The sequence below is a fragment of the Bradyrhizobium sp. GW821-FHT13H06 genome, assembly GCF_058803975.1.
In genome coordinates this window covers 1,070,089-1,182,133 of the sequence record NZ_JBXAPN010000002.1, presented here as the reverse complement: position 1 = coordinate 1,182,133, position 112,045 = coordinate 1,070,089, and the positions used below count along the sequence as shown (strand labels likewise).

The window sequence follows — 112,045 nt, the reverse complement described above, 5'->3', positions numbered from 1 at the left end:
TGGTGTTCCAGGACTCCTACGCCTCGCTCAATCCGCGCCTCACCATCGAGGAATCGATCGCCTTCGGCCCCAAGGTGCACGGCATGGCCGACGCCACGGCACGCGCACTCGCGCGCGAGCTGCTCGGCAAGGTCGGCTTGCGTCCGGAAACATTCGCCAACCGTTATCCGCACGAGATCTCCGGCGGCCAGCGCCAGCGCGTCAATATCGCGCGGGCGCTGGCGCTGTCGCCGCGGCTGGTGATCCTGGACGAAGCCGTCTCGGCGCTCGACAAATCCGTCGAGGCGCAGGTGCTCAATCTTCTGGCCGATCTCAAGCGCGAGTTCGGCCTGACCTATCTGTTCATCAGCCACGACCTCAACGTCGTCCGTTACATCTCCGATCGCGTGCTGGTGATGTATCTCGGCGAGGTCGTCGAGCTCGGTCCGGTCGACCAGGTCTGGGACGCGCCTGCCCACCCCTACACGCGTGCCCTTCTTGCGGCGATGCCGTCATCGGATCCGGACAAGCGCACCGAGACGCCGCCAATATCAGGCGATCCGCCCAATCCGATCGATCCGCCCTCGGGCTGCCGCTTCCACACCCGATGTCCGTTTGCGGAGCCGCTCTGCGCAAACGCGACACCAAAGCTCACCGCGCTCGATAGAATGGGCCACGAGGCCGCGTGCTACATGGCGATACCGGGTTCAGGCCACAGCCGCGCGCCCAGGGAGAAGACCGCATGACCAGACCGACACCGAAAGACATCAAGCCGATCGCGCTGGTTGCAGGCGTTGCCGTGGACGACGAGATCGCAACCCGCATTTCCAATGCCATCGGACCTGCCTTCGAGGGCTTCGCGGCCATTGCCGGCACGCTGCCGTTCGACCTCGAGCCCGCCGGCTATGTGCTCGCACAGACGCAGAAGGTGTCGAAATGAGCACCGAACCCGCATTGATGACGCTCACCGAGGTCGCGCGTGCGATCGCGATGAAGCAGCTGTCCTCGCATGAGGTGACGCGCGCGCTGTTGCATCGCATCGCGCAGTGGCAGCCGCACCTCAATGCCTTCATGTCGATCGAGGCGGAGGCTGCGTTGAAGGCGGCCGATGCAGCCGATGCCGAGCTTGCCAAGGGCAACGTCCGTGGTCCGCTGCACGGCGTGCCGCTCGCGCACAAGGATATGTACTACGACGCGGGTCACGTCGCGACCTGTGGCTCGCTGATCCGCCGCGACTTCGTGCCGACCGTGACCTCCACGGCCTTGCAGCGGTTGAAGGACGCCGGCCAGGTCCGTCTCGGCACGCTGCATCTCGCCGAATTCGCCTATGGGCCGACCGGGCACAACGCCCATTACGGCCCGGTGCGCAATCCCTGGAATGTCGCCCACATCACCGGCGGGTCGTCATCCGGCTCGGGCTCCGCGGTCGCCGCGCGCCTGACCTATGCGGCGCTCGGCTCGGATACCGGCGGCTCGATCCGCATGCCCGCGCATTTCTGCGGCGTCACCGGTCTCAAGACCACGGTGGGCCGCGTCAGCCGCGCCGGCGCGATGCCGCTGTCGCAATCGCTCGACACGGTCGGCCCGCTGGCCCGCACTGCCGAGGACTGCGCGCTGTTGCTGGCGCTGATGGCCGGCCCCGATCCCGCCGATTCGACCTGCAGCCACGAGCCGCTGTCGGACTACGTCGGGGCGACCAAAGGCGCGCTGAAGGGCCTCAAGATCGGCGTGCCCACCTCGTTCTATGTCGACGATCTCGACAGCGAGGTTGCGCGCGTGCTGGACGAGACCATCGCAGTGCTCAAGCGAGAGGGCGCCGACATCGTCAAGGTCGAGCTGCCGGACCAGCGGCAATTGTCCTCGGCCAGCCAGCTCGTGCTCGCCGCGGAAGCCGCCGCCTTCCACAAGCGCTGGATGATCGAGCGTCCGCAGGATTATGGCGCACAGGTCCTGATGCGGCTCCAGAACGGCCTCGCCGTTCCCGCCATCACCTATCTCGAGGCCATGCGCTGGCGCGGGCCGGCGCTCGCCGCGCACGACGCCGCAACGTCAGGCGTCGATGCGGTGATCGCACCGGCTTCGCCAGTGCCGGCACCGACGATCGAGGAGAGCGACGTCGGCGGCGGCCCGAACGCGCCGGCGCTGTTGCAGCGGCTCACGCTGTTCACCCGCCCGGTGAATTTTCTCGGCCTGCCGTCGCTCACCGTGCCCTCCGGCTTCACGAAGACCGGCCTGCCGGTCGGGATGCAACTGATCGGTCGCTCCTTCGACGAAGCGACCTTGCTCACCATCGGCGCGGCCTTCCAGCGCGCCACCGACTATCACGATCGATTGCCGAAACTGCCGTCATGACAAAGCTGGTCGAGATATCGGGCCTCAACATCCGCTTCACCGGCGAGCGCACGGTCTATGCCGTGAACGATCTCAGCCTCTCGCTCGGCAACAGCGAGGTGCTGGGCCTGCTCGGCGAGTCCGGTTCCGGCAAGAGCGTGACACTGCGTGCGCTGATGCGGCTGCTGCCGAAGAAGCGTACGCAGATCACTGGCACGGTCAACGTGCTGGGCCGCGACGTGCTCGCCATGAACGACGAGGAGCTGTCGTCGTTTCGCGGCCAGACCGTGTCGATGATCTTCCAGGAGCCGGCGCTCGCGCTCGATCCGGTCTACACCATCGGCGCGCAGATCGCCGAAAGCGTCGTGCGCCACGAAGGCAAGAGTTTCGCGGAGGGCAGGGCGCGGGCGCTCGAAATGCTCGAGGTCGTGCGCATCCCCTCGGCGAAGCGAAGGCTGGATGCCTATCCGCACGAGATGTCGGGCGGCATGCGTCAGCGCGCGATGATCGCGCTCGCGCTCGCCTGCCGTCCCAAGATCCTGCTGGCGGACGAGCCGACCACGGCGCTCGATGCCACCGTGCAGATCCAGATCCTGTTGCTGCTGCGCGAGCTGCAGCGCGAATTCGGCATGTCCGTCATCTTCGTTACCCATGACATCGGCGTCGCCATCGAGATCTGCGACCGCGTCGCGGTGATGTATGCCGGCCAGATCGTGGAGCAGGGCACGCTTCGCGATATCGTCCGCTCCCCGGTGCATCCCTACGCCAAGGGCCTGCTCGCCTCGACCATCCATGGCGCCAAGCGCGGCGCCCGCCTGGAGACCATTCCTGGCACCCCGCCCTCGCTGGCGGAGAAGCCGCACAATTGCTCCTTCGCTCCCCGCTGCAAGCTCGCAGAGCCGCGCTGCCTGGAGCAATTGCCCGCGAATGTCGAGGTCGGCCCGGGCAGGGCGGCGAGATGCGTGCTGGCGCAGCCGGTCACCGTGGTGTCATAGTCCCGGATGAGTTGGGCTAGGCTGCTCGAGCCTCGCCGCCAGTATTCACACCTTATTCATCCCGGTTCGCGTTCCATGGCTCCTCTCACGGAGAGGGGACCGCACTGATGCACATTTCCAACGAAGGCCTGCTCGTCATCCTGTTCGTCGGCCTGGTCGCCGGCTGGCTCGCCGGCAAGGTGGTGCGCGGGACCGGGTTCGGAATCATCGGCGACATCGTGGTCGGCATCGCCGGCGCGCTGGTGGCGAGCTTCCTGTTTCCGAAGCTCGGCATTCGTCTCGGCACAGGGCTCGTCTCCGAAATCGTCTACTCCGCCATCGGCGCCGTCATTCTGCTGGTTGTCGTGCGCCTGGTGCGTGGCGGGGGCAGGTTCTAAGCATGATCCGGAAAAGTGCGCAGCGGTTTTCCGAAAAGATCATGCTTAAACAACAACCTAAAGCGCGATGACGATTCATCCTAATCGCATCGCGCTTTAGCCCGCATTCGGCAGGGGGAACTTCCAGCCTCTCCGTTTTCCCGGAAGAGGCTGAAAGCCTGCAAGAAAAAGCCGCAAGCCTGTGAAATTCCGGGCTTGCGCGGGAGGTCATCAGGGGTAGATGTGGCCTCATCAGGGCTCTGGATGAGCTCGGCTGCGTTGGACGCCGGGCAAACATGATGTTAATCCGGGGCGAGTACCCTGAATTGCCCGTGAAATCAGGGGCTTTGCCCCCTTAGTCGAAAGAGATCAGACTGATGGCAGCCATCCCTGGCGTCCGCCGTTCAGAGCTCGGTGACGCCTTGCGCGCTTGTCGCACGGCATTCATCGGCGTCGGCCTGATGAGCTGCATGATCAACCTGCTCTATCTGACCGGGTCGATCTTCATGCTGGAGGTCTACGACCGGGTGCTGCCGAGCCGCAGCATCCCGACCCTGGTCGGCCTCATCATCCTCGCCAGCTTCCTCTACATGGCGCAGGGCGTGCTCGACATGATTCGCAACCGCATTCTGGGGCGGATCGGTACGTCGCTCGACGAGGCCCTCAACAAGCGCGTGTTCGACACCATCGTGCGCCTGCCGCTTCTGGTCGGCAGCCGCAACGAGGGCCTCCAGCCGCTGCGCGACCTCGACAATGTCCGTTCCTTCCTCGGCGGCATGGGCCCGAGCGCATTCTTCGATCTGCCCTGGCTGCCGCTTTATCTCGCCATCTGCTTCGCCTTCCACGTCCTGATCGGCGTCACCGCGCTGGTCGGCGCCATCATCCTGGTCGGCCTGACGCTGGTCACCGAGTTCATGTCCCGCCAGCCGGCACGCGAGGCGATGGGGCTCGCCGCCCAGCGCAACGATCTCGCCCAGGCCAGCCGCCGCAACGCCGAGGTGATGGTGTCGATGGGCATGGCCGGACGGATGAACCAGCGCTGGAGCGAGGCCAACGAAAAATATCTCGCCGGCAATCAGCGTGCGAGCGACGTCGCCGGTGGTCTCGGCGCGATCGCAAAGGTACTGCGCATGATGCTGCAATCGGCCGTGCTCGCGGTCGGCGCCTATCTCGTCATCCACCAGGAGGCGACGGCCGGCATCATCATTGCCGGCTCGATCCTCTCCGCCCGCGCGCTCGCTCCGGTCGATCTCGCCATTGCGCATTGGAAATCCTTCGTCGCCGCACGCCAGAGCTGGCACCGCCTCACCCGCCTGTTGGAGCAGATGCCGGCGCAGGCGATGCCGACCCAGTTGCAGGCGCCCACCAGCCGGCTCTCGGTCGAAGGTGTCGCCATGGTGCCGCCCGGCGATCAGCGGCTCGTGGTGCAGGACGTCACCTTCGCGCTCGCCGCCGGCAACGGCCTCGGCGTGATCGGCCCGAGCGGCTCCGGCAAGTCGTCATTGATCCGAGCGCTGGTCGGGGTCTGGCAGCCGGTGCGCGGCAAGGTGCGGCTTGACGGGGCGGCGCTCGATCAATGGTCGTCCGACATGCTCGGCCGCCACATCGGCTATTTGCCGCAGGACGTCGAATTGTTCGGCGGCACCATCGCGCAGAACATCAGCCGGTTCGATCCCGAGGCGACCTCCGACGCGATCATCGCCGCGGCCAAGGAGGCCGGCGTGCACGAGATGATCATCAAGATGCGCGAGGGCTACAACACGCAAGTGGGCGAGCAGGGCGCAGCGCTCTCCGCGGGCCAGGCGCAGCGCGTGGCGCTGGCGCGCGCGCTCTACGGCAGGCCGTTCCTGGTCGTGCTCGACGAGCCCAACTCCAACCTCGACACCGAAGGCGACGAGGCGCTGACCCGCGCCATCCGTGCCGCGCGCGAACGCGGTGCCATCGTCGTCGTGGTGGCGCACCGCCCGATCGGCGTCGAGGCGGTCGACCAGATCCTGGTGCTGCGCGACGGCCGCATGCAGGCGTTCGGCCCCAAGGAGCAGGTGCTCGCCCAGGTGCTGCAGCCGCGCGCGACGCCGCCGGCACCGATCAAGATCGTCAGCGAAGGCGGAGTGGCCAAGTCATGAGCAGCAAGTCATGAGCACGTTGGCTATCGGCGGAACGAAGCCCCCCGCCAAGAAGACTGTAGGTGATTCCATCAGGTTTCACTTGGTCCTTGGCCTCGCCATCGTGGTGGTCCTGGTCGTCGGGCTCGGCGGCTGGGCGTCGACCGTCTTGATCTCGGGCGCGCTGATCGCGCCGGGGCAGATCGTGGTCGAATCCAACGTCAAGAAGGTGCAGCATCCGACCGGCGGCGTGGTCGGCGAGGTGCGTGCCCGCGACGGCGACCGGGTCAAGGCCGGCGACATCGTGGTGCGGCTCGACGACACCGTGACCAAGGCCAACCTTGCCATCGTCACCAAGAATCTCGACGCCGCGCAGGCGCGCGCGGCGCGACTCCAGGCCGAGCAACGCGGTCTCGACAGCATCGAGTTCCCGCAAACGCTGATCGAGCGCGCCGGCGATCCCGAGCTCAAGGTGCTGCTCTCAGCCGAAACCAAGCTGTTCGACGTCCGCGTCAACGGCCGCACCGGGCAGAAGGCGCAGCTGCGCGAGCGCATCACGCAGCTCAACGAGGAGATCTCCGGTCTCAGCGCCCAGGAGAAGGCCAAGGACCAGGAGATCGCGCTGGTGCAGAACGAGCTCACCGGCGTGCGCGAGCTCTACGAAAAGCGCCTGGTGCAGATCTCGCGCCTGACCCAGCTCGAACGCGACTCGGCACGTCTCAACGGCGAGCGCGCGCAGTACATCGCCTCGCGCGCCCAGGCCAAGGGCAAGATCACCGAGACCGAGCTCCAGATCATCCAGATCGACAAGGACGTGGTCAGCGAGGTCTCCAAGGACCTGCGCGAGACCAACGACAAGATCGGCGAGCTGATCGAGCGCAAGGTCGCTGCCGAAGACCAGCTCCGCCGCATCGACATCCGCGCGCCGCAGGACGGCATGGTGCTGCAATCGACCGTGCACACCGTCGGCGGCGTCGTCACGGCCGGCGATACCTTGATGCTGATCGTTCCGCAGGCTGACGATCTTCAGGTCGAGGCCAAGGTCAATCCGGTCGATATCGACAAGCTCCAGATCGGCCAGAAGACGCTGCTGCGCCTCTCCGCGTTCAACCAGCGCACCACGCCGGAGCTCAATGGCGTCGTCAGCCGCGTCTCGCCCGACGTCACCACCGACCAGCGCACCGGCCAGGGCTACTACACCATCCGCGTCTCGATGCCGCCCGAGGAGATCGCCCGCCTCGGGGACGTCAAGATGATTCCCGGCATGCCGGTGGAGGCCTTCGTCCAGACCGGCGACCGCACCATGCTGTCCTATCTGATGAAGCCGCTGCACGACCAGCTGATGCGCGCCTTCCGGGAGAAGTGACGCGCGAAAGCGCGTCATCTTTCCTCGTCATTGCGAGCGTAGCGAAGCAATCCAGATTGTCTCCGCGGTGAGATTTCTGGATTGCTTCGCTACGCTCGCAATGACGACTTGGCTGCGATCCTGCTATAGTGCGCTTGTTTCAAGCAAAGCGGCGGTCGAATCATGCAATCTCCCCCCTCCATCGCCACTGAATCCTTCTCCGATGCGTCCCTCGCCGTCGCCCGTCTCGAAGAGATCTACGAGCGCAACACCAAGTTCCTGCGCGAGCGGTTCGAGGCCTATGTCAATGGCGAGACCGTCACGACGCGGATGCGGGCCTATTATCCCTTTGTCCGCATCACCACCGCGACGCATGCGCGGCTGGATTCGCGCCTGTCTTACGGCTTCGTCGCTGGGCCCGGCGTGCACGAGACCAGCGTGACGCGGCCGGATCTGTTCCGCAGCTATCTCACCGAGCAGATCGGATTGCTGATTCAGAACCACGGCGTGCCGGTCGAGATCGGCGAATCCACCGAGCCGATCCCGATCCACTTCGCCTATCGCCGCGACATCAACATCGAAGCCGCCATCACGACCAGCGAGAACTCCGCCGTCACGCGGTCGCTGCGCGATGCGTTCGACGTGCCTGATCTCGCGACGATGGACGATGCGATCGCCGACGGCACCTTCGAGCTGCAGCCGGGGATGCCCAAGCCGCTGTCCCTGTTCCGCGCCGCCCGCATCGATTACTCGCTGCGCCGGCTTTATCACTACACCGGCACCGATTCCGAATATTTCCAGAACTTCGTGATCTTCACCAATTACCAGTTCTATGTCGACGCCTTCGCGCAGCTCTGCCAGCAGCGTCTTCAGTCCGGCGAGGCGGGCCTCGACGCTTTCGTCGCGCCCGGCAACGTCATCACGCGCAGCGGCGGCGCGACGACGGGCGTTGCCCCCGCGCGCGCACCGCAGATGCCGGCCTTCCATCTGGTCGCGCCGGGTTATCGCGGCATCACGCTGATCAACATCGGCACCGGTCCGTCCAATGCGCGCAACGTCACCGACCATGTGGCCGTGCTGCGGCCGCATGCCTGGCTCATGCTCGGCCATTGCGCGGGCCTGCGCAACACGCAGCGCCTCGGCGACTACGTGCTCGCGCATGGCTATGTGCGCGAGGACCATGTGCTCGACCGCGAGCTGCCGCTGTGGGTGCCGATTCCCGCGCTCGCCGAGATGCAGGTCGCGCTCGAGGAGGCGGTCGAGGATGTCACCGGGCTCGAAGGTTTCGAGCTGAAGCGCCTGATGCGCACGGGGACGGTGGCGAGCGTCGACAACCGCAACTGGGAGATTTCCGGGCCTGAAGTGATCCGCCGCCTGTCGCAATCGCGCGCGGTCGCGCTCGACATGGAATCCGCCGCCATCGCCGCCAACGGCTACCGCTTCCGCGTCCCCTATGGCACGCTGCTCTGCGTCTCGGACAAGCCGCTGCACGGCGAGATCAAGCTTGCCGGCATGGCCAGCGAATTCTACCGCCGCCGTGTCGGCCAGCATCTCGAGATCGGCCTGAAGGCGCTGGAGCGGCTCAAGCAGCAGGAATCGGAGCGCCTGCATTCGCGAAAGCTCCGCAGTTTCGCCGAAGTCGCGTTCCAGTAGGTCGGGGCCCCCCTTCATCCTTGCTGACAAGCCGGAGAATTTTTCGCATTGTCCGCGAGGGGGGGCCGACCGGGACGCTTGCGATGCCGCTCACGCGCGACAAGATCATTGGCCATGATCTCGAACGTCTGGCCTTTCGTTTCACCATGCTGAACGATGGCGAGGTCGTGCAATGCCAGATCAGCGACGCTGCCATGGACGAGCTCGCGGGCATGCAGGGCACCGAGAGCAGCGCGCGCCAGGCACAATTCTTGTCGCTGCGCGAAACCATCGAACGCATTGCGTCGGACCTCTACGACGAAGCGCCGCGCTTTCACGGCTATGTGGTGCGAATTTTCATGCGGCATTTGGGGCGGTGACATTGAGCCGTGCCGCGGACACAACCCCCTCACCGTCACCCCTCCAGCTTCCTCAGCAGCAACTTCAGTGCCGTTGCCGCAAACACCTGCATGTTCGCAAACCGGTCGCTGCTGCCCGTCTCCAGCGTCATCACCTCCGCGGCGGGTCCTGCGACCGCCATGCAGCTATGGCCCGCTGCGTCGCCGTAGCGGTTGCCGGTGGGGCCGGCGGCACCGGTCTCGGACAGGCCCCAATCACAATTGAAGCGGCTGCGCATCTGCTCGGCCAGCAATTGCGCGTAGGGCTCCGACGACGACCGGAAACCTTTCATGCCGTCATCCGAAATATCCATCAGCACCCGTCTGGCGTCGCGGGTGTAGACCACCGCGCCGCCGAGGTAATAGGCGGAGGCGCCGGGCACCGCGAGCAGGCTGGCCGAGATCAGGCCGCCGGCCGATGATTCCGCAACCGCGATGGTCTGCTTGCGCGCGATCAGTTGGGCCGCGACCCGTTCCGCAATGCCGACGAGCTCTCTCATCCCTGAAACCCCTCATTCCTTCGCAACCGAGCTGCGCCTTCCTAGCATATGCCGGCGGCCCCGGCTGAGTTGCGGGCGGCGGGCAGGCCTGCTTGAATGCGGGCACGAGACAAGAATTGACGAGGAAACGTGAAGGAGACGTCATGGCGTCCCTGATCGCCGGTGGGGTGGACTGCGATGTGCATCCGGCCGTGCCGCATCTGACCAGCCTGCTGCCGTACCTGAACGATTATTGGCGCGATCAGGTCACGACGCGCGGCATGGTCGACCTCGTCTCGCAATCCTATCCGCAGAACTCGCCGATTACGGCACGGCCCGACTGGTGGCCCGAGCAGGGCAAGCCGGGAGAGAGTCTGGCGGACATGCAGCGCCATGTGCTCGATCCCTTCCAGCTCGAGCATGCCATCTGCAATCCGCTGTACGGCGTGCAGATGGTGTTCTCCGAGGACATGCAGGCCGCCTTCTGCCGCGCGCTGAACGACTGGCTGGCGAAGGAATGGCTCGATCGCGACACGCGGCTGCGTGGCTCGATCGTGATCCCGACGCAAAGCGTCGAGAAGGCCGTCGCCGAGATCGAGCGCTGCGCCCCGGACAAGCGCTTCGTGCAGATCCTGATGCTGGTCATGGGCGACGTGCCGCTCGGCAAGCGCGCGCTGTGGCCGATCTATGAGGCCGCGGAGCGGCTGGAACTGCCGCTCGGCATCCATGCCGGTTCCGCTTATCACAATCCGCCGACCGCGGTGGGGTGGGGATCCTACCACATCGAGGACTATGTCGGGCAGGCCCAGGCGTTCCAGACCCAGCTCACCAGCGTGATCGTCGAAGGCGTGTTCGCCAAATATCCGCGGCTGAAAATGGTGATGCTGGAGTCCGGCGTCTCCTGGATCGCGCCCTATCTCTGGCGACTGCACAAGTTCTGGCGCGGGGTGCGGATGGAGACCCCATGGGTCGATCGCGCGCCGCTGGAGATTGTGCGCAGCAACATCCGCTTCTCGTTACAGCCATTTGATGCACCGCCGGAAGCCGAGACATTAATTCGCCTGTTTGATCATATGCAGTCGGACGAATTGGTCCTATTCTCCACGGACTATCCGCACTGGCAGTTCGACGGCCAGGACGCGCTGCCCGGAGGTCTGTCCCCCGATCTCGTGCGCAAGATCATGATCGACAATCCGCATGCAACCTATCCCCGCCTGACGTGAGCCGCTGCCAAAGGAGGCAAGGCGATGAATATCCAGTTCCGCGAGAGCCAAGAAGCCGCGTCCCCACTGACCGTCAAAACCGCGATCGCGGACTGCGACATCCATCCGGCACGCGCCACCCGCACCGAACTCTATCCCTACCTCGCCAAACGCTGGCAGCATCACCTCGAAGTCTACGGCGTCCATGCCTATCAAGGCATGATGGAAGGCCCGCCCTATCCGAAAGCCCAGCCCAACGCCTCGCGCCGCGATGCCTATCCGCCGGAGGGCGGGCCGCAGGGCTCCTCGCTATCTTTCATGCAGAAGCAGCTGCTCGATCCCAACAACGTGCAACTGGGGGTGCTCAATCCGCTCAACACCGGACAAGGCATCCGCAATCACGAGCTGTCGGCCGCGCTGTGCTCGGCGATCAACGACTGGCAGATCGACAAATGGACCTCCAGGGACAAGCGGCTGAAGGCCTCGATCGTCGTCGGCAATGAGGACGGGTTGTCGGCCGCCGCCGAAATTCGCGAGCGCGCCGGCGACAAGAACTTCGTGCAGGTGCTGCTGCTCAGCCGCAATGTCGAGCCGCTCGGCCAGCGCCGCTATTGGCCGATCTACCAGGCCGCGGAGGAGGCAGGTCTTCCCGTCGGCGTCCACGCCTTCGGCTTCGGCGGCAACCCGATCACGCCCTCGGGCTGGCCGTCCTACTACATCGAGGAGATGGTGGGCCACTCGCAATGCCAGCAATCGGCGCTGGCGAGCCTCGTGCTGGAGGGCGTGTTCGAGCGCTTCCCGAAACTGAAGATGGTGATGATCGAGGCCGGCTTCGGCTGGGCGCCGTCGCTGGCGTGGCGGCTCGACAAGGCCTGGCAGCGGCTCAGGAGCGAGGTGCCGCATGTGAAGCGGCCGCCGTCGGAATATATCCGCGAGCAGGTGTGGTGGACGACGCAGCCGATGGAGGATCCTGAAAGCCGCGAGGATCTGTTCGACGTTATCAAATGGATCGGCTGGGATCGACTCTTGTTCGCGACCGACTATCCGCATTGGGATTACGATGAGCCCTCGCGCGTCTTGCCGGCGGGCGTCAGCGAGGCCAATCGCGAGGCGTTCTATCTCGGCAATGCGAAGAAGCTTTACGGGATAGCCGCATGATCCGAAAAAGTGTGAAGCGGTTTTTCGATCAGATCATGCGGAAAACATAAGCATGGCCCGGCATGTCATTGCCGCGGTCGACGAGCTTCCGCCGGGCACGCGAAAATTCCTGGAGATCGACGGACGGCCGATCGCAATCTTCAACATCAAGGGCGAGTATTTCGGCCTGATGAACCGCTGCCCGCATCAGGGCGCGGCGCTGTGCGAGGGCCCGCTGATCGGGCTCGCGCAATCGAACAATCCCGGCGAGATCGAGTACACGAAACTCGGAGAGATCATCCGCTGCCCGTGGCACGGCTGGGAGTTCGACATCCGCACCGGCCAATCCTACTGCGACCCCCGCCGCTTCCGCGTGAAGGCCTACCCGGCCCATGTCGAGCCGGGCGCGAGCGTAGTGAAAGGGCCGTATGTCGCGGAGACGATCCCGGTCAGGATCGAGAGCGACTACGTGGTGGTGGAGCTGTAGCCGCGCCTCTTCACCCTCCCGCGACCGGCTCCGGCACCGCATCATAGGCCGGCACCGCTTTGCCGCCGCGATACACCGTCGAGGCCGCGATGATGCCGAGCAGGGCGGCGAACATCAGCCAGAAGCCGGGCGAGGCCTTGTCGCCGGTCCGCTCGATCAGCCAGGTCGAGGCGAACGGCGTGAAGGTGCCGAACAGGGCCGCGGCGAGCGCGAACGCCAGCGAGAAGCAGGTGGTGCGGACATGCGCCGGCACGATCTCGACGAGGGCACCCAACATGGTGCCGCTGTAGACGCCGAAATAGAATGAGAACACCATCTCGACGGCGAGCAGCTTGCCGAAGGTCGGCGCCGCCACCAGCCAGTGCAATGCCGGATAGGCGGTCACCAGCGCCAGGCAGGCGATCGCGATCAGCACCGGCTTGCGGCCGATGCGATCGGAGAGCGCGCCGCCGACCGGATTCCAGATGAAGTTGGCCACCGCGACGAGCAGCGTGACCAGCAGCGCGTCATGCGTCGACAGCTTCAGCACGGTCTTGCCGAAGGTCGGCGTGTACACGGTGACGAAGTAGAACGTCGTCGTGGTCAGGATTGCGATCATCATGCCGAGGACGACGATGCGCCAGTTGGCGAGCGCGGAGGCGAACACCTCGCTCGCGGTCGGATGCTTCTTCATGGCGAGGAAGGCCGGTGTCTCCTCGAGCGTCCGTCGCAGGAGGAAGATCAGCGGAATGATCAGGCATCCCACGAAGAAGGGAATGCGCCAGCCCCAGGCGGCCACGGTGTCGGCGGGCATCACCTCGGAGAGGATGTAGCCGAGGATCGAGGCCACGAAGATCGCGACCTGCTGGCTCGACGATTGGAACGAGGTGTAGAAGCCGCGATTGCCGGGCGTCGCGATCTCCGCGAGATACACCGACACGCCGCCGAGCTCGACGCCGGCCGAGAAGCCTTGCAGCAGCCGGCCGATCAGCACGATGATCGGCGCTGCGATGCCGATGGTCGCGTAGCTCGGGCAGAACGCGATGACGATCGTGCCGAAGGCCATGATGCCGAGCGTGACGATGAGGCCCTGGCGGCGGCCGATGCGGTCGATGTAGGCCCCCAGCACGATGGCGCCCACGGGGCGCATCAAGGCGCCGAGCCAGAACACGCCGAAGGTGTTGAGCAGCGAGGCGGTCTCGTTGGTCGAGGGGAAGAACGCCTTGCCGATTGCGGCGGCGTAGAAGCCGAACAGGAAGAAATCGAACTGCTCGAGGAAATTGCCTGAGGTGGCGCGCAGGATCGCGCCGACGCGCGACCTGATTGCGGGCGGATTGGTTGAGGCGGCTGGTCCAGCCATGACGTTGCTCCCCTTGGAAAGACGTGGCCGGGCCGAAATGCATTGCACGGCAAGGCGACAGATTGATGCTGCGACAATCTGTCATACCCCATCCCGCGCGGGGTGGGACGAGTCAACCGGTTTTCCGGAGGAGGCTGATGATTTTTCAGGCTTTGTTTTGCGTTGCAGCGACGATCCATTGCCGGAAGGCGGCAAGCTTCGGCGCCTCGCGGCGGCCCTCCGGCGCGACCAGGTAGAACCCGGCATCGGCCGGCAGCGCGATCTTGAAGGGTACCACCAACCGGCCCTTGGCGATGTCGTCCTGGACGTAGGAGGTCCGTCCCATCGCCACGCCGATGCCGTCGATCGCGGCCTGGATGGTCATGAAGATCATGTCGAAGGTGATGCCGGGCTGCCTTGCGATATCGACGGGCAGGCCCGCCGCGGTCAGCCACAGCCGCCAGTCGTCGCTGTTGGCGTTCGAGGTGTGCAGCAGCGGATGGTTGCGCAGATCCTCCGGCCGGCGCAGCGGCTTGTCGCCGCGCAGCAGTGACGGACTGCATACCGGAAACAGCTCGTCCGCCATCAACCAGTCGGCACGCACGCCCGGCCACTGGCCGCGGCCGTAGCGGATCGCGGCATCGACATTGTCGCGCTGGAAGTCGACGAGGCTGGTCGAGGTGGTGATGCGCACGTCGATGCCGGGATGTTGCTCCTGGAAATCGGTCAGCCGCGGCAGCAGCCATTTTGCCGCGAGCGAGGCCAGCGTCGACACGGTCAGCACCTTGTCGTCCTCTTTGCGCAGCAGTCGATCGGTGGCGAGCCGGAGATCATTGAAGGCGGCGCGGACGCCCGGCAGGTAGTCGCGCGCCTCCGGCGTCAGCGCCAGCGCGCGGTTCTGCCGGATGAACAGGCGGATGCCGAGCTCCTCCTCCAGCCTGCGGATCTGATGGCTGATCGCGGTCTGGGTCACGTTCAGCTCGCTGGCTGCCAGCGTGAAGCTGAGATGGCGCGCGGCGGCCTCGAACGCCCGCAATCCGTTCAGGGACGGCAATCTGGCAGTCATTTGGCAGCAGGATACATGACGTTATTTCATGCGAAAAGGTACAAATTGTCGTTTGTCGCAGCGCGGCAGGAAGCAGATATTAGTGGTCAACTTAGCTCCAGGAGCTGAAAATGTCTACTTTGACCGACAATTCGATGACAAATCATCATGCACCGGGCCTGATCCAGCAGATCGGCGAGACGCTTCACGTCTGGCATGAGCGCTACCGCACCAGGCGCGAGATGACCAACTGGACCGCCCGCGACCTCCATGATGTCGGGCTGTCCTGGTCCGATGTCGCCTATGAGGCCGACAAACCCTTCTGGCGGGCCTGATAGGCCGCCAGGCCGGCGCCGCCTGACTGTGGGGGCGCCGGCGGTCCCTTTTCCGCACGGCATGTGTCATGAGCATCCTTCGCCTCGAAGACCTGAAGCAATATTCGGACAGGCTGCGCACAAGCGACGGCACGGCGCTCAACGTCCGCTTCGTCGAGCCGCGCGACACCGACGAGCTCCAGCACTACTTCCGCTCCCTCTCGACGGGCTCCCGCTACAACCGTTTCTTCGGCGCGATCAGCGAGCTGCCGCAGGGCCTGCTGCACGACTTCCTTCGGGTCGGCGAGGGCGAGCGCTTCACGATCGTTGCGACCATGATGGTCGACGGCTTCGAGACCATCGTGGCCGAAGCGCGCTACGCCTTCCATGCCGAGACCGCGACTCTCGAGTTCGGCCTGTCGGTCGACGACCGCTGGCAGGGCCGCGGTATCGCCACCGCGTTGATGAAGAACCTCGAATGCCGCGCCGCCGCGCTTGGCGCCGAGCACATGTTCGGCGACACGCTGCGTTCCAACGAGGCGATGGTCTCGCTCGCGCGCAAATCCGGCTTCGCTTTCGTCAATCATCCCGACGACTGGAAGCTGGTGCGTTTCGACAAGGAGATCAGCGTCGCGCCCAGAGACATTCCCTGCGCGAGCTGGCGCCTCGCCGCCCTTTCCCGTCAGGCCGACAGCCCCTCAGCCTCGGCCTGACACCACTGCAGCCCGGCCTGGCCAAGCCAGAGCCGGGTTTTTTTTGCTTTCCTGCCCGATCCGTCATCCTGAGGCGCTCGTTCTGCGCACTTTCGCAGAACGAGCCTCGAAGGATGAACGGCCCCGCTGTTTCCAAGCAGTCTCTCGCAGCAACAGTCGGGCCGTCGCCCTTCGAGGGCCGCTGAAAAAGCGGCCGCCTCAGGGTGACGGTCACAGATTTCGGGTGTCGGCTACTTCCCCGTGAACACCGCCCTGCGCTTCTCGATGAAGGCCTGCACCGCCTCCTTGTGATCCGCGGTCGTGGTCAGGCGGATCAGTCGTTCAGCCTCGTGGTCGCGCGCCGTTTCAAAGTCGAACAGCACGGCCTCGTCGAGATTGTCCTTCATGTAGCGCAGCGCCAGGCGCGGGCCTTCGGCGAGCGATCTGGCCAGCGCGAAGGCCTCGGTTTGCAGCTTGTCATCAGGCACCACGCGGTTGACGAGGCCGATGGCTTCGCAGCGTACCGCATCGACGCGATCGCCGGTGAACATCAGCTCGCGCGCCCGCGCGGTGCCGACGAGCCGGGTCAGGAGCCAGGCGATGCCGTAGTCGCCGCTGAGCGCGATGCGGGCATAGCCGGTTGCAACGAAGGCGGATTGTGCGGCGATGCGGATATCGCAGGCCATGGCGATGGCAAGCCCGGCGCCGACCGCGGGACCGGGCAGCGCGGCGATGGTCGGCTTGCGCACCGACACCAGCGCGCCGGTCAGCAGCCGTTGCCGCTCCTGAAGGTCGGCAACCTTGTCGTCAAGGGACATATCGAGCTTTGCCTTGTCGCGATGTGCGCCCATGCCCTTGACGTTGCCGCCGGCGCAGAACGCTTCGCCCGCGCCGGTGAGCAGCAGCGCGCCGACACCGGGATCCTCGCCGCAGGTTCGGATCATCGTGCGCAGCGCCGGCGTCAGGTTATCGGATAGCGCATTGCGCGCCTCCGGCCGGTTCAGCGTGATGATCGCGACGCGGTCGCGCACGACGCAGAGGAGTTCACTGGTGCCGGTGTCGATGGTGGTTTCCGTGGTCATCGTCGCTCCCTACTCTTGTAGAGTGGGCAAAGCGAAGCGTGCCCACCATTTCTTTCCGTCTCCGAGATGGTGGCATGGCGCTAACGCGCCTTTGCCCACCCTACGGCAGCTGTGAATTTATCGCCTCAAAACTTCTCCACCCAGGGCCGCAGCTCCAGCTCCCAGCTCCAGGCGCTGCGCGGCTGCTGCAGCACGTTCCAGTAGCTCGCTGCGATCGCGTCGGGATCGAGCATCGAATCCGGCTTGTCCGCCGGTTCGGTTCGCGCCGCACTGCGGATGCCGCCGTCGATGACGAAATGCGCGACATGGATGCCTTGCGGCGACAATTCGCGCGCCATGCTCTGCGCGAGGCCGCGCAGCGCGAACTTGCCCATCGCGAACGGCGCCGACTGCGCATAGCCCTTGACGCTGGCGGAGGCGCCGGTGAACAGGATCGCGCCGTGCTTGTTCGGCAGCATGCGCCTGGCCGCCTGCTGCGCCACCAGGAAGCCGCCATAGGCGCTGACCGCAATCGCCTGCGCGACGTCGGCCGGAACGAGCTCGATGAAAGGCCCGCGCGTGCGGCCGCTGGCATTGTAGACGACGAGGTCGGGCGTTCCGATCTCGCGCTCGACGAGGCCGAACAGCCGCTCCACCTCGTCAGGCTCGGTGGCGTTGCAGGCATAGGCCTTGGCGCCGGTCTCGCTGCAGAGCGCGCCGAGCTTCTCGATCTTTCGCGCGGCGAGCGCGACGCGGATGCCCTGGGCGGAGAGCAGCCGCGCCAGCGAGGCGCTGAGGCCTTCGCCGGCACCGACGATGAGGGCGATCTTGTATTTCGGATGTTCCATGGCGTGATCTCTCGGAAGCAGGAGCCGCTGATCTATGCATGGGCTGTGCGAACGACCAGCCGGGTCGATCACAATTCCGCAGAGCGAATTGCTCCTCCACGGCGATCATGCCGCCCTGACAATTTGCGGCTTTATCGCTGTCCGCGACTGGAGCATGATCGACATCATCCAAAGCGGCAAGCGCAAAGAATTGCCGTCGGACGGAAACGAAGAGGACGATCATGCACAAGCCGGTCACAGCGCAGCCACAAAATGCCGCGGCCGCACCTTCCGGCCTGCTGGCGCCCGATACGTCAGGCATGAATTTCTACCGCGCCGATCCGGCGCTGGCCGATCTCCTGCGCATTCATCTGCCGGATACGCTGTTCCGTCATATCGAGCCGCATCTCGACCGTCTCGGCGAGCTCGCCGGCGGCCATCTCGACGAGTGCGCGCGGCTCGCGGACCGGCACACGCCCGTTCTGCACCAGCGCGACAAGTTCGGCCGCGACATGCAATGGATCGAATACCACCCGGCCTATCGCGAACTGGAGAACGCCGCGTTCGGCGAGTTCGGCATCCATGCGCTCTCGATCCGCAAGGGCATCATGGGCTGGCCGGACAAATATCCCGTCGTCGCCAAGCACGCCTTTACCTTCCTGTTCAACCAGACCGAATTCGGCATGGGCTGCCCGATCAACGTCACCGACGGCTGCGCCAAGCTGCTGGCAAGTTTCGGCAGCGAGGCGCTGAAGGCGAAATATCTCGACGGCCTGACCTCGACCGACATGAGCAAGCTGACGCAGGGCGGCCAGTTCATGACCGAGAAGGAGGGCGGCTCCGACGTCGGCACGCTGACCACGCGTGCGGTGCAGGAGGGCGACCATTGGCGTCTCTACGGCGAAAAATGGTTCTGCTCGAATGCGGACGCGAAGGTCGTGATGCTGCTGGCGCGTCCTGAAGGGGCGGGCCCCGGCACGCGCGGCGTCGGCCTGTTCCTGATGCCGCGCTTTCTCGACGACGGCGCGCAGAACAACTACCGGATCGTGCGCCTCAAGGACAAGCTCGGCACGCGTTCGATGGCCTCGGGCGAGATCAAGCTCGAAGGCGCGATCGCCTACGCGGTCGGCAAGCTCGACCGCGGCTTCGTGCAGATGGCCGAGATGGTGAACTCGTCGCGCCTGTCCAACGGCGTCAAGTCCACCGCGCTGATGCGCCGCGCCTATCACGACGCGATGACGGTGGCGACGAACCGCGTGGTGTTCGGCAGCCGCATCGTCGACCTGCCGCTCGGACGGCGACAGATGTTGAAGATCATGCTGCCGGTCGAGCAGGCGCTGTCGATGAGCTTTCTCACCGCCGATGCGCTCGATCGCGCCGAAGCGGGAAGTCAGGATGCGGCGGCGCTCCTGCGCATCCTCACCCCGACGCTGAAATTCCGCGCCACGCGCGATGCGCGCAAGGTCTGCGGCGATGCGCTCGAGATGCGCGGCGGCATCGGCTATATCGAGGAGTTCGCCACCGCCCGCCTGCTGCGCGATGCCCATCTCGGCTCGGTCTGGGAGGGCACCGGCAACATCGTGGCCATCGATGCGCTGCGGCGCGCGGTCGGCCGTCACGGCGCGGAGTCCGCGCTCGCGGCCGATCTGCACGCCCGGCTCGACGACAGCGCTTCCGTGCCGCAGGCCTGGCGCGACCGTCTGCGCGGCCTCACCGATCGCGCCGTCGGCTTCGCGCGCGAGGTCGCGAGCAAGTCCGAGAACGAGGCGGAGGCCCGCCGCGCCACCAGCCTGCTCTATCATGTCGCGAGCGCGGTCGCGCTCGCCTGGGAGGCGCATCGCATCCACGACATGCGCGGCGATGCGCGCCGCCTGCTGCTGTCGCGCCTCGTCATCGATCATCGGGTGTCGCCGAGCGATCCGTTCCGGCTGACGGAAAATGCCGCGCAAGCGAAGATCGCAGTGTTGCTGCTCGGCGATCGCGCAGGCAGCATGAGCGAGGTTGGCGAACTGGTTTTGGCAGCGTAGGCTCTCTTCACCTCTCCCTTCGGGAGAGGTGAAGTCCGCACGCAACGATAATCATAACAACGAGGAAACACCGATGAAGGCCGCCGTCCTCCATGAAGTCAACCAGCCGCTCGTCATCGAGGACATCAGCCTGCCGAAGCCCGGTCCGCGCGAGGTGCTGATCCGCACCGCGGTTGCCGGCCTCTGTCACTCCGATTTGCATTTCATGGAAGGGCTCTATCCGCATCCGCTGCCGGCGGTGCTCGGCCACGAATCCGCCGGCGTGGTCGAGCAGGTCGGCTCTGATGTCACCTACGTCAAGCCGGGCGACCACGTCGTCACCTGCCTGTCCGTGTTCTGCGGCACCTGCGACAACTGCACCACGGGCCGCACCGTGCTCTGCACCGACACCACGGTGAAGATGCTGCCGGGCGTCTCCAACCGCATGCAATGGTCGAAGCCGGAACAGCTGCACCAGTTCCTCAACCTCTCCTCCTTTGCCGAGCAGATGCTGGTGCACGAGAACGCCATCGTCAAAATCAGGAAGGAGATGCCGCTCGATCTCGCCGCGCTGATCGGCTGCGGCGTCATCACCGGCTACGGCGCGGTGGTGAACACGGCGAAGGTGACGGCCGGCGAGACCGTCGCCGTGATCGGCTGCGGCGGCGTCGGCATGGCCGCGATCAACGGCGCGCAGATCGCCGGCGCCGGCCGCATCATCGCCATCGACACCAATCCGGCCAAGCTCCAGCTCGCGACCAAGCTCGGCGCCACCGACATCGTCAACCCCGCCGACGGCGACGTGGTCAAGCAGGTGCGCGACCTCACCGATGGCGGCGTGCATCATTCATTCGAGGTGCTCGGCCGCAAGGAGACCGCCGAGCAGGCGTTCGGCATGCTCGCCTCGGGCGGCACCGCGACCATCGTCGGCATGATTCCGTTCGGCCAGAAGATCGAGCTGCACGGCTTCGACTTCTTGCGCGAGCGCAAGATCCAGGGCTCCTCGATGGGCTCCAACCATTTCCGCGTAGACATGCCGCGCCTGGTCGATTTCTATCTGCGCGGCCGCCTGCACCTTGAGGACTGGATCTCGGCCAAGCTGAAGCTGAACGAGATCAACGAGGGCTTTGCCAACATGAAGGCCGGCAAGACGCTGCGCAGCGTGATCATGTTCGATAGCTAGCGGTCGTCACGGTGTCATCGTCCGGCTTGACCGGACGATCCAGTACGCCGCGGCGGGACTTGTGTGAATGAACTACCGCCGCGGCGTACTGGATGCCCCGGTCAAGCCGCGGCATGACAGCGGAGTGTGAGGACGGCCTGCCCTAACTCGCCGCGACAAGCGACGCATCAATCGTCGAACATCTTCGGCGGCACGAACCCGCCGAACTCGCGCTCGATCAGCTCGGCGAGCTTCAGCGGCGTGCGATCCTCCAGCCACGGGCCGACGATCTGCACGCCGACCGGCAGGCCGTCTTTCGACAGACCGAGCGGAACGGCCGTCGCAGGCAGGCCCGGAAGCGTCGCGATGCCCGGCCAAGCGAGCTGGTCGGAATAGGGATAGTCCTTGCCGTCGATGCAGATCGTTCGCAGGCGTTGCTCCGGCGAATGGTCATGCGGAAAGGCCGGCGTCGGCATGATCGGGCAGATCACCGCGTCGAAGCTCTTGAACAGCGCGCGCCATTGCGCCCGCAGGCCGGCGCGGCTGCCTGCGTCGAGCACCCAGGCGCGGTGGCTTGCGGTGATGCCGCGCAGTCGCTCCGCGCCGAGGTTGCGATCCTCGGGCGACAACTGGCTCGCCCGGGCCTGCGCATCCGCAAGCTCATCCGGCAGGAAGAATGCGCCGAGAAAGCTCAGGAGCATGCGCATGTACAGCCGCGACGTCTCCGCGAAGTCCGGGAGCAGCGCGCTCTCGCGGGCGACGGTCACGCCGGCCTTCGTGAGCTCGGTTGCGAGCCTGTCGATCGCGCTGCGGACGTCCCGGTCGGTCGGAAGCAGCGGGTGGCTGTCGATCACCAGAATACGGAAGTCCCGCAATGATTGATGCCGTGCAACGGGCAGATCGAGCTTGTAGGCGACACCGGCATCGAGCGGATCCGGTCCGGCCATGATGTCGAACAGCAGGGAGAGATCTGCTGCCGTGCGCGCCATCGGCCCGATGACGGCGAGGTCGCCCTCGCGCGGAATGGCCGGAAACGGCGGCGGGGTCTCGCCCCGCGCCGGGCAGAGATTGAGAGTCGGCTTGTGCGCGAAGACGCCGCAATGAAATGCCGGCACACGCAGGGAGCCGCCGATGTCGGAGCCTGTGGCGAGCGCGCAATAGCCAGCGGCGAGGGCTGCGGACGATCCTCCGGACGATCCGCCCGGTGTTCGGCCGAGATCATAGGGGTTGTTGGTGGTGCCGTAGATGTCGTTGTAGCTCTGCCAGTCTCCGAGGCCGACCGGCACGTTGGTCTTGCCGAGGATCACGCCGCCCGCCTCCTTGATGCGCGCTACCGGCAGCGCGTCTTCTACGGGTTTGAAATCCTTCTGCGGAACGAACCCCCAGGTCGTCGGCAGGCCGGCGATGTTGAAGGATTCCTTGATCGTCACGGGCAGGCCGAGCAGCGGCTTGCGCTCGCCGCGCGCCAATGCAGCGTCCGCCTCGCGCGCGGCAACGAGCGCGCGGTCGAAATCGCGCACGCAGATCGCATTGATCCTGCCGTCATGCCGTTCGATGCGCTCGATCGCATCCTGCGTGAGCTCGACCGCGGAGACCTTCTTCGCGCTCAATGCGGCCGACAGCTCGACCGCACTCTTGAAACTCCATTCCGACCTCGCCACGGCGCTTCTCCCGCTCTGGTTGTTGGAGGATGATGCGCAGTTTGGCCGAACGCGGCAACGGCTGTTTGATGGCGATTGCTATGTCAGTGGGACAGTGTGGCTCCTACGCCGCCCCGATCACGATCCCGACCGCCAGCACGATGGCGCCGCCGAGCACGATCTGGAACACGGCCTGGAGGAACGGCGTGTCCATGTAGCGCGAGCGGATGAAGGCGATCGCCCACAATTCGAAGAACACCACAATGCAAGCGATTCCCGTCGCGATCCAGAACGCGTTGGCCCAGCTGTCGGGTACGAGATAGGGCGCGGTGTGGCCGAGCCCGCCGAGCGTCGTCATCGCGCCACAGGTGATGCCGCGCAGCCAGGGCGAGCCGCGCCCCGTGAGCGAGCCGTCGTCGGACAGCGCTTCCGCAAAGCCCATGCTGATGCCGGCGCCGATCGAGGCGGCAAGGCCCACCAGAAATGTTTGCCAGTTCTGATGCGTGGCAAAGGCGGCCGCAAACAGCGGCGCGAGCGTCGAGACCGAGCCGTCCATCAGGCCGGCGAGGCCCGGCTGCACATATTGCAGCACGAACATCCTCCGGCGCGTGCGGTCCTCCTCGGCACGCACGTCGGGCTTCAGGATCTCGTCGGTGAGTTTCGCGGCGGTATGCTCATGAGCCTTCTCGGCTTCGGCGAGGTCGCCGAGCAGCCGGCGCACGTTGACGTCCTCGGCCTGCTCGGCGGCCTTGGCGTAGAAGCGCTCGGCCTCGAGCTCCATGGTCTCGACTTCCCGGCGGATCGTGTCGAGCGGCAGGTTCTTGGTCAGCCAGATCGGGCGGCGGCGCAGGAAGCCCTTGACGTCTTCGCGGCGGATCGGCGGCAAATGCTGGCCGAAGCGCTGCTCGTACGTTTCCAGCAGCATGTGGCGATGGCCGCGCTCCTCCTCGGCCATCTGCTCGAACAGTTTCGCGGAGTCGGGATAGCGCTCCTTCAGATCCTCGGCGAAGGTCATGTAGATCCGGCTGTCCTCCTCCTCGGAGGAGATCGCAACCGCCAGCACCTCGCGCTCGGTCAGATCGGCAAAATTCTTCACGGCCGCCCTGTCATAAGTTTAGAACTATTCTAAAAACTATATAGGGCGCAGTGGTTCCCCGGTCAAATCAGGCAGGGCCAGTCCTGGTGAGGAAGTCCAGCAGCAATCGGCTGACCTCGGCCGGCTGCTCTTGCTGGACCCAATGGCCGGCGCCCTCGACGAGATGGCAGCCGAGCATCTTCGTGCATGCGCGCGCCTGCATCGTCTCGAACACGCCCGGGCGCTGATAAGTGCCCCAGTCCTGCTTGCCCGAGATGAAGCAGGAGGGCACGTCGATGCTGCGGCCGGCAAACAATTGCAGCTCGTTGTTGAAAGCGCCCGAGGTGCCGCAGCGATACCATTGCAGGCCGCCCTGGAATCCGGTGCGGCCATATTCGGCGCTGTAGTAAGCGAGTTCGCGGTCCGGCAGCCATTGATTGGCGGCGACCGCGGCCGGCGACGGCATCTCCTTCGCAACCGTCTCGGCCATGGTCTCGTTCAGGTCCATCACGTAGTAGGTCGGCAGCTTCGCAAGCTCACCCGCCGACCACGATTCGAGCGGATAGGGCTTGTTGCCGGTCCAGTCCGCGCTCTTGTGATGATAATAGGCGCGCAGAAAATCATGCACGCCCTGCGGCGCGCGCTGCATGTCGGCGTTCGCCTCGCGCGTCGCGTAATACCATTGATAGTGTTTTCGCGGCCGCGGGAGCGCGGCTAGCGCGCGATGAACGGGGTCTTCGGCCGCAGGCTTGGCCGGCATGTCGACGGTGCCAAATGGCAGCGGCGGCGGTCCGCCGAACGGCGCGCTCATCATCGTCACCGAACGAAACACGTCAGGCCGGATCAAGGCGCACCAGGCCGCGACAGGGCTGCCGAAATCATGGCCGACGACATCGACCTGCCTGTAGCCGAACGCCGACACCAGGGCGAGCGCGTCACGCACGAGATTGAGAAGCGAGAAGGGGGCGAGATCGCCGTCGTACTCCGCACTCCATCCCGTCGTGCGTCCATAGCCGCGCTGATCCGGTGCAATCACGTGATAACCCGCATCGGCCAGCGCCGGCATCACCTTGCGCCAGGAGAAGGCCAGTTCCGGAAAGCCGTGCAGCAGCAGGATGCAGCGCCGCCCCTTGGTCTCGAATCCCGCCTCGAGCACATGCACGCGCAGGCCGTTGATGCCGTCGATGGTGCGCGAGCGGATGCCGGCGGGGAGGGGAATGTCGGGCAGATCAGGCATGTTGTTTCCTCGTCATGGCCGGGCTTGTCCCGGCCATCCACGTTCTTCGTGATCGATGGATTGTAAGAGCGTGGATGCCCGGGACAAGCCCGGGCATGACGGGAGGAAGCAGGAAGACCGCTTGCGCTACACCGCCGCGCAAACGAATCCTTTGCCCTTGCGCCGGATCTTGCCGACCGACGGCGAGGGGAAATGTGCCGTGCAGCACAGCGTGTCGGTGTCGCAATAGCGCTCGAGGAAGCTGCGGCGCGTCGTGGCTGCCTTGGCCGGATCGACATCGAACTTGATCGACAGCTCCGGATAGAGCGTCTGCAACGGCGAGTGCATGAGATCGCCGGAGAACACCGCCTCGTCCTTGCCGCGGCCCATCGTGAAGGCGACGTGGCCCGGCGTGTGACCGGGCGTCGGCAGGATGCGGACGTGGTCGCCGATCTGATGGTCATTGCCGACGAGCTCGTGCCTGTTGGCTTCGACCACCGGCAGCACGCTGTCGGCGAAAGGCGGGATCTCCGCCTTCGCATTCTGCTCGGACCAGTGGTCGAATTCCTGCTTGGCGAAGACGTAACGCGCTTTGGGGAAGGTCGGAACCCAGCGGCCGTTCTCCAACCGCGTGTTCCAGCCGACGTGATCGACATGCAGATGCGTGCACATCACGAAGTCGATGTCGTCCACCGAGAAGCCGGTAGCGTTCAGCGCGCGCAAATAGGTGTCGTCGGTCTTCATGTTCCATTTCGGCCGCTGCGGCCGCGGCTTGTCGTTGCCGATGCAGCTGTCGATCAGGATGGTGTGGTGCGGCGTCCTCACGATGTAGGACTGGAAGCACAGCAGCAACACGTCCTGCTCGTCCAGCGCCCTGGCCTGACGCATCCATTGCCGATTCTCGGCCAGCACCTCCGCCGTCAGCCCCGGCAGCATTTCCAGCGCAGGAACGAAGGAGGTCTCCTGCTCGATGACGCGATGGATGGTGAGATCGCCGACTGAGAACTTCAGGCTCATGAGAACTCCCGGGATTTACGCGGCCGGCGGCACCGAGATCTTGACCGAGGGCCGCTCCATCATCTTCTGGTGAAACGCATCGAGCTTGGGATAGGCCTTGCGCCAGCCGCAATCGGCGAAGCGGAAGTCGGCGTAGCCGAGCACGCAGACGAGGCCGATCTGCGAGATGTCGAACGGGCCGTTCAGGACGTCGGGCATGTTCTCGAAGCGCGCCATGCCGGTCCAGGCCCGGTTCCAGTGGTCGTCCGACCAGGCCTGCCATTGCAGGCCCTGCGGGCGCACCAACTTCTCGTAGCGGCACAGCAGCATGGAATCGAGCATGCCGTTGATCAGCGAGTGATTGGTCTTGGCTTTCCAGCGCCGCGGACCGTAATCCGGGATCAGGCTGCCGCCGGCCATCTCGTTGAGATATTCGACGATGACGTAGGAATCCAGGATCACGTCGCCATCATTGGTGATCAGCACCGGCAGCTTCTTCAGCGGCGTGATCTTCGAATAATCCTCGTTGGCCGTGCCCGGCGTCACGGCCGCAGGCACGAACTCGATCTTGTCGATCAGCCCGAGCTCGATCGCGGCGATGCGCACCTTGCGGGCGAAGGGCGAGGCGGGGGAGAAGGTGAGCTTCATGGGAAATGTCCTGCGGAGTGACCGGCAATTGGTTTTCTTCATTGCGAGGAGCGAAGCGACGAAGCAATCCAGACCGCCTCAGCGGAAAGAGTCCTGGATTGCTTCGCTTCGCTCGCAATGACGGTGAGAGGGCGAAGGCTTCCGCTTACGCCGCGATGATCTCCTGGCGCTGCTCGCCGAGACCTTCGATGCCGAGCGTGACGACGTCGCCGACATTGAGGAAGGTCGGCGGCTTCATGCCGAGGCCGACGCCGGGCGGAGTGCCTGTGGTGATGATGTCGCCGGGCAGCAGCGTCATGAACTGCGAGACGTAGGAGACGCACTTGGCCATGGAGAAGATCATGGTCTTGGTCGAGCCGGTCTGGCGGCGCTGGCCGTTGACGTCGAGCCACATCGACAGGTCCTGCACGTCCTTGATCGCGTCCTTGGTCGCGAGCCACGGGCCGAGCGGGCCGAACGTGTCGTGCGACTTGCCCTTGGTCCACTGGCCCAGGCGCTCGATCTGGAATGCGCGCTCAGAGACGTCGTTGCAGACGCAATAGCCGGCGACATGGTTCAGCGCGTCGGCTTCCGAGACGTATTTTGCGCGGGTGCCGATGATGGCGGCGATCTCAACCTCCCAGTCGAGCTTGGTCGAGCCGCGCGGCTTCTCGACCGGATCGTTCGGGCCCGACAGCGAGGTGTTGGCCTTCATGAAGATGATCGGCTCGCTCGGAATATCGGCGCCCGTCTCCTTGGCATGGTCGCTGTAGTTGAGGCCGATCGCCACGAATTTCGAAATGCCGGTGACGGGCGCGCCGAACCGCGGCTTGCCGGAAACGGCGGGCAGCGAGGCGGGATCGAGCGCCGCCAGCTTCTTCAGGGACTCGGGCGAATAGGCTTCGCCGGTAAGGTCCTTCACATGCGCCGACAGGTCGCGCAGCTGGCCGGATCTGTCGATCAGGCCGGGCTTTTCCGCACCCTTCTCGCCGTAACGAACAAGCTTCATTCTCGTTTCTCCCTGGAGATTGGACCGGTCGGTTAACAGCTTCATGGAACAGGGCGGCAGGAAATTCAACCGCCCAGAACGAGCCGCATTGCAGGCTTCTGGATTCGGTGGGCAGGCGGGCTCTCGTGTCCCGGACGCGGTGCGGCACGCAATGCCGCTCCGCAGAGCCGGGACCCGGTTTGCGGCCACATGGGCCCCGGCTTAGCAGCGCATCACTTCGTGCTGCGCAGCATCCGGGGCACGAGACCTAGCCCAGCGCGACGAACCTGAACGCGTCCCCATTCCGCCTGATATGCCCGGCCGAAAAATGTCCGCCGATCACCAGCGTCGGCGTGTCGGCAAAGCGGCCGAACAGCGCTGCCCGCGTCGCCGCCGATTGCGCCCGGTCGGAATCGGCGGTCGAGGACCAGTCGAGATGGGCCATCTGGCAGGGGTGATGGGCGACGTCGCCGGTGAGCAGGGCCTGTTCGCCGTCCGACTGGATGAGGATGCTCATATGGCCGGGACTGTGGCCCGGGGTCGGGATCATGCTGATCTCCTCGCACAGACGGTGGTCGCCCGGGATCAGATCGGCCCTGTCGGCATCGACGATCGGCTGCACGGAATCGCCGAACACGGCCTGCTTGTCCGGCTCGGTCGAATGGTCGCGCCAGTATTCGTATTCGGTCCTGCCGAAAACGTAGCGCGCCTTCGGGAAGGTCGGCACCCATTTGCCGCCGGACAGTTTCGTATTCCAGCCGACGTGATCGACGTGAAGATGCGTGCACAGCACGGTGTCGATGCTGTCGGGGGCAAAGCCGGCCGCCGTCATGGTCTCCTGGAACGGCGTGCTGCGGTTGTTCCAGGTCGGGACGTTGCGGCCCTGCTTGTCGTTGCCGAGGCCGGTATCGACCACGATGCGCCTGCCGGGCGTCTCCACCACCAGCGAATGGATCGACATTTTCAGCCGGCCTTCCTCAGTGGCAAAATGCGGGATCAGCCAGGGCAGCTTGCAAATTTCCTCATTGCTCGCGAGCGGCAGGATGAAACGGGTCGAGCCGACCGTCTCCAATTCCACCACTTTGGTGATTTTGACCTTGCCCACCTGCCACTGCATCCGGCACCTTCCCATGTTCCTGCTTCACCATCTCCGTCATTCCGGGGCGATGCGCAGCATCGAACCCGGAATCTCGAGATTCCGAGTCGCGCCTTCGTCGCGCCCCGGGAATGACGGCAAAAGAGGGCGAAACATGCGCACTTTCCGCATCTTGGCGCAATGGATCATCTGACGCGATGCGGCGTTATCGCGGGAACCCTGGAGAGAGCCATGCCGGAGCTTACGATTTCCGCCGAGAAGGTTGCCTTCATCATCGAGAAGGCGCGTGAATTCGACGTCAAGGAGGGGGATTCCGATCCGGATTCCGGCTCGAACCCGAGCGACGACGATGCGATCGATGTCCTCGAGGACGATGGCTCCGACCCTGTCGTGCAAGAGCTCGGCAGCTTCATGATTGCGTTGAACGAGGACGAGCAGGTCGATCTCGTCACGCTGACCTGGCTTGGTCGCGGCGACGGCACAATCGAGGATTGGGACGATCTGCGCGCCCGCGCCGTGGAGGCGCGCGGTGAGTATCGCAGCCCGCGCCGCGAAACGGTGCACTATCTGCTCGGCGAGCCGATGCTGGGCGACCTGCTCGCCAACGGGCTCGAGGAGTTCGGCATCGACTGGACCGGCGAGCGCCTCACCGCCGATTCCTCCGATCCCAGCGAGCGGGACGAGGACGAGGCGACGAAGCAGCGGTGATGGTCATGCCCGGGCCTGTGCCGCCTGCGCGGCCGAAGCCGCTTCGGCGAGGCGAAGGCCCGGGCATCCACGTTCTTCGTAACTTGCGGCAAGTCGTGGATGGCCGGGACAAGCCCGTCCATCACGATGCGGAGCCTTCAGTGCCCCGCAATCGGCGCTACAGCGTTCCCGGGAACGCGCCACCATCCAGCAGAATGTTCTGCCCGGTGATGAAGCCGGCCTTGGCGCCGCACAGGAAGGCGCAGGCATAGCCGAACTCGTCGGGCTGGCCGAAGCGGCCGGCGGGGTTGAGCTTGGCGCGCTCGGCCAGGATCTGCTGCGGCGTGACGCCGCGCTTGTCGGCTTCGCCCTTCGCGGTGCTGGTCAGGCGATCGGTCTCGAACGGGCCCGGCAGCAGACCGTTGATGGTGACGTTGTTGATCACCGTCTTGCGCGACAGGCCGGCGATGAAGCCGGTGAGGCCGGCGCGCGCACCGTTGGAGAGGCCGAGAATGTCGATCGGCGCCTTCACCGCGGCCGAGGTGATGTTGACGATGCGGCCGAACTTGCGCGCCATCATGCCGTCCACGGTCGCCTTGATCAGCTCGATCGGGGTCAGCATGTTGGCGTCGATCGCCTTGATCCAGTCGTCGCGGGTCCAGTTGCGGAAATCGCCGGGCGGCGGGCCGCCGGCATTGTTGATCAGGATATCGGGCTCGGGACAGGCCTTCAGCACCGCCTCTCGTCCCGCTGGTGTCGTGATGTCGCCGACGATCTCGGTGACCGTCACGTCGGGATAGGCCTTGCGGATCTCATCGGCGGTTTTCTTCAGGGCTTCGGCGCCGCGCGCGGTTAGCGTGACGTGAACGCCGGCGTCCGCCAGCGAGATGGCGCAGGCGCGCCCGAGGCCTTTGCTGGATGCGCAGACGATGGCGCGGCGACCTTTGATCCCAAGATCCACTGTTTCACTCCCGTAATGTCAGGCAGGTTTTGGACGGCGGCACTCTAGCCAACTGCGGCGCCGCTGGTAAGGGACGGGCTCGCAACAAAATGCATGCGCGGCCACGCTGCGATGCAAATGTGCCTCATCAGATGCGCCGCTCCTGCTTGAGGCGGTCGATCGCAGAAGTCGCCTCCGGCGGCAGCGACTTGAAGCCCATCTGGCCGGCGGCCGAGAACAGCGGCCGCAGATGCGAGCCGGCGAGGAAAGGCGGCTCGCGGTTGGCCGGCACGATCTGGTCGAACACCAGCACCAGCGTGGTGGCGACGAGGCCGACCCTGATGGCGCCGAGCGCGGCGCCGCCGAGCCGGTCGCCGATTCCCGCCTCGCCGACGGTGTCGTTCAGCGCGATGCGGCCGATATGGCCGAACAGCATGCCCACCACCACGAAGATCGCGAAGAACCAGATCCAGTTCTGGAGCAGCGGCGAGTTTGCATTGCCGGCAATCTGCGGTGCGATCAGCGGCATCAGCGCAACCGCGATCGGCGCGGCGAGGAGATAGGCGAGGATGGTCGTGGCGCTGCGCAGCAGGCCGGTCCTGAACCCGAAGCCGACCGCGACGGCGAGCGCGGCATACACGGCGAGATCGAAACTGTTCATGAGCGAAACCCTGCCTCTGGAACGAATGAACGCCGAACCGATCATTCCGGTTTCAGATCGCTAAAATCGTCTGTATTGATGGCCCCAAAGCTCGCGGGATGCGCCCAAGAAACTGGTAAGGAAATCGGCAAGGAAATCGTCATGTCAGACCTATTCGACGTCAGTAAAGAAACCATCCTCGTCACGGGCGCGAGCCAGGGGCTGGGCCGGCAATTCGCACGGGTGCTGGCGGCGCATGGTGCGGCCGTCGCGCTGGCTGCGCGGCAGACCGACAAGCTGAAGAGCCTCGAGGAGGAGATCCGCGGCAAGGGCGGCCGCGCGGCCGCGGTCGCGCTCGATGTCACCGACACGGCCTCGATCGCCAGGGCTGTCGACGCCGTCGAAGCCGCGCTCGGCCCCGTCACCGTGCTGATCAACAATGCCGGCATCGCCATCGAGAAGCTAGCGACCGAGCAGACCGAGGCGGACTGGGACGCGGTGATCGGCGCCAACCTGAAGGGCGCCTATTTCCTCGCGACCGAAGTCGCGCGCCGCATGATCGCGCGCAAGCAGGAAGGCAACATCGTCAACATCGCCTCCGTGCTCGGCACCGGCGTCTTGAAGGCGGTCTCGCCCTACGCGATCTCCAAGGCCGGCATCATCCAGGCGACCAGGGCGATGGCGCTGGAGCTGGCGGGGCAGAACATCCGCATCAACGCGCTCGCGCCGGGCTATATCGACACCGAAATGAACCATGCGTTCTGGTCGACGCCATCAGGCGAACGCCTCGCCAAACGCATCCCCCAGCGCCGCGTCGGCGCCGAAACCGATCTCGACGGCGCCATCCTGCTGCTGGCCTCAAAGGCCTCGCGCTACATGACGGGGAGTGTGGTGACGGTGGACGGCGGGTTCTTGTTGAATTGAACGTCTCTTCGCCTCTCTCCGTTTGCGGCAGGGTTATCGCATATGGGAGCGATTCCTCTGTGTCCATCCTTCGAGACGCCCGCCGTTGGCGGGCCCTCAGGATGAGGACGGAGGGCGCGGCAGCAGTTTCAGCGGGCACCGATGCCGCTCAGCCTCATCCTGAGGAGACCGCGAAGCGGTCGTCTCGAAGGACGAGGCGCGCGCTCAGGCCCCGCCAAGAACTCACTCGCCAAGAACTCATATGCGATAGCCCTGCCATCTGCGAATATCCGCATCGTCATTGCGAGCGCAGCGAAGCAATCCAGAGTCTTTCCGCGGAGGGATTCTGGATTGCTTCGCTGCGCTCGCAATGACGGAGGGGGCGGCGGCGGGCGTCTATCCAATACCGTCCTTGCGGAGACTCCTCCTAACCCCAACCCTCTCCCGTAAGCGGTGAGAGGGAGAAGATCATCGCATCTCCGCCCGGATCATGTCCGCCGCCTTCTCCCCGATCATGATCGTCGGCGCATTGGTGTTGCCGCCGATCAGCGTCGGCATGATCGAGGCGTCGACGACGCGCAGGGCTTCGAGCCCGTGCACCTTCAACGCCGGATCGACCACGGCCATCCCGTCCGTCCCCATCTTGCAGGTGCCGACCGGGTGATAGACGGTGTCGACGCGCTCGCGCAGCACGGCGCGGATGTCGTCGTCGCTGCGCACGTTCGCGGTGAACATGTCCCTGGTCTGCAGCGCGCGCAGCGCCGGTGTCTCCATCAGGCGGCGCGTGGTCTTGAAGCCCGCGACCATGGTCTCGAGATCGTCCTCGTGCCCAAGGAAGTTCGGATCGATCAGCGGGGCCTGCATCGCATCAAGGCTGGCGAGCGAAACGCTGCCGCGGCTCTTCGGGCGAAGCAGGCAGACATGGCAGGAGAAGCCGGTGCCGCCATGGCGCTTGCGGCCGTGGTCGTCGACCATCGCCATGCCGAAATGCAGCTGGATGTCGGGCATGTCGAGATCGGGCCGCGTCTTCAGGAAGCCGCCGCATTCGGCGAAATTGGAGGTGAGGGGACCGCGGCGCTCGCGGCGATATTGCAGGATGGCGCGGATCAGCCGCGGCATGCCCTTCAGCGAGATGCCGGAGAAATAGGGACTGTCGGACATGTAGCCGAAGATGAAGTCGGGATGGTCCTGCAGGTTCTGTCCGACGCCGGGCAGATGATGCACGCTTGCGATCCCGTGCCCGCGCAGGGCGGCGGCATCGCCGACGCCCGACAGCATCAGGAGCTGCGGCGACTGAAACGCGCCGGCGGCCAGGATCACCTCGCGTCTCGCGCGAAGCTGTTTCACGTCCTTGCCCTGGCGGTATTCGACGCCGACCGCGCGCCTGCCCTCGAACAGGATGCGCGTGGCATGCGCCTGCGTCACGACGCGCAGGTTCGCGCGCTTGCCCATGTGCGGATGGACATAGGCCCGCGCCGCGCTCCAGCGCTCGCCGTTCCTCTGCGTCACCTGGTAGATGCCGAGGCCCTCATGGTCTTCGGCGTTGAAATCCTCGCGGATGCGGAATTGCCCTTCCTGCGCCGCCTGCAGGAAGATCTGCTGCACCGGATTGCCGGAGCGCAATTTGTTGACGAAGAGCGGCCCGTCCTTGCCGTGATACTCGCCGTCGAAATCGGCGTTGTTCTCCGACCGCTTGAAATAGGGCAGCACGTCTGCGTACGACCAGCCGGCGTTGCCGAGCGAAGCCCAGTGGTCGTAATCGGCGCGGTGGCCGCGGATATAGACCATGGCGTTGATCGCGGACGAGCCGCCGAGACCCTTGCCGCGCGGCTGATAGCCGATGCGGCCGTTCAGCCCCTTCTGCGGCACGGTGTTGAAGGCCCAGTTGTTGACGTTGCCGGCGACCATCAGCACCAGCGCGCCCGGCGTGGTCACGACCCAGTTGTCGCAAGCCCCGCCGGCATCGAGCAGCGCCACCGATGTCCCTGCATCCTCCGACAGCCGTCCCGCGACAGTGCAGCCGCCGGAGCCCGCGCCCACGACGACGAAATCGAATGTGTCGGTCAATGTTGTTTCCCCCTGCCTTTTCTCGTCATTGCGAGCGCAGCGAAGCAATCCAGGCTGTTACCGCGGAGGGATTCTGGATTGTTTCGCCGCGCTCGCAATGACGGCGTTTGTGTAGCCCCTACGACATGAACCGCATCAGCTTCTCCAGCCGCGCGATCCTGCCGCCATAGGGTGGATAGAGATCTGCGAGGCGATTGAACCGGGAACGATAGAACACCGGCTTCAGCTTGCTGAACGTCCTGAAGCCCCATTCGCCGTGATAGGCGCCGGTGCCGGAGGCACCGACGCCGCCCATCGGCTGGTTCACTTGCGTGAAGTGGAACAGGCAGTCGTTGATCGTGACGCCGCCGGAGACGGTGCGCGCCAGCACCTCGTCGCGCGCGCTCTGGTCGCTGCCGAACCAGTACAGCGCCAGCGGCCGGTCGCGGGCGTTGACGAAGGCGATCGCCTCCGCCGGTTCGCGCGTGCCCAGCACCGGCAGCACGGGTCCAAAGATCTCCTCCTGCATCGCCGCCATTGCTTCGCTCGCACCGACGATCAGCGTCGGCGGGAATTTGCGATGCGCCTTCCAGTTCGGATCATCGGGCTTCGCAGGTTGCAGGATCTTTGCGCCGCGTTGCGCCGCATCCGCGACCAGGCCTTCGAGCCGGGCATAGTGCCGGTCGGAGATGATCGAGGTGTAGTCCTTGTTGGCGGGATCGGTGCCGAACATGCGCCGCATCTGCGCGCGCACCTTCTCGGCGAAGGCCTGCAACGAGCGCTCCGGCACCAGCACATAGTCCGGCGCGATGCAGGTCTGTCCGGCATTGAGCAGCTTGCCGTAGGCGATGCGCTCGGCCGCCTCGTCGAGATCGGCGGAAGCATCGATGATCGCGGGCGACTTGCCGCCGAGTTCGAGCGTAACAGGCGTGAGATTGCGTCCCGCGGCCTCCGCGACCAGCCGGCCGACACGGGTCGAGCCGGTGAAGACCATGTGATCGAACGGCAGGCTCGCGAAGCCCTTGGCGATCTCGTCCTCGATGCCGGTGACGAGCACCTCCGCGGCATCGAATCGCTGCGCGACCGTCTCCCTCAGCAGCGCCGAGAAGTGCGGGACCAGCTCGCTCGGCTTGATGATGACGCGGTTGCCGGCGGCGATCGCGCCGATGGCGGGCGCGAGCGTCAGCTGAAGCGGATAATTCCACGGCGCGATGATGCCGACGACGCCGAGCGGCTGCGGCATCAGCCGGTTGCGGGCGGGGAGGAATTGCAGCGCGGTCGCGACGCGCTGCGGCGTCATCCAGGCCTTGAGGTGCTTGGTGGCATGCCGAATCTCCGAGAACAGCAGCATGGTCTCGGCGATGGTGGTCTCGACCGCCGAGCGGTGGCCGAAATCGGCCGAGATCGCCTGCCGGAAGCGCTCCTCGTTGTCGGCGATCACCGCGCGCAGCCGCGCCAGCCGGTCGAGCCGCTGGGCCAGGTCGGGCGCCGGCTCGTTCCGCGACCGCGCGACCATGGCATGGAAGGCCGCTTCGAGGGCCCGCAGCGGGGCGCTCGTCAGGGATTTGTCCACGGGCGTTCCTCCCTCAAGGGCGCGTTTCAGCTTAATCTTGTTGCCGCAAGCTGGTCCTTTGTGGAACTTCTGGCAAGAGCGCGCGGAACGCAGCGGAAATCGGTCGGATTCCCCTGTCATAAAGTCGAAAAAAACGTTCCCGCAGCCCTTTCCAAAGCCAGCCCGCCTTGATACATACGCCCCGCACCCGATGGGCTTTGCCCCGGGGTCGCCTTCCAAGGAAGCCTTTGGGACGGAAGAGCAAGCCACGCGAACAGCGCCGGCCTCAACCGACCGTCCCCGGGATTTCCGCAAAGGCACGCAACGATTTAACGCGGGGTGGAGCAGCCCGGTAGCTCGTCAGGCTCATAACCTGAAGGTCATAGGTTCAAATCCTATCCCCGCAACCAAGTTGATGAAATACCCCAGCAATCTCACAGGATTGCTGGGGTATTGTTTTGGTGCCGAGGTCGAACCCAACAACATCAATAGCTTAGCTTGCGCGTTCAAATCGCCCCGCAACGATCCATTCGCATCTTCACCAGACGAATAATCTCCCAGTTGGAAAGCTTCGCGGCGTCGATATTTCGATCGGCCAATTCGTTCCGGCACCGTCTTGTTATTCGCGGTGTCTGAATCAAAGACCGGCCGCGCGCTTACTTCAACAGTTCATCGAGCGCAGCATGTTCTGGGTCCAGCGAGGAACTGCCCTATTTGACCCTGAAGTGGATGACGCCGTCCCAATCTTGGGGCGGGGGCTCCAGCAGAAATCCGACAACTCGATCGAGATAGATTCCAGCCACGACATCTTCGGGATGCTCGGTGGCAAACCCCTCCAGAGCGTTGAGCGTGCGCAGCCAATCCTTGCTGGCGTACATCTCATAGACACTATTCCAGTCCCGGACGAGCTTCGCCATTTCCGGGGTGACGCGGTATTCCTCGGGGCCATCGATCATGCCGAGAAGTTCGAAGACGTTCAGCGCCTTTCCTGCGCCCTTCGGCTGGCTGCGGTCCACGCGCCGGAATAGGAATTCTCGCGAACAGAGATCTGCGACCTGTCCACTCGCGAGAATGCCGGTCCCATAATACTTGTTCAGTGCCTCCAGCCGCGCGGCGATGTTCACGGTGTCGCCAATCGCGGTGTAGTCGATTCGATCGGATGACCCGACATTTCCCAGCACGGCCTCGCCGACGTGAATCCCGAAGCGCGTCTGCCAAGGGGGCAAACCTTCCTTGACCCACCGCTCGTTCAAACGTCGCGCTACGGCGCGGCATGCAAGGGTCGTCGCGCAGGCCACATGTTCGTGTCGCGCAACCGGAAGCGGTGCATTCCAGAAAGCGAAAATTGCGTCGCCGATGAATTTGTCCACCGTTCCACTCTCCTTGATGATCAAGGATGCGAGCTCTTCAAAGTATTCGGACAGTCTCACCATGAGATTCTCAGCTGGCATGCCCTCGGCGATGCGAGTGAAATCCTTGACATCGGTAAACAGTATGCTGACGCGACGGGTCTCTCCGCCGACCTCAACCAGGCTCTCGCTTTCGAGAAGATCCTTGACCAGCGCCTTTGGTACGAATTTGGAAACTTCGCGAATCGTGCCCTTCATGCCGGACATTGACCTGATGAGAGTGTTGATCTCACGCACCCGCGATTCCATTCTGATCGGATCAGCCAGTTGGAACGATCGTATCAATTCCGCCTCGTCGGAAAGCTTCCTGAGCGGCTTCGAGATCGAGTGCGCGAGGTAAATGATGGCCGGCAGGGCAAGAACAAAGACCAGCAATGCGGTGGGGATGTTTCGCGCAGCGGCATGGGCCAGAGACCCCAGAAAGTCCGAGAGAGGAGCCGCATAAAGCACAAAGAAGACGCCTCCGTCTCTGGCGACCTGCCGGACTACTGTGGCCAGATATTCCGTACCGGCTACATTAAGATTGGCCAGTTGGTAGGGACCGCTGCGTGCGAAGATCTGCAATGCTTCCCGAACCACGGGGTCGGTAAGATCGGTGGTCCTTGCGAGTTCAGTCGCTTGGGTTTCCCCTGCGCTGGGGGTTTTGAACATCCGATCAGGATCGAAGTGAGCAAGCAGACGATTCTCTTCGTCAAATGCCACGAATCGCTGCTCTTCATTCGATCGGACCGACCGGACATAGGCCATCAACCGGTCGAGTGTGATGTCGACGCCGACGACACCGCCTTCAAATGCCCTTGCCAGGGTCATTCCTGCTTGCGAGGTGGCCGCGAAGATATACGGCGGCGTGCGGGCGACGCTTTGCGGTTGTGCGCGCGCACTACGATACCAATCGCGGCGACGAGGGTCATAGGCGGAAAGCTGATTGCCAAGCGTCCCAATCTGCTGGCGATTGGAGTCGAGAAATCGCCAGGTTTCGACGCGAACGCCGCTGCCATCGACGCGGATCTCCCGAATCGCGAACCGGGTGGTCTGAGGCCCGCCCAGACCTGCGATAAAGGAGTTTTCGGCTTCCGAGATCGACAGAACGTGAAAGAAATTCCCGTTCTCGAAACCAGCATACACCGCGGATATCTGCGGGCTCAGCGTCAAGCTGGAGAGGATCAAAGGCAGGATCGCCTCCTTCGAGCCGGAGGCCTGATGGAACGTGGGATCGTTGCCGAGTTGCTCGGTCATCAAGAACGCGGTCGCAAAGAATGCGAGACGTCGCTCATTGATCCGGTCTATTTTCGCCTTGAACGTATCGGATGCGACCTTGATCGCGGTCTTGCGGTCCTCAACGTAGTTGGCGACCGTAACTCCGGCGCCTACCAGCAGCGAGGCGGTCAGGAAGAGTGTCAGGACCGTCACGAAGAGAGGGATGCGCGAGATGCGAGCCGGAGCGGGATACATTGAACTGCCGCCTCCGCGGACGTTTTATTGCGTAGACAGGTCGATAATGCGCTTCGACAGATAGTCGACCCAGTAGCGAAGGAACGGGTCGGCTTCATCCAGTTTCTGTTTGAGCTTTTCCTCGCTCACGGCCAGCAACTCGCATCCGCCTTTCGTAAAGGCCGACGCGGCGCGCTGCGCTCCGGCCATGAGCGCGTGAACGCCGAACATCTGCCCGGGCTTCAGCTCCGTCAAAGCACGCTGTTGAGCCGTTCCATATCCAACGAAAATCGTGACGTCGCCCCGAAGCAGGATATAGGCGATCGTTCCCAATTCACCTTCGGCGAAGATCGTTGCGCCCGCGGGAAACACCCTTCGATCTAGGCCTTTCCATGCGGACTGGACCAAGGTCTTTGCATTTCCGGGCTCGAAGGTCATTCGAAAGCCTCTCAATTGAGGCGGCGGATGCTCATCGTGCACCCCTCAGAGATTCTGGAACGGATAGATCACCTTCCAATCCCGCTTCATGTCCACGATGGTCCAGCCTTTGGCCAGGCCTTCCTCCAGCGCTTTGTCGAGCTTGCCGACCGGAGAGGTGCGGTCGTAAGCCCATTCACGCTCACCGTCGGTATGATGCACAATGCCGATGAAGCGCGCCCCGCCGCCGGCTGCGGTCCATTGCAGCATTTGAAGGTCACCGTCCGAGTTGCCGAAAGCGAGGATCGGCCGACGGCCGATGAAGCGGTTGATGCCAACCGGCTTTCCGGGGCCATCGTCTATGAATTCGATCTTGGGCTCCTTGATGAGTTCAGGCGTGCCACCCGGTCCGAGTTGGAACTTGACCACGCCGGACGAGCCGACGACCTGCTCCGGCGGGATGCCGTATGTCCGCTCGGCGAACACGCGCATGAACTCGACACCGCCGCCAGACACGATGAATGTCTTGAAGCCGTATTGACGAAGGTAGGCGAGGAGCTCGAGCTGCGGCTGGTAAACCAATTTGTCGTAGGGCTGATTGAAACGCGGGTGGCGCGCAGACGCTAACCAATCGGCGACCGTTTGGGAGAAAGCATCGGTTGTCATGCCTGCGTGACTAGCCGTCACGATTTCCAGCAGCCCTTTTTCGCCGGAGGCCGCCAGCGCCCCGGAGTCGCTCTCGATCGCTGCCTTGAATGGCTGTGCGTCCTTCCACTCCGGATGCCGCGGCGCCAGAGCCTTGATACGGTCGAAGGCGAACATGACCTGGAAATACACCGGCTGCTCGGACCAGAGCGTTCCGTCGTTGTCGAAGACCGCAATGCGTTGAACGGGCGCCACGAATTGCGGTCCGCCGGGCGTCGCTACCCGTGTGACGAACTCGATGATCGATTTCTTTGTCGCCCCTTCCTGCCAGGATGGCAGCGGATCGGCTTGCGCGAACGCGCTGTGGCTTGCAAGCACGCAAAGCACGGCCCTGAGCAAACCTGTAAGCATTGCGCGCCGGGTGATTTGCCGCATGGTGGTAATCATGACAATCTCCGTCCGGTCGGGATTCTCCAGCCGCGGGCGCCGGCCGGAGCACGTGATCCGGCCGACGCATTGTTGCCACTGTCACCCGCCGTGCGGATTCGACATCTGCGCAAGGACTTCGTCTACACTGAAGCTCGAGGGCTTTTGCCGTGGCGGGAAGTCTTTGAATGTCTCGACGAACTGCGCCACCATCGCTTGAGCCGGGACGATCAGGAACGCCCGTTGAATCGTCCAGTCGTAGTAGGTGTTCGACGTAACATCGGCCCGTTCATATGGGTCCAGGCGCAGATTGAACATCTTGGGCAAGCGGCGACAGACAAAGGGCGCGGCCCAGATCTCCAACGTCCCTTGGACCTTCTGCTCGCAGAAGACCATTTTCCAGTTCTCATGGCGCATCGCCACAAGCTGGGCGTCATCGTTGATGTAGAAGAATTCCTTGCGCGCGGACTTCTCCTGTTGGCCGGTAAGGAGCGGCAACTGGTTGTACCCGTCGAGGTGCACCTTGAACGTCTTGCCGGCGGCGGCATAGCCGGTAAGCAGCTTGTTCTTGATGTCGGGCTCCCCGGCCGCTGCCAACAGTGTCGGGAACCAGTCAAGGGCGGCGAAGATTTCGTTGCTGACTTGTCCCGGTTTGATGCGGCCCGGCCAGCGGATCATCGCTGGAACGCGATAGGCGCCTTCCCAGTTGGTGTTCTTCTCGCTGCGGAACGGTGTCATGCCGCCGTCCGGCCACGAGTTCATGTGCACACCGTTGTCGGTGCCGTAGATGACGATGGTGTTGTTGGCGATACCCAGATCGTCGAGGGCCTTGAGCAGGTTGCCAACGTGGCCGTCGTGTTCGAGCATGCCATCCATGTATTCGCTGAGGCCGCTGCGGCCCTTATATTCCGGCCGCACGTGGGTATAGAGATGCATGCGGGTGCCGTTCCACCAGCAGAAGAAAGGCTTGTTGCCCTGAACCTGCCGCTTGATGAAGTCGATCGCCGCATTGGATGTCTCGTCGTCGACCGTCTCCATCCGCTTCTTGGTAAGCGGACCGGTATCCTCGATGGTCTGCTTCCCGACCTTGCCGAAGCGTGGATCGACGGTCGGGTCATCCCGATCGGTGGCTCTGCATTTGAGCACGCCGCGCGGGCCGAATCTTGCCTTGAACCCGGGGTCCTTCGGATAGTCGGGATGCTCGGGCTCCTCCTCGGCATTGAGGTGATAGAGGTTCCCGAAGAACTCATCGAACCCGTGCACCGTCGGCAGGAATTCGTTGCGGTCGCCAAGATGGTTCTTGCCGAACTGGCCAGTGGCATAGCCGAGCGGTTTCAGCGCCTCGGCGATGGTGATGTCCTCGGACCGCAAGCCTTGCGCCGCACCGGGCAAGCCGACCTTGGTCATCCCGGTGCGTAGGCCGGATTGGCCGGTTAGGAACGAGGCCCGGCCCGCCGTGCAGCTCTGCTCGGCGTAATAGTCGGTGAACATCAATCCTTCGCGGGCGATACGGTCGATGTTCGGCGTTTTGTATCCCATCAGGCCGAACGTGTAGGCGCTGATATTGGCGACGCCGACATCGTCGCCCCAGATGACGAGGATGTTCGGCCGTTGCCCGGCAGGAGCGGGCTGCTGCGCTTGCGCCTGCGTCACCTCGACTCGCGCGCCCGCGACGAGCGCGGACGTGGCGGCGAGCGCCGTACCACCGAGCAGAATCCTGCGCCGATCAAGTGCACTGGCCTTCGCGTTGGACTTGTCTCCATCCTTCTCTGTGCTCATGACTTGCTCCTTTCGCGAATGACACAACGAAATCCCACGTGGCTCGTGGACGTATCGATCGGCTCTGCATGACGCGCGGCCGGACGGTAGCGGCGGCAGTAGTTCGGGGCGCACAGGTGTGAGCCGCCTTTCAGCACCTTGCGTGGAATCCTAATGTTGGGTTGGCAGGGGTCGTAGCTGTTGGCCTCGCGACCCCCGCGCGGGTTTTCCGGGATGCAGCACGGCTTGGCCGCGTCGGCTTCGTGCTGTGCGCACCACCAATCGGAGGTCCATTCCCAGACATTGCCGATCATGTCGTGCAGGCCGTAGCCATTCGGCGGAAACGCCGTCACCGGCGAGGTGCGCTCGAAACCGTCGCTGTTGAGATTTTCATGGGGGAAGTGGCCCTGCCAGGTATTGGCTATGTGCTTGCCGCCGGGGGCAAGCTCGTCGCCCCATGCGAATTCGGCGCCGTCGAGCCCGCCGCGCGCGGCGAATTCCCATTCCGCTTCCGTCGGCAGGTCCTTGCCGGCCCAGAGCGCATAGGCCAGCGCATCGGAATAGGCGACGTGCACCACGGGATGATCGTCGAGCGTGTTGATGCTGCTCTTCGGGCCGTAAGGATGGCGCCAGTCGGCGCCCTTGAGGAAGCTCCACCATTGGCTCCAGTCGCGCAGATCGACCGGACGGAGCGGGGGTGCAAAGACCAGCGACCCGGCATAGAGCATGTGAGGCAACGCGCCGGGATAGTCCTTCGGATCCGGGGAAATCTCGGCAAAGGTGACGTGGCCCGTCGCCTTTACGAACGCCCTGAATTGACGGTTGGTCACCGGCGTCCGGTCGATCCAGAACGGATCGACGATGACGCGGTGCACTGGCGCCTCTTCCCGATAGTGCCGGTCCGAACCCATGCGGAAGGTGCCGCCGGGGATGAGGATCATCTCCGCGCGATCGGAGATGGATGCGGGGTCGCTTTCTGTGCTGCGCTGACCGCTTCCGCACTGACGATCGCCCGCGAGATCGAACGCGTCATTTGATGCCGTTCTTGAAGACATCGCGTCCCTCACCCTGCTGTTGCTGTGCCTTGGGTGCTTCGCGCGGGGCTTACCTGTCAATGCGCGCTTTTCAGCGCGTGCCGCGCAGAAGAAGACACATAGAGACCTCCACCAAGAACCGCTTGTAAGGCATCCGCCAGTTTATCGCCGGCGTCGGATTTGATGACGTATCCCAACGCTCCTTCCGCAAGGGCTTTTCTGATGACGGCCGGCTCGTCCAGAACCGAAATGAAAATAATACGAGCCTCCGGATGCGCGTCCCGGAGGCTGCAGGTCGCAGGGCAACAGCAGCACGCCCCTTGGGTTGGCAGCGAATACGTCGCTCGTGCCGCGCATAAAGAAAACTAAGCACGCCAGCGCAGTGCCCACGCGTTTCATTGCGCGCAGCTCTCTCGCGACACTGCCAGACCAGACAGCAAGTCCCCGCGCCGGCTCCGTTTGGGGCCCGCGCGAAACGTCTCCGTGATCAGAGCGCGTATCAAGCTAGGCACTACTACCCAAGGTTTGCAAGCGGATTAAGGGACACGTGTGCTGGCCTATTCAACTCTGGATTGGCTTTATTGAGCCTCGGCCGGTGGGCGCCGGTGCTTGGCCATACTGAGTCCCACGAACGATCCCACGCCAAAGTAAGAAGATTCGGATCTCAAATGGCTACCAGCAGCGAATGTCGGTATCGGTGGTTGCGCCTCCCCGCAACCAAATCGGATTGCCGGATCCGATACGAAAATGGCCCGCGCGATGCGGGCCATTTTTGTTTGGATTGCCTCCGCTTCAAAGCTCCCTAATCACTTTCCCCATCCGCACCTACCACGGTCGACGGCGCTTCCCCAAACACCAGCCCCTCAGGCTGAAACTTGATCGTCTTTCCTCGAAGGCGGGGATGGCTCTGGCGAGATGCTTCCACACGGGCAGCTTCCTGGTTCGCGCGGTCTTGGCAAGCGCGAGGAAGGCCCTGATCTCGTCCTCGTTCATCGAGGGTAGAACGTCGGATAGGCAAAGCCCTGTTCGACCAGCCAGTGGTTGATGTCGACCTTTTCGCCCGCGACCGTCACCTCGATGCAGCGGATCATCTTCGTGCGACAGGCCCGTGGCGGAATGTGAGACGGGCGAGACCACGTCACGGTGCCCGCGAACAAAACGCCCGCGCGTCTGGAGCGCGCGGGCGACGATGATCGCCAACAGAGTAGAATCTTTCCAATCAGGATCTGTACGGGCAGACCATCGTCAGATTCAGCAGCGTCGGCGTGTTCGAGCCCTTCTTGTACTCCCACTCCAATCGGATCTCATGCCGGTGGGCATAGGCGTCGTTCGGCCCGTGGACGATGATGTTGGTCTTCATCGCGATCGGCGGCTCGGAGTTGAAGCATTTCCGGACGCAGGCATCGAGCAGATCGCATCGCGTCAGCGGGATCACGCCCGGCTCGTCCCTGGACAGCGGGACCGTGTTCGGCTGGGTGCTGAGGTCGAGACGAGCCCGGCCCTTCTCCTTGTGCCAGTATTTGGCGCTTCCCTGCGGCCACTTCGAGGCCGGGTTCAGGATCAGGTGGTACTGACCGTATTCCAGGGTCGGCAGGTCGATGTCCTCCGATGCCTTGAGCTTGGCGACGCTCTTTTTCATGTTCGCCAAGGGATAGTAATTACTGTTCATCAAATCCCTGAAGGCTTTGCCGTTATATGTCTTGCCGCCCATCGCCTTGTCCTTCGATACAATCTAATCGGTCAGGGAGACGTGCAGCCCAGCAAAGCTCGTTGGCCCTGTACGAAAGCCTCGGTGCCCCCTAGAACGCGTCGCCCCATTTTCGCGCGCCGACGACGCTACCATCCCAAAATGCAACTCGTCCAGAGAGGCACCTTTGCCGGCACAGGTATGTTTCTCGGCGAGTTGATTGCCATGCATGTGCCGTTCGGTATTCTTGTGCAGAGCTCACCTTGAGCATCGGTCGGTATAGACGCCGCCGTGACTTTTGAAGGCACAGGAATGCAGTGTGTCGCGTGTCAGTCGACGATCGATCCGAGCGCTGGCTGGTGCCCGAAATGTGGGCTGGCTGTGCGGCGCTCCGATCCCGAGAGCGACCGCCGGTTCGTGACGATTCTCCGCGCCGATGTCGTCGATTCCACCGGCCTCATCGCCGAGCTGGAGCCGGAGGCGGCCATCTCACGGCTGGAGCCGGCCCTGGCCGCGATGCGAGCCGCGGTGCGCCAGTTCGGGGGCATCGTCAGCAAGGAGCTGGGCGACGGGATCGCGGCTGTGTTCGGTGCCCCGATCGCGGACGATAACCACGCGCCGCTGGCGTGCCATGCGGCACTTGAACTCGTTCGGCGCGTCGCAAGCCTCGGCGATCCCGGGCTTCAGGTGCGTGTCGGCCTCCATTCCGGTCACGTCGTCGCCTACATGGTCGCCAGCGAGTTTTCCAAGGTCTACGAGATTGGTGGTGCCGCTCAGCATCTGGCGGCACGGCTGGAGTCGGTGGCGGAGCCGAATCATATCTACGTGTCGCAAGCCTGCCAGGAACTGGCCCAAGGGCATGTCCGATTCGAGTTCCTCGGCGGCAAGCCGCTGCGCGGCTTCAACCAGCCTGTGCCGGTCTACCGCATCGTGGGCGCGAGCGACCTGTCGAGCTGGCGGGTGCGACGGGCGCGCAGCATCTCCCGGTTCGTCGATCGCACGATCGAGCGGGCACTGCTTGCCCGCGCCGCGGAGGCGGTCGGTGCCGGCCGGCGGACCGTTTTGCTGCTGGGCGATGCCGGTATCGGAAAGTCACGTCTCGCGCACGAGTTTGCCCAGGAGCTCAAGGCGGCTGGCTGGCGCCTGATCGACGCCGAGTGCAGCCCGAACCTCCAGGGCGCGCCGTTCAGCACGCTCAAGCGCCTGTTGCTGTCGCTGCTGGACGCCGCCGCGAAGGGTTCCGACGGACTTGAAAATCCGCGGATGGACCGACCGCTGATCCAGCAATGCGCCCTGGATGCTGTGCTGGATCTGCCGATATCGGAGCCGCATTGGACCGAGCTGGAGCCGCACGCGCGAGGGCGAGCGATTTGCGACGCGAGCTGCGCATTGGTCGAGAATGCGGTTCGCCGCCACCGCACGATACTCCTGCTCGAAGATCTCCACTGGATCGACCGGGCCAGCGATACGGTGATGTCTGCGATCGCCTCGCTTCAGACGCCGAATCTCCTCGTCTTGCTCACATCCAGGCCGAACGGCATGCCGGTATGGACCACGCGCTGCCAGGCCGAAGTCGTCGCGATGCGCCCCCTCGACGACGATTCGGGGATGGCGATGCTAGCCGACATGCTTGGCCCCTCCGCGGCGAACAACGATCTGAAGACCAGGATCATTTCGCATACGGCGAATGTGCCCTTGTTTATCGAGGAGGTCTGCCGCGGCCTGAGGGACAGCGGAACGCTGCGAGGTCAATGGGGTGATCTCGCGCTCATGCGCCCCATCGAGGAACTCGGGATTCCCACGAGCATCCAGGGCGTGATCGCCGCGCGTCTCGATCGCGTGTCCCGGCAGGAGCGTTCCGTCTTGCAGGTCGCAGCAGCCCTGGGCCCGAGATCGAGCGTCGCGATGCTGCGAGAGCTGGTCGAGTTGCCGGAGGCTGCCCTCCAGGACTGCCTTGCGGTGCTCGATCGCGCCGAGTTGCTGGTGCGAATCGACAGTGAGCTGGACGATGAACTCGAGTTCCGTCACGAAATGGTCCGCCAGGTGACGTATGACTCGATGGTCGAAAAGGTGCGCGAGGACATCCATGCGCGCATTGTTGCGGTTTTCGAGAGTGACGGAACGAGTGCCGAAGAGCCCGATACGCTGTGCTATCACGCGCTGCGCGCGAAGGACTGGCTCAGGGCTTTCACCCATGGCAGGAGCGCGGGACGAAAATGCCTGAGTCGGTCGGCCTTTGCGGATGCGGCGAACTATTTCGAGATCGCGATGGGCTCGCTCGACAAAACGCCGCCGACGCCATTGCGGGAATCGGATGCCATCGATCTCCGGATGGAGGCGCGCGGGGCATTCATCGCATCCGGGCAGGTCGCCGAGTGGCTGGATCTGGGCAAGGAAGCCGAACGGCGCGCTGACGCGATCGACGATATCGGACGCAAGGTCGCCGCTATGACCGTCAGGTCGGGCGCACAGAATTTCTACGGGGCGCCAGTCGAGGCGGTCGCAATCGGCGAAGAGGTCGTCGGCCTCGCCGTGGAATGGGGCAATCAGGGTTGGCTCAATCTCGCGCGATATGGATTGGGGCAGGCCTATTTCCTTGCCGGCCGGTACCGTGAAGCCGAACAGACATTGGCACTGGCTCACGCCCAGTTGGCGAGTCCGGAGGCCAGCGCGCCGATCGGCACGACGCCAAGATATCTGCTCTTGCTCTGCTGCATGATGAAGAGCTTCACCCACACCGTCATGGGCGAACTCGACGCCGCCGAACAGCTCCAGCAACAGGCCTCCGCGATCGCCGAGGAGACCGGCCGTCCCTACGACCGCGTCGCTGCCGCCTATAGCGGCGGCTGGCTGAAGCTCGGCCGGGGCGAGCCGGCGGCGGCCGCCGCCATCCTCGAAGAGGGTTTCGTCCTCGCGCAGAAGCACGGCATTCGGCTGTTCGTGCCGGTGCTGGCCTGCCACCTCGGCATCGCCTATCTTGAGCAGGGCCTGTTCGACCGGGCGCGCGGCATGCTGACGGAGGCGCGCGAGGAAGCGAAGGCGGTCGGCTACACCTCGGCGGTGCTGCGCAGCTCGATCTACCTGGCGCTCGCCACCCACCGCCTCGGCGACGTCAGGGCCGCGCAGAACATGCTGCGCGAGGCCCGCAATACCGCCCGCCAGCAGGGGTTTTCAGGCCTCGAGGCCGAGGCCCTGTTCGGCGAGGCCGTCGTGACGCCGCCATCGGACGCGGCGAACAAGGCCGCGATCCTCGCCGCCCTGCGCGCCGCCATCGCGATCGCCTCCGAAAGCGGCGCGCTGCCGCTCAAGCACAAGGCCGACGCGATGCTGAGCGGGATGCTCGCCGGCGGCGACCGGCCCAGCTGAGCCTGCTCCCGGTCAGTCTGGCGGCAGCGCCGGCGCGCACGAACCTGCCCGACGCGTCAAATAAATCCCGCAGCTAAAACAAGGGGATCGCTACTGTGCATGGGGTTGTTTTCGCTCTTTTTGAAGCAGCCCCTCGCGCCTCACGCCAGAAACGCGCGGAACCGGCGCAGCGCGATCACGAAGAAGACGCCGCCGATTACGGCGAGCGCGGCAAGCTGCGGCCACACCGCCTCCAGGCCCGCGCCGCGAAACAGGATCGCCTGCGCCAGCATCACGAAATGCGTGTTGGGCGCCGCCAGCATGATGTCCTGGACGAATTGCGGCATGCTCTCCCGCGGCGTCATGCTGCCCGACAGGGTCTGCAGCGGCAGCAGGATCATGATCAGCAGCAGTCCGAACTGCGGCATCGATCCGGCGACGGTGGCGAGGAAGATGCCCATGCTGGTGGTGGCGAACAGCTGCAGCGCTGCGCCGACCAGGAACAGCGCCAGCGAGCCGTCGATCGTGACCGCCAGCCAGCCCTTGACGACGAAGGCGATCGACAGCGCCGAGGCGATCAGCACCACGGCTCCCATCGACCAGACCTTGCTCACCATGATCTCCAATGGCGTGACCGGCATCACCAGGAGGTGCTCGATCGTGCCGTGCTCGCGCTCGCGGATCAGCGCGGCGCCGGTCAGGATGATCGAGAGCATGGTGATCGAGGTGATGACGTGATCGATGGCGCCGAACCACGACTTCTTCAGCTCCGGGTTGAACCTTGCCCGCAGCGTCAGCTCGATCGGCGCGGCCTGCGCATTGCGCGCACGCGCCAGGAACTCCGCGACTTCAGCGCTGACGATCTGCTCGATATAGCCGCCGCCGTTGAACGCCTGCGAAATGCGCGTCGCATCGATGTTGAGCTGGATCGTGGGCGATTTACGCGCCAGCAGATCGCGCTGGAAATCCGGCGGGATGTCGAGCGCGAAGGTGTCGATGCCGGCGTCCATCCTGCGGTCCATCTCGTATTGCGAGATCAGGCGCGGCGTCGAGAAATAGGGCGGGGTGAACGCCATCCCGATCCTCGTCGAGACCGGCGAATGGTCTTCGTCGACGATGGCGATCGCGGCGTGGTTCAGGGTTTCCGGCAGCGCCTTTGCGCCGGCATAAACCGCCAGCGTGAACGAATAGACGATCAGCACGAGCAGCATGGGGTCGCGCATCAGGCCGCGCAATTCCTTGATGCCGAGTTGAAACACATTGTCGAAGCGCATGGTCAGTGGGCCTGTTTCTTCAGCAGCATCGTGCCGGCGATCACCAGGACGGGGACCATGATGGCGAGCGCCAGGAGATCGTTGTGGAGGGTGTCGAACCCCAGGGCCTTGGAGAACGTGCCGCGCGAGATCGTGACGAAATAGGTGGTGGGATAGAGCCGCCCGATCAGCGCGCCCGCTCCCTGGAGGGATGAAACCGGGTCGATCAGCCCGGAATACTGGATGGCCGGGATCAGCGTGATCAGCACCGTGCCGAACAGGGCCGCGATCTGGCTGTTCATGAAGGCCGAGATCACCATCCCCATGCCGGTCGTGGCCGTGACGTAGAGCAGCGCGGCCAGGGCGTAGGTCGGAAAGCTCCCGGTGAAAGGTACGCGGAAGACGGCGAGGGCAAAGCCGACGAGGAGGAGGAAGTTTCCGAATGCCAGCACGACATAGGGCAGCTGCGTGCCGAGCAGGAATTCCAGCCGCGTCACCGGCGTGACGTAGAAATTGACGATCGATCCGAGCTCCTTCTCGCGCACCACCGCCAGCGCGGCGAGCACCGCCGGAATCATGATCAGCAGCAACGGGATGATGCCCGGCGCCATGGCGACGACGCTGATGACGTCCGGGTTGTAGCGGTAGCGCACCTGGAGCTGGTAGGTGCCGGCGATCGCCGCATCGCCATAGAGCTCGCGGCCCTTCTGCGCGAGCCAGGTCGCGTGGATCGCCTGGGCGTAGGAGCGCAGCGTCTCGGCCCGTGTCGGATTGGCACCGTCGACCCAGGCGCCGATCTCGACATGGCGGCCGCGGCTGACGTCGCGGCCGAAGCCCGGCGGCAGCTCGATGGCGAGACCGATCTCGCCGGCGCGCATGCGGCGGTCGAGATCGGCGTAGTCGGTGATCGGGGATTTCTGGGTGAAGTAGCGCGAGCCCGCGATCTGAAGGCTGTAGTCGCGGCTGATCGTGCTGTCGTCGCGATCGAGCACCGCGAAGGTCAGATTCTCGACGTCCATGCTGATGCCGTAGCCGAGCACGAACAGCAGCAGCACGCTGCCGAGGATCGCGAGCGTGGCGCGGATCGGATCGCGCCGCAGCTCGAGCGTCTCGCGGCGGGAATAGGCCAGCATGCGCGTCGGATTGAACGCGGCGCTGTGCCGACGGACCGCTGTGGGGCTCGCAGATGCGGGCGGCGTCGAGGCGACCGCCGGCTGGCGGGCCGGCTCCGTCGTGTCCGCGATCGCCTCCTCCAGGCAGGCGATGAAGGCCTGCTCCAGCGTGGCGGTGCCGCGCGCGGCCACGATCGCGGCGGGCGTATCCGACGTCAGCACCTTGCCGGCATGCATCAGCGAGATCCGATCGCAGCGCTCGGCCTCGTTCATGAAATGGGTGGAGACGAAGATGGTGACGTTGTCCTTGCGGGAGAGCTCGGCGAGGATCTGCCAGAAGCGGTCGCGGGCGACCGGATCCACGCCGGAGGTCGGCTCGTCGAGGATGAGGATGTCGGGCGCATGGATCATGGCGACCGCCAGCGACAGCCGCTGCCGCAGCCCGAGCGGCAGGGCATCGGGCAGGGCGTCGACGACGTCGGCAAGATCGAACCGGGCGATCATCTCGTCGATGCGCGCGGCGATGGTGCCCGCCGGCAGCTCGAACAGGCGCGCATGCAGATCGAGATTCTGCGTGACCGTGAGCTCGGAATAGAGTGAGAAGCCCTGCGACATATAGCCGATGCGCCGCCGCACCGACATGTCGCCGGCATCGATGGTGTTGCCGAACAGCCGCGCGGTGCCTTCGCTCGCGGGCAGGAGGCCGGTGAGCATCTTCATGGTCGTGGTCTTGCCGCAGCCGTTCGAGCCGAGAAAGCCGAAGATCTCGCCCTTTCTGATGCGGAAGCTGACGTCGTCGACGGCAACGAAACCATCGAACCGCCGGGTCAGGTGGTCGGCTTCGATCGCGATCTCCTCGTGGTCCTCGTCGCGCGGCGGGATGACGACATTGGTATGGTTGCCGCGCTCGGCCTCGGGAAGAAGACGGATGAAGGCGTCATCGAGCGTATCGGCTCCGGTCTGCCGCTTGAGTTCGGCGGGCGTTCCGGTCGCCAGCACGCGGCCGGCGTTCATCGCGATCAGGAAATCAAACTGCGCGGCCTCCTCCATGTAGGCGGTCGAGACGATTACGCTCATGCCGGGCCGGCTGTCGCGGATCGAGGCGATCAATTCCCAGAACTGGCGGCGCGACAGCGGATCGACCCCGGTGGTCGGCTCGTCCAGGATCAGGAGCTCGGGATCGTGAATCAGCGCGCAGCACAGGCCGACCTTCTGCTTCATGCCGCCGGAGAGTTTTGCCGCCGGCCGGTCGGCAAAGGGCGTGAGCCCCGTGTCGCGCAGCAGGCTCGCGATCCGCCTGTTCCGCTCCGCCTTGTCGTGTCCGAACAGGCGGCCGAAGAAGTCGATGTTCTCGAACACCGACAGTGTCGGATACAGATTCTTGCCGAGGCCCTGCGGCATGTAGGCGATGTCGGGGCACACGTTGCGGCGGTGGCGCGCGCTCGCCATATCGCCGCCGAGCACGTCGATACGCCCCTGCTGGATCGCGCGCGCGCCCGCGATCAGGGCGAGCAGGCTCGATTTGCCGACGCCGTCGGGGCCGATCATCCCGACCATGCAGCCGGACGGCAGGTCGAGCGTGATGGACTCGAGCGCCCGGGTCTTGCCGTAGCTCAGGCCCACGCCTTCCAGATGCACCACGCTGCCGACGGCAGCCGGTGCTTCGGCTGCGGCAGTCGTGCTCATCTCGTCAACTTGATCTTGAGGTTGTCGGGCCATTGCGAGGCCGGATCGAGCTGCACATAGGCCATGCCGGGCAGGCCGGTCTTCACATGCTCGATGTGCTGACGCAGCAGGTCGGGCGCGATATGCGACTTGATGCGGAACATCAGCTTTTGGCGTTCCTCCTCGGTCTCGACCGTCTTGGGCGTGAACTGCGCGACGTCGGCAACGAAGGTGGCCTTGGCGGGGATCACGTATTGCGGGATGGCGTCCAGCACGAGGCGGACTTCGGCGCCGATCGCGACGCGGCCGGCCTCGGCCGTCGGCAGGAAGAACGTCATGTAGACGTCGCCGAGATCGACCATGTTGAGGACGCGGCCGCCGGCAGCGAGCACCTCGCCGGGCTGTGACACGCGATACTGCACGCGGCCGTCGCGCGGCGCCTTCAGTACGCTGTCGTTGAGGTCGGCGTTGATGCTTTCGATCGCGGCCTTGGCCGCGTCGACCGCGGCGCCGGCATCGATCACCATGGCGCGGGAGGAGCTGATTGCGGCTTCCGATGCCGCGACCTGGGCATGGGAAGCGGCCAGTGCCGCTTTCGCCGTGGCGTTGGCGGAGCGGTCGTCGTCCAGGACCTGCTGAGACACCGCACTCGTCTTGATCAATTGTTCGGACCGGTCCAGCTTGCGGCTCGTGGTGTCGAGCTGGGCGATGCGCTGGTCGACCACGGCTTCGGCGGCCTTCCGTTCGGCCTCGCGCTGGTTCACCAGGCTCTTCGCGGTCTCGACATTGATCATTGCCCGCTGGAGCTGCGCTTCGGCCTGGCGGCGCTGGGCCTGCAGCTGCTCGGTGTCCATGCGTGCCAGAACCTGGCCCGCGCTGACGAAATCGCCTTCGTTGACCAGGATCTCGCGGATTCGTCCCGGCGTCTTGGTGGCGATGTCGATCTCGACCGCTTCGATGCGGCCATTGCCGCGGGCGAAACCTGGTGGCAGCGCGTCGGCATCACGGTGCTGCCAATAGTAATAACCACCGCCCGCGAGCAGGATGGCGAGCGCGGCGACGACGCGACCCGGTGTAAAGTTCATCTGTGCACAACGCCGTGCGGTGGCGCCCACTGTTGAGATACGAACGCCCGGCCGCTGATCGCGCGGCAAGGACGAGCTCAACATTGCAGCTAATCTTGCACCGCAGCTTGATGCAGATCAGACGGCGGCGCGCGGCGTGCTGCCTCCATTTTGGGCCGCGCGTCGTCATCGCCGCGCGTCCGCCCGGATCGGCCGAGCGGACGCGCGAGACTTGGTGGAGGGATTGCCGTCGGCTCGATCCGGGCCGTCTCACTTCACCAGCGGGCAGCCGCCGTCCTTCAGCGGCCGGAACGCCTGGTCGGCGGGGACTTCGGCGAGCAGCTTGTAATAATCCCACGGCCCCTTCGATTCCTCCGGCTTCTTCACCTGGAACAGGTACATGCTGTGCACCATCCGGCCGTCCTCGCGCAGCACGCCGTTGTCGGTGAAGGCATCCCGCACCGGAAGCTCGCGCATCTTGGCCATCACGGTCTTGGTGTCGCGGGTGCCGGCGGCCTGCACCGCCTTGAGATAGTGCAGCGTGGCGCTGTAGGTCGCGGCCTGGTTCATGGTCGGCATGCGCTTGACCCGCTCCAGGAAGCGCTTGCCGAAAGCGCGGGTCTTGTCGTTGAGGTCCCAATAATAGGCCTCGGTGACGATCAGGCCTTGCGCCAGCTTGAGGCCGAGGCTGTGCACGTCGGAGATGAACATCACGATCGCAGCCAGGTTCTGGCCCCCGGCAACGATCCCGAACTCGCCGGCCTGCTTGATCGCGTTGATGGTGTCGCCGCCGCCGTTCGCGAGGCCGATGATCTTGGCCTTGGAAGCCTGGGCCTGAAGCAGGAACGAGGAGAAGTCCGCCGTGTTGAGGGGATGCTTGACGCTGCCCAGCACCTTGCCGCCGGAGGCCTTCACGACGTCACCGGTGTCGCGCTCGACCGAATGGCCGAACACGTAGTCCGCGGTCAGGAAGAACCAAGTATCGCCGCCGTTCTTGACGATGGCGCTGCCGACGGTGTGTGCGTTGGCATAGGTATCGTAGGTCCAGTGCGCGGTGTAGGGCGAGCAGGACTTTCCGGTGATGTCGGAGCTCGCCGCATCCGTCACGATCATGATCTTCTCGTACTGCTTCGACAGCTCCATCACCGCGAGCGCGGTCGCCGATGTCGGCAGATCGACGATCATGTCGACGCCTTCGGTCTCCCACCATTTGCGGGCGATGGTGGAGGCGACGTCGGGCTTGTTGAGCACGTCGGCACTCAGCATCTCGATCGGCTTGCCGAACATCTGCCCGCCAAAGTCCTCGATCGCCATTTTGGTGGCCTCGACATTCCCCATGCCGCCGATGTCTGAATAGACGGACGAGAAGTCGGAGAGCACGCCGATCTTGAGCGGTGCCTGCTGGGCCGAGGTCGGGGCGATCAAGGCAGCCGACAGCAATCCGGCCGCAGACACGAGTGCCGCGATAGGTCTCATTGGATACGTTTCCTCTATACGGGGCTATTCTGCCCCTTTGTCCGACAAAGCTAAAGCCAGGTTCCGGCAGAGTCAATTTCTTGCACCAGAGGCTTAAATGCGAGAGTTTGACGCATTCTCCGGTCAGGCTTAAGGTTTGTCGGACAATCGCCAATGGAGTTTGATTTGCCTGTCGCTCCGCTGTTTCGTCCGATCGATGTCGCGCCCGCCTATCAGAGGGTTGCTGACGCCATCGAGCGCGAGATCGTCAATGGCCGCATCAAGCCGGGCGATCCCATCGGCACCGAGCACGACCTGGTCCGCCAATTCGGCGTCAATCGCTCGACCATTCGCGAGGGCATCCGCGTGCTGGAGGAAGGCGGGCTGATCAGGCGCGATTCCTCGCGCCGCCTGCACGCCTGCCTGCCGCGCTACAGCAAGCTCGCGAGCCGTCTCAGCCGCGCGCTGGTCCTGCACGAGGTCACCTTCCGTGAACTCTACGAGGCCTCGATGACGCTGGAAGTCGCCAGCATCGAGGGCGCGGTGGAACGGGCGACGGAGGAGAACATCGCCGAGCTCGCCGGCAATCTCGCGCGTAGCGAGGCTATAGTCGGCGACGCCGCGATGCTTGCCGAATGCGATGCCGAATTCCATGTTCTGGTCGCCAAGGCCTCGCAGAACCGCGTGCTCCAGCTCGCGCGGGAGCCGGCAGCGCAGTTGTTCTATCCGACCACTGAGATGATCGTGACAGGTGTCGCCGAAGGTGGCCCGCGTCTCGTCGCGGCGCACCGCCATCTCATCGATGCGATCCGCCGCCGCGACCGCGAAGCCGGCGTGCTGTGGACGCGCCGACACCTGCAGGACTGGCGACGCGGCTTCGAGAAAATCGCGTCGCTCGATCGCTCGGTCGAGCACATGTACATGGAGCACGCGCAGGCGGCCCGCCGCAGATAGCGCCTTTGGAATTCGTGCAGCACAACAAACAAAGACATCACACGGAGGAACACATGACCGGCGACACCGCAGCCACCATCTCGAAAGCGCGCGAGCATTCGATCGGCGATCTCTTGCGCCGCTCGGCGGGCCGCGAGCCGAACAAGCTCGCGGTAAGCTGCGGCGGTGTGAGCTGGACCTTTGCCGCAATGGACGCGATCTGCAACCGGCTCGGCCGCGGCCTGCTCGGGCTCGGCGTCAGGAAGGGCGACCGTGTCGCCGTGCTGTCGCGCAATTCGCACGCCTTCGCCGCGCTGCGCTTCTCGGTGGCGCGGATCGGAGCCGTGCTGGTGCCGATCAACTTCATGCTCAATCCGGACGAGATCAATTTCATCCTGAAGAGCTCCGGCGCGAAACTGCTCTCGACCGGACCGGACTTCGTCGAGCAGGCACGCGCGGCCAGCGCCAAGGATTGCGCGGTCGAGAAGATGGTCTGGCTGCCGGGCGAGGATGCGGCCACGGCGCCTGCGGGCCTCACCACCTTCGACGATCTCCTCGACGCCGACGGCTCGTTCCTGGACGCATCGGTCGACAGCCGCGATCTCGCGCAGATCGTCTACACAAGCGGCACGGAATCTCTGCCCAAGGGCGCGATGCTGACCCACGAGGCCGTGATGTGGCAGTATGTCAGCTGCATCATCGACGGCGGCATGAGCGCGGACGACAAGTTCCTGCACGCCCTGCCGCTCTATCATTGCGCCCAGCTCGACGTCTTCCTGGGTCCGCAGATCTATCTCGGCGCCTCAGGCGTCATCACCGGCAAGCCGACCGCCGACAACATCCTGGCCCTGATCCAGGCCCACAAGATCACGTCCTTCTTCGCGCCGCCGACGATCTGGATCGCGATGCTGCGCTCGCCGAATTTCGACAAGACGGATCTGTCGACGCTTCAAAAAGGCTACTACGGCGCCTCGATCATGCCGGTGGAGGTGCTGCTGGAGCTCCAGCGCCGCCTGCCCAACGTCAAGTTCTGGAATTTCTACGGCCAGACCGAGATCGCGCCGCTCGCAACCGTGCTGCGACCGGAGGATCAGCTGCGCAAGGCCGGCTCGGCCGGCAAGCCCGTGCTCAATGTCGAGACGCGCGTGGTCAACACGGCGATGGAGGATGTCAAGGTGGGCGAGGTCGGCGAGATCGTGCACCGCTCGCCGCATCTGCTGTCCGGCTACTACAACGATCCCGTCAAGACCGCGGCCGCGTTCTCCGGCGGCTGGTTTCACTCGGGCGATCTCGCCACGGTCGACGACGAGGGCCACATCACCGTGGTCGATCGCGTCAAGGACATGATCAAGACCGGTGGCGAGAACGTCGCGAGCCGCGAGGTCGAGGAGATGGTCTACCGCATCCCCGCCGTCTCCGAGGTCGCCGTGGTCGGCCTGCCCGATCCGCGCTGGATCGAGGCGGTGACCGCGATCGTCGTGGTCAAGGGCGGGGAGACGCTGGACGAGGACGCCGTCATCAAGCACTGCGCCGGCCAGATGGCGCATTTCAAGGTGCCCAAGCGCGTCATCTTTGTCGATAGCCTGCCGAAGAATCCGAGCGGCAAGTTGTTGAAGCGCGAGCTGCGCCAGCGCTTCGTCGGCGGTGAGACGCTCGACAAGGCGATCCAGAAGAATTTCGGGACCTGAGACGGAGCGATCGTCATGAGAGCCTGGCAGTCGCGCGCGATTGGTCGATAGAGGGGATGGATCTGGTTGAGCTGCCGGACCCGCGCTCGGCGGCACGCGGCCGGGCGTCCTGCAGGAGGTCATGGTGCTCGGGTTCAGCTTCGATGCCGTGCCGGAGCGATGCGCCTGATGCAGCACGGCGGCCATTTCGGCAAGATCGTGGTCGAGTTCGCCTAGTTTGTCTCGCCGGCCAGCTTCCTGACGTCGTCCGGCGTCTGCCCGAAGCGGCGGCGAAACGCGCGGTGGAAATAGGATACGTCGTGAAATCCCGCCAGATGCGCGATCTCGATGATCTTGCGCGTGCGCATGGCGGGATTTCGCAGCAACCGCTCGGCCCGCAGCAGCCGCTGCTCCAGCACGAAACCGCTATAGGTGGTGCCGGCGCGCTCGAACAGCAATTGGATGGTGCGCGGGCTGATCCGGTGCGCGGCGGCAAGATCGGACAGCGACAAGGCGGGGCTGTCCAGCTGCGCCAGGATGTCGGACTTCAGGGCTTCGAGACGCGCCGCGGCAAGGCCGCGCGTCCGCGCCTCCTCGGCGGCATCGCCGCGGGCTCCGATCATCAACACAGAAAGATCGAACAGGTGCTGCGAAACCGCGTCGAGCTCCGAGGCTCCGAGCCCGGCAGCATGCGCATGTGCGAGGTCGTAATATCGAAGGAACATCGATGCGATCGGCTTGAGGCCGTCGATCGGTCGTGCAATCAGGTCCTCGGCATTCGGGCAGGCGCGCAGCAGCGCCTTGCGGGGCAACAACGCGGTCTGGAAGTTGCCGTACGCGGTCTGAGTGACGCGGGCTCCCTTGATCGACGGATCTCCGATGGTGAGGTCGCCGGCGGCAACGTTCAGCGCGCGACTTCCCATGGCCCCGCTCAGGGCCGAATTCGGTGACATGACGATGACCAATTCGTCGTTCGTGCCCATCGACACGAAGCTCATCGGCGTGCCGAACGAGGCGGACAGTCTGATGCGCGGAAGAATGGCGGGAGTGATTGTCCGGTGCACCGGGCCGTCTCCGATGGGAACGAAATCGGTTCCCATCACCTGCCGGCAGAACTGCTCGCGCCAGCCCTCATAGGCCGGCCCCGTGGGATCGCCGTTGAATGAGAGCTGAGGCGGGGTCATCGGTCGGCCGTAAACGTTGGTGGGCGATCTGTATCCTGATCGGGTCACCGAGGTGCGGCAACGAGAAAAGCGCCAAATTGCGTGAAAAACCACTCGCAATCGCGCGTTGAACCAGTGACCAGGTGCCGCAGTAGGATACTCCGCGCCGCGGAAGCTCAATACTCCTTCACCGCCGCCGCGAAGGCCAGCCACAGCGCGATCGACGCGAGCCCAAAGCCGCCGAGCAGCAGGAAGGTCGGACCGTAGCCGATCCATTGCGCGATCCAGCCGCCAAGTGCGGGACTGAGACTCGCGCCGATGCCCTGCACCGTGATCACGGCGCCCTGGCCGAGATTGATGCGGCCGGTGCCGTTGAGCGAGCGCGCGACCATGCCCGGGACGGCGACAGTCTGCAGCCCGGTGCCGATGCCGTCGAGCACCTGCATCGGCACGACGCCCCACCATCCCGTGACGAAGAAGGCGAGCACGCCGCGGATCGGCAGGAACATGAAGGACACCAGGATCACCGGCCAGTAGTTGCGCTTGCTCGCGGCCTTCATCGCGATCAGCGACGTCACGATCATCACGCCTTGCGCGATCACCACGGTAGTCGCGACGAAGCTCGGGCCGTTGGCCTGCCCTTCGGCCACCGCGGCTAGTCCGTAGAGCGGGACGATGGCGGCGTTGCCGAGATGGAAGAGGGCGAGGGCGAGAGCCAGCACGAGCAGCGCCCGGTGCTTGAGCAGTATCGTCATCGCATCCGGCGGAGCTTTGGAGTCGTCCTCCTTGCTGCCGCGCGCGGCGCGGTCGTCGATTGCCTTTGCGGGGATCATCAGGACGCAGGCGATGGCGATGGCACCGAACACGGCCGCCAGCGCGAACACGGCGACATAGCCGAACTTGTAGCCGAGATAGCCCGACAATGCGGCGCCGACCATGTTGCCCGCATGGTTGTAGGCCTGGTTGCGGCCATTGAGCGCATTGAAGCCCTTCTGCTTGGCGATGCCGAGCGTGATGCCCGTTACCGCCGGCACGATCGCGGCGCTCGCCAGCGATTGCGCGACCTGCGAGAACGTCACCGCCCAGAAGTTCTGCGAGATCAGGATGATCCCGGACGCGAGAACGACGCAGATGCCGGGAATGACGACCCAGAGCCGCTTGTTGCGGCTGGCGTCGATGAAGCCCCCGATCGGCGTCGTGATCAGCATGCCCGCGACGTTGCCGATGGTCATGGCGGTGCCGATCAGCCCGCTGGCCCAGCCGCGCTCCTGCAGAAATACCCCGACGAACGGCCCGATGCCCGACTGCATGTCGGCCATGAAGAAGTTGAGCGCGAACAAGGGCCAGATACGGGAAGAGGTGGGAGACCGCGATGCCATCGATACTCGAACATGCTCTTCGTGTGTCGTGATCCCCTTGGCCCATCGTGCCGGCGTGGACCTGAACGTAACGGGCGCTCACCGCGTTGGTTCCAGCCACTGCTGCCGGCCATCGATCTTGCCGGGAGCTTGTCCGCAATGTCATCCTGGATCTTCCCACGGAGCCCGAGCCATGCCTCTCTGGACCTGCGAAACCTGCGGTGCTCAATTTCCCTCACGCGGATCGCCGCCCGACTCCTGCCCGATTTGCGAGGACGAGCGACAGTTCGTGAACTGGAAAGGGCAGACCTTTCTCGCGCGCGAGGAGCTCGCGCGAAGGCATCGACTGGTGGGCCGGGACGATCTTGGCCTCACCGGGATCGGGATGGAGCCAAGCTTTGCCATCGGGCAGCGCGCACTTTTGGTGCCCCAAGACGACGGCTGCGTGATGTGGGATTGCATTCCGCTTGCGACCGACGAGGCCATCCAATATGTCGCGGCACTCGGCGGGCTGAAGGCCATCGCGATCTCGCATCCGCACTACTACGGCGCGGTCGCGGACTGGAGCGACACGTTCGGCGGCGTGCCGGTGTACCTGCACGCCGATGACAGCGCCTTCGTCACACGGCCTCATCCGGCGATCGTGCACTGGACCGGCGAGCGCCATCGCATCACCGATGACGTGCTGCTGCTGCGCACCGGCGGCCACTTCGCCGGCGCCACCATGCTGCATTATGGGCGTGGTGCGGACGGCAAGGGCGCGTTGCTCACCGGGGACATCGCGCAGGTGACGATGGACCGCCGCTTCGTCAGCTTCATGTATTCCTATCCGAATTACATGCCGCTGGGCGCCGCCGCAGTGCGGCGGATCGCGGCAGCTGTCGAGCCGCTCGCCTTCGACCGGATCTACGGAGCCTGGTGGGGCCGCAACATCGCCAGCGGCGCCAAGGCTGCGTTCGCGGCGTCGGTCGCGCGCTATCTGTCGGCCATCGCCTGAGCCGATGTGCGGACCGGATTTATCTTGCCGGTCCGCAATAACTGTACTAAAGGTACATTATAGTGGCCTTGCCGCAAAACGACGTATCTGCGGGTTCGGCATGATCGATGCATCGCTGAAGCCGTGGGGTTTTGCGGCCTCCGTGAGCGGGAGCTGAATGCATGACGGCGCAGCGTGACTACGAGATCTTCGAGGCCGGCGACGTCCTGCTCCGGTCCGGGACCGTCCTTCCCGCCATGAAGCTCGCCTTCAAGACCTACGGCACGCTGAGTCCGGCCCGCGACAACGTCATCCTCTATCCGACCTCGTTCGGTGCGCAGCACACCGATACGGAATGGCTGATCGGGCCCGACGGCGTGCTCGACGCCACGCGCTACTTCGTCATCATCCCGAACCTGTTCGGTAACGGCCTGTCGTCCTCGCCGTCGAACATGTCCGTTCCGTTTCCCGAGGTGACCTATCACGATGCCGTCGCGATCCAGTACCGGCTGCTCACCGAACGCTTCGGCATCTCCAAGCTTGCGCTGGTCTATGGCTGGTCGATGGGCGGTATGCAGGCCTATCACTGGGCGGCGCTGCACCCCGACATGGTCGAGCGCGCGGCGGTCGTCTGCGGCAGCGCCCGCTGCGCGCCCTACAACTACGTCTTCCTGGAAAGCGTGAAGGCCGCGCTCACTGCCGATCCTGCCTTCCGCGACGGCCGTTTCGCCGAAAGACCCGTCGCCGGCTATCGCGCCATGGGGCGCGTCTATGCCGGCTGGGCGATGTCGCACGGCTTCTATCGCGACGAGCTCTGGCGCGAAGCCGGTTTCACCTCGCTGGAGGATTATCTCGTCCGCGCCTGGGACGTGACGTTTGCGCGGCGAGACGCCAACGACCTCCTGGCGCAGATCGGGATCTGGCAGAATGGCGACGTCAGCCGCTGCCCGACATTCGCGGGCGATTTCGATCGGGCGCTGGCGGCGATCAAGGCGCACATGCTGCTGATGCCGGGCGCGACCGATCGCTATTTCGACGTCCGCGACAACGAGGACGAACTCGGCCGGCTCGTCAACGCGAAATCGGCCGTGCTGCATCCGATCCCATCGCTGCATGGCCATCGCGCCGGCAACCCCGTCAACAATCCGCGCGACCAGGCCTTCATCAAGGCCGAGATCGCCGCGCTTCTCAGCAAGTAGGGCAGGCACCCGATCATGAGCGACGCAACCGTTTCAGAACCCGGTCATCGCCTGAAGCCGCTGACCCCGGCCATGCTGCGCGAATTGTCGGTTCGCTCCAATGTCAGGGGAGCGGCGCAGAGCCTTGGCCATTACGGCGTGATCCTGCTGGTGGGCGCGTTGATCTGGAAGGTTTCGTCGACGTGGGGCGTGCTCTGGGCGCTGCCGCTGATGGTGGTGCAGGGCTATCTCGTCGCCTTCCTGTTCATGGCGGTGCACGAAACCGCGCACAAGACCGCGTTCAGGAGCCGCAGCCTCAATCTCACGGTGGGCTACCTCTCGGCCTTCATCATCGGACTGCCTTACGAATATTACTGCCTGTTTCACTGGGACCATCATCGCTACACGCAGGATCCAGAAAGGGATCCCGAGTTGATCGTCGGGGTGAAGCCGGCATCCGACACGCAGCTTGCGCTCGCCTATAGCGGCCTGCTCCAGGTCGCCGGCCGGCTGCGGCTGATGCTCGGCCATGCGCTCACCGGCAAGGTCACCGTGCCCTGGATTCCCGAGAGCAAGCGCGCCGTCATCGTGACGGAGGCGCGGATCCATGTGGCACTCTATGCGCTGCTGCTCGCGCTCTCACTCTGGTTTTCCTCGGCGCTGCTGCTCTGGGTCTGGATCGTGCCGCTGATCATCGGGCAGTTCTTCCTGCGGCCCTACCTCTACGCCGAGCATACCGGCTGTGACCACACCCGCAGCGCCTTCCACAACACCCGCACCACCTACACCGGCGCGGTCGTCAAATGGTTCGCGTGGAACATGCCCTACCATGTCGAGCACCACGCCTATCCCTCGATCCCCTTTCACGCGCTGCCGAAGCTGAACGAGATCGTCGACGGCGAGATCGTGCATCGCGGCCGCGGCTACATCAGAACGACGCGGGAGACCTGGGCCTGGTTTCGCCGGCAGCGGCAGGCCGGCTAGTCGCGCGCGTCTCTCACATGCGTTTGCCGGCTTCCGATAAGAAGCTTCATTGCACGTTCATCACGCGCGCTTGTCTGACGCGTCATTTCAATACCGTTTCGCCGCGCCGGCGCGAATGATTCGAAATACTCTATTGAAATCAATTGTTTGGACGGCCTCTGAAACGTGGCTAATAAGTACTTCCCGATAGGGAAAGTTTTAGCCGTCTTGTATTCACAACCGAGCGAGGCCGCCGCTCTAGCGTTAAGCAATCAACGGGAGATTGATGATGAGCGCGACGAGAGGCCGTCTTCTTGTGGTCGACGACGACCTGGTGCAGCGGGTTTTGATCAGCAAGATCGGCTCGAAGCTCGGATATGATTCCGTCGTTGTCCCGTCGTACGAGGCTGCAACCGAGCTTCTGACGCGCGAGGCCTTCGACGTCATGGCGCTGGACCTGTCGCTCGGCGAGCGGGACGGGGTGGAGCTGTTGCGCTTCGTCGCTGAGCGAAACCTCCGCGCGATGGCGATCGTGATCATCAGCGGCTGCGATGATCGCATCATGAAGGCAACGCGCCGGGTCGCCACCGGGCTGAAGCTGCATCTCGGCGGCTGCCTGACCAAGCCGCTCGATCTCAACCGCCTGCGCTGCGCGCTCGAAATGCCGCAGGGCTCGCCGCTGATCGCGACGGCTGCCGCGCTGCCGCCCCGGATCACGCCGGACAGAATTGCGCGTGGTCTCGCCGATCACGAGTTCTTCGTCGAGTTTCAGCCGAAGATCGCACTGCGGACCGAGCGAGTCGTCGGCGCAGAGGCACTCGCACGCTGGCGTACCGCCGAGTTCGGCATGGTCTCGCCCATGGTTTTCATTCCGATCGCCGAGGAGGCTGGCCTCATGCGCGAGGTGACCGACTGCATCCTTTCCTCCGCGCTGTCGCAGGGCCGCAAGCTGATCGAGCGCAATCCCGGTTTCACCATCGCCGTCAACATCTCGGGCTCGCTGATGTCGGACCTGACCCTGCCCGACCGGATCGAGGAGATCCTGCGCCGTGAGAACGTGCCGCCGTCGTCGCTGACGGTGGAAATCACGGAGACCACGGCAATGGCGGACGTCGATCGCGCCAACGACATTCTGGTGCGTCTGCGGCTCAAGAACATCGGGACGGCGATCGACGACTTCGGCACCGGCTATTCGTCGCTCGCGGCCCTGGCGCGGCTACCGTTCAGCGAGCTGAAGATCGATCAGTCCTTCATCAAGGGCTGCGAAGCCGACGACGACATGATGAAGATCGTCGATGCTTCCGTCGCGCTGGCGAAGGCATTCAACATGAAGGTCGTGGCGGAGGGTGTCGAGAGCTCGCAAGCACTCGAAATCATCCGCCGGATCGGCTGCGACGTTGCCCAGGGCTTCTATTTCGCGCCCTCGCTGCGGCGTTCGCGCGCTGAGCGGTGGATATCGCAGCGCAATTCTCTCGCGGACGAAAAGGCCGCGGCCTCGGCGGCTTTGGCGAGTTGAGACGACGAACCCCGGTCGCACTGCGACCGGGGTCGCGCCAGCCGACGGCTGTATCAGTAGATCCCGTAGGCGCAGACATTCACGACGCGCACGCGCAGGCCATGACGGGTGCGGACGAGGCGCTCCTGGTAGCAGTTGCTGACGCCCGTGTTGAGGTAGATACCGCCAACGCCCCAGCCGGGACCCCAGTGGTGATGACCGTGATGGTGATGGAAGCCGCCCGCCGAGGCCGCGGTGGGCGCGAGGGCGGCAAAACCGAGCGAGCCGGCAGCGATCAGACCGAGAGCAAGCTTACGAAACATCTTCATTCTCCATTTGGCGCAGGGGCCATTGTTGTGTCCCTGCATCTCGGTCGAGATGAGATGCGATCGCGTTCACACGGGATGCGGAGAATCGTGTTTCAGGATTGTTTCGTGGGCTGCGACAAAGTGTGCTGCCGTCAGGCTTTTCGCACCGCGCGATAGCGCACAGCCATCGCCTGCGTCATCTCCGCCATCTTGTCGCGGAGATCGGCAGGCTCCAGCACTTCGGCCTCGGGGCCGAGCCGCAGCAGTTCGGCCGCGGCGTGCCACGACGTCTTGCCGACCGGGACTCGTGCAATGCGCCAGCCATCGGCATCTATGGTCTCTTCAAGCTGCGTGCGTGCCTTGACATAGGGCTGGCTCAGCGCGTCGAGCAGTTTGACGCCGAACGGCGACAGCCGCACCATCGCGACATTGGGATGCATCTCGGCTTCGAGGCGCAGCGTCGCGGCCTGCCAATAGGCGGCGAGATCGAAGCCGGCGGGCCTGTCGAAGCGGTCGTCGAGCGCCGTGCAATCCAGCACGCGCGCGACGCGATAGGTGCGCACGCTGCCGTCGACCTGGCCGGCGAGATACCAGCTGCCGCCCTTCAGCACGAGGCCGAGCGGCGCGACGCGGCGTTGCTTCTCCGCGCGCCAGCTCTGGTAGCGGATCTTGATCAGCGTCCCGCGCAGCACCGCGCCGGCGATGGCGCGCAGGTGCTTTGGGTCTTCCGCCTCGCCGAACCAGCCCGGCGCGTCCAGATGAAAACGCTCCTGCATCCGGCCGGCGTCTTCGCGCAGAGTCTCGGGCAGGGCAGCCATCAGCTTGTTCTGCGCGGCGATCATCGCGGCGTCGAGCCCGAGCGCGGCGGCCGGGCCGGGCAATCCCGCCAGGAACAGCGCGCCCGCCTCGCTCTGCGACAGGCCGTTCAGCCGCACGCGATAGCCGTCGAGCAGGCGATAGCCGCCCTCGGCGCCGCGGTCGGCGTAAACGGGAACGCCGGACGCCGCGAGCGCGTCGATGTCGCGATAAATCGTTCGCACCGAGACTTCGCAGGCCTCCGCGAGCTCGGGCGCGGTGATCCGTCCCCTGGCCTGGAGGGTGGTGAGGATCGACAGCATCCGGCTCGCGCGCATGATCCCCTTAAACCATACCTGACAGAAGATGTCAGGTATGGTCCGCTACAAGCAGCCCAGCGCCAGCCGGCCAGAGGGAGACTGCCATGACCGATCCGAACCGCATCACGCTGTATTATTCGCCGCAGACGCGCGCCACCGGCACGCGGGTGCTGCTGGAGGAGCTGGGCGCTCCTTACGATCTCCACGTTCTCAACATGAAGGCCGGCGAGCAGCGCATGCCCGCCTATCTCGCCATCAACCCGCTCGGCAAGGTGCCGGCGATCCGTCACGGCGAAGCGCTGGTGACGGAGCAGGTCGCCATCACCATCTATCTCGCCGACCTGTTTCCGCAGGCCGGCCTCACGCCCGCCCTGAACGATCCGCTGCGCGGCCCCTATCTGCGCTGGATCGCATATTACGGATCGTCGTTCGAGCCGGCCCTGATCGACAAGTTCATGCAGCGCGAGCCGGCGCCGATCACGCAATCGCCCTATGCCGATTACGACACCATGCTGGGTGCGCTCGAGGCGAGGCTGTCGAAGGGCCCGTATCTGCTCGGCGAGCACATGACAGCCGCCGACGTGTTGTGGGGCGTCGCGTTCAGCTGGACCATGATGTTCGGCATCGTGCCGAAGAAGGACGTGTTCGTCCGTTATGCCGAACGCATGACGGCGCGGCCGGCGTTCCAGCGTATCACGGCAGCCGACGCCGAGATGGCGGCGCAGCATGCGGCTGCGGTTGGGGGATGAGCGGCTCCCCGGGAGCCCGGATCGGCGCTTCGCTTGTCCGGGACCACGGATGAGTGTGAAGCACCTGCCTGTGATTCCTGGCAGGTCCCTCAGAACCGTGGTGCCCGCTTCTCGGCAAACGCCTTGATGCCTTCCTTGATCTCGTCGCCGCGCATGCTGTCGCGGTGGCGTTGGTCGGCGGCGGCTTCATCGAACTCGCCGTGGGCGAACTCGTTGATGGCGCGTTTCATGCCGCGCATCGCCTGCGGGGCGTTGCCGGCGAGGACGCCAGCGAGCTTGTCGACTTCCTCGTCGAGGGATTCCACCGGCACCATCGCGGTGAGATAGCCGATGCGCAGCATCTCCGGCGCGCCGATCTTCTGTGCGGTCAGAAACAGTTTCTTCGCATTGTCCACGCCGAGACGCGTCACGTAGCGTTTGATGCCGCTCGGGTAATAATGCAGCCCAAGTCGCGCCGCCGGCATGAACATTTCCGCGGTATCGACGCCGATCCGGAAATCGCAGGCGAGCGCGAGGTCGGTCGCGCCGCCATAGACGCCGCCGTTGAGCCGGCAGATGGTCGGTACGCCCAAATCCTCCAGCCGGTTGACGACCACCTCGAAAGCCGAGCCCGCGCTCTGCTGCTCGCTCGCGCTGACCGCGCGCTCCGCCACCGAGTTGAGATCGTAGCCGGCGGAGAAGGCACGCCCGGTGCCGGTCAGCACCAGCACGCGAATATCGGGATCGGCCTCGATCCGGTCGAACAGCCTCGTCAGCTCGCCGAGATCCTCCGCCTGGAGCCGGTTGAGATGTTTCGGTCGATTGAGGCGGATGGTGGCGCGTGCGCCGGTGATTTCGAGCAGGGGGCCGGTGGCGGCCTCGGCTGTGTCCGACATTCTTGTCTCCATTGTCGGCGCCAAAGTGCCCGCCTGGGCGGAGGCCGTCAACGACGGGCGCAGGCAGTTTCATTGGCGCGGTTGCACCGAGCGCGCTCGTCCGTGCCGCCATCGCTCGCGGAGTGCCTACTTGAAATGTGGCGGCTCGTCGTAGCCGCGGCGGCTGCTGAAGAACAGCAGCACCATCAGCCCGACGCCGACGATGACGGAAAACCCCGCGCCCAGCGCCAGCGCCACATAGCCTTCCGTCGGGATCGGCTCACCTTCGACCGCCATTGCGGAATAGGCGAAGTAGCCCGCCGCCAGCATGGCCAGAAGGAGGATGATCAGGAGTGCACGCATGCCGCATTCTCCGGTTGCAGCCGGAAAACCAACAATTGCGAATGGGCGGGGTTCCAGGCGGCCGGCTGACGAGCGGCGCAGCGGCGGGCGGCCCCAAACCGGCGGATCAGGCGCTCTGGGCGGTCTTCACCACCACGACATTGCTGTCGTCCAGCTGGGCCGGGCCGGCATCGCGTACCGTCTTGTCGGCTTCGCCGGCATGACGTTTCAGATAGTCGCGGCGCATGCCGATCTCGTCGCGGACGAACTCGTAGCCGAGCTTGAAGGTGTCGAGCCCGTCGGTACTGATCGTGCCGTCCCTGAGGCCGATTACGGCGCCGCGCAAGATGGCCTCCAGCTCGTCCTGGAGACATTCGAGCTGGTCCAGCGAGTGGGCATGCTCGATCCGCTCGCCGATGTCGAGGATGGCCGTGGAGAGCTCGCTGGCCTTCTCCGGCGCGATCCTCGTGATCTTGGCGTAGATCGCCGCGAAGATCGAACCGATGATGCTGAGCGCGGCAACGCCCACATACATCAGGTCGCTGTACTTGTCGATGAACGACTTGGTGTCGTCGTTGATGTAATCGGCGGCGCCCTGGTGCGCGATCACGAACGCATCCTTCTCGACGGAGGCCGGTTCTATCCTGGTGGCGAAGCCGTTGTCGAGGCCGAGCGCGGACTTGTTCTCGTAGATGATACGCGCGAGCTCGCCTGCCGTCGTCGGGGACATTCTGGATTGTGCGACCAGGAGCCATTCGAGCCCGATCGTGTCGAGATCGTCGTCGGGAATTTGCGGCGATGTCGACAACGTGCCTGCCGTCAGTGTCTCGCCGGAGATGCCGGGGAATTTGCGGGCCAGCATCTTCGCTTCGTCGATTGCGTTCAGCGTGAAGCCGCCGCGTCTGGCGACTTGCTCATAGGATTTGTCCCTGACGGCCCTGGAGGCGTGGACGATGGCGATCACCGCGCCAAAGCCGTTTGGCGGGGCGAACAGCCTGTCGAGCGTTGCGCCCTGCGGCGCCATCTGGATCCTCGCAGCCTCGGGGCCGTCCGGGACCTCGAGGATGCTGCGGACGAAGGCGAGCGAGGCTTCGTTCTCGGCGACGACCGCGACTTTCTTTTTCCTGAGCTCGGAGAGGGACTTGATCTTCTTGTTGCCGGGGCCGAGCAGCAGCACGAGATCATGCTCGAGGATCGCGAGCGTGCGCGCGCGCGGCGGCACCTTGGAGTCGCTGCGCAGGACGGCGAGGTCGGCCTGCTTGCGGTCGAATTGGGCGAGCGCCTTGGCGTTGTCCGCGTTGTTGACGATCTTGATCCGGACGCGGGAGTCGCTGTCCTTCAGCACTGTGGCGAGATTGGCCGCGAACAGCGCCTCGTCACTGTTGGGAGCGCCGACGGCGAAGGTCAGCGTCTCCGAATTGTGCAGCAAGGTACGACCGCCCCAGACGGTGGCGAACGACAACAGCAGGGTCAGCACGACGTAGAGGAAAACCTGCTGCTGGTTTGTCTTGATCACCTTGGGGCGCCGGGGTGGCGGTTCGGTCGGCGATGAGGTGGGGCCTTCAGTACTCATGGCAGCACCTGGCCTTAGTCTCGGATGGCGGTCGGCTCGCGGCGGGCGCCCTGCAATTCGTAAATGTCTGAAAAAAGAACGATATTCTCTGTCGCCGATGATAGCGCGACCGTAACAGAAAGCAAATTTCGAGCCGGAGGTAACCGGACGCGACACGTCCGCGGCGATTGGTCATCCTATCACCGGTTAGCCACAGTTGGCGATTTTCCGGTTCCCCCGGCTGCATTCCGCCGCGGGAAATGTCATAAATCGCGTCCCGGCGATTTGACCGGTCCAAGAAGAAGTTGCGCTGAACGCTCCAATTCTTCCCGTCACGTCAATGAGGCGTCAGCTTGTCGTTTCCACCCATGTCATCGGCGATTCCGGTTGAAGCGCTCATTGGCTGGATGTTGCTGCTCACCTTCAAGCACATCATCGCCGATTTCGTTCTCCAGACCGCCTGGATGGCGCACGGCAAGGATCAGAAGCATGGCTGGGCCCTGCCGCTTCTGGTGCACTGCCTGATCCACCTTGCCGTTGCGCTGCCGCTGATCCTGATCGTGGCGCCGAGATTCTGGTTCGTGGCGCTGATCGACTTCGCGATCCACATCACGATCGACCGCGCCAAAGGGTTCGTCTCCGCCAATTTCGGCGTCGACCTTGCGCATCCCTGGTTCTGGACCCTGATCGGCGTCGACCAGGCGCTGCATCACCTGACCGGCTTCGGCCTCTCCATCTTCATGGCGGCGAACTGACGGCGGCCCTTCTGCGGCCTCTGGCTGGAAGCAATCGCTTGCATCACGAAAGGTCGTCATGCCCGGGCTTGTCCCGGGCATCCATGTTCTTCGTGCCGCTTGGTTCTCCGCGGATGGCCGGGACAAGCCCGGCCATGACGCCGGGAGAGCATTTGCGCTCCCGCGCCCACCAATTCGCGGCCCACACGCAAGCACCCCGGGCGACTACCGGGCAGCGTGGTTAACCTTTCGTTAGAGAATTGCGCTGCATCTTCCTGACACGAGGGAGAACTGCAATGTTTTCAAGCCGCGACACCTTTGAAAGCGATTTCTGCCCGGTCCGCGACGAGCTCCTTGGCGAAATGTATCGCGCCAGCGAGAGTGGGCTGCCGAGGCTGGTTGAGAGTGTTGCCCCTGACGCGCGCGCCAGGCTGGCGCTGTTCTGCTACCGCCGCAGCCATTTGCACTCGCTGGCGGTCGCGATCGCAGCAAGCTGCAGCGAGCGCGACCTGGTCGAGAACGGCGGCCGCGTCGGCTCGACGCTCTACGCGCTGTCGCGCGAAGGCGCGGTGAAATCCTCGCCGTCGCTGTCGGGCGGGCGCAAGCCGATCACGCTGTCGACCAAGCCGCTCTCGGTGCTCGCACCGCTCGATGACGAGCTCGACGACGAAATCGGCGAAGCCGTTCCCGCCTAAGCGGCCTCTATAACCGGCAACCCGAACTTCCGTCGCGCCATCGCGCATTCGGCGTCGCCCGGCATGCAGGTGCGGCACACTTCCGGCCGCACTTCATAGATGCCGCAGGCCGTCATCTTTCCGATCTCTCCCTGCAAGGCCGAGCAGCGATCACCCTCGCAGCGCATGCCGGACTGGCGCTCGTTGACCAGCGTTCCGGGAATCGCGGCAAGCTCTTCGTCGCTCTCGATCGAGAAGCGCGGCCAGTTTTGCGAATAGCCGCAGCAGGCGCCGCAACCCTGGCAACAACTCGACAGGTCGATCTCTTCCATCGTCCTCACGTGTCCTTTGGCGGACCCCAGACCAGGCTCTGCCGCCATCTTGCGCGCAGCACGTCGCGCCGCTCCGGATATTTCTCGTCGAGATAGGTCGCCTCGACCACGCGGTCGGTGCGGAAGCTGCGGAAGTCGCCGCGCAGCTCGCACCAGGCCGCCAGCAGCCGGACTGCTTCGAGATAGCCGACCGAAATCGGCCAGATCACGCGCTCGCTGGGACGACCCTGCTCGTCGCGATAGCGTAGCATGATCTTCTTGCCTTCGTGGATCTGGGTGCGGGTGCGCGCCATGTCCAGGCGGTCCGGTTCCCTGTTCCAGCTCGGCCGCGCCCGGCTCGCCGGCTCCAGCACGAAAGGCCGCAGGCGCTCAGGCACGGTATCGGCGATCTTGGCCATCAAGTCTTCGGCCGCGCGCGCCAGCGTGGAGTCGGCGTGGCCCGCGACCCATTGCGCGCCCAGCACCGCCGCCTCGATCTCGTCGGGTGTCAGCATGAGCGGCGGGAGGTCAAAGCCTTTCTCCAGAATGTAACCCATGCCGGCTTCGCCGCGGATCGGCACGCGCTGGCCGATCAGCGTCGCGATGTCGCGATAGATCGTGCGCTTCGAGGTCTCGAGCTCGGCCGCGATCGCGTCCGCCGTCAGCGGCTTACGCGTGCGCCTCAGCACCTGGATGATTTGAAACAGCCGGTCAGCGCGTCTCATGACAGGTCCCTTGTCGCTGCTTTTTTCCCGGTGGTCTTTTTCAGAAGGCGGCGCGCGGCTGCTGACAGGATGTTGGCAGCAGGGGAGTTCTATACCGGGACAACACTTCGACTGAAGAGGATTTGTCCATGATCATTCCAACCCATTTCGGCCCGGCCGGCCCGTTGTGGCGGAGCCAGCCTTTCCAGGTCCAGGCGTGGCAGGCTTGGGCGTTCAGCCGCCTCGTTTCGCTTGATGTCACGGTCGTCGACCTCCGCTTTGCGCTCGCGACCGCCGTGACGCGGTCGCTGGTCCATGCCGCGGATGCGCTGGTCCGCCACGTGATGGGCCGCGCCTGGCGAGGGGCCCGCTTCGCAGAAGATATCACGGCTGCTGCCACCATGGTGGCAGCAGCCGGCCGCTAGGTTCCGTCAATTCGTTCGACAGGTTCAGGAGAGCCCGCATGATCACGCTTTACGGCTTTGGCGCCGGCTTCGGCCTGCCGGAAATCAGCCCCTTCGTCACCAAGACGGAAGTGCAGCTCAAGATGGCAGCGCTGCCTTACCGGAAGGAGCGGGCGATGCCGCCCGCGTCCCCCAAGGGTCAGCTGCCCTTCATCGACGACGGCGGCGAGGCGGTGGCCGATTCCACCTTCATCCGCGCCCATATCGAGCGCCGCTACGGCTTCGATTTCGATGCCGGACTTTCGTTGCAGGAACGCGCGCAGGCCTGGGCCTTCGAGCGCATGATCGAGCATCACGTCTATTGGGCGCTGGTCGGCGCGCGCTGGGTCGATCCGGTCAATTTCGCCAAGGGGCCTGCGCATTTCTTCGACGGCGCGCCGGAGCACAACCGCGAGAAGCTGCGCGAGGATGCGCAATTCCGGGTCGCCGAGAACTATCTGCTCTCCGGCCTCGGCCGCCATGCGCCGGACGACGACGTTGATCTCGCGGTGCGCTCGCTGTTCGCGCTGTCGGTGCAACTCGGCGACAAGGCGTACCTGATGGGCAGCAAGCCCTGCGGCGTCGATGCCACCGCCTTCGGCATGCTCGCCGGAATGCTGACGCCGTTCTTCGAGTCCGGACTGCGTCAGCGCGCCGAGGGCTTTCCAAACCTCACCGCCTATGTCGATCGCATGATGGACAATTACTATCCGGAGTTCGCCTGGACCCCGCTGCGGCAGGCGGCGTGAGGCGGATATTGTTTCCGCATGCACGGTGCACCTCTCCCGCTTGCGGGAGAGGTCGACGCGCTCGCAGAGCGCGGCGGGTGAGGGCTCTCTCGGCTGGGAGACTTTCTCGGCAAGCCTCGGTCAATCCCAACGCGGAAGAACCCTCTCCCCGACCCTCTCCCGCAAGCGGGAGAGGGGGCTCATCCCCGCTGGGGCCTCCACGTACTCTCGAACGCAAAACCAAAAGAGCCGGCCCATCGGGCCGGCTCTCGTCGTCTCAAATCTTTCGCAGCGTCTACTTCACCAGCATGTACTTGCCGTCCTTCACCGTGAGCAGGATGCGCGAGCGCTCGTCGAGGCCGTAGCGGTCCTTTTCGGTGAAGTTGTAGACGCCCTGGCTCGCCGCCAGCTCCTTCTCCGTCAGCAGCGCCTGGCGAATGGCTTCGCGGAATTCCGGCGTGCCGGGTTTCGCCGTTTTCAGCGCCGTCGGGATCACGCGCTTGAGGATTTCGAACGCGTCGTAGGAGTGGCCGGCGAACTGGCTGCGGCTGTTCGGGCCATATTTGGCTTCATAGGCCGAGTTCAGCGCGAGGCCCGGCTTCTTGGTAAGCGCGGTGTCCGGCTGGTCCTCGGGGTCCATGACGGGACCGGAGGCCATCAGCACGCCCTCCGCCGCTTTGCCGGCGATGCGGATGAAGTCCATGCTGGCAGCACCATGGGTCTGGTAGATCAGGCCCTTGTAGCCGCGCTCGCGCAGCTCGGTCTGCGGCAGCGCGGCTGCGGTGCCGGACGCGCCGACCAGGATCGCGTCCGGATTGGCGGCGACCAGCTTCAGCACCTGTCCGGTCACCGAGGTGTCAGGACGGGCAAAGCGCTCCTCGTCGACGATGGTCATGCCCATCGGCACGGCCTGGGCCTTGAGGTCGTTGAACCAGAGGTCGCCGTAGGAATCGGAATAGCCGATGTAGCCGAGCGTCTTCACGCCCTTGGACTTCATGTGATCGTACAGCACCTTGCCCACGATCGGAATCGGCTGCGGCATCGCGACCGACCACTTCATGCGCTCGGGCGTGATCGGGAACGGCGCAAGACCGAAATGCGGGATGCCGGCTTCGTTGGCGACGTTGGAGACCGCGATGGTCGGCGGCGTCAGCGCCGAGCCCATGATGATGTCGGCCTTGGATTCGGTCACGAAGCGGCGGGCGTTGGTGGTCGCGGTGGTGGGATCGCCGCCGTCGTCGAGCACGATCACCTTCAGCGGCACGCCGCCGATCTCCTTCGGCACGAATTCCAGCGCGTTGCGCTCGGGAATGCCGAGCGCGGCGCCCGGGCCGGTCGTGGTGGTGGTGATGCCGATGGTGATTTCGCTGGTCTGGGCCAGCGCAGGCAATGCCGGCAGCGCCAGCGCGGCCGCGGTGATGGCAGCGGTCAAATAAAAACGTTTCATCTATTCCTCCCTTGACGTGTTTCTTTGAAAGCAGAAATCGGGGGGTAATTCAGCCCCCTCTTTTGGTGATGCGGCGATTTAGCTCCGGGCTCTAGCTCCCCGTGAATTTGGCTACCATTTCCGCCGGGAACGGTGCCGATTTCAGCTTGTCGGGGTTAACGGGATCGCGGCCGACCAGGACGCGGGTCTCGAACCCCTCGATCGCCAGCGCCTCGCCCTTGTAGACGTTGTGCTTCACCTCGAAGCTCGAGCGCTTGATGCTCTCGATTTTGGTCTCAATGGTGATCCAGTCGCCATAGGTCGAGGGGATGTAGAACTTGGCCCGCGTGTCGACCATGGGAATGCCAACCAGGCCATACTTGCGGACCAGGTCCTGCTTGGAGAAGCCGGCAACCTCGAACAGGGTCGAGGTCGAATCGTCGAACATCGCGAAATAGCGCGGGTAATAGACGATGTTGGCGGGGTCGCAATCGCCCCACTGGATCTGGACCTCGCGCCGGTTCACGAACATGAATTATGCATCCACCAGCGCTGTGACACACCTCTCCCGGAGGGAGAGTTCGAATTGCGCAGCAATTCTAGTGAGGGAGTACGGTCTCTCGATGGGGCAGGGCCCCTCACCCGGCGCCGCGCGCCGACCTCTCCCAATGGGAGAGGTAAGGTCGAGGTCGCTGTTGTAATCCCGCTCATCGATTTATTTCGGCGCCATGCGCAGCGAGCCGTCGAGGCGCACCACTTCGCCGTTCAGGTAGGCGTTCTCGACCATGTGCAGCGCGAGCGCGGCGAACTCGTCGGCATTGCCGAGCCGGCGCGGGAACGGGATCGCGGCGGCGAGCGAGTCCTGGGCTTCCTGCGGCAGGTTGGCGAGCAGCGGCGTGAGGAACAGGCCGGGCGCGATCGTCAGCACGCGGACGCCGAACTGCGCGAGCTCGCGCGCGATCGGCAGCGTCATGCCGACGATGCCGCCCTTGGATGCCGAATAGGCCGACTGGCCGATCTGGCCGTCATAGGCGGCGACCGAGGCGGTGTTGATGATGACGCCGCGCTCGCCGGTCGCCTGCGGCTCGAGCTTGGACATCTCGGTCGCGGCAAGACGCAGCATGTTGAAGGTGCCGATCAGGTTGACCTTGATCACCTTGTCGAAATCGGCGAGCGCCATCGGGCCGTCGCGGCCGACCACGCGCTTGGCAACGCCGATGCCGGCGCAATTGACCAGCACGCGGGCCGGGCCGTGGGCCTTCGTCGCCTGCGCGATCGCGGCTTCAGCGGAGGCGGCATCGGAGACGTCGCAGGTCACGGCGACGCCCTTGATCTCGGCGGCGACGGTTTCCGCGAGCTTGGCATTGAGATCGAACACCGCGACCTTCGCGCCCTGCGCCGCCAGTTTTCGCGCAGTGGCAGCGCCAAGCCCCGATGCGCCGCCGGTCACGATGGCTGCCTGATCCTTCAACAACATGGCATTCTCCTTCGATTCTAATTCAGACGCGATCGTATCCAAGCGCTCGATGCGCTCCCTCGCCCCGCTTGCGGGGAGAGGGTTGGGGTGAGGGGGACTCTCCGCGGAGACGGCGAGAGTGAGACTCGCGGAGAGCCCCCCTCACCCGAATTTGCGCGTTGCGCAAATTCGACCTCTCCCCGCAAGCGGGGAGAGGTGAAGGAAGATCCGGCCTGGTTCATTCCGATTGTCATGTTACCCGACCGATATCACACGGTTCGATGGATTGGCAGCGTAGAGCTCCTCGATCAGCTCGCCGCGATGCTCCAGCACCGCGCGCTGGTTGATCGAGCCCTTGTCGGTGACCTCGCCCTTGTCGATCGACAGCGGCGTGTCCATCAGGATCGCGCGCGTGATCCGTGTCGAGGAGCCCGTGGCTTGGCTGAGGAAACGGGTCAGGCGCTCGCGAAACGCCTCGCGCACCAGCCGGTCGCGCGTGGCGACGACGAGATCGTCGGTGGGCAGCGTCGGGTTGATCAGCCGGCAACCGTCGAGATCGAGCACGACCAGCGCGGAAATCTCGTCGCGGTTGATGCCGGCGATGACGACGTCGCGCACCAGCGGTGCGCAGGCCGCAACGAAGCGCGCACGCAGGGGGCCAACGCTGACCCAGGTGCCGCTGGCGAGCTTGAAGTCTTCGCCGATGCGCCCGTCGAAATCGAATCCGGCGTTGAGATCGTCGGGATCGGCCGGCTTGAGCGCATCGCCGAGTTTGTAGAAGCCTTCCTCGTCGAACGATTTCGCGGTGATGTCGGGCTGGCGCCAGTAGCCGGGCATCACGTTCGGCCCCTTGCAGCGGACCTCCAGCTTGCCGTTGTTCGGCACCAGCTTGGCGTCGTTGCCCGAGACCGGCAGGCCGACATGGCCGGAGCGGCTGGTACGCGGATTGACCGACATGAAGAACGGCGCAGTCTCGGTCGCGCCGAGGCCCGTCAGCATCGGCACGCGGTAGCCTTTTTCCTTCACCGCGAGCTCGTCGAGGCTGTCCCAGACGAAGGGCGACAGCGCCGCACCCGAGAAGAACATCGCGTGCAACCGGTCGAAGAACCTTGCGCGCAGGCCCTGGTCGTCGCGCAAATACGGCAGCAGCGATTCATAGCCTTTCGGCACGTTGAAATAGACCGTGGGCGAAATCTCCTGGAGATTGCGCACGGTCTCCTCGATGCCGCCGGGCATCGGCTTGCCGGCGTCCAGGTACATCGAGCCGCCGTTGTAGAGCGTCAGTCCGATGTTGTGGTTGCCGCCGAAGGTGTGGTTCCAGGGCAGCCAGTCGATGATGACGGGCGGCTCGTCCTTGAGGAAAGCGAGCGTCTCGCGCAGCATCACCTGGTTGGCGCAGATCATGCGCTGGGTGTTGATGACTGCCTTGGGGTTGCCGGTCGAGCCCGAGGTCAGCAGGAATTTTGCGATCGTGTCGGGGCCGATCCGGCCGTGGACGTCGTCGAGATCGCCGCGGAGCGGCGTCGCCATGAGGTCGGCGAGCAGGGTGACGTCGCGGCCCGGCACGTGGCCATAGGACGCGGCGATCTCGGTGCCGAGCGAGACATTGGCGGTGAGTGCGTCGGCGAACTTGTCGGCATCCTCGGCGAAGACGAGGCCGGGCGTCAGCAGCTTCATCAGATAGGACAGCTTGCCGTAATCCTTCGACACCAGCGAATAGGCCGGCGACACCGGGCAGAACGGAACGCCCGCATAGAACGCGCCGAAGGCGAGCAGGGCGTGGTCGATCGAATTGCCGGACAGGATGACGACCGGGCGCTCTGCGGACAATCCGCGCGCAATCAGGCCTGAGGCGATGTGCCGGCTCGCGGTGAGCAGCTCGGCATAGGTGATCTTGCGCCAGCCGCGGCCGCCTTCGCGCTCGGCCATGAAGACGCGGTCCGGCGTCGTATTCGCCCAATGATGCAGGCGCTCGGTGATGCGGACGGGATAGTCGCCGAGCGGCTGCTTCGGCCTGAGGTAGATCGTGCCGTCGTCGCGGCGCTCGACGTTGACGGCGGGATCGCCGAACGAGATCGGCCGCAGCGGGAAAGTGCTCGCGCCGCGCTCCGTGCTGGAAGAGGACGGCTGTGCGCTCATGACTTCGGCTTTACCTTCGCGGTCTTGTGTTCGAGGAACTCGCGGATCCGGCGCTTGGCCTCCTTGTCGCTCTGCGCGACGGTGGCCATCAGCGATTCCATCAAGAGACCCGTCTGCGGATTGGCCTCCGCGATCATCGGCAGCGCCTGGAGCACGGCGAAATTGGTCAGCGGCGCGTTGGAGGCGATCTTGGTCGCAAGCTCCAGCGCCTTGCCGAGCCCGTTGCCGGCTTCCGTCAGATATTGCGCGAAGCCGTAGGATGCGCCCTCGGTCGCGCTATAGACGCGTCCGGTCAGCATCATGTCCATCATCCGGGCGACGCCGATCAGCCGCGGCAGCCGCACCGAGCCGCCGCCGCCGACGAAGATGCCGCGTTGTCCCTCCGGCAGCGCGAAATAGGTCGAGGGCTCCGCGACGCGGATATGCGCCGCGCAGGCAAGTTCCAGCCCGCCGCCGATCACTGCACCCCGGAGCGCCGCGATCACGGGCACGCGGCTGTACTGGATGCGGTCGAACACCCTGTGCCACATCTGGGAATGGAGCAGGCCGCCGGTCGCATCGTGCTCGGTCAGTTCGGAGAGGTCGAGGCCTGAGGAGAAATGGTCGCCGATGCCATGGATCACGACCGCGCCGATGTCCTCGGGTAGGGACGCAAAACACTCGCCGATTTCCAGGATGATGCCGTCATTGAGCGCATTGCGCTTGGCCGGCCGGTTCAGACCCACGGTCAGAACCCGGTCCGCCCGCTCGATCTTCAACAGCCCGGCGGTGCCCGCGTTGGCGGTCTCGGCGTTTCCCTGTGTCATTTGCGTCCTTATCAGAATAGTTATGTTGTATAACGAATTCTGGGGGAGTCAAGGTGGACGATATCACCCCCCTGGGGCAGGGATTGGATTGCTGGGGGCCTGACCCGGCGGTCAGAGGCTTCGGGGAGTATTTGACATGCTGCTGTTGCCACATCCTCCGTCATTGCGAGCGCAGCGAAGCAATCCAGAATCTTTCCGCGGAGGGACTCTGGATTGTTTCGCTGCGCTCGCAATGACGCGGTGAGAGCCTTCCTCACATGACCTGGTGCACGTCGATCACCACGCGGTCCGCATGGCGCGCGGCCGAGCCGACAAAGATGTGCTCCATCAGCCAGCGATACTTGTCGTGCCCGGTCTCGAACCGCGGCACGGTGCGGAAATAGATCAGCTTGGGATCGACCGGCTCGCCGCGCTTGAGCTTTTGCAGGAGCTCGACCGGGCCGAAGCGCATGCCCTTGTTCTCGACATAGACGACGGCGCCGTCGTCGGTCTCGAAGGCGTACTTGGCTTCGAGGTCGATCAGCTCGTTGGGGCGGATGGTCTGGAAATCGGCGCCGAAGGGAAGCACCTTGCCCGTGATCGCGCCCGTCACCTCGCCGCCGACGATCGGGATGATGCGCCGGACGCCAATCCCCGTCTCGCCGGCGGTGACGACGTCACCGATGCGGGCGGTGACGGTGAAGACGTATCTGGTTTCGAGGGTGGGGGCCATGGATTGCTCCAACTATTTGTCAGAAGGCGCCGATGTCTTCGCCTCTCCCCGCTTGCGGGGAGAGGCCGGAATACGCGCCGAAGGCGCGGATTCCGGGTGAGGGGGCTCTCCGCGAGTCTCACTCTCACCGTTCTCGCGGAGACTCCCCTTCACCCCAACCCTCTCCCCGCAAGCGGGGCGAGGGGCTCACCATCGCCGCCGCGGCTGTCCAGCCTCAATTCGCCATCATCCGCGTCGGCAGCCAGGTCGCCAGCAGCGGGAAGGCGATCAGGATCACGAGGCGCACGAGGTCGGTCGCCACGAACGGGATCACGCCCTTGAAGATGGTCGAGAACGACACGTCCTTCACCACGCTTTTTATGACGAAGACGTTCATGCCGACCGGCGGATGGATCAGGCCGAGCTCGACGGTCATCACGATGATGATGCCGAACCAGATCGGATCGAAGCCGAGATGCATGATCACGGGAAAGATGATCGGCACGGTCAGGATGATCATCGCCATGGCGTCCATCAGGCAGCCGAGCACGAGATACATTACCATGATCAGCGCCAGCACGCCGTAGGGTCCGAGGCCGAGACCGGTGAGGAATTCCGTGACCTTCTGCGGCGTCTGCGTCACCGTGAGGAAATAGCCGAAGATCAGCGCGCCGATCAGCACGGTAAACACGGCGGCCGCGGTGCGCGTGGCCTGGAGCAGCGAGGCCAGCACCTTCTCGCGGTCGAGGCGGCCGGTCAGCACGCCGATGATGAAGGCGCCGGTGGCGCCGACGCCGCCGGCCTCGGTCGGCGTGAAGCGCGGCAGGAAGGGCAGGCCATAGAGGCCGCCGATCACGAATATGAACAGCAGCACCGGCGCCCAGATGTCCTTCAATCCGGCGAAGCGTTCGCGCCACGGTGTCACCTTGCCCTTGGGCAGGAAATCGGGGCGGAAATAGCCGATCAGGAAGATCGTGATCATGTACATGGTCATCGCGAGCAAGCCCGGGATGATGCCGGCGATGAAGAGTTTTCCGATGTCCTGCTCGGTGATGATGCCGTAGACCGCGAGTACGGTGGACGGCGGCAGCATCGCGCCCAGCGTGCCGCCGGCCGCGATCACGCCGGTGGCGAAGGATTGCGGATAGCCGAACCGGCGCATCTCGGGATAGGCGACGGCGGAGAAAGTCGCGGCCGTCGCGACCGAGGAGCCGCAGATCGCGGCAAAGCCGCCGCAGGCGCCGACGGTCGCGATGCCGAGGCCGCCGCGCAAATGGCCGACAAAGCCGTTGGCGGCGCGGAACAGCTCGCGGCTCATGCCGGAATTGCTGACGAAGGAGCCCATCAGCAGGAACATCGGAATGACGCCGAACGTGTAGTCGGTCACCGTGCGCATCGAGGTCTGCCCGACCAGCTTCAGCGCCGGCGTGGCGCCGACGAGATAGGAGAAGCCGGTGACACCGACGAGGCCCATGGCCATGCCGACCGGCACGCGCAGGAGCATCAGGACGAAGAGGGAAACGAAGCCGATAACGGCGACGGCATCGGTGCTCATGATTACTCCGTCGCCTTGATCTTGGGGTCGTGCATCTCTTCGGGATGGAAGATCAGCCGGTAGGTGCGGATCGCGATCAGCAGCACCGCGCAGACGTCGCCGATCCAGGCGACGAGAAAGAAGGGCCATGTCGGCATGTGCAGGTCGAAGGTCTGGACGTTGTCGTTGTAGGTGCCGCGCACCTTGTCGAACAGCGTCCAGGTCTGCACGGTGACGACGAACAGCAGCACCAGCGTCGCGAACACGTCGATCCAGCGCTGATAGCGCGGCCCGACATTGCCCCAGACCAGGTCCACCGTGATGTGAGTGCCGCGATAGGAGGTCGCCGCGATGCCCCAGAAGATGAGGATGCCGAGCAGCATGCGGCCGATGTCGAAACTGTCGGGAATCGAATAGTTCAGCGTGTTGCGCAGCAGCACCGACAGGAAGATGTCGAGCGCGACGATGCCGACGAAGCCGGCCGCGATCCATTCGATCGAGTCGATCACGCGATCCATCCAGGAGCGCTTCATGGGTGTGTCCTGTGTGATGTCATTCTTGTGCTCGACCCGGCTGCAGCCCTTCGCCTCTCCCCGCTTGCGGGGAGAGGCCGACACGCGAAGCGTGGCGGGTGAGGGGGACTCTCCGCGAGTCCCGCTGTCTCCGTCCCCGTGGAGACTCCCCCTCACCCCGACCCTCTCCCCGCAAGCGGGGAGAGGGGGACGAAGCGTCGTGCGCTGCTAACGGTACCTTGCAGGGCAACGGCGGCGAGATGCCCCTCGCCGCCGCGTTTCCTTCGACGAAGGCTACTCCGCCAGCGCGTTGTACTTCTTCAGCGATGCCTTCAGATCCGCGATCGCCGCATCGGGATCGGCGCCGGCCTTCTTGGCATTGTCGCTCCAGGTCTTGACCAGCGGCTCGGCGGCCTTCTTCCAGGCGGCGGTCTGCTCGGCCGTCAGCTTGTAGACCTCGTGATTGGATTCCGCCTTCACCTTGTCGATGCCGGCATCCTCGAACTTGCCCCAGTGCTCGCCGACCGCGCCCGCCATTTCGACCGTGCAATTCTTGTCGATCGCGGCCTTCTGCTTGTCGGACATGGCATTGTACTTGTCCTTGTTGATCACGAACACGAAGGTCGTGGTGTAGAGCGGCGCCTCCATGTCGTATTTGGTCACCTTGTCGATGCCGAACAGCACCAGGGAACCCCAGGGGAAGGTGACGCCGTCGGCGACGCCGCGCTCGATGATGTCGCGCACTTCGGGCGCGGAGGACTGCACATTGGTGCCGCCGAGCGAAGTGACGAAATTCGCCATGGTGGCGTGCGCGGGGCGGATCTTCAGGCCCTTCACGTCCTCGGGGTTGACGATCTTCTTGGTCTTGGAGTGGAACGAGGAGGGCGAGTGGACGAAGGCGAGGCAGTATTTGACGTCCTTCATCTCCTTCTCTGCATATTTGCGATACCAGGCGTCGAGCCCCATCGAGCCGCCCTTGGCGTCCGAGATCAGGAAGGGCAGCTCGCCTGCGCCGATGATGGGGAAGCGGCCGGGCTGATAGCCGGGATTGACATAGGTGACGTCGGCGATGCCGTCGCGCGCCATGTCGTAATGGTCGAAGGCCTTGCCGAGTTGCTGGGCCGGAAACACCTTGCCCTTGATGGTGCCGCCGGAATCCTTCTCGACCGCGGCGGCCCAGTCCTCCAGCGATTTCTGCAGCGGATGCGAGGCCGGCACCCAATGCGAGATCTTCAGATCGAAGGTCTTCTCCTGCGCGAACGCTGGGCTCACGCTTGCTGCCAGCAGCAACGCCAGACAGGCTTTTCTCATCACGCGTCTCTCCCTGTTTTTGACGGCGGGCTTCGATGGCCCGGTCTCGTTAATTAACATGTTATCTAATTGGCCGGCGCGTTCAAGCCGGAAACTGGCGCGCACTTCGCCTCGCCGTCTACAGCATCCATGTTGCATGGATTTGTCGCGCTGCGGCGAACGCCCTCCCTTCTTCCCAACCGTTATATGATATAATTATCCTGCACGGAGCGGCGCGACAAGCGACCCGCGACGGAAGCCTACAGGATCGGAAGGAGCAAGTATTGCGGACAAAAGTCGCAATCATCGGGGCCGGGCCGGCCGGATTGTTGCTCGGGCAACTGCTGCACACATACGGCATCGACAACGTCATCCTGGAGCGGCAGAGCCCGGATTACGTGCTCGGCCGCATCCGCGCCGGTCTCCTGGAGGAAGGAACCGTCGCGCTGCTCGACCAGGTCGGCGCCGGCGCGCGGGCCCATGCCGAAGGCCTGGTGCACGAAGGCATCGAGCTCGCCTTCTCCGGCCGCCGTCACCGTATCGACATGAAGGGTGCGACCGGCAAGACGGTGATGATCTACGGCCAGACCGAGGTCACGCTCGACCTGATGAATGCGAGGAAGGCCGCTGGTCTCATCTCCGTCTACGAGGCCAGGGATGTGCAGCCGCAAGATTTCGACGGCGGTCGCCCGCGCGTGTCCTATGTGAAAGACGGCGTCACCCACACCATCGATTGCGATTTCATCGCCGGCTGCGACGGCTTCCATGGCGTCAGCCGCGCCAGCGTCCCGTCTTCGGCGATCGAGGAGTTCGAGCGGGTCTATCCGTTCGGCTGGCTCGGCATCCTGTCCGACACCCCGCCGGTCAGCCACGAGCTGATCTATTCCAACCACGCCCGCGGCTTTGCGCTGTGCACCATGCGCTCGACCAGGCGCAGCCGCTACTATGTGCAATGTTCGCTCGACGATCATGTCGATCGATGGCCGGACGACCGCTTCTGGGACGAATTGAAGCGCCGGCTCGACCAGGAGGCGGCCGACAGCCTCGTCACGGGCCCCTCGATCGAGAAGAGTATCGCGCCGCTGCGCAGCTTCGTCGCCGAGCCGATGCGCTTCGGCCGGATGTTCCTGTGCGGCGACGCCGCCCACATCGTGCCGCCGACCGGCGCCAAGGGATTGAACCTCGCTGCCAGCGACGCGCATTATCTGTCGAGCGCGCTGCGCGAGTTCTACGACGAGAACTCCAGCGCCGGCCTCGACGCCTACTCCGCCAAGGCGCTGGCACGGGTCTGGAAAGCCGTGCGGTTCTCCTGGTGGATGACCTCGATGCTGCACAAATTCCCCGATACCGGCACGATCGGCGCCCGCATCCAGCTCGCCGAGCTCGACTACGTCACGCAGTCGCAGGCCGCGATGACGTCGCTGTCGGAGAATTACGTCGGGCTGCCGTTTTAAAGCGGCATCGCTCTCTCGGCATCGTCATTGCGAGCGAAGCGAAGCAATCCAGGAATCCCTCCGCGGAGACAGCCTGGATTGCTTCGCTCGCAATGACGAGGCGCGCCCGTTTCAAACGCCCGCGCAAATTCCGTTTGAAACTTTGTAATTGATGCAACCGTCATCCACATCGCGTTCAATGCCGGCAACCAGCAACGCGAGACAGCCATGACCTCCACCGACATCCCCGCGGGCTTCGAGCCGCATTTCCGCAAAGCCCCGCTCACCGATCCCTGGGAGCCGCTCTATTCGAGGAAGACCGACAAGGGCGTCACCGTGGGATTGCGGCTGGCGACGCCGCACACCAATGCGCGCGGGCTGATCCATGGCGGGCTGATCGCGGCGCTGGCCGATGCCGCCATGGGCTACAGCTGCGCGCAGGCGACGGCCTGGACGACGTCATTCGTCACCATCTCGCTGTCGGTCGACTATGTCGGCGCCGCCGAGATCGGCCAATGGCTCGCGGTCGAGGGCGAGGCCATCAAGACCGGCTCCACGATCTGCTTCGCGCAGTGCCTGGCGAAGGCCGACGACGCCGTGATCGCGCGGGCGAGCGGGACGTTCCGCGTGGTGCCGAAGAAGGGGTGATGTTGTCGTTCCGGGGCGGCGCGGAGCGCCGAACCCGGAACCTCGAGATTCCGGGTTCTCGCTTCGCGAGCCCCCGGAATGACGATGGTCACCCGAACCTCCACTCCGCCGTCTCCACCACGAGATCAACGAACGCCCGCACCTTGGCCGAGAGCAGGCGCGAGGTCGGATAGACGATGTGGATCGGCAGCGCCGGCTGCTCATATTTCGCCAGCACGATCTTCAGCCGCGCCCGCTTCAAGCCCTCGGCGGCCTGATAGGCCAGCACCCGCGTCACGCCGCCGCCGGCCTCGGCATATTGCAGCGCCGCGTCGGCGCTGTTGCTGGTGAAGCGTGGGGTCGGCGTGACCTCGATGTCGCGGCCGTCGTGCTGGAAGCGCCATTCGGACCAGGGGCCGAACTGGATGGTCTGGTGCTCGCGCAGCGCCTCCGGCGTCTTCGGCTCGCCATGTCGCTTGAGATAGCCGGGTGCGGCCACCACGATCCGCCGCATCACGCCGACCTGGCGCGCAACCAGCGAGGAATCGGCGAGATGGCCAATCCGTACCGCCGCATCGACGGCGTCCTCGACGAGATTGACCAGATGATCGGATAGCCTGAGCTCGCAGGCGACCTCGGGATAGCGCTTGAGATAGGCGGTCATGACCGGCCCGACATGCAGCCGGCCGAAGCCGACCGGCGCCGACACCACCAGCCGCCCGCTCGGCCGGTTGCGCTCCTGCCGCGCCGAGCCGTCGGCCTCCTCGATATCGGCGAGGATGCGCCGCGCGCGCTCCAGATAGCGTGCGCCGACGTCGGTCAATGTCACCTGCCGCGTGGTTCGCTGCAGCAGCCGCGCGCCGAGGTGCTCCTCCAGCGCCGCGATCAGCCGGGTCACCGCCGAGGGCGACAGGCGCAGCTTGCGCGCCGCCGGCGCGAAGCCGCGCAGATCGGCGACGGTGACGAACACGTGCATGGCTTCGAGCCGGTCCATGGAGATTATTGCTTATATTGCAATGATGAAGTGTCAAGCGGTCAGATTGTTCTGGTGGACGACAGGTCTATCTTGAGCCGTGAAGACGCAGAGATGCGCCGGAATTTCAGGAGATGTTCCGATGACGACAGCAGCCCATACCTATGCCAGCGACGTCGCGTTCTCGCCGGCGGTGAAGGCGATCCAGGCGCGCAAGGGCTCGCGCGAGGCCTATGCGCGTAGCGAGCAGCGCGGCTGGCGCACTGAGGTCGATGACAACCTCGCGGCCTTCCTGGCTGACGCCAACAGCTTCTATTTCGCCACCGCTTCAGCCGACGGCCAGCCCTACATCCAGCACCGCGGCGGACCGAAGGGGTTTCTCAAGGTGCTCGACAAGCAGACGCTGGCCTTCGCCGACTATGCCGGCAACCAGCAGTTCATCACGCAAGGCAATTTGACGGAGAACCCCAGGGCCTACATCTTCGTGATGGACTACGCCCATCGCCGCCGTGTGAAGATCTGGGGCGAGGCGCGGGTGGTCGAGGACGACGAAGCGCTGACCGCGTCGCTGATGCCGAAAGGCTACCGTGCGCGGCCGGAGCAGGTGATCCTGTTCAAGATCGCAGCCTGGGACACCAATTGCCCGCAGCACATTCCGCAGAAATTCGACGCGGGCGACGTCGCCGCGGCGCTGGCGGCGCGGGATGCGAGGATCGCGGAGCTGGAGGCCCAGGTGGCGGCGCTGAAGGGGGAGAAGGCAGGCTGAGGCGTCTTCGCCTCTCCTCGCCTGCGGTGAGAGGCTGGAGCTTGCGCAGCAAATTCCGGGCGACGGCGACTCTCCGCGAATTCAACTGCTTGATAGAGCTCCCGCTCCGCCCACACTGTCATTGCGAGCGAAGCGAAGCAATCCAGGACCTCTCCGTGGAAAGATTCTGGATTGCTTCGCTGCGCTCGCAATGACGAAGAGGAGAGACCACGACTTCAAATGATCAGGGCGCGGAGACTGTCCTCACCCGGCCCTCTCCCGTAAGAACGGGGGGAGGCAGAGGAGAGACCTACAACACGCTCTCGCCTTCGTGCTGGAAGCCGAGATAGCTGGCCGCCACCCGCTCGTTGGCCGCGACGTCGCTGGCCTTGCCGCTGAGAACGAATTCGCCGAGCTCCATCACATAGGCCTGGTCCGCGATCTTCAGCGCGGCCTGCGCGTTCTGCTCGACCAGCAGCACGGAGACGCCGGCGGCGCGCAGCTCGGTGACGATACGGAAAATGTCGGCGACGATGATCGGGGCGAGGCCGAGGCTCGGCTCGTCCAGCATCAGGAGTTTTGGCTCGCCCATCAGCGCGCGGCCCATCGCGAGCATCTGCTGCTCGCCGCCGGAGAGCGTGCCGGCAAGCTGCTTGCGCCGCTCCTTCAGCCGCGGGAACAGCGTGTAGACCCGCTCCATCGAGGCTTTCGCCCGGCTCCGCTCGATGCGGAAGGCGCCCAGCTCGAGATTGTCCTCGACATTCATGGTCACGAACAATTCGCGGTGCTCGGGGACGAGGCCGAGCCCCATCGCGACGCGGTCCTCGATATCGAGCCGGGCGAGATCCTGCCCGGCGAAGGCGACGCGGCCCTTCAGCGGCAGAATGCCCATGATGGCCGAAAGCAGCGTGGTCTTGCCGGCGCCGTTGGCACCGACGATGGTGACGATCTCGTTGGCCCCGACCTCGAGCGAGACCGAGCGCACCGCCTCGACCTTGCCATAGGCGACATGCGCGTCGGTGACGGACAACAGCGCGCTCATGCCGCCACTCCGAGATAGGCCTTGATCACTTCGGGATTGGTCTTGATCGTGGCGGGGGTGCCCTCCGCGATCTTGGTGCCGAAATCGAGCACCACGATGCGGTCGGCGAGATTCATGACGAAGCCCATGTCGTGCTCCACCAGCAGCACGCTCATGCCGCCGTCGCGCAGCTCGCGCAGCAGCGTGGCGAGCCGCTGCTTCTCCATGTGGCGCAGGCCCGCGGCCGGCTCGTCGAGCAGCAGCAGCATCGGATCGACGCAGAGCGCGCGGGCGATCTCGACGATGCGCTGCTGGCCGAGCGAGAGGCTGCCTGCGAGCTGGTGCATCTGCTCGGTGAGGCCGACGCGCTCGATCTGGCGGGCGGCTTCCGCGAGCAGCTTCGCCTCGTCGGCGCGGTCGAGGCGCAGCATCGAGGAGATCGGTCCGGAATGGCCGCGCAGATGCGCGCCGATCGCGACGTTCTCCAGCACGGTCATGTCGGGGACGAGCTTGACGTGCTGGAAGGTCCTGCTGATGCCGAGCTTGACGATCTCCTGCGGCGGCGCGTTGTCGACCTTCTTGCCGAGCACCGAGATCGAGCCCGAGGTCGCCGACAGCACGCCGGTGATCAGGTTGAACGTCGTGCTCTTGCCGGCGCCGTTCGGGCCGATCAGCGCCACGATCTCACGAGCCCGGACGTCGAACGAGACATTGTTGACCGCGACCACGCCGCCGAACTGCTTCCGCGCCTTCTCGACCTGGAGCAGCACGCCGGCCTCGCCGGGCGCGCGGGTGCGGTGCCCGAGCTGCAGCGAGGCATCGGGCTTCTTGCCACCGGTGCGCTCCGGCAGGAACGACATCAGCCAGGGCCAAAGGCCGCCGGGCGCGAGCTGCAGCAGCGCCACCAGCATGATGCCGAACACGATGGTCTCGACCTGGCCGGAGCCCGGCAGGATCAGCGGCAGATAGCTTTGCAGCACCTCTTTCAGCACGACGACGATCGCCGCGCCCAGGACGCCGCCCCAGACATAGCCGGCGCCGCCGACCACGGCGATGAAGAGATATTCGATGCCCATATGCGCGCCGAACGGGGTCGGGTTCACCGCGCGCTGGAGATGGGCGTAGAGCCACCCCGAAAGACCGGCGAGCACCGCGGCATGGATGAACACCAGCAGCTTGGCGCGCGGTGTATGCACGCCGAAGGCTTCCGCCGCGACATGGCCGCGCCTGAGCGCGCGGATGGCACGGCCGGTGCGGGAGTCCAGGAGGTTCATCGTCAGCAGCGCCGAAACGATCACGGCGATCCAGATCGCGTAATAGATCGAGCCGGGCGAGAGCATCTTGAACGTGCCGATCGACAGCGGCGGGATCGACGAGATGCCGTCGTTTCTCCCCAGGAACTCCAGCTTGCTGAAGAGATAGAACAGGCCGAGCCCCCAGGCGAGCGTGCCGAGCGGCAGATAATGGCCGGAGAGGCGGACGGTGATCAGCCCGAGCAGCACCGCGAGCGATCCGCTGACCACGAGCGACAGCGGCAGCGTCAGCCAGGGCGACAGGCCGTAGGCCGTCGACAGCACCGCGGTGGTGTAGGCGCCGAAGCCGACGAAGGCCGCCTGCCCGAACGAGGTCAGACCGCCGACGCCGGTCAGCAGCACGAGGCCCATCGCGACCAGCGCCGCAAGACCGATATTGTCGAGCAGCACGATCCAGAACGGCGGCATGCCGGGAACGAACGGGATCGCCGCCATGACGGCTGCAAAGACGATGATGGGAAGCCGGCTCTGCATCTTGGCGTCAGTCCTTCTCTTCCTCGACCGCGGGCGCGGCGAGCGAGCGCAGCAGCAGCACGGGGATCAGCAGCATGAAGACGATCACTTCCTTGTAGTTGGAGGCATAGAAAGACGAGAACGCCTCGACGATGCCGACGACCAGCGCCGCGACGGCGGTGAGGGGATAGCTGACGAGCCCGCCGATGATCGCGGCGACGAAGCCCTTCAGGCCGATCAGGAATCCGCTGTCGTAGTAGAGCGTCGTGATCGGCACGATCAGGATGCCCGACAGCGCGCCGATGACCGACGCCAGCAGGAAGGCGATCTGCCCGGACAGCGTGGTGCGGATGCCGGCAAGCCGCGCCCCCAGCCGGTTCACGGCGGTCGCGCGCAGCGCCTTGCCGTAGAGCGTCAGGCCGAAGAACAGCCAGAGCCCGACGATGAAGGCGATGGTGATGGCGTAGACGGTGATGCTCTGGCCGGTGAAGCGCAGCGCGCCCGCAGTGAAGGCGCCGGACAGCACGGCAGGCCCGCGCTGCCCCTCGGCGCCGAAGAACAGCAGGCCCAGTCCCTGCAGCGCGAGGTGGACGCCGACGGACGCAATCAGCAGCACCAGCACCGAGGTGTGCGCCAGCGGCTGGAACGCGATGCGGTAGAGGTAGAGGCCGATCATCGCGACGATCACCAGCGACAAGGCGATGCAGACCGCGACCGGCGGCTTCTGCGCGGCAAAGTAAAGGGTCAGCGCCAGCACGATGGCCGGCAGCACGATGTTGGTGATGAGACTGCGCACGATCAGCCGCGCATGCAGCGCCTTGCGCGCCACGAACAGGTCGAAGCCGAAGGCGCCGATGCCGAGCGCGAGCGCGAGCTTGGCTGTGCCCGGCATCTGGCCCGCGGCCAGCGAGGCATAGGTCAGCGCGCCGTAGGTGACGAATTCGCCCTGGGGAATGAGGATGACGCGGGTGACGGCGAACACCAGCACCAGCGCCAGGCCGAGCAGCGCGTAGATCGCGCCATTGGTGATGCCGTCCTGTACCAGGAACAGCATGATGGTGGTATTCAAGACCGGACGCTCCCCCTCAATATTGAGGACCGGTCTCCGCAATTGCGGTGGATGGTCCCCTCACAGCCATTGAAATACGCTGACGATATTTGATATGGTCCATAACAATTATTAAATATAACATCAAGGGTGGGGAACGACCCGTCCCGAATTTAGCGGGATTACGAGCACGAGGCGATGACCGTTTCCAAAACCGCTGAAAAGTCCTCCGAAAAACCGGCCGACGCGGGCAAGGGCCGCAAGGACGCGGGCGAGGTCCAAACCGAAGCGCTCCAGCTGGGCGAGCTCTCCGAACAGCTCGGCTATGTCCTGAAGCGGGCCCAGCTCAAGGTGTTCGAGAACTTTCTGCGCTGCATGGCCTCGCTCCAACTGACGCCGGCGCAGTTCTCGGTCCTGCTCCTGGTCGAGAAGAACCCCGGCCGTAACCAGACCGAGATCGCCTCCACGCTCGGCATCCTCAGGCCGAACTTCGTGGCCATGCTCGACAATCTCGAAAGCCGCGACCTCTGCGCGCGGATCCGCTCCACCAACGACCGCCGCTCACACATCCTGGTGCTGACCGACAAGGGCAAGGCCGTGCTGGCGCGGGCGAAAAAGCTCGTCGCCACCAAGCACGAGGCCCGGCTGAACGATCTGCTCGGCCAAGCCAACCGCGAAGCCCTGATCGGGATGCTCTCGAAGATCGCCAACGAGTTCTGAGGGGCGGACAGTCATTCCAGGATGCGCGGGAGCGCGACCCCGGAAAGGTCGAACCGCATTTGCGCGGTCGTCATGCCCGGGCTTGATTGAGCGTTGTCCTGGGCGTCCTCATGCGCCCGGAGCAACGGTGGGGCGGGACGAGCCTGACGGCGGAGTAAGAGGGCATGAGCTCTGAGGACGTCGAATGGTATGATGCTTCGGTCATGTAAAATGATGCTTGAAACATCATTTTACGTGCCCTAAGCTTGGCTGATCAATCACTGTACCTGCCACGGACATTCGCCCGTGATCACCGCCGCGCAGCTTCGAGCCGCCCGTGCCTTACTCAGGATTGACCAGCGCGAACTCGCGCAGCGCTGTTCACTGTCGCTGCCCACCATCCAGCGCATGGAGGCCTCCGAAGGGGTGATCCGCGGCAATGTCGATTCTCTGGTGAAGCTGGTTGACGCGCTGTCGGTTGCCGGCATCGAGTTGATCGGCGAGGGGGCGGTGTCAAGCGCCGGGGGCCGCGGGGTGCGGCTGAAGTCTCCACCTCCAAGCGCGGGCGACCAATAGCGATGACAGCCAGCGCACAAATCATGATCGAGGACCGGCCATGATCGCCGTCGCGCTATGGTCGGTGGCCGCTCTGCTGGCGCTGGCGCCTGCCGGAATCGTGCTGTCGACGCGCCCGCGCGGCTCGCTCATCCTTTACGGCGGATGCCTGGTCGCCACATCGACGCTCTGTGTCACGGCGCTGTCCGGTCTGCTCTATCCCCCTCAGCTGGCGCCGAGCGCGATATTGCCGATTGGACTGCCCTGGCTCGGTGCTCATTTCCGCCTCGATGCGCTGTCCGCCTTCTTCCTCGTCGTCGTCAATCTCGGCGGCGTCGCTGCGAGCCTGTTCGCGCTCGGTTACGGCCGGCACGAGGACTCCCCCGGCCGCGTGCTGCCGTTCTATCCCGCCTATCTCGCAGCGATGAACGTTGTCGTGCTGGCAAACGACGCCTTCAGCTTCCTGGTCGCCTGGGAATTCATGTCGCTGACCTCCTGGGCGATGGTCGTGTCGCATCACCGGGACCCGGAGAATGTCCGCGCCGGCTATGTCTATATTCTGATGGCAAGTTTCGGCACGTTGGCGCTGCTGCTCGCCTTCGGCCTGCTCGCGAGCGGCGCCGGTTACGATTTCGATGCGATCCGAGCCTCGCATCCTTCCACTGCGCTGACCGGCACGGTGGTCATCCTCGTGCTGCTGGGTGCCGGCTCCAAGGCCGGCCTGGTGCCGCTGCACGCCTGGCTGCCGCTCGCCCATCCCGCCGCGCCCAGCCACGTCTCCGCCCTCATGAGCGGCGTCATGACCAAGGTCGCCGTCTACGGCTTCGTGCGCATCGTCTTTGATCTCGTGCCCGAACCGGTGTGGTGGTGGAGCATGGTGGTGCTGCTGGTCGGCGGTCCGACGGCGACGCTGGGCGTGCTCTATGCGCTGATGCAGCGCGATATCAAGCGCGTGCTCGCCTACTCAACGATTGAGAACATCGGCATCATCTTCACCGGTCTCGGGCTGGCGCTGGCTTTCAAGGCGGAAGGGCTCGACTGGGTGGCGGCGCTCGCCTTCACCGCGGCGATGCTGCACGTCTTCAATCATGCGCTGTTCAAGAGCCTGTTGTTCTTCGGCGCCGGCGCGGTGCTGGGAGCGACCGGCGAGCGCGACATGGAGAAACTCGGCGGCCTGATCCATCGCATGCCGAAGACGGCGTTCGCGATGCTGGTCGGCTGCGTCGCGATCTCGGCATTGCCGCCGTTCAACGGCTTCGTTTCGGAATGGCTGACCTTCCAGGCGATCCTGCTTTCACCGCAACTGCCCTCCTGGGGCCTCAAGCTGGTCATCCCGGCGGTTGGCGGTTTGCTGGCGCTTGCGGCCGCCTTTGCCGCGGCCTGCTTCGTCAAGCTCTATGGCATCAGCTTCCTCGGTCGGCCGCGTTCGGATGTGGCGGCGTCAGCGCATGAGACTGACCGCTTCTCGCTGACCGCAATGTTCGCGCTTGCCGCCTTCTGCCTCATTGCCGGTATCCTGCCCGGGCTGTTCATCGACGCACTGGCGCCGGTGAGCAAGGATATGGTCGGCAACATCATGCCGCATCAGGCCGGATTGCAGTGGCTCACCATCGTGCCGATCGCGGAAAGCCGCAGCTCCTACAACGGCCTTCTGGTGTTTCTGTTCGCGGCCCTCTGCGGCACGGCGGCGGCGTCAGCCATTCACCGTCTCGCCTCCGACCGCCTGCGCCGTGCGCCGGCCTGGGATTGCGGCTATCCCGACGCGAACCCGGCGATCCAGTACTCGGCCTCCAGCTTCTCGCAGCCGATCCGCCGCGTGTTCGGCAGCGTCATCTTTGGCGCACGCGAGATCGGCGAGATGCCGCCGCCGTCCTCGCCGCTTCCTGCGCGGCTCCAGGTCGAACTGCACGATCTGATCTGGGATGGGCTGTACGCGCCGATCGCGAAGGCCATCGGCTTTGCGACGGACCGCATCAATATCCTGCAGTTCTTCAGCATCCGCCGCTACCTGACGCTGGTGTTCGTGGCGCTGGTCGTGCTGCTGATGGTGGTGGCGCTATGAACGAGCTGCGCGACATTCTCTCCCAGGGCGCGCAGATGTCGCTGGTGCTGGGACTCGCGCCGCTGCTGACGGGTTTCGTGCGGAAAGTGAAGGCTCGGCTGCTACGCCGGCGCGGGCCGCCGATGCTCCAACCTTATCGCGACCTCATCCGCCTGATGCGCAAGGACGTCGTGCTCGCGGACAACGCATCCTGGCTGTTTCGCGTCATTCCGTATCTGATCTTCGCGGGCACCTGGGTCGCCGCGTCGCTGGTGCCGACCTTCGGCAATGGACTGTTGTTCTCCTGGACCGCCGATCTCATCGCCATCACTGCGCTGCTCGGCAGCGCCCGTTTCTTCCAGGCGCTCGCCGGCATGGACGTCGGAACCGCCTTCGGCGGCATCGGCTCCAGCCGTGAGGTGATGATCGCCTCCCTCGCCGAGCCCGCGATGCTGATCACCGCGTTCTCGGTTGCCATGATCGCCGGCTCGACGCAGCTCCCCACGGTGGCCGAGTTCATGGGCTCGGACGCGGTCGGCCTGCGCGTGTCGTTGGGGATGGCGTTCGTGGCGCTGACCATCGTGGCGCTGGCGGAGAATGCCCGTATCCCCATCGATAACCCCGCCACCCATCTCGAGCTCACCATGGTGCACGAGGCCATGGTGCTGGAATATTCAGGGCGGCATCTCGCGCTGATCGACCTGTCGTCGCAGCTCAAGCTTCTGCTCTATGTCTCGCTGATCGCCTGCGTGTTCCTGCCATGGGGCACGGCGACCGCGGATGCGAGCGTTGCAAGGCTCGCTCTTGGCGCGCTGGTCTATCTCGGCAAGCTGACGGTCCTCGGCTTCCTGCTTGCCGTGTTCGAGACCGCGATCGCCAAGATGCGCGTGTTCCGGATTCCGGAGTTCTTGGGCGCGGCGCTGATGCTGGCATTGCTTGCCACGCTGTTGCGCTTCGTGTCGGGGAGCCTCTGAGATGAGCAGCCTGCAATTCGACATCGCCCATCTGCTCGCCGGCTCCCTGGTGCTGGCGAGCTTCATGATGCTCTACCAGGACCGGCTCTATGCGCTGCTCAACGTCTATGCGCTGCATGCCGGCGTGCTGGCGCTGTCGGTGGGCTGGCAGGCCTATGTGCAGCAAGCGCCGCATCTCTATATCACGGCGCTGATCGCGCTGGTCTTCAAGGCCATCATCATCCCCGTGGCGCTGCACCGGATCATCAAGCGGCTCGGTATCCACCGCGAGATCGAGAACGTGATCGGCATCGGGTTGACCATGATGGCCGGAATAGGCCTCGTCGCGCTGTCGATGGTGGTGATGTTGCGGGTGACGCCGGGCGCTGATGCCCTCGCGCGCGAGGACCTCGCCTTCGCGCTGTCGGTGGTGCTGCTGGGGCTCCTGATCATGGTTACGCGACGCAACGCCGTGAGCCAGGTCGTCGGCTTCATGTCGCTGGAGAACGGGCTGGTGCTGGCGGCAACCGGAGCCAAGGGCATGCCGCTGGTGGTGGAGATCAGCGTCGCCTTCTCGGTGCTGATCGCTTTCATCGTGATCGGGATATTCCTGTTCCGCATCCGCGAGCGTTTTGACAGCGTGGACGTACAGGCGCTCGATCGCTTCCGGGGAGAGCGGCGATGACGATCGATGCGCTCGGTGCGATCCTGCTGATCCCGTCCGTCTCGGCCGCTCTGCTCGCGATCCTGCCTGGCTACATGCTGGCGGCGAAGCTCAACATCGTCGCGGCGCTCGCGACCTTCCTCACTTCGCTGTCCCTGTTCGTGATCGAGCCGACGTCGGGGCAATATCTGCTGCTCGACGACCTCAACAAGGTCTTCATAGTTCTGACGACCTTCATCGGCTTCACGACCTCGGTCTTCAGCGCGAGCTACATCCATCACGAGATCGAGATCGGGCGGCTGACGCCGGTCTTCCTGCGTTTCTATCACGCGATGTACCAGATGCTGATGTTCGCGATGAACCTCGCGCTCGTCGCCAACAATATCGGCCTGATGTGGGTCGCGGTCGAGGTGGCGACGCTGACGACCGTGCTGATGGTCGGCATCTACCGCACCCATGAGGCGCTGGAAGCCGCCTGGAAATACTTCATCCTCGGCAGCGTCGGCATCGCGCTCGCGCTGTTCGGCACCATCCTGGTCTATATGGCGGCGCGCCCCGCGGTGGGCGAGGGGCTGGACGGCATGGTATGGACGGTGCTGGTGAAGCACGCCGCACAGTTCGATCCGGCGTTGCTCAACGTCGCCTTCGTCTTCCTCTTGCTGGGCTACGGCACCAAGGTCGGCCTCGCGCCGCTGCACGCCTGGCTGCCGGATGCGCATGCCGAGGGCCCGACGCCGATTTCGGCGGTGCTTTCCGGTCTGCTGCTCAATGTCGCGCTCTATGCGCTGCTGCGCTTCAAGATGATGCTTGCGGTCAACTCCGCGGCGATCGCGCCGGGTCCGCTGATGGTGACCATGGGCCTGATCTCGGTGATCTTCGCCGCGCTGATGCTGTACCGGCGCCGCGACATCAAGCGGATGTTCGCCTATTCCTCGATCGAGCATATGGGCATCATCGTCTTCGCCTTCGGCATGGGCGGGCCGCTGGCGAATTTCGCAGGGCTGTTGCATATGACCATGCATTCGCTGACCAAGTCGGCAATCTTCTTCGCTGTCGGTCATATCGCACAGGTCAAGGGCACACAGAAGATCGCCGATATCGGCGGCCTCACGACGACCAACCCCGTGCTCGGCTGGGGCCTGATGCTCGGCGTCATCGCCATCGTCGGGCTGCCGCCGTTCGGCATCTTCATGAGCGAGTTTCTGGTGGTGAGCTCGACGTTCGCCCGCGCGCCCTGGCTGACGGTGATCCTGGTGCTCGGCATCATCATCGCGCTCGGGGGGCTTTTTCTGCGGGTCGGCGTGGTGATGTTCGGCGAGCCCAAAGGCAAGACCGCACCCGCCGAAGCCTCCTACGTGCCGATGTTCACACACCTCGGATTGGTGCTGATGGCCGGCATCTATCTGCCGCCGGTGCTGGTCACCAGCTTCCAGAACGTCGGGAAGCTCCTGGGGTAAGCGATGGGCATCCTCGACAGCATCCCCCATGTCAAAGCGGTGTCGTCGCACCGGCCCTGGCCGCGCGCCGTCGTGACGGAAGCGGGCTGGCAGGTGGCGATCGATCGGCTCGTCGAGGGGGGCCTCACACTGCTCGGCCTCTGGGGCGAGCCGACCGCGGTGCATATGGCGATGCTCGATGGGGGCTCGGCCGCGATCGCGGTCGTCACCTACGAGTGTACGGCCGGCACATTTCCAAGCGTCGCCAACCGTCATCCGCCGGCGCTTCGGCTGGAGCGGACCATCCATGATCTGTTCGGGCTTGTTCCGACCGCTGCCGACGATCTGCGGCCGTGGCTCGATCACGATGCCTGGGGTCAATCCTATCCGCTCTCCGGCCGCAACGCATCGCGCGACGTGCGCCCATACCGGTTCCTGGCGGCCGAGGGCGAGGCGTTGCACCAGGTGGCGGTCGGCCCCGTTCATGCCGGGATCATCGAGCCCGGCCATTTCCGCTTCACCGCCAATGGCGAGCATGTGGTGCGGCTGGAGCAGTGGCTCGGCTACACCCACAAGGGCCTGGAGTCGCTGATGCAGGGCGCGAGTCTCGAGGCTGCGGCAAAGCTCGCCAACCGCACCTCCGGCGACAGCGCCGTCGCCTATGCCTTCGCCTTTGCTTGTGCCGTGGAAGCGGCGCTGCAGATCGAGGCGCCGAGGCAGGCGACCCTCTTGCGGGCGCTGATGGCCGAGCTGGAGCGGCTCGCCAACCATCTGGGTGACATCGGTGCCATCTGCAACGACGCCTCGTTCGCGCTGATGCATGCCCAGACCGGCATCTTGCGAGAGCGCTGTTTGCGCGCTGCGAACGTCGCGTTCGGCCATCGCCTGATGATGGATGTCATCGTGCCCGGTGGCGTGACGCGAGATATCGCGCCGGAAGGCGTTTCCGCGCTGCGCGCGCTGCTCGCGGAGCTACGCAAGGTCTTTCCGCGCCTGATCGAGCTCTATGACAACACGGCGTCCTTGCAGGACCGCACCGTCACCACGGGCATCGTGAAGGCGGAGTATGCGCGCCAGTTCGGCGCCGGCGGCTATGTCGGCCGCGCCTCTGGCCGCGATTTCGACGCGCGGCGCGCGATCGCCTACATGCCTTACGATTCGTTGTCGTTCGAAGTGCCGGTACTGCAGGCCGGCGACGTGAACGCGCGGGTCTGGATCCGGATCCGCGAGGTCGAGCAGAGCGTCGCGTTGATCGAGCAGATTCTCGACCAGCTTGGGCCGGGCGGGCTCGAAACCGCGCTGCCAGCCAGGATCGGCGGCGGTGGCTGTGAAGGCATGGCGCTCACCGAGGCCTTCCGCGGCGACGTTCTGGTGTGGCTGCGGCTCGATGGCGAGTTGCGCGTCGAACGCTGCCACCTGCGCGACGCCTCGTGGTTCCAGTGGCCGCTGCTGGAAACCGCGATCGAGGGCAACATCATTGCCGACTTCCCGCTCTGCAACAAATCGTTCAACTGTTCCTATTCGGGCGTGGACCTCTAAGCCATGCGCAAGACCCTGCTCGAAAGCCTCACCCATGGTTCGCTGACGGAGCCCGCTCCGGCGCCGGACGGTTCGGCGCTGGCCGAGCTTGCAGCGAAAGTCGACCGTGCTGCCCAGGCCCGGCTGGGGCGTTCTCTTGCCATTCGCGAGGTCGATGCCGGGTCCTGCAACGGCTGCGAGCTGGAGATCCACGCGCTGTCCAACGCCTTCTACGACATCGAACGTTTCGGCCTGCGATTCGTCGCCTCGCCGCGCCATGCCGACGTGCTGCTGGTCACGGGTCCCGTGACGAAGAACATGCGACAGGCGCTGGAGCGGACCTACAACGCGACGCCCGACCCGAAATGGGTCGTCGCGGTCGGCGGATGCGCGATCGATGGCGGCATTTTCAGAGGCAGCTACGCCTGCGTCGGCGGCGTGTCCGAGATCGTTCCGGTGGATCTGCACATCAAGGGCTGCCCGCCGTCGCCGACGGACTTGTTGAAGGGCCTGCTCGCGCTGCTGGAGCACGTCAGCGTCAAGCGGTAGGCCGCACCTACACGCTCCGTCACTGCGAGAGCGCTGGATTCCCCACTTTGCGGCGAACGACGACTGTGTCGTGGCTGGACAGATGTCCAAAGCCATCATGGATAGGCAGAGCCGCGATGGCGTCGGGCAGGGCGAGCCTCAATCCACCAGGATCACCCGGATATCGTTTACGTTCGTCAGCGTCGGCCCCGACTGGAGCAGATCCCCCGTGGCCTCGAAGAACGAGGTCGCGTCGTTGTTGTCGAGATAGGCCTGCGGCTGCAGTCCCTGCGCCTTCATCCTTGCGAACGTTGCCGCGTCGATCAGCGCGCCGGCGGGGTCGGTGGGATTGCCGGCGCCGCCGTCGGCGCCGTCGGTGTCGCCGGCGAGCGCCGAGATGCCGGCGGTGTCCTGCAACAGGCCGGCGAGCGCCAGCGCGTATTCCTGGTTCGGTCCGCCGCGCCCCTGGCCACGCACGGTGACCGTGAGCTCGCCGCCTGAGAGGATGGCGATGCGCTTGCCTTGCGCACGCGCCTCGAGCGCCAGCCTGGCGTGATCGGCGGCGACCTCGCGCGCCTCGCCTTCGAGATCGGCGCCGAGGTCGATGGTCTCGTAGCCGGAGGCGCGCGCCATCTTCACCGCGGCGTCGAGCGACTGCTTGGGCCGCGCGATCAGCTCGAAAGTCGCACGCCCGAAGGCCGCGTCACCCGGTTTGCAGCTCTCATTGGCGGGATCGTCGAGTGCACGGCGCACCGCATCGTCGACGTCGAGCTTGTACTTGGCCACGATCGCGCGCGCGTCCGCCAGCGTCGTCGGATCCGGCACGGTGGGACCGGAGGCGATCGCGGAAGGGTCGTCATGCGGCACGTCGGAGATCGCGAGCGTGACGATCTCGGCGGCGTTCCTGCCGGCGCGCGCCAGCCGCCCGCCCTTGATGCGCGAGAGGTGCTTGCGCACGACATTCATCTCGCCGATCGGCGCGCCCGAGCGCAGCAGCGCCTTGTTGACCGCCTGCTTCTGCGCGAAGCTGACGCCATTCGCCGGCGCGATCCAGTTGGCCGAGCCGCCTCCGGTGAGCAGCACCAGGAGCAGATCGTCAGGCCCGGCCTCGCCCGCGAGCACGAGCGTGTCGGCGGCGCCTTTCAAGCCGGCTTCGTCAGGCACGGGATGGCCGGCCTCGACCACGCGGATGCGGCGGGTCGGCACGCCGTAGCCATGGCGCGTGGTGGCGATGCCGACCAGCCGCTCCGGCGGGAGCTCGAGCGCGTCGAGATAGTGCCGCTCGGCCGCCGCGGCCATCGCGCCTGCGCCCTTGCCGGCGGCAAGGCAGATCACGCGTCCCCTGGGCGCGGGGCGCAGATGCGGCGCCAGGATCGTATTCGGATGGGCGGCGGCAACGGCGGCGTCGTAGAGCGCGCGGAGCAGGGGACGTCGGTCGGTCATGACGATGGCCTTCGGCAGACTGAAGTGGCGGCGACGAGGTCGCCGGTCAACTGCCTACCGCATCGTGCGCCAAAGCGTAAGCGGCCTCTGCCATCATTCGATTGTGCAATCGCGTGATCAAGACCGCCGCGCAAGCAGAAACCCCCTGCGCGACCGGGCGCAGGGGGTTCTCCGTCGTGCCCTTCAGGCGCCAGCTAGCCGCCGGCTTCCGCATTGATCACGTCGCCGAACAGCTCCCATCGCTCGCCCTTGAAGCGTTGCAGCTGCAGCGAGCTGATCGGGGCGAAATCGGTCGCCGACGTGTTGATCTTGATGCCGGGCAGCAGCGCTTCGGTGCGGAAGTCCTTCAGGCTCGCGGCCTGTTTCATGACGTTCGCGCGCGTGAGGTCGTCGCCGCAGTTCTTCAGCACCTGGACCAGCGTCTGCGCGACGCCGTAGCCGACGATCGTGCCGCCGTCGGTCTTGTCGCCTTCGGGAAAGTACTTCGTCATGAAGTCGAGGAACGCCTTCATGCCGGGGTCGTTGGCCCATTGCGCGTCGGTGGTGTCCTTCAGATAGGCCGCGGAGATGATGCCTTGCGCGTTCTCGAAGCCTGCCGGCTTGATCACGCTTCCGACCGAGGCCGAGACGTTGTTCAGGAAGTGGATCGGCTTCCAGCCGATCTCGGCGTTCTTCTTGATCGCCTGCGCCGCGAATTTCGGCGTGGTGATGTTGATGAAGACGTCGGCGCCGGTCGCCTTCAGTTTGACGATGTGATTGTCGATGGTCGGCTCCGACGTCTCGTAGCTTTCCTCCAGCACGATCATGCTTGCGGCCTTGGCGCCGAGGCCGTCCTTCAGGCCCTTCAGGTAGTCCTTGCCGTAATCGTCGTTCTGGTAGAGCACGCCGATCTTGGCGTTGGGCAGCTCCTTCAGGATGTATTTGGCGTAGATCTGCGTCTCGCTCTGGTAATTGGGCTGCCAGCCCATGGTCCAGGGGAAGTTCTGCGGATCGTTCCACTTGGTGGCGCCGGTGGCGACGAACAGCTGCGGCACCTTCTTCGAGTTCATGTATTTCTGGATCGCCGAGTTGGGCGGCGTGCCGAGCGAGTTGAAGACGAGCAGCACCTCGTCGCTCTCGACCAGCTTGCGCGCCTGCTCCACCGTCTTCGGCGGTGAGTACGCGTCGTCGTAGGAGACGAAATTGATCTTGCGGCCGTTGATGCCGCCCTCGTCGTTGATCTTCTTGAAATAGGCGGCTTCGGTGCGCCCGATGATGCCGTAGGCGGAGGCCGGTCCGCTGTAAGGCATGATGTTGCCGATCTTGATCTCGGTGTCGGTCGCGCCGGTATCGTATTTCTTCTGGGCCGATGCAGTTGAGGTCGAAGCCGCAATGAGCGCGAGCGCCAATGATGCGGCCGCAAGTTTGCCGGTGACAGCAGGCATTCCAATCTCCCTATTCTTCTTGGTGTGTGCGTCCCTTTTCTTGTCTCGTTTTTTGGCGACGCGCCCGCAATTCAATACGATTTGCCCGGAAGCTTCAAGGAAAAGCCCCTGCGGCAAGTCCGCAGGGGCTGCGTCTTTAGTCGATTGGGATGATATCTTTAGCAGCTGGTTAAGGTTAGCCGCCGACGTCGCCGCTCAGGACCTCGCCAAATCGCTCCCAATGCTCGCCCTTGAAGCGGATCAGTTGCAGCTGCGAGAGCGGCGCGAAATCGGAGGCCGACGTGTTGACCTTGATGCCCGGCAACAGCCCCGCAGGCTCGAAATCCCTGATGCTGGCCGCCTGCTTCATGATGTTCTCGCGGGTCAGATTGTCACCGCAGGCCTTGAGCACGTGCACGAGGCCCTGGCTCACGATATAGCCATACATCACCGAGGCGTCGGCGCGGTTCGCATCCGGATAGTACTTATCCAGGAATTCGTTCCAGGCGATCATCGCCGGGTCCTTCTTCCATTGCCCGTCGGTCGGGTCCTTGAAGTATTGCGACGAGATAATGTCCTGGGCGTTCTCGAAGCCGGCCGGCTTGATCACGCTGCCGATCGAGGCCGAGACGTTGTTGAGGAAATGCAGCGGCTTCCAGCCGATCTCGGCATTCTTCTTGATCGCCTGCGCCGCGAATTTCGGCGTGGTGACGTTGAAGAAGATATCCGCGCCCGTCGCCTTCATCTTCACGATGTGGGAATCGATGGTTGGCTCGGAGACTTCATAGCTGTCCTCAATGACGATCATCGAGGCGGCCTTGGCGCCGAGCCCGTCCTTGAACCCCTTCAGATAGTCCTTGCCGTAGTCGTCGTTCTGGTAGAGCACGGCGATCTTGGCGTTCGGATGGTTCTTCAGGATGTACTTGGCATAGATGATCGACTCGATCTGGTAGTTGGGCTGCCAGCCCATCGTCCAGGGGAAGTTCTGCGGATCGTTCCACTTGGTGGCGCCGGTGGCGACGAAGAGCTGCGGCACCTTCTTCGAGTTCATGTATTTCTGGATCGCCGTGTTGGGCGGCGTGCCGAGCGAGTTGAAGATCAACAGCACCTCGTCGCTTTCGACGAGCTTGCGTGCCTGTTCCACCGTTTTGGGCGGCGAGTAGGTGTCGTCATAGGTGACGAAATTGATCTTGCGGCCGTTGATGCCGCCTTCCGCATTGATCTTTCGGAAATAGGCCTCCTCGGTCTTGCCGATCACGCCGTAGGCGGAGGCGGGTCCGCTGTAGGGCATGATGTTGCCGATCTTGATTTCGGTGTCGGATGCGCCGGTGTCGTATTTCTTCTGCGCGGATGCTGCCGTGGAAAGAGCGACAGTCAACACGAGGGCAGCCGAGAAGGCCCCCAATCGCACATGCATTGCAGGCATCTTGATCTCCCTAGGTGGATTGAATGTGTCGTGTTCTTGATTGGGAGCGATCATTGGGCGCCGCTCCGACACCATTGAATACCCTTCTCAAGCGCGCAGCAAGCAGAACGCCCCCCGGCGCTGTCGCAGCGAGGTGCTTCTTTTTTGAGAGAGTGCGGAATATTCCGGCAGGCGAGATGAGGCGCGTCGCCAGTTCAGCGACGCTGAAGTTGTGTTGCGAAGTATGAGCTATTTCGAATTGAGCCGTCGCGGCGGTCAGTGGCCGACGTGGCTCGAGATGATGTCGCCGAACAGCTCCCATTTCCGGCCCTTGAACCGCATCATCTGGAGCTGTTCGATCGGAGCGAAATCGTCCGGCGCGGTATTGATCCTGATGCCGGGCAAGAGCGTATCGGGTTCGAAGTTCTTCAGGCTGGCGGCCTGCTTCATGACGTTCTCGCGGGTGAGATCGTCGCCGCACATCTGCAGCACCTTCACCATGGTCTGCGCGGCGGCATAGCCGAACACGACGCCGGCATCGAGCTTGTTGGCCTGGGGGTCATACTGGGCGAGGAAGTTGTAGAACTTCTTCATGCCGTCATCGGCATTCCACTGCGGATCGGAGCCGTCCTTGGTGTAGCTCGCCGACAGGACGCCTTGCGAGATCTCGAGCCCGGCCGGTTCGAGCACGCCGCCGACCGAGGCCGAGACGTTCGAGATGATGTGGACCGGATGCCAGTTGATCTCCGCCGCCTTCTTGATGCCCTGCGCCGTGAATTTCGGTGTGGTGATGCTGATGAAGACGTCAGCGCCGGAGGCTTTCAGTTTGACCACGTGCTCGTCGATCGCCGGCTCCGAGGTGCTGTAGGGCTCTTCCAGCACGATCATCGAAGCCTTGGGGCCGAGGCCCTCTTTCAGCCCGTTCAGATAGTCCTTGCCGAAATCGTCGTTCTGGTAGAGCACGCCGATCTTTCCGTCCGGCTTCTCCTTCATGATGTATTTGGCGTAGATGCGCGCCTCGCTCGCGTAGTTCGGCTGCCAGCCCATGGTCCAGGGATATTGCTTGGGATCGTTCCATTTCGACGCGCCGCTCGCCACGAACAATTGCGGCACCTTCTTCTCGTTCATGTATTTGCGGATGGCGCTATTGGTGGAGGTGCCGAGCGAGCCGAAAATCAGCAGCACCCCGTCGCTCTCGACCAGCTTGCGCGCCTGCTCCACCGTCTTCGGCGGCGAATAGGCGTCGTCATAGGAGATGAATTTGATCTTGCGGCCGTTGATGCCGCCCTCGGCGTTGATCTTGTTGAAGTAGGCTTCCTCGGTCTTGCCGATCGCGGCATAGGCGGAGGCCGGTCCACTATAGGGCATGATGTTACCGATCTTGATCTCGGTATCGGAAGCGCCGTTGTCGTATTTCTTCTGCGCCAGCACTTCGCTGCTCATTGCAGTGCACAAGGCGAGCGCGACCCAGAGGGACGCAACCTGGAAACGAACGGCGACCATTGTTCTCCTTCCTCGGGGCGGATCGGTCGCATAGAACAAGATTGACGCTGGCCGTCAACAAAAAGCCCCCGCGGTCGCCCGCGGGGGCTTTTTACGTTGGATGATTGCGTCAGCGTGTCACTCGGAGGCGATATCGCCGCTGATGATCTCGCCGAACAGTTCCCACTTCTCGCCCTTGAAGCGCATCATCTGAAGCTGCGCAATCGGGGCGAAGTCGGTGGCGCTGGTGTTGATCTTGACGCCGGGCAGCAGGGTATCCGGCGCGAAGTCCTTCAGGCTCGCGGCCTGCTTCATGAGGTTGGCACGGGTGAGGTCGTCACCGCACATTTCCAGCACCTTGGCCAGGGTCGACGCGGCGCCGTAGCCATAGACCATGCTGGTGTCGGACTTGTCGGCGCCCGGCATGTACTTGTCGACGAACTCGTTCCACCTCTTCATGCCGGGATCGTTGGCCCATTGCGGGTCGGTGGAGTCCTTGGCGTAGGCTGCCGACAACACGCCCTGCGCGCTTTCGAATCCGGCCGGCTTCATCACGCTGCCAACCGAGATCGACACGTTGGTGAGGATCTGGAGCGGCTTCCAGTTGAGCTCGGCGGTCTTCTTGATGGTCTGGGCCGCGAACTTCGGCGTGGTGTAGATCAGGAGCACGTCGGGATTGGCCGCCTTGATCTTGACGATGTGACCGTCGATCGACGGCTCGGAGATCTCGTAGCTCTCTTCCATGATGATCATTGACGAGGCCTTCGCGCCGAGACCGTCCTTGGTGCCCTTGAGGTAGTCTTTGCCGAAATCGTCGTTCTGATAGAGGATCGCGATCTTGGCGTCCGGCTTCTCCTTCATCAGCCATTTGGCATAGATGTGCGCTTCGCTCTGGTAGGAGGGCTGCCAGCCCATGGTCCAGGGGAAGTTCTTCGGATCGTTCCACTTGGTCGCGCCGGTGGCGACGAACAGTTGCGGGATCTTCTTGGCGTTGAGGTATTTCTGGATCGCCGTGTTCGAGGGCGTGCCGAGCGGGTTGAAGACGGCCAGCACCTCGTCGCTCTCGACCAGCTTGCGGACCTGCTCGACGGCCTTCGGCGGCGAATAGCCGTCGTCATAGGTTATGAAGTTGATCTTGCGACCGTTGATGCCGCCCTTGTCGTTGACCATCCTGAAATAGGCCTCTTCGGTCTTGCCGATGATGCCATAGGCCGAGGCCGGACCGCTGTACGGCATGATGTTGCCGATCTTGATCTCGGTATCGGACGCGCCGGTGTCGTATTTCTTCTGGGCGAGTGCAGCGCCGGAGGTGAGGGTGACGGCCGCCGTTGCCGTGACCAGCGCGGCGGCTCGCAGTGTTCTTCCGAAAAGCAATTGGGTCTCCTTGGTTAAACGACAGTCCTTGAGAGTTTTCAGTTCTTCCTGAGCTTGCCGACGAGTTGCTGGCCCAGGACCGCGATCTGCCTCGCGCCATGCGGCACGAGGTAGATGACGAGGAACAACAGCACGCCGAACACTGCGCCGGAGAGGCCCTTGGAGATGCTTTCCGCCATGTTCGGCACGAAGATGATGAAGGCCGCACCGACGAACGAGCCGGGCAGCCAGCCGACGCCGCCGACCACCATGCCGAGGAACAGCGAGATCGCGAGCGTGATGGTGTAGCTGTCGGGCGCGACGAATTGCACGGCGATGGCGCCAAGCGAGCCGGCAACGCCGGTTATGCCGGCGGACACCCCGAAAGCCAGCGTCTTGTAGAGCGCGACGTTGACACCCATCGAGGAGGCCGCGATCTCGTTGTCGCGGATCGCCATGAAGGCGCGCCCCGAGCGGGAGCGCAGCAGGTTCACCGAGAAGATGTAGATCGCGATAGTCACGGCGAGCGTGAAGTAGTACAGCCACATGTCCTGCGACATCGGCAGGCCGAACGGTGCGTCCGGCTTGGTGACGACGAGGCCCTGCACGCCGCCGGTCCAGTGCTCGAGGAAGTTCAGCTTCAACAGCTGCGGCATCGCGGTGGCGAGCGCGAAGGTCGCGAGCGCGAGATAGACGCCCGACAGCCGCAGCGCCGGCTTGCCGAACAGGTAGCCGAATCCGAAGCAGATCGCGGCGGAAATCGGAATGGTCAGCGCGTAGTTGACGTTGGCGTGCTCCATCAGCACCGCCGAGGTGTAGGCGCCGACGGCGTAGAACGCGCTCTGGCCGAGCGAGAACTGGCCGGAGCCGCCGGTCAGGATGTTCAGCGCCAGCACGGCGAGCCCGTAGATCAGGAGCATCGTCATCTGGAAGATGATGAAGTTCTTGACGAACATCGGCACGACCAACAGCGCCGCCAGCACCACCAGCGAGGTGCCGGTGCCCAGCGTCATGGCGCGCTTCGGAACGGCCTCGACCGCCTGGTGGCCTTCGGCGACGACTTCTTCTGCAGCGCTCATGATCAAACTCGCTTGACGATGTGCCGGCCGAACAGGCCAGCGGGTTTGACGACCAGGACGGAGATGATCAGCGCGAGCGCGATCGGGAGCTTCAGTTCGTTGCCGACGCCGGGGATGTAGGTGCCGGCGAGGTTCTCGAAGACGCCGACCAGGAAGCCGCCGACCACGGCGCCGAACGGGCTGCTCAATCCGCCGAGCACCGCCGCGGCGAAGCCGTAGATCAGGACGCCGCCCATCATGTTGGGCTCGAGGAACACGACCGGGGCGATCAGCATGCCGGCGATCGAGCCGATCGCGGTCGCCATGCCCCAGCCGAGCGCGATCATCCAGCTCGTGTTGATGCCGACGAGGCGGGCCGATTCAGGCACCGAGGCGGCGGCGCGCATCGCAAGGCCGATCCGGGTGTACTGGAAGAAGAAGTAGAGGCCGAGCAAGAGCAGCACGGTGACGCCGATCATGCCGGCCTGGTGCGTCGAGATCAGCTGGCTGCCCAGGAACGGCGAGGAGCCGAACGGGGTCGGGTACTGCTTGATGGTGAAGTCCCAAATCAGGCCGGCCGAGGAGTTGATGATCGCAAACAGTGCGATGAAGCCGGCGACGTTGGTCAGCACCGGCGCCTTGGCGAGCGGCTTGAACAGGATGCGCTCGATCGCGATGCCGGCGACGAAGGAGAATGCCAGCGTCATCAGGAAGGCCGCCCAATAGGACACGCCCCACTGCATCAGCTGCCAGGATATGAAGGTCGAGAACATCGCCATCTCGCCTTGCGCGAAATTGAGATGGTCGATGGCCTGGTAGATCATGACCACGGCGAGCGCCATGCAGGCGTAGATCGCGCCCGTGGCGATGCCGGCCAGGACCTGGTTGGTGAACAGTTCCATTGTCCCGGCTCCCTCAGTAACCCAGATAGGATTTGCGGATTTCTTCGTTGTTCGCGATGTCCTTGGCCTTGCCCGACATCACGATCCGACCGGTCTCGATCACATAGGCCTGGTCGGCGAGCTCGAGCGCCAGCTGGGCGTTCTGTTCGACCACCAGGATCGACACCTTGTCCTCGCGGTTGATCTTGCCGAGGATGCCGAACAGATCGCGCACCACCAGCGGCGCGAGGCCGAAGGAGGGCTCGTCGAGCAGCATCAGCCGCGGCCGCAGCATCAGGGCGCGGGCGACCGCGAGCATCTGCTGCTCGCCGCCGGACAGCGTGCCGGCCACCTGGGTGTGCCGCTGCTTCAGCACCGGGAAGTGGGCGTACATGCGCTCGATGTCGGAGACGATGCCGGCGCTGTCCTTGCGGGTGATGGCCCCTAACTGCAGGTTCTCCTCCACCGTCATGGTGGTGAAGGTGCCGCGGCCCTGCGGCACGTGGGCGATGCCGAACCGCACGATGCTTTCGGTCGAGCGGTTGTTCAGGGGCTTGCCTTCGAACTCGATCGCTCCGGTCGAGCGCACCATGTTGCAGATCGCGCGCAGTGTCGTGGTCTTGCCGGCGCCGTTGGCGCCCAGCAGCGTCACCAGCGAACCCTCGTTGAGCGAGAAGGACAGGCCATGGAGTGCCTGGACCTGGCCGTAATAGGCGCGCAGGTCCTTGACGTTGAGCAGCGTCGTCATTGGTCCTTGCTCCCGAGATACGCCTTGATGACGTCGGGGTCGGCCTGCACCTGGGCGGGCGTCCCCTCCGCGAGCTTCTTGCCGAAATTCAGCGCGACGACGTGGTCGGCGATCGACATCACGAGGCCCATGTGGTGCTCGACCAGGAGCACGGTCATGTGGCGCTCGTCGCGAATGCGGCGGATGAGAGCTCCGAGCACGTAGACTTCCTCGTGGTTGAGGCCGCCGGCAGGCTCGTCGAGCAGCAGGATCTTCGGATCGGCCGCGAGCGCGCGCGCCAGCTCGACCCGCTTCTGCGTACCGAAGGGCAGGCCGGAGACGATGGTGTGAGCGACGTCCTCGAGGTCGAGATAGGCGAGGATCTCGTGCACCTTCTTGTTGACGCTGGTCTCGCTGCGCCGGACCCAGGCAAGCCTCAGGGAGTCGCTGATGATGTCGCTGGAGGTCTTCGAATGCGCGCCGACGCGGACATTGTCCATCACCGAGAGGTTCGGGAACAGCGCCACGTTCTGGAAGGTGCGGCCGATGCCGATCTCGGCGATGCGGTGCGGCGGCCGCGACAGGATGCTCACGCCGTCCAGCAGGATGTCGCCGGACGACGGCTGGTACAGCCGTGAAAGGCAATTGAAGAGCGTGGTCTTGCCGGCGCCGTTGGGGCCGATCAATCCGAGGATCTGGCCCTTGTGCATGTCGAAGGACACGCCGTTGAGCGCGATGATGCCGCCGAACACGACGCTGACGTCGCGAACCGCGAGCAGGGGCGATGTCCCCCGCGCGAGCTGTGCCTGCGTCATGTCGTCTCGCTCACGTCGTTCAGTGAGTGATGGGGCGATGCGAACCGCTCCCGATGATGACAAAGGCTATCTGAACCCCTCGGCCACACGCGCAACTTTTCCTCCTGATTTCAGCTTTTTGCTGTTGTCTTTTTTTGAATGCGGCATCAGACCCCCGAGCGCCGCTTCGATGTTCCTTACCATCGCCAGCAGACGCGGTCCAATGTCGTTGATCAAACGCTCTTCCGTGAAACGGAATGCTGGCGCGCCGCAATTGAATGCGTAAGGTCCGGTTCCGTCGTTGAGCTTGAGCGCGACGCCGGCCGCGCCGATGTCGTCGTGCCAGTCGCCGACCGAGATCGCAAAACCGTATTTCGCGACCGTTTCGCCGGAACGTTCCAATCCTTCGCGCATCTTCGGCCAGCGGCTGCCGTAATGTTCGCGCAGAATGCGCGACACTTCAGCGCGACTCTCGTCGTCGAGCGCCCAGAAATAGGCGCGGCCCATCGCACTGGTTGCAATCGGCACGCGCGAGCCGACGTCAAGTTGAACGCCGACCGTCTCGCTGCCGCGGCTCTGCCCGAAATAGATCATGCTGTGACGGTCGCGGCCGCCGACGGCGACGGCGCCACCGGTCGCGCGCATCACTTCCTCGCGGAACGGCTCCGACAAGTGCCGAACGCCCAGATTGGCCAACGCCGCATAACCGAGCGACATCGCTGCGGGTGCGAGCTGGTACTTCTCGAAGCGGGGAACCGGCGTCAGATAGCCGAGCTTGGTCAACGTGTAGGTCAGCCGCGACACGGTCGGCTTGGGCAGGTTGGTGCGGGCCGCAATCTCCTGATTGCCGAGCAGGCCGTCATTGGGTTGGAACGCGCGCAATACATCCAGTCCGCGGGAAAGCGCGACGACGAAATTCCGATCGGTCGCAGTCTTCTTTCCTGTACGCTTCATCCCTGATCTGCTTCTTGCGCGGAGTCGTTGACAACGTCCGTGCTTCAAAATAACCCTGCCGTCAAGATGCGGAATTAAATTCCGCACTGCGAAATCGAACAAAAGCAAATCCCCACCAAGGAGGGACACCGTGAGCGAAGTGGTCAAGCTTGAGCGTCATGACGAGGTCGGCATCGTCACGGTCAACAGCCCGCCGGTCAATGCGCTGAGTGCCGCAGTCCGCGGCGGCATTCTGGAATGCATCAAGGCCGCGATCGCCGATCCCGCCATCAAGGGCATCGTGCTGACCTGCGCCGGCCGCACCTTCATTGCGGGCGCCGACATCACCGAATTCGGCAAGCCGCCGAAGCCGCCGGCCCTCAACGACGTGCTGTCCGAGATCGAGAATTCGCCCAAGCCCGTCGTTGCCGCGATCCACGGCACCGCCCTCGGCGGCGGCCTCGAGGTCGCGCTCGCCTGTCATTTCCGTGTCGCGGTGAAGGAGGCCAAGCTCGGCCTGCCCGAGGTGAAGCTGGGCCTGTTGCCGGGCGCCGGCGGGACCCAGCGCCTGCCGCGCGCGGTCGGGCCTGAGCTCGCAGTCAAGATGATCGTCGGCGGCGACCCGATCGGCGCCGCCGAAGCGCTGAAGAACGGCTTGATCGAGGAGATCGTCGAAGGGCCGGCCTCGGGCGGCGAAGCCTTCGTTCGCAAGCTGCTGGCCGAGAAGCGCCCGCTGCGCCGCCTGCGCGACGACGATTCCAAGATCGCGGCGGCCAAGGCCGACCGCTCGATCTTCACCAATGCCGTCGCCGCCATGACCAAGAAGTCGCGCGGCCTGGAAGCGCCGTTCGCGGCGGCCGATGCCGTCGGCTACGCCATTGACCTACCCTTCGACGAAGGGTTGAAGAAGGAGCGCGAGGGCTTCCTGAAGCTCGTCGCTAGCGACCAGTCCAAGGCGCAGCGCTATGCGTTCTTCGCCGAGCGCGAAGCCGCCAAGATCGCGGGTGTCCCCGAAGGCACCAAGTCGCGCCCCGTTAACCGTGTCGCCATTCTCGGCGCCGGCACCATGGGCGGCGGCATCGCGATGTCGTTCGCCAATGCCGGCATCCCCGTCACCCTGATCGAGACCGCCGAGGAGCAGCTCAAGCGCGGCATGGGCATCATGCAGAAGAACTGGGAAGCGACCGCGGCGCGCGGCGGCATCCCGGCAGACGCGCCCGCCAAGCGCATGGCGCTGATCAACGGCGTCGTCGGCATCGAGAATGTCGGCGATGCCGACCTCGTCATCGAGGCCGTGTTCGAGACCATGGCGGTGAAGAAGGAGGTGTTCGGCAAGCTCGACCAGTACGCCAAGCCGGGCGCCGTGCTCGCCTCCAACACCTCGTACCTGAACATCGACGAGATCGCGAAGTCGACCAGCCGTCCGCAGGACGTGCTCGGCATGCACTTCTTCTCGCCGGCCAACGTCATGAAGCTGTGCGAGATCGTGCGCGCCGACAAGACCGCGCCGGACGCGCTCGTGACGGCCGTCACGATCGCGCGCAAGATCGCAAAAGTGCCGGCCGTGGTCGGCGTCTGCGACGGCTTCGTCGGCAACCGCATGCTGGCCCAGCGCGGCAAGCAGTCCGAGAAGCTGCTGTTCGAGGGTGCCTTGCCGCAGCAGGTCGACGCCGTGGTGACAAAATTCGGCATGCCGATGGGACCGTTCGCGATGGGCGACCTCGCCGGCCTCGACATCGGCTGGCGCTCGCGGAAAGACCGCGGCATCAAGTCGGAGATCGCGGACGCGCTGTGCGAAGCCGGCCGCTTCGGCCAGAAGACCGGCAAGGGCTACTACAAGTATGAAGCCGGCAGCCGCGCCCCGCTGCCCGATCCCGAGGTCGAGAAGCTGATCGACGAGACGCTTGCCCGCCTCGGCCGCAAGAAGCGCGTCGTCAGCGACGAGGAGATCCTCGAGCGCATGATGTATCCCATGATCAACGAGGGCGCGAAGATCCTGGAAGAGGGGATCGCGGCGCGTCCTAGCGACATCGACGTGGTCTGGCTCTACGGCTATGGCTGGCCGATCTACCGCGGCGGCCCGATGTTCTGGGCCGACACCGTCGGCCTCAAGCACATCGCCGATCGCCTGTCGTTCTACGCCAAGGAGACCAACGATCCGAGCCTCGAGCCCGCCCCGCTGCTGAAGAAGCTCGCGGCCGAAGGCAAGACGTTCGCCTCGCTCGCGGCGGCGTCGAAAGCGGCGTGATCGGATTGGGATCGGTGGCTACGATGAGTCGTTCCGGGCGACGCTCTCTCCGTTCCCTCCCCCCTTGCGGGGGAGGGGCAGGGAGGGGGGTAGCCCCGGGCGAGGTCAGCGTTTGTGGCTACCCCCTTCCCCAACCCCTCCCCGCAAGGGGGAGGGGAGCCCATCCGCCGGTGCCCGCCTCACGCGACCCGGCCATTATCGCTTTGCAGAGTCTCGATCGCCTATGACCCAT

At 64.6% G+C, this 112,045-nt stretch carries 101 protein-coding genes and 1 tRNA gene (2 of these 102 running past the window's edge); 44 read left to right on the top strand and 58 right to left on the bottom strand.

Annotation, left to right across the window (positions count from 1 at the left end):
- The 9 genes from AC1RQP_RS12450 to AC1RQP_RS12410 form a co-directional block, all read left to right on the top strand.
- Window positions 1–725, top strand: the 3' portion of a protein-coding gene (locus tag AC1RQP_RS12450) for an ABC transporter ATP-binding protein (protein ID WP_492937111.1). It extends 337 nt beyond the left edge of the window; 725 of the gene's 1,062 nt are visible here — the last part of the coding sequence; its start codon lies beyond the left edge, outside the window; it ends in the stop codon at window positions 723–725.
- Window positions 722–919 (top strand): hypothetical protein, encoded by a 198-nt coding sequence (locus AC1RQP_RS12445; protein ID WP_158668370.1) that lies wholly within the window; start codon window positions 722–724, stop codon window positions 917–919. The genes AC1RQP_RS12450 and AC1RQP_RS12445 overlap by 4 nt, the downstream gene beginning before the upstream one ends.
- Entirely contained in the window at window positions 916–2,331 is a 1,416-nt protein-coding gene (locus AC1RQP_RS12440; RefSeq protein ID WP_492937110.1) for an amidase, read from the top strand. Before AC1RQP_RS12445 ends, AC1RQP_RS12440 begins: the two co-directional genes overlap by 4 nt.
- Window positions 2,328–3,305 carry an ABC transporter ATP-binding protein gene (locus tag AC1RQP_RS12435; protein ID WP_239627522.1) on the top strand — a complete coding sequence of 326 codons (978 nt, stop codon included), beginning with the start codon at window positions 2,328–2,330 and terminating at the stop codon, window positions 3,303–3,305. Before AC1RQP_RS12440 ends, AC1RQP_RS12435 begins: the two co-directional genes overlap by 4 nt.
- A gap of 107 nt (window positions 3,306–3,412) precedes the next feature.
- A complete protein-coding gene (locus tag AC1RQP_RS12430) occupies window positions 3,413–3,682 on the top strand; it encodes a GlsB/YeaQ/YmgE family stress response membrane protein (protein WP_028179604.1) in 270 nt (89 codons plus the stop codon).
- A 356-nt stretch (window positions 3,683–4,038) separates the two neighbouring features.
- Window positions 4,039–5,787, top strand: coding sequence for a type I secretion system permease/ATPase (locus tag AC1RQP_RS12425; RefSeq protein ID WP_239627520.1), 1,749 nt, complete (start codon window positions 4,039–4,041; stop codon window positions 5,785–5,787).
- Window positions 5,788–5,797: 10 nt separating this feature from the next.
- Window positions 5,798–7,132: an HlyD family type I secretion periplasmic adaptor subunit gene (locus AC1RQP_RS12420; protein ID WP_239627519.1), complete on the top strand. Its 1,335-nt coding sequence runs from the start codon at window positions 5,798–5,800 to the stop codon at window positions 7,130–7,132.
- Between the two features lie 162 nt (window positions 7,133–7,294).
- On the top strand, window positions 7,295–8,764 hold the full coding sequence (locus AC1RQP_RS12415; RefSeq protein ID WP_492937109.1) for an AMP nucleosidase: 1,470 nt from the start codon (window positions 7,295–7,297) through the stop codon (window positions 8,762–8,764).
- 83 nt (window positions 8,765–8,847) lie between these two features.
- Complete coding sequence (locus AC1RQP_RS12410; protein WP_131872072.1) at window positions 8,848–9,123, top strand: DUF1488 family protein; 276 nt, start codon at window positions 8,848–8,850, stop codon at window positions 9,121–9,123.
- Between the two features lie 35 nt (window positions 9,124–9,158).
- On the opposite strand, the gene AC1RQP_RS12405 is transcribed toward AC1RQP_RS12410, so the two are convergent.
- Entirely contained in the window at window positions 9,159–9,641 is a 483-nt protein-coding gene (locus AC1RQP_RS12405) for a CinA family protein (RefSeq protein ID WP_492937108.1), read from the bottom strand.
- Window positions 9,642–9,784: 143 nt separating this feature from the next.
- Between AC1RQP_RS12405 and AC1RQP_RS12400 the strand changes: the two genes are divergently transcribed.
- The 3 genes from AC1RQP_RS12400 to AC1RQP_RS12390 are packed head-to-tail and all read left to right on the top strand — an operon-like array spanning window position 9,785 to window position 12,446.
- Window positions 9,785–10,843 (top strand): amidohydrolase family protein, encoded by a 1,059-nt coding sequence (locus AC1RQP_RS12400; RefSeq protein ID WP_492937107.1) that lies wholly within the window; start codon window positions 9,785–9,787, stop codon window positions 10,841–10,843.
- Between the two features lie 24 nt (window positions 10,844–10,867).
- Complete coding sequence (locus tag AC1RQP_RS12395; RefSeq protein ID WP_492937106.1) at window positions 10,868–11,980, top strand: amidohydrolase family protein; 1,113 nt, start codon at window positions 10,868–10,870, stop codon at window positions 11,978–11,980.
- A gap of 52 nt (window positions 11,981–12,032) precedes the next feature.
- Window positions 12,033–12,446, top strand: coding sequence for a Rieske (2Fe-2S) protein (locus AC1RQP_RS12390; protein WP_492937105.1), 414 nt, complete (start codon window positions 12,033–12,035; stop codon window positions 12,444–12,446).
- A gap of 10 nt (window positions 12,447–12,456) precedes the next feature.
- On the opposite strand, the gene AC1RQP_RS12385 is transcribed toward AC1RQP_RS12390, so the two are convergent.
- Window positions 12,457–13,785 carry an MFS transporter gene (locus AC1RQP_RS12385; protein WP_492937104.1) on the bottom strand — a complete coding sequence of 443 codons (1,329 nt, stop codon included), beginning with the start codon at window positions 13,783–13,785 and terminating at the stop codon, window positions 12,457–12,459.
- Between the two features lie 145 nt (window positions 13,786–13,930).
- Window positions 13,931–14,830, bottom strand: a complete 900-nt coding sequence (locus AC1RQP_RS12380) for a transcriptional regulator GcvA (protein WP_492937102.1) — start codon at window positions 14,828–14,830, stop codon at window positions 13,931–13,933.
- A gap of 110 nt (window positions 14,831–14,940) precedes the next feature.
- Here AC1RQP_RS12380 and AC1RQP_RS12375 point away from each other — a divergent pair, with 110 nt between their 5' ends.
- The gene (locus AC1RQP_RS12375; protein WP_239627505.1) at window positions 14,941–15,144 is read left to right on the top strand and encodes a DUF1127 domain-containing protein; all 204 of its coding nucleotides are present in this window, start codon (window positions 14,941–14,943) and stop codon (window positions 15,142–15,144) included.
- 68 nt (window positions 15,145–15,212) lie between these two features.
- Window positions 15,213–15,836: a GNAT family N-acetyltransferase gene (locus AC1RQP_RS12370; protein ID WP_492937101.1), complete on the top strand. Its 624-nt coding sequence runs from the start codon at window positions 15,213–15,215 to the stop codon at window positions 15,834–15,836.
- A 230-nt stretch (window positions 15,837–16,066) separates the two neighbouring features.
- Here the strand turns inward: AC1RQP_RS12370 and AC1RQP_RS12365 are convergent, their stop codons facing one another.
- Window positions 16,067–16,897, bottom strand: coding sequence for an enoyl-CoA hydratase (locus AC1RQP_RS12365; protein ID WP_492937100.1), 831 nt, complete (start codon window positions 16,895–16,897; stop codon window positions 16,067–16,069).
- A 125-nt stretch (window positions 16,898–17,022) separates the two neighbouring features.
- Window positions 17,023–17,724 carry an SDR family NAD(P)-dependent oxidoreductase gene (locus tag AC1RQP_RS12360; protein ID WP_492937099.1) on the bottom strand — a complete coding sequence of 234 codons (702 nt, stop codon included), beginning with the start codon at window positions 17,722–17,724 and terminating at the stop codon, window positions 17,023–17,025.
- Between the two features lie 221 nt (window positions 17,725–17,945).
- On the opposite strand from AC1RQP_RS12360, the gene AC1RQP_RS12355 reads away from it, so the two are divergent.
- A complete protein-coding gene (locus tag AC1RQP_RS12355) occupies window positions 17,946–19,730 on the top strand; it encodes an acyl-CoA dehydrogenase family protein (protein ID WP_492937098.1) in 1,785 nt (594 codons plus the stop codon).
- Window positions 19,731–19,803: 73 nt separating this feature from the next.
- Entirely contained in the window at window positions 19,804–20,892 is a 1,089-nt protein-coding gene (locus tag AC1RQP_RS12350; protein ID WP_492937097.1) for a Zn-dependent alcohol dehydrogenase, read from the top strand.
- A 167-nt stretch (window positions 20,893–21,059) separates the two neighbouring features.
- Here the strand turns inward: AC1RQP_RS12350 and AC1RQP_RS12345 are convergent, their stop codons facing one another.
- The 7 genes from AC1RQP_RS12345 to AC1RQP_RS12315 form a co-directional block, all read right to left on the bottom strand.
- Window positions 21,060–22,532, bottom strand: coding sequence for an amidase (locus AC1RQP_RS12345; RefSeq protein WP_492937096.1), 1,473 nt, complete (start codon window positions 22,530–22,532; stop codon window positions 21,060–21,062).
- A gap of 103 nt (window positions 22,533–22,635) precedes the next feature.
- Window positions 22,636–23,607, bottom strand: coding sequence for an iron exporter MbfA (gene mbfA / locus AC1RQP_RS12340; protein ID WP_239627494.1), 972 nt, complete (start codon window positions 23,605–23,607; stop codon window positions 22,636–22,638).
- Between the two features lie 67 nt (window positions 23,608–23,674).
- On the bottom strand, window positions 23,675–24,823 hold the full coding sequence (locus tag AC1RQP_RS12335) for an alpha/beta hydrolase (protein WP_492937095.1): 1,149 nt from the start codon (window positions 24,821–24,823) through the stop codon (window positions 23,675–23,677).
- A gap of 126 nt (window positions 24,824–24,949) precedes the next feature.
- Entirely contained in the window at window positions 24,950–25,819 is an 870-nt protein-coding gene (locus tag AC1RQP_RS12330; protein WP_492937094.1) for an MBL fold metallo-hydrolase, read from the bottom strand.
- 15 nt (window positions 25,820–25,834) lie between these two features.
- Window positions 25,835–26,446: a glutathione S-transferase family protein gene (locus AC1RQP_RS12325; RefSeq protein ID WP_492937093.1), complete on the bottom strand. Its 612-nt coding sequence runs from the start codon at window positions 26,444–26,446 to the stop codon at window positions 25,835–25,837.
- 145 nt (window positions 26,447–26,591) lie between these two features.
- Window positions 26,592–27,434 carry a fumarylacetoacetate hydrolase family protein gene (locus AC1RQP_RS12320; protein ID WP_492937092.1) on the bottom strand — a complete coding sequence of 281 codons (843 nt, stop codon included), beginning with the start codon at window positions 27,432–27,434 and terminating at the stop codon, window positions 26,592–26,594.
- A gap of 247 nt (window positions 27,435–27,681) precedes the next feature.
- Window positions 27,682–28,530 carry an MBL fold metallo-hydrolase gene (locus tag AC1RQP_RS12315; RefSeq protein ID WP_492937091.1) on the bottom strand — a complete coding sequence of 283 codons (849 nt, stop codon included), beginning with the start codon at window positions 28,528–28,530 and terminating at the stop codon, window positions 27,682–27,684.
- Window positions 28,531–28,740: 210 nt separating this feature from the next.
- Here AC1RQP_RS12315 and AC1RQP_RS12310 point away from each other — a divergent pair, with 210 nt between their 5' ends.
- Window positions 28,741–29,217, top strand: coding sequence for a DUF3775 domain-containing protein (locus AC1RQP_RS12310; protein ID WP_492937090.1), 477 nt, complete (start codon window positions 28,741–28,743; stop codon window positions 29,215–29,217).
- A gap of 157 nt (window positions 29,218–29,374) precedes the next feature.
- On the opposite strand, the gene AC1RQP_RS12305 is transcribed toward AC1RQP_RS12310, so the two are convergent.
- A complete protein-coding gene (locus tag AC1RQP_RS12305) occupies window positions 29,375–30,157 on the bottom strand; it encodes an SDR family oxidoreductase (protein ID WP_035669603.1) in 783 nt (260 codons plus the stop codon).
- A 127-nt stretch (window positions 30,158–30,284) separates the two neighbouring features.
- Window positions 30,285–30,797, bottom strand: a complete 513-nt coding sequence (locus AC1RQP_RS12300) for a CvpA family protein (RefSeq protein ID WP_492937089.1) — start codon at window positions 30,795–30,797, stop codon at window positions 30,285–30,287.
- 141 nt (window positions 30,798–30,938) lie between these two features.
- Here AC1RQP_RS12300 and AC1RQP_RS12295 point away from each other — a divergent pair, with 141 nt between their 5' ends.
- Window positions 30,939–31,700, top strand: coding sequence for an SDR family oxidoreductase (locus tag AC1RQP_RS12295; RefSeq protein ID WP_492937088.1), 762 nt, complete (start codon window positions 30,939–30,941; stop codon window positions 31,698–31,700).
- 447 nt (window positions 31,701–32,147) lie between these two features.
- Here AC1RQP_RS12295 and AC1RQP_RS12290 read toward each other — a convergent pair whose 3' ends face one another.
- Window positions 32,148–33,746 carry a GMC family oxidoreductase gene (locus AC1RQP_RS12290; RefSeq protein WP_492937087.1) on the bottom strand — a complete coding sequence of 533 codons (1,599 nt, stop codon included), beginning with the start codon at window positions 33,744–33,746 and terminating at the stop codon, window positions 32,148–32,150.
- A gap of 118 nt (window positions 33,747–33,864) precedes the next feature.
- Window positions 33,865–35,298 carry a coniferyl aldehyde dehydrogenase gene (locus tag AC1RQP_RS12285; RefSeq protein ID WP_492937086.1) on the bottom strand — a complete coding sequence of 478 codons (1,434 nt, stop codon included), beginning with the start codon at window positions 35,296–35,298 and terminating at the stop codon, window positions 33,865–33,867.
- A 312-nt stretch (window positions 35,299–35,610) separates the two neighbouring features.
- Between AC1RQP_RS12285 and AC1RQP_RS12280 the strand changes: the two genes are divergently transcribed.
- Window positions 35,611–35,687 (top strand) — tRNA-Met (locus tag AC1RQP_RS12280).
- A gap of 300 nt (window positions 35,688–35,987) precedes the next feature.
- Here the strand turns inward: AC1RQP_RS12280 and AC1RQP_RS12275 are convergent.
- The 6 genes from AC1RQP_RS12275 to AC1RQP_RS12250 form a co-directional block, all read right to left on the bottom strand.
- Window positions 35,988–38,138, bottom strand: a complete 2,151-nt coding sequence (locus AC1RQP_RS12275; protein WP_492937085.1) for an adenylate/guanylate cyclase domain-containing protein — start codon at window positions 38,136–38,138, stop codon at window positions 35,988–35,990.
- A 24-nt stretch (window positions 38,139–38,162) separates the two neighbouring features.
- Window positions 38,163–38,555 (bottom strand): cyclic nucleotide-binding domain-containing protein, encoded by a 393-nt coding sequence (locus tag AC1RQP_RS12270; RefSeq protein ID WP_239627468.1) that lies wholly within the window; start codon window positions 38,553–38,555, stop codon window positions 38,163–38,165.
- Window positions 38,556–38,600: 45 nt separating this feature from the next.
- Entirely contained in the window at window positions 38,601–39,626 is a 1,026-nt protein-coding gene (locus AC1RQP_RS12265) for an HAD family hydrolase (RefSeq protein ID WP_492937084.1), read from the bottom strand.
- Window positions 39,627–39,707: 81 nt separating this feature from the next.
- Window positions 39,708–41,384, bottom strand: a complete 1,677-nt coding sequence (locus AC1RQP_RS12260; RefSeq protein ID WP_492937151.1) for an arylsulfatase — start codon at window positions 41,382–41,384, stop codon at window positions 39,708–39,710.
- On the bottom strand, window positions 41,381–42,304 hold the full coding sequence (locus AC1RQP_RS12255) for a formylglycine-generating enzyme family protein (protein WP_492937083.1): 924 nt from the start codon (window positions 42,302–42,304) through the stop codon (window positions 41,381–41,383). The genes AC1RQP_RS12260 and AC1RQP_RS12255 overlap by 4 nt, the downstream gene beginning before the upstream one ends.
- A gap of 1,312 nt (window positions 42,305–43,616) precedes the next feature.
- On the bottom strand, window positions 43,617–44,108 hold the full coding sequence (locus tag AC1RQP_RS12250; RefSeq protein ID WP_492937082.1) for a hypothetical protein: 492 nt from the start codon (window positions 44,106–44,108) through the stop codon (window positions 43,617–43,619).
- Between the two features lie 288 nt (window positions 44,109–44,396).
- Between AC1RQP_RS12250 and AC1RQP_RS12245 the strand changes: the two genes are divergently transcribed.
- Entirely contained in the window at window positions 44,397–47,450 is a 3,054-nt protein-coding gene (locus AC1RQP_RS12245; protein WP_492937081.1) for an ATP-binding protein, read from the top strand.
- Between the two features lie 140 nt (window positions 47,451–47,590).
- Here the strand turns inward: AC1RQP_RS12245 and AC1RQP_RS12240 are convergent, their stop codons facing one another.
- From AC1RQP_RS12240 to AC1RQP_RS12225, 4 genes are all read right to left on the bottom strand, one after another.
- Window positions 47,591–48,703 carry an ABC transporter permease gene (locus AC1RQP_RS12240; protein ID WP_239627457.1) on the bottom strand — a complete coding sequence of 371 codons (1,113 nt, stop codon included), beginning with the start codon at window positions 48,701–48,703 and terminating at the stop codon, window positions 47,591–47,593.
- Window positions 48,704–48,705: 2 nt separating this feature from the next.
- Entirely contained in the window at window positions 48,706–51,480 is a 2,775-nt protein-coding gene (gene rbbA / locus AC1RQP_RS12235) for a ribosome-associated ATPase/putative transporter RbbA (protein ID WP_492937080.1), read from the bottom strand.
- On the bottom strand, window positions 51,477–52,544 hold the full coding sequence (locus AC1RQP_RS12230; protein WP_492937079.1) for an HlyD family secretion protein: 1,068 nt from the start codon (window positions 52,542–52,544) through the stop codon (window positions 51,477–51,479). The genes rbbA and AC1RQP_RS12230 overlap by 4 nt, the downstream gene beginning before the upstream one ends.
- 249 nt (window positions 52,545–52,793) lie before the next feature.
- Window positions 52,794–53,999: an ABC transporter substrate-binding protein gene (locus AC1RQP_RS12225; protein WP_492937078.1), complete on the bottom strand. Its 1,206-nt coding sequence runs from the start codon at window positions 53,997–53,999 to the stop codon at window positions 52,794–52,796.
- Window positions 54,000–54,164: 165 nt separating this feature from the next.
- Here AC1RQP_RS12225 and AC1RQP_RS12220 point away from each other — a divergent pair, with 165 nt between their 5' ends.
- Both AC1RQP_RS12220 and AC1RQP_RS12215 read left to right on the top strand, forming a co-directional pair.
- Window positions 54,165–54,932, top strand: a complete 768-nt coding sequence (locus AC1RQP_RS12220) for a FadR/GntR family transcriptional regulator (RefSeq protein ID WP_492937077.1) — start codon at window positions 54,165–54,167, stop codon at window positions 54,930–54,932.
- A 53-nt stretch (window positions 54,933–54,985) separates the two neighbouring features.
- A complete protein-coding gene (locus tag AC1RQP_RS12215; protein ID WP_492937076.1) occupies window positions 54,986–56,599 on the top strand; it encodes an acyl-CoA synthetase in 1,614 nt (537 codons plus the stop codon).
- 212 nt (window positions 56,600–56,811) lie between these two features.
- Here the strand turns inward: AC1RQP_RS12215 and AC1RQP_RS12210 are convergent, their stop codons facing one another.
- Both AC1RQP_RS12210 and AC1RQP_RS12205 read right to left on the bottom strand, forming a co-directional pair.
- Window positions 56,812–57,762: a helix-turn-helix transcriptional regulator gene (locus tag AC1RQP_RS12210; RefSeq protein WP_492937075.1), complete on the bottom strand. Its 951-nt coding sequence runs from the start codon at window positions 57,760–57,762 to the stop codon at window positions 56,812–56,814.
- 155 nt (window positions 57,763–57,917) lie between these two features.
- Complete coding sequence (locus tag AC1RQP_RS12205) at window positions 57,918–59,120, bottom strand: MFS transporter (RefSeq protein WP_239627446.1); 1,203 nt, start codon at window positions 59,118–59,120, stop codon at window positions 57,918–57,920.
- Window positions 59,121–59,292: 172 nt separating this feature from the next.
- On the opposite strand from AC1RQP_RS12205, the gene AC1RQP_RS12200 reads away from it, so the two are divergent.
- The 4 genes from AC1RQP_RS12200 to AC1RQP_RS12185 all read left to right on the top strand — a co-directional run bounded on the left by AC1RQP_RS12200 (window position 59,293) and on the right by AC1RQP_RS12185 (window position 63,732).
- A complete protein-coding gene (locus AC1RQP_RS12200) occupies window positions 59,293–60,096 on the top strand; it encodes an MBL fold metallo-hydrolase (RefSeq protein WP_492937074.1) in 804 nt (267 codons plus the stop codon).
- A 161-nt stretch (window positions 60,097–60,257) separates the two neighbouring features.
- The gene (locus AC1RQP_RS12195; RefSeq protein WP_492937073.1) at window positions 60,258–61,274 is read left to right on the top strand and encodes an alpha/beta fold hydrolase; all 1,017 of its coding nucleotides are present in this window, start codon (window positions 60,258–60,260) and stop codon (window positions 61,272–61,274) included.
- Window positions 61,275–61,289: 15 nt separating this feature from the next.
- Entirely contained in the window at window positions 61,290–62,237 is a 948-nt protein-coding gene (locus AC1RQP_RS12190; RefSeq protein WP_239627441.1) for a fatty acid desaturase, read from the top strand.
- Between the two features lie 268 nt (window positions 62,238–62,505).
- Entirely contained in the window at window positions 62,506–63,732 is a 1,227-nt protein-coding gene (locus tag AC1RQP_RS12185) for an EAL domain-containing protein (RefSeq protein ID WP_492937072.1), read from the top strand.
- 53 nt (window positions 63,733–63,785) lie between these two features.
- Here AC1RQP_RS12185 and AC1RQP_RS12180 read toward each other — a convergent pair whose 3' ends face one another.
- Together AC1RQP_RS12180 and AC1RQP_RS12175 are read right to left on the bottom strand one after the other, a co-directional pair.
- Window positions 63,786–64,034 carry a hypothetical protein gene (locus tag AC1RQP_RS12180; RefSeq protein WP_061881237.1) on the bottom strand — a complete coding sequence of 83 codons (249 nt, stop codon included), beginning with the start codon at window positions 64,032–64,034 and terminating at the stop codon, window positions 63,786–63,788.
- Between the two features lie 137 nt (window positions 64,035–64,171).
- Entirely contained in the window at window positions 64,172–65,152 is a 981-nt protein-coding gene (locus AC1RQP_RS12175) for a helix-turn-helix transcriptional regulator (protein WP_492937071.1), read from the bottom strand.
- Between the two features lie 86 nt (window positions 65,153–65,238).
- On the opposite strand from AC1RQP_RS12175, the gene AC1RQP_RS12170 reads away from it, so the two are divergent.
- On the top strand, window positions 65,239–65,883 hold the full coding sequence (locus AC1RQP_RS12170) for a glutathione S-transferase family protein (protein ID WP_492937070.1): 645 nt from the start codon (window positions 65,239–65,241) through the stop codon (window positions 65,881–65,883).
- A gap of 89 nt (window positions 65,884–65,972) precedes the next feature.
- Here AC1RQP_RS12170 and AC1RQP_RS12165 read toward each other — a convergent pair whose 3' ends face one another.
- The 3 genes from AC1RQP_RS12165 to AC1RQP_RS12155 all read right to left on the bottom strand — a co-directional run bounded on the left by AC1RQP_RS12165 (window position 65,973) and on the right by AC1RQP_RS12155 (window position 68,652).
- Complete coding sequence (locus AC1RQP_RS12165; RefSeq protein ID WP_492937069.1) at window positions 65,973–66,758, bottom strand: enoyl-CoA hydratase/isomerase family protein; 786 nt, start codon at window positions 66,756–66,758, stop codon at window positions 65,973–65,975.
- Between the two features lie 126 nt (window positions 66,759–66,884).
- Complete coding sequence (locus AC1RQP_RS12160; protein WP_239627433.1) at window positions 66,885–67,100, bottom strand: hypothetical protein; 216 nt, start codon at window positions 67,098–67,100, stop codon at window positions 66,885–66,887.
- A gap of 106 nt (window positions 67,101–67,206) precedes the next feature.
- Window positions 67,207–68,652 carry a TAXI family TRAP transporter solute-binding subunit gene (locus AC1RQP_RS12155; protein WP_492937068.1) on the bottom strand — a complete coding sequence of 482 codons (1,446 nt, stop codon included), beginning with the start codon at window positions 68,650–68,652 and terminating at the stop codon, window positions 67,207–67,209.
- A gap of 386 nt (window positions 68,653–69,038) precedes the next feature.
- On the opposite strand from AC1RQP_RS12155, the gene AC1RQP_RS12150 reads away from it, so the two are divergent.
- Window positions 69,039–69,386, top strand: a complete 348-nt coding sequence (locus AC1RQP_RS12150) for a DUF3307 domain-containing protein (RefSeq protein WP_050995144.1) — start codon at window positions 69,039–69,041, stop codon at window positions 69,384–69,386.
- Between the two features lie 275 nt (window positions 69,387–69,661).
- Window positions 69,662–70,060: a hypothetical protein gene (locus AC1RQP_RS12145; RefSeq protein ID WP_028180693.1), complete on the top strand. Its 399-nt coding sequence runs from the start codon at window positions 69,662–69,664 to the stop codon at window positions 70,058–70,060.
- On the opposite strand, the gene AC1RQP_RS12140 is transcribed toward AC1RQP_RS12145, so the two are convergent.
- Together AC1RQP_RS12140 and AC1RQP_RS12135 are read right to left on the bottom strand one after the other, a co-directional pair.
- Entirely contained in the window at window positions 70,057–70,371 is a 315-nt protein-coding gene (locus AC1RQP_RS12140; RefSeq protein ID WP_239627430.1) for a YkgJ family cysteine cluster protein, read from the bottom strand. The two genes, AC1RQP_RS12145 and AC1RQP_RS12140, sit on opposite strands and share 4 nt — an antisense overlap.
- A 5-nt stretch (window positions 70,372–70,376) precedes the next feature.
- On the bottom strand, window positions 70,377–71,075 hold the full coding sequence (locus tag AC1RQP_RS12135; RefSeq protein ID WP_061029950.1) for a helix-turn-helix transcriptional regulator: 699 nt from the start codon (window positions 71,073–71,075) through the stop codon (window positions 70,377–70,379).
- 128 nt (window positions 71,076–71,203) lie between these two features.
- Between AC1RQP_RS12135 and AC1RQP_RS12130 the strand changes: the two genes are divergently transcribed.
- Together AC1RQP_RS12130 and AC1RQP_RS12125 are read left to right on the top strand one after the other, a co-directional pair.
- The gene (locus AC1RQP_RS12130; protein ID WP_492937067.1) at window positions 71,204–71,479 is read left to right on the top strand and encodes a hypothetical protein; all 276 of its coding nucleotides are present in this window, start codon (window positions 71,204–71,206) and stop codon (window positions 71,477–71,479) included.
- A gap of 38 nt (window positions 71,480–71,517) precedes the next feature.
- On the top strand, window positions 71,518–72,246 hold the full coding sequence (locus tag AC1RQP_RS12125; RefSeq protein WP_239627427.1) for a glutathione S-transferase family protein: 729 nt from the start codon (window positions 71,518–71,520) through the stop codon (window positions 72,244–72,246).
- Window positions 72,247–72,520: 274 nt separating this feature from the next.
- Here AC1RQP_RS12125 and AC1RQP_RS12120 read toward each other — a convergent pair whose 3' ends face one another.
- The 9 genes from AC1RQP_RS12120 to AC1RQP_RS12080 all read right to left on the bottom strand — a co-directional run bounded on the left by AC1RQP_RS12120 (window position 72,521) and on the right by AC1RQP_RS12080 (window position 82,100).
- Window positions 72,521–73,672 (bottom strand): ABC transporter substrate-binding protein, encoded by a 1,152-nt coding sequence (locus AC1RQP_RS12120; protein ID WP_061881040.1) that lies wholly within the window; start codon window positions 73,670–73,672, stop codon window positions 72,521–72,523.
- Between the two features lie 91 nt (window positions 73,673–73,763).
- Complete coding sequence (locus AC1RQP_RS12115; protein ID WP_061029942.1) at window positions 73,764–74,183, bottom strand: acyl-CoA thioesterase; 420 nt, start codon at window positions 74,181–74,183, stop codon at window positions 73,764–73,766.
- A 183-nt stretch (window positions 74,184–74,366) separates the two neighbouring features.
- Entirely contained in the window at window positions 74,367–75,128 is a 762-nt protein-coding gene (locus AC1RQP_RS12110; RefSeq protein WP_028180698.1) for an SDR family NAD(P)-dependent oxidoreductase, read from the bottom strand.
- Window positions 75,129–75,362: 234 nt separating this feature from the next.
- On the bottom strand, window positions 75,363–77,246 hold the full coding sequence (locus AC1RQP_RS12105; RefSeq protein WP_492937066.1) for a feruloyl-CoA synthase: 1,884 nt from the start codon (window positions 77,244–77,246) through the stop codon (window positions 75,363–75,365).
- The gene (locus AC1RQP_RS12100) at window positions 77,243–78,052 is read right to left on the bottom strand and encodes a crotonase/enoyl-CoA hydratase family protein (RefSeq protein ID WP_239627421.1); all 810 of its coding nucleotides are present in this window, start codon (window positions 78,050–78,052) and stop codon (window positions 77,243–77,245) included. Before AC1RQP_RS12100 ends, AC1RQP_RS12105 begins: the two co-directional genes overlap by 4 nt.
- A gap of 253 nt (window positions 78,053–78,305) precedes the next feature.
- Window positions 78,306–78,764 carry a DUF3237 domain-containing protein gene (locus tag AC1RQP_RS12095; protein WP_492937065.1) on the bottom strand — a complete coding sequence of 153 codons (459 nt, stop codon included), beginning with the start codon at window positions 78,762–78,764 and terminating at the stop codon, window positions 78,306–78,308.
- Between the two features lie 214 nt (window positions 78,765–78,978).
- Window positions 78,979–80,298, bottom strand: coding sequence for a TRAP transporter large permease (locus AC1RQP_RS12090; RefSeq protein WP_492937064.1), 1,320 nt, complete (start codon window positions 80,296–80,298; stop codon window positions 78,979–78,981).
- A 2-nt stretch (window positions 80,299–80,300) separates the two neighbouring features.
- Complete coding sequence (locus tag AC1RQP_RS12085; protein ID WP_028180703.1) at window positions 80,301–80,810, bottom strand: TRAP transporter small permease; 510 nt, start codon at window positions 80,808–80,810, stop codon at window positions 80,301–80,303.
- Window positions 80,811–81,083: 273 nt separating this feature from the next.
- On the bottom strand, window positions 81,084–82,100 hold the full coding sequence (locus AC1RQP_RS12080) for a TRAP transporter substrate-binding protein (protein ID WP_492937063.1): 1,017 nt from the start codon (window positions 82,098–82,100) through the stop codon (window positions 81,084–81,086).
- Between the two features lie 263 nt (window positions 82,101–82,363).
- Between AC1RQP_RS12080 and pobA the strand changes: the two genes are divergently transcribed.
- Window positions 82,364–83,533 carry a 4-hydroxybenzoate 3-monooxygenase gene (pobA, locus tag AC1RQP_RS12075; protein WP_492937062.1) on the top strand — a complete coding sequence of 390 codons (1,170 nt, stop codon included), beginning with the start codon at window positions 82,364–82,366 and terminating at the stop codon, window positions 83,531–83,533.
- Between the two features lie 207 nt (window positions 83,534–83,740).
- Window positions 83,741–84,160, top strand: coding sequence for a PaaI family thioesterase (locus tag AC1RQP_RS12070; protein WP_492937061.1), 420 nt, complete (start codon window positions 83,741–83,743; stop codon window positions 84,158–84,160).
- 88 nt (window positions 84,161–84,248) lie between these two features.
- Here AC1RQP_RS12070 and AC1RQP_RS12065 read toward each other — a convergent pair whose 3' ends face one another.
- Window positions 84,249–85,133 carry a LysR family transcriptional regulator gene (locus AC1RQP_RS12065; RefSeq protein ID WP_492937060.1) on the bottom strand — a complete coding sequence of 295 codons (885 nt, stop codon included), beginning with the start codon at window positions 85,131–85,133 and terminating at the stop codon, window positions 84,249–84,251.
- A gap of 121 nt (window positions 85,134–85,254) precedes the next feature.
- Here AC1RQP_RS12065 and AC1RQP_RS12060 point away from each other — a divergent pair, with 121 nt between their 5' ends.
- Window positions 85,255–85,878, top strand: a complete 624-nt coding sequence (locus AC1RQP_RS12060) for a pyridoxamine 5'-phosphate oxidase family protein (protein ID WP_492937059.1) — start codon at window positions 85,255–85,257, stop codon at window positions 85,876–85,878.
- Window positions 85,879–86,167: 289 nt separating this feature from the next.
- Here the strand turns inward: AC1RQP_RS12060 and AC1RQP_RS12055 are convergent, their stop codons facing one another.
- Genes AC1RQP_RS12055 through AC1RQP_RS12045 form a run of 3 tightly spaced genes read right to left on the bottom strand, consistent with a single transcriptional unit; the run spans window position 86,168 to window position 89,713 of the window.
- The gene (locus AC1RQP_RS12055; protein ID WP_492937058.1) at window positions 86,168–86,899 is read right to left on the bottom strand and encodes an ABC transporter ATP-binding protein; all 732 of its coding nucleotides are present in this window, start codon (window positions 86,897–86,899) and stop codon (window positions 86,168–86,170) included.
- On the bottom strand, window positions 86,896–88,665 hold the full coding sequence (locus AC1RQP_RS12050; RefSeq protein WP_492937057.1) for a branched-chain amino acid ABC transporter ATP-binding protein/permease: 1,770 nt from the start codon (window positions 88,663–88,665) through the stop codon (window positions 86,896–86,898). Before AC1RQP_RS12050 ends, AC1RQP_RS12055 begins: the two co-directional genes overlap by 4 nt.
- A 7-nt stretch (window positions 88,666–88,672) precedes the next feature.
- The gene (locus AC1RQP_RS12045) at window positions 88,673–89,713 is read right to left on the bottom strand and encodes a branched-chain amino acid ABC transporter permease (RefSeq protein ID WP_061881026.1); all 1,041 of its coding nucleotides are present in this window, start codon (window positions 89,711–89,713) and stop codon (window positions 88,673–88,675) included.
- Between the two features lie 177 nt (window positions 89,714–89,890).
- On the opposite strand from AC1RQP_RS12045, the gene AC1RQP_RS12040 reads away from it, so the two are divergent.
- The 8 genes from AC1RQP_RS12040 to AC1RQP_RS12005 all read left to right on the top strand — a co-directional run bounded on the left by AC1RQP_RS12040 (window position 89,891) and on the right by AC1RQP_RS12005 (window position 98,107).
- Window positions 89,891–90,412 (top strand): MarR family winged helix-turn-helix transcriptional regulator, encoded by a 522-nt coding sequence (locus AC1RQP_RS12040; RefSeq protein WP_492937056.1) that lies wholly within the window; start codon window positions 89,891–89,893, stop codon window positions 90,410–90,412.
- 285 nt (window positions 90,413–90,697) lie between these two features.
- The gene (locus AC1RQP_RS12035; protein ID WP_239627399.1) at window positions 90,698–90,967 is read left to right on the top strand and encodes a helix-turn-helix domain-containing protein; all 270 of its coding nucleotides are present in this window, start codon (window positions 90,698–90,700) and stop codon (window positions 90,965–90,967) included.
- Between the two features lie 40 nt (window positions 90,968–91,007).
- Window positions 91,008–93,008, top strand: a complete 2,001-nt coding sequence (gene hyfB / locus AC1RQP_RS12030) for a hydrogenase 4 subunit B (protein ID WP_492937055.1) — start codon at window positions 91,008–91,010, stop codon at window positions 93,006–93,008.
- Window positions 93,005–93,961 (top strand): respiratory chain complex I subunit 1 family protein, encoded by a 957-nt coding sequence (locus AC1RQP_RS12025; RefSeq protein WP_239627396.1) that lies wholly within the window; start codon window positions 93,005–93,007, stop codon window positions 93,959–93,961. The genes hyfB and AC1RQP_RS12025 overlap by 4 nt, the downstream gene beginning before the upstream one ends.
- Before the next feature lies 1 nt (window position 93,962).
- A complete protein-coding gene (locus tag AC1RQP_RS12020) occupies window positions 93,963–94,625 on the top strand; it encodes a hydrogenase-4 component E (protein ID WP_028138582.1) in 663 nt (220 codons plus the stop codon).
- Window positions 94,622–96,061, top strand: a complete 1,440-nt coding sequence (locus tag AC1RQP_RS12015; RefSeq protein WP_492937054.1) for a hydrogenase 4 subunit F — start codon at window positions 94,622–94,624, stop codon at window positions 96,059–96,061. The genes AC1RQP_RS12020 and AC1RQP_RS12015 overlap by 4 nt, the downstream gene beginning before the upstream one ends.
- 3 nt (window positions 96,062–96,064) lie before the next feature.
- On the top strand, window positions 96,065–97,579 hold the full coding sequence (locus AC1RQP_RS12010) for a hydrogenase large subunit (protein ID WP_492937053.1): 1,515 nt from the start codon (window positions 96,065–96,067) through the stop codon (window positions 97,577–97,579).
- 3 nt (window positions 97,580–97,582) lie between these two features.
- Window positions 97,583–98,107, top strand: a complete 525-nt coding sequence (locus AC1RQP_RS12005; RefSeq protein ID WP_131872002.1) for an NADH-quinone oxidoreductase subunit B family protein — start codon at window positions 97,583–97,585, stop codon at window positions 98,105–98,107.
- A gap of 138 nt (window positions 98,108–98,245) precedes the next feature.
- On the opposite strand, the gene AC1RQP_RS12000 is transcribed toward AC1RQP_RS12005, so the two are convergent.
- From AC1RQP_RS12000 to AC1RQP_RS11955, 10 genes are all read right to left on the bottom strand, one after another.
- A complete protein-coding gene (locus AC1RQP_RS12000; protein WP_492937052.1) occupies window positions 98,246–99,529 on the bottom strand; it encodes a glycerate kinase type-2 family protein in 1,284 nt (427 codons plus the stop codon).
- Between the two features lie 194 nt (window positions 99,530–99,723).
- Window positions 99,724–100,953: an ABC transporter substrate-binding protein gene (locus AC1RQP_RS11995; protein ID WP_492937051.1), complete on the bottom strand. Its 1,230-nt coding sequence runs from the start codon at window positions 100,951–100,953 to the stop codon at window positions 99,724–99,726.
- 175 nt (window positions 100,954–101,128) lie between these two features.
- Window positions 101,129–102,358, bottom strand: a complete 1,230-nt coding sequence (locus AC1RQP_RS11990) for an ABC transporter substrate-binding protein (RefSeq protein ID WP_492937050.1) — start codon at window positions 102,356–102,358, stop codon at window positions 101,129–101,131.
- Between the two features lie 255 nt (window positions 102,359–102,613).
- Window positions 102,614–103,840, bottom strand: a complete 1,227-nt coding sequence (locus AC1RQP_RS11985) for an ABC transporter substrate-binding protein (RefSeq protein WP_492937049.1) — start codon at window positions 103,838–103,840, stop codon at window positions 102,614–102,616.
- A 117-nt stretch (window positions 103,841–103,957) separates the two neighbouring features.
- On the bottom strand, window positions 103,958–105,193 hold the full coding sequence (locus AC1RQP_RS11980) for an ABC transporter substrate-binding protein (RefSeq protein WP_239627385.1): 1,236 nt from the start codon (window positions 105,191–105,193) through the stop codon (window positions 103,958–103,960).
- A gap of 38 nt (window positions 105,194–105,231) precedes the next feature.
- The gene (locus AC1RQP_RS11975) at window positions 105,232–106,251 is read right to left on the bottom strand and encodes a branched-chain amino acid ABC transporter permease (protein WP_028179411.1); all 1,020 of its coding nucleotides are present in this window, start codon (window positions 106,249–106,251) and stop codon (window positions 105,232–105,234) included.
- A 2-nt stretch (window positions 106,252–106,253) separates the two neighbouring features.
- Entirely contained in the window at window positions 106,254–107,132 is an 879-nt protein-coding gene (locus AC1RQP_RS11970) for a branched-chain amino acid ABC transporter permease (RefSeq protein ID WP_194389995.1), read from the bottom strand.
- Between the two features lie 13 nt (window positions 107,133–107,145).
- A complete protein-coding gene (locus AC1RQP_RS11965) occupies window positions 107,146–107,859 on the bottom strand; it encodes an ABC transporter ATP-binding protein (RefSeq protein WP_025033919.1) in 714 nt (237 codons plus the stop codon).
- Entirely contained in the window at window positions 107,856–108,653 is a 798-nt protein-coding gene (locus AC1RQP_RS11960; RefSeq protein ID WP_061881012.1) for an ABC transporter ATP-binding protein, read from the bottom strand. Before AC1RQP_RS11960 ends, AC1RQP_RS11965 begins: the two co-directional genes overlap by 4 nt.
- A gap of 66 nt (window positions 108,654–108,719) precedes the next feature.
- Window positions 108,720–109,586: an IclR family transcriptional regulator gene (locus AC1RQP_RS11955; RefSeq protein WP_197964862.1), complete on the bottom strand. Its 867-nt coding sequence runs from the start codon at window positions 109,584–109,586 to the stop codon at window positions 108,720–108,722.
- Between the two features lie 130 nt (window positions 109,587–109,716).
- Here AC1RQP_RS11955 and AC1RQP_RS11950 point away from each other — a divergent pair, with 130 nt between their 5' ends.
- Both AC1RQP_RS11950 and pimA read left to right on the top strand, forming a co-directional pair.
- Window positions 109,717–111,813 (top strand): 3-hydroxyacyl-CoA dehydrogenase NAD-binding domain-containing protein, encoded by a 2,097-nt coding sequence (locus AC1RQP_RS11950; RefSeq protein WP_492937048.1) that lies wholly within the window; start codon window positions 109,717–109,719, stop codon window positions 111,811–111,813.
- Window positions 111,814–112,036: 223 nt separating this feature from the next.
- Window positions 112,037–112,045: the 5' portion of a dicarboxylate--CoA ligase PimA gene (gene pimA / locus AC1RQP_RS11945; RefSeq protein ID WP_492937047.1), read on the top strand. It continues 1,674 nt past the right edge of the window; only the first 9 of its 1,683 coding nucleotides appear in the window; it begins with the start codon at window positions 112,037–112,039; its stop codon lies beyond the right edge, outside the window.

What these genes read in the sequence shown, in the direction of transcription:
- AC1RQP_RS12195 (WP_492937073.1), top strand. Translation starts at nt 60,258, where the DNA reads ATGACGGCGCAGCGTGACTACGAGATCTTCGAGGCCGGCGACGTCCTG.
- AC1RQP_RS12205 (WP_239627446.1), bottom strand. Translation starts at nt 59,120, where the DNA reads ATGGCATCGCGGTCTCCCACCTCTTCCCGTATCTGGCCCTTGTTCGCG.
- AC1RQP_RS12310 (WP_492937090.1), top strand. Translation starts at nt 28,741, where the DNA reads ATGCCGGAGCTTACGATTTCCGCCGAGAAGGTTGCCTTCATCATCGAG.
- hyfB (WP_492937055.1), top strand. Translation starts at nt 91,008, where the DNA reads ATGATCGCCGTCGCGCTATGGTCGGTGGCCGCTCTGCTGGCGCTGGCG.
- AC1RQP_RS11995 (WP_492937051.1), bottom strand. Translation starts at nt 100,953, where the DNA reads ATGCCTGCTGTCACCGGCAAACTTGCGGCCGCATCATTGGCGCTCGCG.
- AC1RQP_RS12055 (WP_492937058.1), bottom strand. Translation starts at nt 86,899, where the DNA reads ATGAGCGCGCTGTTGTCCGTCACCGACGCGCATGTCGCCTATGGCAAG.
- AC1RQP_RS12040 (WP_492937056.1), top strand. Translation starts at nt 89,891, where the DNA reads ATGACCGTTTCCAAAACCGCTGAAAAGTCCTCCGAAAAACCGGCCGAC.
- AC1RQP_RS12165 (WP_492937069.1), bottom strand. Translation starts at nt 66,758, where the DNA reads ATGTCGGACACAGCCGAGGCCGCCACCGGCCCCCTGCTCGAAATCACC.
- AC1RQP_RS12115 (WP_061029942.1), bottom strand. Translation starts at nt 74,183, where the DNA reads ATGTTCGTGAACCGGCGCGAGGTCCAGATCCAGTGGGGCGATTGCGAC.
- AC1RQP_RS12185 (WP_492937072.1), top strand. Translation starts at nt 62,506, where the DNA reads ATGAGCGCGACGAGAGGCCGTCTTCTTGTGGTCGACGACGACCTGGTG.
- AC1RQP_RS12130 (WP_492937067.1), top strand. Translation starts at nt 71,204, where the DNA reads ATGATCATTCCAACCCATTTCGGCCCGGCCGGCCCGTTGTGGCGGAGC.
- AC1RQP_RS12025 (WP_239627396.1), top strand. Translation starts at nt 93,005, where the DNA reads ATGAACGAGCTGCGCGACATTCTCTCCCAGGGCGCGCAGATGTCGCTG.
- AC1RQP_RS12295 (WP_492937088.1), top strand. Translation starts at nt 30,939, where the DNA reads ATGTCAGACCTATTCGACGTCAGTAAAGAAACCATCCTCGTCACGGGC.
- AC1RQP_RS11990 (WP_492937050.1), bottom strand. Translation starts at nt 102,358, where the DNA reads ATGCCTGCAATGCATGTGCGATTGGGGGCCTTCTCGGCTGCCCTCGTG.
- AC1RQP_RS12350 (WP_492937097.1), top strand. Translation starts at nt 19,804, where the DNA reads ATGAAGGCCGCCGTCCTCCATGAAGTCAACCAGCCGCTCGTCATCGAG.
- AC1RQP_RS12330 (WP_492937094.1), bottom strand. Translation starts at nt 25,819, where the DNA reads ATGAGCCTGAAGTTCTCAGTCGGCGATCTCACCATCCATCGCGTCATC.
- AC1RQP_RS12140 (WP_239627430.1), bottom strand. Translation starts at nt 70,371, where the DNA reads ATGGAAGAGATCGACCTGTCGAGTTGTTGCCAGGGTTGCGGCGCCTGC.
- AC1RQP_RS12270 (WP_239627468.1), bottom strand. Translation starts at nt 38,555, where the DNA reads ATGACCTTCGAGCCCGGAAATGCAAAGACCTTGGTCCAGTCCGCATGG.
- AC1RQP_RS12250 (WP_492937082.1), bottom strand. Translation starts at nt 44,108, where the DNA reads ATGGGCGGCAAGACATATAACGGCAAAGCCTTCAGGGATTTGATGAAC.
- AC1RQP_RS12335 (WP_492937095.1), bottom strand. Translation starts at nt 24,823, where the DNA reads ATGCCTGATCTGCCCGACATTCCCCTCCCCGCCGGCATCCGCTCGCGC.
- AC1RQP_RS12110 (WP_028180698.1), bottom strand. Translation starts at nt 75,128, where the DNA reads ATGTTGTTGAAGGATCAGGCAGCCATCGTGACCGGCGGCGCATCGGGG.
- AC1RQP_RS12355 (WP_492937098.1), top strand. Translation starts at nt 17,946, where the DNA reads ATGCACAAGCCGGTCACAGCGCAGCCACAAAATGCCGCGGCCGCACCT.
- AC1RQP_RS12070 (WP_492937061.1), top strand. Translation starts at nt 83,741, where the DNA reads ATGACCTCCACCGACATCCCCGCGGGCTTCGAGCCGCATTTCCGCAAA.
- AC1RQP_RS12085 (WP_028180703.1), bottom strand. Translation starts at nt 80,810, where the DNA reads ATGAAGCGCTCCTGGATGGATCGCGTGATCGACTCGATCGAATGGATC.
- AC1RQP_RS12400 (WP_492937107.1), top strand. Translation starts at nt 9,785, where the DNA reads ATGGCGTCCCTGATCGCCGGTGGGGTGGACTGCGATGTGCATCCGGCC.
- AC1RQP_RS12230 (WP_492937079.1), bottom strand. Translation starts at nt 52,544, where the DNA reads ATGAACTTTACACCGGGTCGCGTCGTCGCCGCGCTCGCCATCCTGCTC.
- AC1RQP_RS12260 (WP_492937151.1), bottom strand. Translation starts at nt 41,384, where the DNA reads ATGAGCACAGAGAAGGATGGAGACAAGTCCAACGCGAAGGCCAGTGCA.
- AC1RQP_RS12215 (WP_492937076.1), top strand. Translation starts at nt 54,986, where the DNA reads ATGACCGGCGACACCGCAGCCACCATCTCGAAAGCGCGCGAGCATTCG.
- AC1RQP_RS12155 (WP_492937068.1), bottom strand. Translation starts at nt 68,652, where the DNA reads ATGAGTACTGAAGGCCCCACCTCATCGCCGACCGAACCGCCACCCCGG.
- AC1RQP_RS12175 (WP_492937071.1), bottom strand. Translation starts at nt 65,152, where the DNA reads ATGCGCGCGAGCCGGATGCTGTCGATCCTCACCACCCTCCAGGCCAGG.
- AC1RQP_RS12190 (WP_239627441.1), top strand. Translation starts at nt 61,290, where the DNA reads ATGAGCGACGCAACCGTTTCAGAACCCGGTCATCGCCTGAAGCCGCTG.
- AC1RQP_RS12380 (WP_492937102.1), bottom strand. Translation starts at nt 14,830, where the DNA reads ATGACTGCCAGATTGCCGTCCCTGAACGGATTGCGGGCGTTCGAGGCC.
- AC1RQP_RS12095 (WP_492937065.1), bottom strand. Translation starts at nt 78,764, where the DNA reads ATGGCCCCCACCCTCGAAACCAGATACGTCTTCACCGTCACCGCCCGC.
- AC1RQP_RS11985 (WP_492937049.1), bottom strand. Translation starts at nt 103,840, where the DNA reads ATGGTCGCCGTTCGTTTCCAGGTTGCGTCCCTCTGGGTCGCGCTCGCC.
- AC1RQP_RS12365 (WP_492937100.1), bottom strand. Translation starts at nt 16,897, where the DNA reads ATGACCACGGAAACCACCATCGACACCGGCACCAGTGAACTCCTCTGC.
- AC1RQP_RS12385 (WP_492937104.1), bottom strand. Translation starts at nt 13,785, where the DNA reads ATGGCTGGACCAGCCGCCTCAACCAATCCGCCCGCAATCAGGTCGCGC.
- AC1RQP_RS12315 (WP_492937091.1), bottom strand. Translation starts at nt 28,530, where the DNA reads ATGCAGTGGCAGGTGGGCAAGGTCAAAATCACCAAAGTGGTGGAATTG.
- AC1RQP_RS12090 (WP_492937064.1), bottom strand. Translation starts at nt 80,298, where the DNA reads ATGAGCACCGATGCCGTCGCCGTTATCGGCTTCGTTTCCCTCTTCGTC.
- AC1RQP_RS12010 (WP_492937053.1), top strand. Translation starts at nt 96,065, where the DNA reads ATGGGCATCCTCGACAGCATCCCCCATGTCAAAGCGGTGTCGTCGCAC.
- AC1RQP_RS12180 (WP_061881237.1), bottom strand. Translation starts at nt 64,034, where the DNA reads ATGTTTCGTAAGCTTGCTCTCGGTCTGATCGCTGCCGGCTCGCTCGGT.
- AC1RQP_RS12255 (WP_492937083.1), bottom strand. Translation starts at nt 42,304, where the DNA reads ATGATCCTCATCCCCGGCGGCACCTTCCGCATGGGTTCGGACCGGCAC.
- AC1RQP_RS12240 (WP_239627457.1), bottom strand. Translation starts at nt 48,703, where the DNA reads ATGCGCTTCGACAATGTGTTTCAACTCGGCATCAAGGAATTGCGCGGC.
- AC1RQP_RS12320 (WP_492937092.1), bottom strand. Translation starts at nt 27,434, where the DNA reads ATGAAGCTTGTTCGTTACGGCGAGAAGGGTGCGGAAAAGCCCGGCCTG.
- AC1RQP_RS12275 (WP_492937085.1), bottom strand. Translation starts at nt 38,138, where the DNA reads ATGTATCCCGCTCCGGCTCGCATCTCGCGCATCCCTCTCTTCGTGACG.
- AC1RQP_RS12300 (WP_492937089.1), bottom strand. Translation starts at nt 30,797, where the DNA reads ATGAACAGTTTCGATCTCGCCGTGTATGCCGCGCTCGCCGTCGCGGTC.
- AC1RQP_RS12370 (WP_492937101.1), top strand. Translation starts at nt 15,213, where the DNA reads ATGAGCATCCTTCGCCTCGAAGACCTGAAGCAATATTCGGACAGGCTG.
- AC1RQP_RS12000 (WP_492937052.1), bottom strand. Translation starts at nt 99,529, where the DNA reads ATGACCGACCGACGTCCCCTGCTCCGCGCGCTCTACGACGCCGCCGTT.
- AC1RQP_RS12435 (WP_239627522.1), top strand. Translation starts at nt 2,328, where the DNA reads ATGACAAAGCTGGTCGAGATATCGGGCCTCAACATCCGCTTCACCGGC.
- AC1RQP_RS12060 (WP_492937059.1), top strand. Translation starts at nt 85,255, where the DNA reads ATGACGACAGCAGCCCATACCTATGCCAGCGACGTCGCGTTCTCGCCG.
- AC1RQP_RS12245 (WP_492937081.1), top strand. Translation starts at nt 44,397, where the DNA reads ATGCAGTGTGTCGCGTGTCAGTCGACGATCGATCCGAGCGCTGGCTGG.
- AC1RQP_RS12015 (WP_492937054.1), top strand. Translation starts at nt 94,622, where the DNA reads ATGACGATCGATGCGCTCGGTGCGATCCTGCTGATCCCGTCCGTCTCG.
- AC1RQP_RS12125 (WP_239627427.1), top strand. Translation starts at nt 71,518, where the DNA reads ATGATCACGCTTTACGGCTTTGGCGCCGGCTTCGGCCTGCCGGAAATC.
- AC1RQP_RS12100 (WP_239627421.1), bottom strand. Translation starts at nt 78,052, where the DNA reads ATGACACAGGGAAACGCCGAGACCGCCAACGCGGGCACCGCCGGGCTG.
- AC1RQP_RS12150 (WP_050995144.1), top strand. Translation starts at nt 69,039, where the DNA reads ATGTTGCTGCTCACCTTCAAGCACATCATCGCCGATTTCGTTCTCCAG.
- AC1RQP_RS12325 (WP_492937093.1), bottom strand. Translation starts at nt 26,446, where the DNA reads ATGAAGCTCACCTTCTCCCCCGCCTCGCCCTTCGCCCGCAAGGTGCGC.
- AC1RQP_RS12050 (WP_492937057.1), bottom strand. Translation starts at nt 88,665, where the DNA reads ATGCAGAGCCGGCTTCCCATCATCGTCTTTGCAGCCGTCATGGCGGCG.
- AC1RQP_RS12265 (WP_492937084.1), bottom strand. Translation starts at nt 39,626, where the DNA reads ATGATTACCACCATGCGGCAAATCACCCGGCGCGCAATGCTTACAGGT.
- AC1RQP_RS12210 (WP_492937075.1), bottom strand. Translation starts at nt 57,762, where the DNA reads ATGACCCCGCCTCAGCTCTCATTCAACGGCGATCCCACGGGGCCGGCC.
- AC1RQP_RS11960 (WP_061881012.1), bottom strand. Translation starts at nt 108,653, where the DNA reads ATGACGCAGGCACAGCTCGCGCGGGGGACATCGCCCCTGCTCGCGGTT.
- AC1RQP_RS12405 (WP_492937108.1), bottom strand. Translation starts at nt 9,641, where the DNA reads ATGAGAGAGCTCGTCGGCATTGCGGAACGGGTCGCGGCCCAACTGATC.
- AC1RQP_RS11965 (WP_025033919.1), bottom strand. Translation starts at nt 107,859, where the DNA reads ATGACGACGCTGCTCAACGTCAAGGACCTGCGCGCCTATTACGGCCAG.
- AC1RQP_RS12170 (WP_492937070.1), top strand. Translation starts at nt 65,239, where the DNA reads ATGACCGATCCGAACCGCATCACGCTGTATTATTCGCCGCAGACGCGC.
- AC1RQP_RS12160 (WP_239627433.1), bottom strand. Translation starts at nt 67,100, where the DNA reads ATGCGTGCACTCCTGATCATCCTCCTTCTGGCCATGCTGGCGGCGGGC.
- AC1RQP_RS12135 (WP_061029950.1), bottom strand. Translation starts at nt 71,075, where the DNA reads ATGAGACGCGCTGACCGGCTGTTTCAAATCATCCAGGTGCTGAGGCGC.
- AC1RQP_RS12105 (WP_492937066.1), bottom strand. Translation starts at nt 77,246, where the DNA reads ATGAGCGCACAGCCGTCCTCTTCCAGCACGGAGCGCGGCGCGAGCACT.
- AC1RQP_RS12445 (WP_158668370.1), top strand. Translation starts at nt 722, where the DNA reads ATGACCAGACCGACACCGAAAGACATCAAGCCGATCGCGCTGGTTGCA.
- AC1RQP_RS11975 (WP_028179411.1), bottom strand. Translation starts at nt 106,251, where the DNA reads ATGAGCGCTGCAGAAGAAGTCGTCGCCGAAGGCCACCAGGCGGTCGAG.
- AC1RQP_RS12375 (WP_239627505.1), top strand. Translation starts at nt 14,941, where the DNA reads ATGTCTACTTTGACCGACAATTCGATGACAAATCATCATGCACCGGGC.
- AC1RQP_RS12145 (WP_028180693.1), top strand. Translation starts at nt 69,662, where the DNA reads ATGTTTTCAAGCCGCGACACCTTTGAAAGCGATTTCTGCCCGGTCCGC.
- AC1RQP_RS11970 (WP_194389995.1), bottom strand. Translation starts at nt 107,132, where the DNA reads ATGGAACTGTTCACCAACCAGGTCCTGGCCGGCATCGCCACGGGCGCG.
- AC1RQP_RS12065 (WP_492937060.1), bottom strand. Translation starts at nt 85,133, where the DNA reads ATGGACCGGCTCGAAGCCATGCACGTGTTCGTCACCGTCGCCGATCTG.
- AC1RQP_RS12390 (WP_492937105.1), top strand. Translation starts at nt 12,033, where the DNA reads ATGGCCCGGCATGTCATTGCCGCGGTCGACGAGCTTCCGCCGGGCACG.
- AC1RQP_RS12080 (WP_492937063.1), bottom strand. Translation starts at nt 82,100, where the DNA reads ATGAGAAAAGCCTGTCTGGCGTTGCTGCTGGCAGCAAGCGTGAGCCCA.
- AC1RQP_RS12225 (WP_492937078.1), bottom strand. Translation starts at nt 53,999, where the DNA reads ATGAGACCTATCGCGGCACTCGTGTCTGCGGCCGGATTGCTGTCGGCT.
- AC1RQP_RS12360 (WP_492937099.1), bottom strand. Translation starts at nt 17,724, where the DNA reads ATGGAACATCCGAAATACAAGATCGCCCTCATCGTCGGTGCCGGCGAA.
- AC1RQP_RS12415 (WP_492937109.1), top strand. Translation starts at nt 7,295, where the DNA reads ATGCAATCTCCCCCCTCCATCGCCACTGAATCCTTCTCCGATGCGTCC.
- AC1RQP_RS12200 (WP_492937074.1), top strand. Translation starts at nt 59,293, where the DNA reads ATGCCTCTCTGGACCTGCGAAACCTGCGGTGCTCAATTTCCCTCACGC.
- rbbA (WP_492937080.1), bottom strand. Translation starts at nt 51,480, where the DNA reads ATGAGCACGACTGCCGCAGCCGAAGCACCGGCTGCCGTCGGCAGCGTG.
- AC1RQP_RS12020 (WP_028138582.1), top strand. Translation starts at nt 93,963, where the DNA reads ATGAGCAGCCTGCAATTCGACATCGCCCATCTGCTCGCCGGCTCCCTG.
- AC1RQP_RS12440 (WP_492937110.1), top strand. Translation starts at nt 916, where the DNA reads ATGAGCACCGAACCCGCATTGATGACGCTCACCGAGGTCGCGCGTGCG.
- AC1RQP_RS12420 (WP_239627519.1), top strand. Translation starts at nt 5,798, where the DNA reads ATGAGCACGTTGGCTATCGGCGGAACGAAGCCCCCCGCCAAGAAGACT.
- AC1RQP_RS11955 (WP_197964862.1), bottom strand. Translation starts at nt 109,586, where the DNA reads ATGAAGCGTACAGGAAAGAAGACTGCGACCGATCGGAATTTCGTCGTC.
- AC1RQP_RS12120 (WP_061881040.1), bottom strand. Translation starts at nt 73,672, where the DNA reads ATGAAACGTTTTTATTTGACCGCTGCCATCACCGCGGCCGCGCTGGCG.
- AC1RQP_RS12430 (WP_028179604.1), top strand. Translation starts at nt 3,413, where the DNA reads ATGCACATTTCCAACGAAGGCCTGCTCGTCATCCTGTTCGTCGGCCTG.
- AC1RQP_RS12425 (WP_239627520.1), top strand. Translation starts at nt 4,039, where the DNA reads ATGGCAGCCATCCCTGGCGTCCGCCGTTCAGAGCTCGGTGACGCCTTG.
- AC1RQP_RS12410 (WP_131872072.1), top strand. Translation starts at nt 8,848, where the DNA reads ATGCCGCTCACGCGCGACAAGATCATTGGCCATGATCTCGAACGTCTG.
- AC1RQP_RS12005 (WP_131872002.1), top strand. Translation starts at nt 97,583, where the DNA reads ATGCGCAAGACCCTGCTCGAAAGCCTCACCCATGGTTCGCTGACGGAG.
- AC1RQP_RS12395 (WP_492937106.1), top strand. Translation starts at nt 10,868, where the DNA reads ATGAATATCCAGTTCCGCGAGAGCCAAGAAGCCGCGTCCCCACTGACC.